The organism is Variovorax ginsengisoli, assembly GCF_030811835.1.
GTDB lineage: Bacteria > Pseudomonadota > Gammaproteobacteria > Burkholderiales > Burkholderiaceae_C > Variovorax > Variovorax ginsengisoli_C.
This window is the reverse complement of record NZ_JAUSRO010000015.1, coordinates 57,672-169,216: the sequence shown is the minus strand read 5'-3', so window position 1 is coordinate 169,216 and position 111,545 is coordinate 57,672. Positions and strand designations below refer to the sequence as shown.

Below are 111,545 nucleotides of genomic sequence, written 5' to 3'. Positions count from 1 at the left end.
ACCGAACGCGTCAGCAGGCGCGCCAGGTCGCCGATCAGGCCGGTCGCCACCAGCGCCTCGACCAGCACGAACAGCCCCGCCACCAGCGGCAGCACCGCCCATGACACACCCCGGACCGTCTCCCAGGGCGACGAGCGCGCCACCACGAGCACGACCGCTGTCGTCAGGATGCCCATGACCGCCGTTGGCAGGCCCAGTTGCAGGTCACGCGCCGACACCACCAGCAGCACCACGGCCGTCAGGACGATGCCGACCATGGCCGTCCAGGCGCCAGCCGACAACCGGGGCACCTCGACATCGCGTTCGCACTGCGCCTGCAGCCGCCGGCCCTCGGTGAAACGCAGCGCCACGTAGGTGGCCACGATCGAGAGCAACGCCGGCAATGCAAAGCTGGCCAGCCAGGCACCCAGCGGTGGTGTGCGGTCGCCGTACAGCACGATGTTGGCCGGGTTGGAGATCGGCAGCACGAAACTCGCCGCATTCGCAATGAAGGCGCAGATGAAGAGGTAAGGCAGCGGCTCCACCTTGGCCTTGCGCGCCGCGGCATACACGGCCGGGGTGAGCACCACGGCCGTGGCGTCGTTCGACAGGAAGGTCGTGACCAGCACGCCCACGATGTAGATCAACAGGAACAGGCGCCGGGGCGAGCCGCGCGCATGGTTGACGGCCTGCGCCGCCACCCAGTCGAACAGGCCCTCGCGCCGCGCGATTTCCGACAGCAGCATCATGCCGATGAGGAACAGATAGACATCCGTGCCCTTGCCGACGGCCAGGAGCGCCTCACGATAGGGCAGCAGACCCAGCACGACCAGCAACACGGCCCCCGAGACGGCCCACACGGCCTCGGGCAGCCTGAACGGGCGCACGATCACCCCGGCTGTGGCAGCGGCCGCGATGGACCAGGAGGCCAGGTGCGCCTGGTGCACAGAGAGCGTCATGCGGCGTGTGGCGGTGCGTCGATCATGCGATCGAGGTTGCGGGTAACCTTGTCCTTGATGGCGTCGCTGAACGCGTCGAGCAGAAAGCCCAGCTGCATGTCGACGACGAAGACGTCGCCCGTGACATGCACCTTGCCCTCGATGCCCACGCGCTTGAATTCGACGGTGTCGCCGGCTTCTCCTGGCGTCCAGGTGCAGGCAAGCCCGAAGTCTTTTTCCGCCTCCTCGACCCACTGGCGGCACACGGCCCGCGCGCGATCGAGGCCCAGCGCATGATTGCGCTCGATATGAATGTCAGCCACCGTTGTGTCCGTTCTTTGAGGGGGAGATAGAGATGGCGAGTGTGCCGCGAAGCGCGACCTCGCGGGTGTAGGCGGCAGCCGTCGCAGGCTGCAGGGCCTGCAGCGCCCGCAGCCGCTCGGCCTTCGGGAGCGCCGCGATGCGCCGGACCTCCGCGTAGAAGCGCGGCCAGTCGCCACCTTCGCGTGCATGCAGCGCCTCGAAGGCCGGCACCAGATCGTCGTAGGCCGCCTGAGCGCCAAACATCGCATTGTTGGCACGGGCCACCCAGGCGTCGTAGGCGTTCTGGCGAGGGCCGCTCCACCCCGCCTTCAACTGGGCATAGCGCGCATGGAAGTCGCGCATCGCGGCCTGCTTCATCGCTTCGACAGCCGGCCAGTCGCCAGCGCGCGCCTCGTTCGAGCCGTAGATCCCCTCGAGCTGCTGGCGCGTGGACAGCGCCAGCGCGCGGAACTGCTGGCGCTGCAGGTCGAACTGCGCGTACTCGGCGCGTGCGGCGTCGCCAGCCCGGCTCGCGAGCCAGCGTGCACCGCCGATGCGCTCGACCGCCGTGGCGAAGGACTCGTTGAAGCGCGTGTCGTCAGGCACGTAGAGCATCTGGTGCGCCAGTTCGTGGAAGATCAGCCGTGCGAGTTCGCCTTCCGGATAACCGATGAAGGTGCTGAGCAGCGGATCGCCTCCGGCCCAGTTCAGCCAGCCCAGGGTCGAGTAGGCAGGCACCGGATACACCGAGACTTCCAGCCCCTTGGCACGCTGCACTTCGGCCTCGCGGTTGGCCAGCGCCTCGTCGTAGTAGCCACGGTAGCCCACGCAGCCGGCCACCGGAAAGCACCAGGTCTCCAGCGTGAGTGCATAGCGCGGCGCGGCCACCACATTCCACACGGCAGCACGCCGGTGCAGGTCGGCGTAGCCGGTGTAGCTGCGGTTGTCGGGCAGGCCGACGTCGGTCACGGCGAAACGGCGGATACGCTGGGTGAGTTCGAGCTTCGCCTTGAGCGCCGCGGACGTCGTCGGATCGGCCAGCCAGTCATCGACCGGCCGCGCAGCGCGCATCACGCCCAGATGGCCGCTGGCCGACTGCCAGTAGTAGCCGAGGTCGGCGCAACCTGCGAGCACCAGCGCCAGACCGAGCGCGAGCATCGTGCGCAGCGCGCTGCGCCAGGGTCTCATGCGCTTTTTTCGACTTGCACGAGGCAGTCGTAGAAAGTCGGGCCGCGGCCGATATCGGTCAGCCGCTGGCTGGTGAGCTCATTGACGTTGGTGCCGTCGAAGCCCAGCTTGCGCCACCAGATGCCCATGCCGTGCACCACGCCCGGCCGGGCGCGACGCGAAATCTCGGCACGGCAGCGATGCGTGCCGCGGCCGTTGAACACCCGCACCATCGCCCCGTCCACGATGCCACGGGCGGCCGCATCGTCGGCATGGATCTCCAGCAGCGGCTCGCCCTCGATGGCACGCAGGCTGGTCACATTGACGAAGGTCGAATTGAGGAAGTTGCGCGCAGGCGGCGAGATCATCGCCAGCGGGAACGCGGCCGAACTGCCGGCCGTCTCGTAGTTGGGCACATGGTCGGGCAGGCCGTCCATGCCCTGCGCGGCCAGCCGCGCGCTGAAGAACTCGCACTTGCCCGACGGCGTCGGGAAACCACCTGCGGCAAAAGGCGCCTCGGGCAGGGCCACGGTGGTGAAGCCCTGCGCTTGCAACTGCTCGAAATCGATGACGCCCGGCGCGAAGGCGCTGCGGCACAGCGCCTCGTCGTCGTCGGCAAAGCAGGGTTCGTCGAAGCCCATGCGGCGTGCCAACTCGCGGAACACCCAGGCGTTGCTGCGCGCCTCGCCGCGCGGCGCGATGGCCGGGCGATTGAGCAGCACGTCGGTGTGGCCGTAGCTGGTGTGGATGTCCCAGTGCTCGAGCTGGGTGGTCGCAGGCAGCAGGTAGTCGGCGTAGTCGGCTGTGTCGGTCGGGAACTGCTCGAGCACCACGGTGAAGAGGTCTTCACGCGCAAAGCCCGCCACCACCTTGGCCGACTCGGGCGCCACGGCCACGGGGTTGCTGTTGTAGACGACCAGGGCCTCCACCGGCCGCACGGTCTCCAGCAGCGCATCGCCGATGGTGCTCATGTTGACGGTGCGCGGCTTTCGGCCCGCCAGCAGGTCGGGGCGTTGCAATGCCGCGCGGTCGACCGGAAAACTGCCCGAGCTGCTCAGCAGCAGTCCACCCGATCGATGGCGCCAGGCACCGACGAGCGCCGGCAGGCAGGCTATCGCGCGCGCCGCATTGCCGCCGCCGCGCACCCGCTGCATGCCGTAATTCAGGCGGATGGCGGCCGGTTTGGTGGTGCCGTAGTCGCGCGCCAGCGCCACGATCTGCGCCTCGGGCACGCCGCACACCGCCGCAGCACGCGCGGGTGGCCACTGCAGCGCGCGTTCGCGCAGCGCGTCCCATCCCAGCGTGTGCTGCGCGAGGTAGTCGTGATCGAGCCAGTCGTTGCGGATGAGCTCGTGCATCAGCGCAAACGCCAGCGCTGCATCGGTGCCCGGCATCAGCGCGATGTGTTCGTCGCACTTGTCGGCCGTCTCGGTCTTGCGCGGATCGATGCACACCAGCCGGGCGCCTGCGCGCTTGGCCGCCTGCGCATGGCGCCAGAAGTGCAGGTTGCTGCCGATCGAGTTGCTGCCCCAGATGACGATCAGCTTCGACTCGGCAAAGTGCTCCACCCGCATGCCCACCTTGCCGCCGAGGGTGTAGGTCATGGCTTCGCTGCCGGCGGTCGCGCAGATGGTGCGGTCGAGCAGCGAAGCGCCCAGCTTGTGGAAGAAGCGGCGGTCCATCGACTCGCCCTGCACCAGGCCCATGGTGCCGGCGTAGCTGTAGGGCAGCACGGCCTCCGGGTCGCGGGCGGCAATGGCCTTCAGCCGCGCCGCGATGTCGTCGAGCGCCACGTCCCAGGTCACGGGCTCGAACTGCCCGGCGCCCTTGGGACCGAACCGCCGCAACGGCTGCACCAGCCGGTCGGCGTGGTTGTTGCGTTCGATGTAGCGCGACACCTTCGTGCACAGCACGCCGCCCGTGTGCGCATGCGCCGGGTTGCCCTGGAGCTTGACGGCCACGCCGTCCTGCACCGTGGTGACCAGCGCGCAGGTGTCGGGGCAGTCGTGCGGGCAGGCGCCGCGCACGGTCACGGGCTGCGAGGCTTGCGAGCCTTGCGAGGAGAAGGAAGAAGAGGTATCGGCCATCATCGGGGTCGCCTGGAGGTCAGACATCGCTGGAGTCTAGTGGCAAGTGGCGCACACGACAGGCCTGCGCGGCCGGCTCAGCGCAGCAGCTGCGTCGCCGTGTGGATCAGGAGCCCGACCAGTCCGCCGACCAGCGTGCCGTTGATACGGATGAACTGCAGATCGCGGCCGATGTTGCGTTCGAGTTCCACCGTCATTTCTTCGGCGTTCCACTGGCCCACCCGCTCGACGATGTAGCGGCGGATGTCTTCGCGGTAGCGCTCGATCGCCAGCGGCGCGGCGGCAATGAGCTGCTCATTGATCCATTGGCGGATCGCCTCGTCCCGCTGCAGCCGCTCGCCGACCGCGCCGGCCATGGCGGCAATGCGCGCGCGAATCGTCGAATCGCCGCGGCCCAGATCGTCGTGCAGCCAGGCCAGCAGTTGGCCCCAGAGGCCGTGCAGGTAGTCGGCCAGCGCCGGATGCGCCTGCAGCTCGGCACGGATCTGCTCGCCGCGCGCATGGAATTCAGGGTCCAGCTTCAGCCGCAGGACAAAGTCGTCCATGAAATGGTCAAAGCGCTGGCGCAGCGGATGCGCCGGCTCGGCCGCCATTTCAGCCAGGGTGCGCGCCACCGCAGAGACGATCTTGCGCGTGGCCGCTCGCGCGGCGACCTGGTCCAGCCCCACGTACTTCAGCGTCTTGATTTCTCGCGCAATGGCCTCGGTGATCTGCGCCTGGATGGCGTCGTCGTCCATCAGTTCGGCCACCTGGCCCAGCACACCGTCCAGCAGGCGCTGGTGGCGCCCTTCGGCGGTGAGTGCATCCAGCGCCTGGCCGAGCAGGCGCGACAGGTCGAGCCGCGCCAGTCCCGCCGAGGCGGCACGGCCCAGGAAGTCGCGCACGCGTGCATCGTCGAACGCCGACAGGCCATAGCGCACCATCGCCACCGCATAGTCGCCCAGCTTTTTGCCGTTGGCCGGCGCCGACAGCCATGTCGCCAGGCGAGCGGCCGGGTCGAACTGCGCCAGCTTGGCCAGCACCTGGGGTGTGCTCAGGAAGTTGTCGACGATGAAGCCGGCGAGCTTGGCGCCGATGCGGTCCTTGTTGGCCGGAATGATGGCGGTGTGCGGAATCGGCAGGCCCAGCGGATGGCGAAACAGCGCCACCACGGCGAACCAGTCGGCGATGGCGCCGACCATGGCCGCCTCGGCGAACGCGGCGACATAGCCCCACGCCGGGTGGCGTGCCTGCAGCGCGATCGCCACCGCATACAGCAGCGCTGCGCCACACAGCAGTCCGACCGCGATGCGTTTCATGCGACGGGCGGCGCGCTCCGTGCGGGGACGGCCGTCACGTTCACCCGATCTCGCGCGTGGTGGCGAGGTCGCGCAGGAACTGCTCGCAGCGCGCGAGTTGGGTGATCGACACGTACTCGTCGGGCTGGTGCGCCTGCGTGATGCTGCCCGGGCCGCACACCACGGTGGGAATGCCCGAAGCCTTGAACAGCCCCGCCTCGGTGCCGAAGGCGACCAGCGTGGTGCGCTGCTCACCCGACAGGCGTTGCGCCAGCCGGGTGACCGGGTCGTCGGCCGCGCCCAGGAAACTGGGCACCTCGCAAATGGTTTCGAAGCTGAAACCGGCATCGGGCGCCACCTTGCGCATGGTGGCTTCCTTTTCGCGGGCGAAGGCGATCACCTCGCTCTGCATCTGGTGCGCGTCGGCCGTGGGCAGGTTGCGGAATTCGTAGCGGAACTCGGCGTCGCGCGGCACCACGTTGTCGGCAATGCCGCCATTGAACTGCCCCACGCTCGCGGTGCTGAACGGCACGTCGAAGCCTTCGTAGCGCGGCTCCTCGCGCTCGAAGCCCTCGGCCATGTCGCGCACCTTGCCGACCACCCGCGCGGCCATCTCGATGGCGTTGACCGATTGCGGCGTGAGCGATGAATGCGCCTCCTTGCCGCGGACGCAGCAACGGTAGCGGTAGACGCCCTTGTGGGCAATGGCCGGCACCATGAGCGTGGGCTCGCCGATGATGCAGGCCAGCGGCTTGATGCCCCCGTCCTTCATGTCGGCGATGAGTTCGCGCACCCCAAAGCAGCCGACCTCTTCGTCGTAGCTGAAGGAGAAGTGCACGGCAAAGGGCGAATCGCTCGCCAGGAAGTGGTCGGCATTGGCCAGCGCGAGCGCGATGAAACTCTTCATGTCCGCCGAGCCGCGGCCGTACAGGCGCTGCTCGCCGCCGCCTTCCTGCACCACGGCCGACAACGGATCGACGGTCCAGGCCTGGCCGTTCCAGGGCACCGTGTCGGTGTGGCCCGAGACGATCACCCCGGCCGGCTTGCCTTCGCCGAGCGTGGCGAACAGGTTGGCCTTGGTCCGGTCGGCGTTGTAGGTCAGGCGGCTGGCCACGCCCAGCGACGCGAGGTGGTCGCGTGCGAAGTGGATCAGTTCGAGGTTGCTGTTTGCGCTGATGGTGTTCATGCGCACCAGCGTCTGCGCGAATTCGAGCCCGCGGGCCGAGAGGATGTGTGCCATGCCCGCATTCTCCCGGAACTGCCACCCGTCTCGCACGACGCGGGGAAATCCGTCATGCCGCGGGTGTAGGCTGTGTCACTGTCCACTGTCATTTGCACGCTCCGGAGAGATTCCCATGGCCCGTCCCTTCGCCTCCTGCCTCCACGCCGCGCGCCTGACGCGCACCGCCTTCGCCACGGCTGCCGCGCTCGCGCTCGGCGCCTGCGCCACGCCGTCGGGCACGCTGTCCACCCTCGACGGCAAGCCGCCGCTGGTCGTGGCGCATCGCGGTGCATCGGGCCAGCTGCCCGAAGAAACGCTGGAAGCCTACGCCCGGGCCATCGAACTGGGGGCCGACGTGATCGAGATGGACCTGTTGTCGACCCGCGACGGCGTGCTCGTCACCCGCCACGACCCGAACCTGGCCACCAGCACCGACGTCGCCGCACACCCCGAATTCGCCGCGCGCAAGAAGACCAAGCAGGTCGACGGCGAAACGCAGACCGGCTGGTTCGTCGACGAATTCACCCTGGCCGAACTCAAGACGCTGGGCGCCATCTCCACCGACGCGGAGCGCCCGCAGCAGTTCAATGGCCGCTTCAAGGTGCCCACCTTCCAGGAGGTGGTCGACCTGGCCAAGGCGAAATCGAAGGAAACCGGCCGCACGATCGCCATCTACCCCGAAACCAAGAATCCGACCTACTTCCGCGATCTGGGCCTGCCGATGGAAGACAAGCTCATCGCCATCCTGGAGGCTGCCGGCTGGAACAGCCGCAACGCACCGGTGTTCGTGCAGTCCTTCGAGCCCGGCAGCCTCAAGTACATGAAGCGCCAGGGCCTGAAGACGCCCATGGTGCAGCTGATCGACGGCGACGGCATCGACATGAAGACGGGTGCCATCACCTACGCGGTGCCGGTCGACCGCCCCTACGAGTGGACCCAGGCAGGCGATCGCCGCAATTTCAGCGTGATGGTCACGCCCGCCGGGCTGGCCGAGATCAAGACGTACGCCGACGGCATCGGCCCGTGGAAGCGCTACATCGTGAGCATCAGGGGCACCATCGGCGCCGACGGCAAGCCGGTGGATGTCAACCGCGACGGCAAGATCAACGACGCCGACGCCACCTCCACGGCGCCCACCACGCTGGTCGCCGACGCGCACCAGGCGGGCCTGTTCGTGCACCCCTTCACCTTCCGCAACGAGTCGCGCCGCCTGGCGTCCGACTACCAGGGCGACGCGAAGAACGAATACCTGGCCTTCTATCGCCTGGGCGTGGACGGCGTATTCACCGACTTCACCGATACGGCGCTGGCCGCCCGCGCGACCTACCTGCAGCAAGCCGGCCGCTGAGCCAGCGTCAGGGAACTGCGCCGCGAGACACCGCGGATGCCGCACGGAGTGCGCAAAGCCTGGGGCTGTGCAACACTTCCTGCATGAAACTCCTCGACTCGCTCGTCACCCAAGCGGCTGGCATCGCCTCGATCCGACGCGACATCCACGCCCACCCCGAACTCTGCTTCCAGGAGGTCCGCACGGCCGACGTGGTGGCGGCCAAGCTGACCGAGTGGGGCATCCCGATCCACCGAGGCCTGGCCACCACCGGCGTGATCGGCATCCTGAAGAACGGCACCAGCTCCCGCGCCATCGGCCTGCGCGCCGACATGGACGCCCTGCCGGTGACCGAGCTCAACACCTTCGCGCACGCCAGCCAGCACCAGGGCAAGATGCACGCCTGCGGCCATGACGGCCACACCGCCATGCTGCTGGCCGCGGCGCAGCACATGGCCACGCACCGCAACTTCGATGGCACCGTGTACCTGATCTTCCAGCCGGCCGAAGAAGGCGGCGGCGGCGCCCGCGAGATGGTCAAGGAAGGCCTGTTCGAGCAATTCCCCATGGACGCCGTCTTCGGCATGCACAACTGGCCCGGCATGAAGGTCGGCCAGTTCGCCGTGAGCCCAGGCCCGGCCATGGCGTCGAGCAACGACTTCAAGATCACCATCCACGGCAAGGGCGGCCATGCCGCGCTGCCACACACAGGCATCGATCCGGTGCCGGTGGCCTGCGAGATGGTGCAGGCCTTCCAGACCATCCTCACGCGCACCAAGAAGCCGACCGACACCGGGCTGATCTCGGTCACGATGATCCATGCGGGCGAAGCCAGCAACGTGATCCCCGACAGCTGCGAGCTGCAGGGCACCGTGCGCACCTTCACGCTGGAGGTGCTCGACATGATCGAGGCGCGCATGAAGAAGATCACCGAGCACATCAGCGCCGCGCACGACGCGACCTGCGAGTTCCACTTCAACCGCAACTACCCGCCGACCATCAACAGCGCCGCGGAAGCCGATTTCGCGCGCGAGGTGATGGCCGAGATCGTGGGCGCCGACAACGTGCTGATGCAGGAAGCAGCGATGACGGCCGAAGACTTCTCGTTCATGCTGCTGGCCAAGCCCGGCGCCTACGCCTTCATCGGCAACGGCGACGGTGCGCACCGCGACATGCACCATGGCGGCGGCCCCTGCACGCTGCACAACGCCAGCTACGACTTCAACGACGACCTGATCCCGCTGGGTGCGACCTGCTGGGTGCAGATGGCCGAGAAGTTCCTCGCACCCAAGGCGCCCGCATGACGATGAAAGCGGCCGACGCCTTCTCGCCGACCTATGCGAAGGCACGCCAGAAGTTCCTGCAGGCCTGCGTCGGCGCGGGCCTGAAGGTCGAGACCCACCCGCACCCGCTCAAGGGCTGCGAGGGCGAGGACCTGGCGATGGACGTCGTCTACGACGGCCCGGCCGACGCCACGCGGCGCCTGGTGATCAGCAGCGCCTGCCACGGCGTCGAAGGCCACTGCGGCAGCGGCGTGCAAGTGTTTGCGCTGCACGACGCCGCATGGCGCGCCCAGGCGCGCGCGGCCGGCGTCGGCGTGCTCTACGTGCACGGGCTCAATCCGCACGGCTTTTCCTTCAGCCGCCGGGTGACGCACGAGAACGTCGACCTGAACCGCAACTTCATCGACTTCACCCAGCCGCTGCCCGTGAATACCGGCTACGCGAAGTTGCATGCCCTGCTGCTGCCGGCGGAATGGCCACCCGCAGCCGACACCCAGGCCGCGCTGGCGCACTGGATCGACCAGCACGGCATGCTCGCCTACCAGGCGGCCGTGACCGCCGGGCAGTACCAGTTCGACGACGGGCTGTTCTTCGGCGGCCAGGCGCCCACGTGGAGCAACCGGACCTTCCGCCAGGTGCTGCGCACGCACGGCGCGCCCGCCGCGCGCCTGGCGTGGATCGACCTGCACACCGGCCTGGGGCCCAACGGCCTGGGCGAACGCATCTTCGCCGGCCGCGACGACCCCGCCGCGTATGCGCGCGCCAATGCGTGGTGGGGCAGCGCGAAGGCGCCCGTCACATCGATCTACGACGGCTCTTCGAGCGCCACCCTGCTGACGGGCCTCAACTGGAACGCGGTCGCCCAGGAGTGCCCCCAGGCCGAGGCCACGGCCATCGCCCTCGAATACGGCACGCTGCCGATGATGGAGGTCATGGCCGCCCTCCAGGCCGACCACTGGCTGCACGCGCATGCGGACCGGGCCACACCGGACCTGGCCGAAGCCATCCACGCGCGCATGCGCGACGCCTTCTACACCGACACGGATGCGTGGAAGCGGCAGATCGTCGACCAGGCGCGCGAAGCCATGGTCCAGGCGGTACAGGGCCTCTCGGCCTGAACGTCAGCCGCCGCGCTGTGCGGCGATGACGAGCAGCCCGTCCATGATGAGCCCGTCGACCAGTTCGAAGGCGGTGGCCATCGATGGGGCCATCTTCCAACCGGCGCCCCCGGTCATGTAGCAGGCCGGCGCTTCGCCGCAATGCGACTGCACATGCTGGCGCATGCGCTCGACGGCACCCGCGATGGCATAGGTGCCGCCGCTGGTCAGTGCATCGCTGGTATTGGTGGGAAACTCTCGCACCTCGCCGGTGGGCACGTGCAGGCCGGCCGTCCCCGACTCCAGCGCACGCAGCATGATGCCGTGGCCCGGCAAGATCAGCCCCCCGAGAAAGCGGCCCTCGGCGTCGATCGCCTCCACCGTGACCGCCGTGCCGATCATCACCACCACCATCGGCCGCGCCCGCCCCTGCTGCAGCATGCGGTGGCGTGCACCGATCATGGCCACCCAACGGTCGGAACCCAGCCGCGTGGGATGGTCGTAGCCGTTGGTGAGGCCGGCTTCCGCGGCGCTCGAGACGACCCAGCGCGGCGTGCAATCGAAGCGCTCTTCGATCTGCTCTTCGGCGCGGCGGCGAACGGCATCGCCGGCCACCACGCAGCCGAGCATGGCGTCGGGCGCGGGCAAGGCGGCCCAGGGGCCGTCGGCCAGGCGCTCGATGTGATCGAGGAATTCAGCACCCTGGGCCAGCAGCGCGGCACCTGGACGCCCTGCCTCGAAAAGCGCCCATTTGAGGCGCGTGTTGCCGATGTCGATCGCAAGGAATGTCATGCGCGGGATTATTGCGACTTTGTGGACAGTCCTGGCAATCACGCGTCGACACCAACCTGGTGGCCTAGTTCTGCCGCCACGGCAACTGGTGAAAGCGCCAGCCGCCCGTAGCGCCCCGATGCCCTTGGGCGTCGGGGTTTCCTTCGAAGCCTTCGAGGATGTTGTAGGCCTCGATGCCCAGCTCGGTGGCACGCCGGGCTGCGGCAATGGAGCGCACCCCGCTGCGGCACAGCAACATGACCTTGCCACCCGGAGGCACAGCAGCGCGCAGGCCTTCGTCGAAACCCGCATTCATCGCCATGCCCGGCCATTGCTTCCACGCGAGCGGCACGGCGCCGGGCACGAAACCGACCCACTCGCGCTCGGCGTCCGTGCGCACATCGACCAGCACGGCATCGCCGCTGGTCAGCCACCGAGCGGCCTGCTCGGGCGTAATGTCACCGGCGTAACCGTCTGCGGGCAACACGCCCGACTTTGCATCTGCTGTCATTGGCCCATCCTCCAGGTTCAGGGTATGTGGACGACATTGTCCCTGCACGCGGGGGCCCTCCGGCTACAGTTGGCGGCAAGCAAGGAACAATCATCATGGCGACTTTCGATTTCGACCTTTTCGTGATCGGTGGCGGCAGCGGCGGCGTGCGTGCGGCACGCATGGCCGCGCAGCGCGGTGCCCGCGTGGCGCTGGCCGAAGTGGCGGAGCTGGGCGGCACCTGCGTGAACGTCGGCTGCATCCCCAAGAAACTCTACAGCTACGCCGCCGGCTATGGCGACGCTTTCGAAGAGGCCGCGGGCTACGGCTGGACCGTGGACAAGCCCCGTTTCGACTGGGCACGGCTTCAGAGCCGGCGTGCGGACGAAATCCACCGACTCAATGGAATCTACGGCGGCCTGCTGGGCACGGCGGGCGTGACCCTGATCCAGGGCTGGGCCCAGCTGGCCGACCCTCATACCGTGCAGGTAGGCAAGGCCCGATACACGGCGCAGCACATCCTCGTGGCGACGGGTGGCAAGCCCTTCGTGCCCGAGATACCGGGTCGCGAGCATGCACTGGTGTCTGACGCCATCTTCGACCTCACACCGTTCCCGCAGCATCTGGTGATCGTGGGCGGTGGCTACATCGCCTGCGAATTCGCATCGATCTTCCACGGCCTTGGCGCGCGGGTGACGCTGCTCAATCGCAAGCCCCATCTGCTCGACAGTTTCGACAGCGACGTGCGCGAGTTCGTGGCGCGCGAGATGGGCAAGGCGGGTGTGGACATCCGGCTCAACGTGGAGGTCACCATGCTCGACAAGCGCGGTGGCAACGGCGTGAACGTGGTGCTGTCCAACCACGAGCACATCCAGGCCGACGCGGTGCTCTATGCCACCGGCCGCACGGCCAACACGCAAGGCGTCGGGCTGGAAGCGGCTGGCGTTGCGCTGGACGCACGCGGCTCGATCGTGGTCGACAGGCACTACCGAAGCTCGATCGCTTCGGTGTATGCGCTGGGCGACGTGTCGACGCGGATGCAGCTCACGCCGGTGGCGCTGGCCGAGGCCATGGCCCTGGTCGACACGCTCTTTGGCGAAGGTAAGCGGCGCGTCGACTACGAATACATTCCCACCGCCGTGTTCACTCATCCCAACATCGGTACCTGCGGCTATACCGAGAGCGCGGCGCGTGCCAAATTCGGCCAGCTCACGATCTTCAGCACCGAGTTCAAGGCGCTGCGCCACACGCTGTCTGGCAGCCAGGAGCGCATCTTCATGAAGCTGGTGGTTGACACCGCCAGCGACCGCGTCGTCGGCCTGCACATGGTCGGGCCCGACGCCGGAGAAATCGTGCAGGGCTTCGCCGTGGCGATGCGCGCGGGCGCGACCAAGGCGATGTTCGACAGCACCATCGGCATCCACCCGACCATCGCGGAAGAGTTCGTGACGATGCGCGAAGCGAACCCGTAACAGAACCGCGGGCGCTGCATTGCACAATGCAGCCATGCCTTACATGCCGCCCTTCGTCGCCCCCGCCCGCTACACCGACGCCGCCGCCGCGCTGGCACAGGTGCAGAAGATCTATCAGGGCGCGCTCGCCCATCTGCGCAGCTCGATGCTGCGCTTCGTCGCCGGCGAATCGCTGCCGGGCCGCGTGCGCGCCTGCTACCCGTTCGTGCGGGTCCACACGCACACCGTGTCGCGCCAGGTGCCCGCCACCACGTCGGGCCTGAGTTACGGCTTCGTGGCCGGCCCGGGGCGCTACGAAACCACGCTCACCCGGCCCGATCTGTTCCATCGGTACTACCTGGAGCAGTTCCGCCTGCTGCTGGAGAACCACGGCGTGGAGCTGGAAGTCGGCACCGCCACGCAGCCGATCCCCATTCATTTCTCGTTCGCCGAGAACGACCACATCGAAGGCACGATGAGCGTGGAGCGCCGCGCGCTCATGCGCGACGTGTTCGACCTGCCCGACCTCGCGAGCATGGACGACGGCATCGCCAATGGCACCTTCCGCGCGCGGCCCGGCGAGCCGGAGCCGCTGTCGCTGTTCACGGCAGCGCGTGTGGACTACTCGCTGCACCGGCTGCGCCACTACACGGGCACCGCGCCCGAATGGTTCCAGAATTTCGTGCTGTTCACCAACTACCAGTACTACATCGACGAATTCATGGCGCTCGGGCACAAGGAGATGTCGAACCCCGACAGCCCCTACATCGCCTTCATCCAACCCGGCAACGTGACCACCTACCGCAGCGGGTACGACGGCCCCGAAGGCGGCATTGCGCCGCCGCGGCTGCCGCAGATGCCGGCCTACCACCTGGTGCGTGAAGACCGCACCGGCATCACGATGGTGAACATCGGCGTCGGCCCGTCGAATGCCAAGACCATCACCGACCACATCGCCGTGCTGCGCCCGCACGCCTGGATGATGCTGGGCCACTGCGCGGGCCTGCGCAACAGCCAGCAGCTGGGTGACTACGTGCTGGCCCACGCCTATGTGCGCGAGGACCACGTGCTCGACGAAGAGCTGCCGCTGTGGGTGCCGATCCCGGCGCTGGCCGAGATCCAGCTGGCGCTGGAGAAAGCCGTGGCCGACGTGACGCAGATCGACGGCCCCGACCTCAAGCGGATCATGCGCACCGGTACCGTGGCGAGCACCGACAACCGCAACTGGGAACTGTTGCCGGAAAACGAACCCCAGCGCCGCTTCAGCCAGAGCCGGGCGGTGGCGCTGGACATGGAGAGCGCGACCATTGCGGCCAACGGCTTTCGCTTTCGCGTGCCCTACGGGACGCTGCTGTGCGTGAGCGACAAGCCGCTGCACGGCGAGATCAAGCTGCCGGGCATGGCCAACCAGTTCTACCGCGAGCGCGTGGAGCAGCATCTGCGCATCGGCATGCGCGCCATCGAGATCCTGCGCAGCGAGGGCTCGACACGGCTGCACAGCCGCAAGCTTCGCAGCTTCGCGGAAGTGGCCTTCCAGTAGCGCGAACCCATAGGACGAAAAAAAGCGATGAAGATGGGCACTGAAGGCAGCCGCCTGGTCTACTCCACCGACACCGGGCGCATCTGCCCCGACTGCGGCCAGCCGAAGGCCGCCTGCATCTGCAAGCAAGCCAAGGCGGCTGCGCCCACGGGCGACGGCGTCGTGCGGGTGTCGTACGAAACCAAGGGCCGCAAGGGCAAGGGGGTGACCGTCGTGCGCGGCGTGCTGCTCGACGACAAGGCGCTCACGCTGCTGGGCAAGCAGCTGAAGTCGGGTTGCGGTTCGGGCGGCACCACCAAGGACGGCGTGATCGAGATCCAGGGCGACCACCGCGAGTTCGTGATCGCCGCGCTGCAAAAGCAGGGCCTCACCGTCAAGCGCGCAGGCGGCTGACATGGCGCCAGAAGACCTCGAGAAGCTGGTGCGCATGGAGATGCCTTTCGGCAAGTACAAGGGCACGCTGATCGCCGACCTTCCGGGCAACTACCTGACCTGGTTTGCACGCGAGGGCTTTCCGAAGGGCGAGATCGGCCGGCTGCTGCAGCTGATGCACGAGATCGACCACAACGGCCTGTCCGGCCTGCTCCGGCCGCTGCGCCGCTAGAACCGGTCCAGCGCCAGCGCGACCGGTTCTAGCGGCGCAGCGCTGGGCCCGTCATTCGTCGCGGCGGGTGGCGGCGCGCAACTTGTCCTTCTTGCTGGGCCGCTTGCCCTTGACACCGCCGTTGTCGGCACCGGGCACAGGTGCGGCGGCCGGTGTGCGCGCCTCCATGGGCTCGAAACCGGCCACCCGCTCGCGCGGCACGTTCAGGCCCTGGCGTCGCTCGATCAGCGCGAAATGCGCGTCCATGTCGGCCGTGATGAAACTCAGCGCCACGCCGCTTTGCCCGGCACGGCCGGTGCGGCCGATGCGGTGCACGTAATCGACCGAAGAGCGCGGCAGGTCGTAGTTGACCACCACCGGCAGCTGCACGACGTCGAGCCCACGCGCGGCCAGGTCGGTGGCCACCACCACCTTCACCCGTGACGCCTTGAAATCCTCGAGCACCTGGGTGCGTTTGCCCTGGCTCAGCACGCCATGAAAAGGCTCGGCCTCGATGCCGGCTTTGCGCAGCTTGTCGGCCACGATCTCGGCCGCGTACTTGGTCGCAACGAAGACCAGCACGCGCGTCCAGCCGCTGTCCTTGATCAGGCGCGCCAGCAATTGGGTGCGCCGACGATCGTCGACCTCGATCGCGCGTTGCGAAATGGCCGGCTCGGTGGCCGGCTCCGAGGCGATCTCGATGCGCACCGGATCGCGCAGCAGCGCATCGGCGAGCGTTTCGATCGCCGCCGGAAAGGTGGCAGAAAACAGCAGGTTCTGCCGCGGCTGGGGCAGCAGGTCGACGAGGCGCGCCAGCTCCTCGGCAAAGCCGAGATCGAGAAGACGGTCCGCCTCGTCGAGCACCAGCATGGCCACGGACGACAGCCGCAGCGCGTTGTGCCCGATCAGGTCGAGCAGCCGGCCCGGCGTGGCCACCATCACGTCGGCACCGCCGCGCAGCGCCATCATCTGCGGGTTGATCGACACGCCGCCGAAGGCGACCGCGATCTTGGGTGGGCGGGGCAGATGCTGCGCCAGGCTGCGCAGCGATTCCCCCACCTGCGCCGCGAGCTCGCGTGTGGGCACGAGGATCAGCGCGCGCACCCGGCGTGGTGACTCCTGCGCACCGGACGACAGCGCCTGCAGCACCGGGAGTGCATACGCGGCGGTCTTGCCGGAACCCGTCTGCGCCATGCCGCGCACGTCGCGGCCGGCCAGGATGGCGGGCACCGCTTGGGTCTGAATGGGGGTGGGCACGCTGTAGCCACGCTCGGCGGCAGCGCGCGCCAGCGCAGGCAATAAACCCAAAGAAATGAATGGCATGTAAGAAATCGGAAACGAGACGGTGGTTCGGCGGGACGTTCGAGGATAGCCAGCATCGCGCTTGCTCGCTCTGTATCCCGCGTGAAATTAACCAGAAAGGCTCAACAAGAAGAGCCGCGCCTCCTCTATTGCAAACTGATGTTTTTTTGCCACTTTCATGTTTCTTAAAACCATTTGCGCAAAAGCCGCCGGTATAGCGCACAATCCGGAAACGTGCAAAACAGACAGTTCTGTTAGGCACGGTACGGTGATCGGTCAGTTTCGCGCCACAGCGCTCTTCAGTTAGTTGTGATTCTGGGACTCCATCGCTTTGTTTTTTTGGTTTGAATTAGGAGTCCCACCATGGGCAAGAAACTCTACGTAGGCAACCTGTCCTACAACATCCGTGACAACGACCTCGAGCAGGCATTCAGCCAGTACGGCTCGGTGGCAAGCGCCAAGGTCATGATGGAACGTGAAACCGGCCGTTCGAAGGGCTTCGGCTTCGTCGAAATGGGTTCGGACGCTGAAGCGCTCGCAGCCATCGAAGGCCTGAATGGCCATTCGCTCGACGGTCGCGCACTCACCGTGAACGAAGCCCGTCCGATGGAACCCCGTCCTGCTGGCGGTGGTTTCGGTGGCGGCCGTAGCGGCGGCGGCGGTGGTGGCGGCTACGGTGGTGGCGGCGGCGGCGGTTACGGCGGTGGCGGTGGCCGCAGCGGTGGTGGCGGCGGTGGTTACGGCGGCGGCGGCGGTGGCCGCGGCGGCTACTAAGCCCTCCCCCACACACAAGACAAAAGGCTCCTTCGGGAGCCTTTTTTGCGTCTGTGCAACTGGCAGCGCCAAGGCCTGCGATTCACCCGCGCTGCCGTACGGGCGCGTGCCCGGGGTCAGTCCACCGTCAGGCAGCTGCGACCACGCTCTGTCCTCCAAAAACAGAGGGCCGAGGCAAATGGGAATCAAGAGTCAAAAAGACTTCTTTTCGGGGGTTCTGTTCACTGCCCTGGGCGCCCTTTTCACGATGGCCTCCACCACCCTGGACATTGGAGATGATGCCCACATGGGCCCAGGCTACTTTCCACTGATGCTGGGCATCATCCTGGACCTGCTGGGACTGATCGTCATTTTCCGGTCGCTGGTGGTGGAGACCACCAGCGGCGACAAGATGGGCAAGTGGGCCTGGAAGCCGGTTTTCTGCGTGATTGCAGCCAACCTTGCCTTCGGTGTGCTGCAGGGGGGTCTGCCCAGCATCGGCGTGCCGGCCATGGGGATGATGATCGCGATCTACGCGCTGACACTCATCTGCAGCCTCGCAGCCAAGGATTTCCAGCTACGCAGTGTGCTGATGCTCGCCACGGTGCTGGCAGTGGGCAGCTATGTGGCCTTCGTCTGGGTGCTCCAGCTGCAGATCCAGGTCTGGCCGACCTTCATTGCCGGTTGATGCGCACCTACCGTCAGGGGCCGGAGCGTCGCGGCTTGACGCGGGATGCCGCTTCCTTGGCGTTCCTGCGGGCCGTCTCCACATCGGCTGCATGCGCCAGCGCCACGCCCATGCGGCGCTTGACGAAGCTTTCGGGCTTGCCGAACAGCCGAACGTCGGTGCCGGGGACCTTCAGCGCATCGGCCACGCCGTCGAAGGCAATACCGGTGGCGTCGACCCCACCGTAGATCACGGCACTGGCGCCAGGGCTCTGGAGCGTCGTGTCGACGGGCAGGCCCAGGATGGCGCGGGCATGCAGCTCGAATTCGTTCTGCCACTGCGTGGCCATCGTGACCATGCCGGTGTCGTGCGGACGCGGGCTCACCTCGCTGAACCAGACCTCGTCGCCCTTGACGAAGAGTTCGACGCCGAAAAGCCCCTGCCCGCCCAGGTCGGACGTGACCTTCTCGGCAATCGCCTGCGCCTTGCGCAGCGCAGCCGGCGCCATCGGGTGCGGCTGCCAGCTCTCGACATAGTCGCCGCTGACCTGCACATGGCCGATGGGCTCGCAAAACGAGGTCTGCACCGCGCCAGCGGCGCCGATGGCGCGCACGGTCAGCAGCGTGATCTCGTAGTCGAAGTCGATGAAGCCTTCGACGATCACGCGGCCGTGGCTCACGCGGCCACCGGCCATCGCATAGTCCCAGGCCTTCTGCACGTCGGCCGGACCGTCGATCTTGCTCTGGCCCTTGCCGGAGCTGCTCATCACGGGCTTGACGATGCAGGGGTAACCGATGCCCTTTCCATCCACGCCCTCGATGGCGGCCTGCAGTTCGGCGAGCGAGTCGCAGAACTTGTAGGGGCTGGTGGGCACACCCAGTGTTTCGGCGGCCAGGCGGCGGATGCCTTCGCGGTCCATGGTCAGGCGGGCGGCCCGGGCGGTGGGAATCACGCGCACAACACCGGCGTCTTCGAGTTCCTGGAGCATCGGCGTGGCAATGGCTTCGATTTCGGGCACCACGAGGTGAGGCCGCTCGGCCTCGATCAGCGCCTTGAGCTGGGCCGGATCGCTCATGGTGATGGTGCGCGCGTGATGCGCGACCTGCTGGCCGGGCGCGTTCTCGTAGCGGTCGACCGCAAGGGTTTCGACGCCGAGGCGCTGCAGGGCGATCAGCACCTCCTTGCCGAGTTCGCCGGAGCCGAGGAGCATCACGCGGGTTGCAGAAGGGGAAAGAGGGGTGCCGAGGGTCGTCATGGACGCCACTTTAATGCAGGCGTCCCGATGTCACCCGCGGGAACGGCCTGGCACGGCGGCTGCGACACAATCGATCCCAGTGGTCGCATTCACGGCCGTCCTGTTCTTTCCCATCCCACTCCAGGAGCACTTCAATGAGCATTCAAACGGTCGGCATCATCGGCGCCGGCACCATGGGCAACGGCATCGCGCAAGCCTGCGCGGTCTCGGGTGTCAAGGTCGTGATGGTAGACATCTCCCAGGCAGCCGTCGACAAGGGACTGGCCACCGTGTCGGGCAGCCTGGACCGTCTGATCAAGAAGGACAAGCTCACCGCCGAGCAGAAAAAGGCAGCGCTGGCGCTGATCCAGGGATCGACGAACTACGACGATCTGAAGGGCGCGCAGCTCGTGATCGAGGCGGCCACGGAAAACTACGAACTCAAACTCAAGATCCTCAAGCAGGTCGACGCGATCCTGCAGCCCGAAGTCATCGTGGCGTCGAACACGTCCTCGATCTCGATCACCCAGCTGGCCGCGGCCACCTCGCGCGCCGATCGCTTCATCGGCATGCACTTCTTCAACCCGGTGCCGATGATGGCGCTGGTGGAGATCATCCGTGGCTATCTGACGAGCGACGCCACGCACGACGCCGTCAAGGCGCTGGCCGAAAAGCTGGGCAAGTCGCCGATCACGGTGAAGAACGCGCCGGGCTTCGTGGTCAACCGCATCCTGGTGCCGATGATCAACGAGGCCTTTTTCGTGCTGTCCGAAGGCATCGCAACGCCCGAGGACATCGATGCCGGCATGAAGCTGGGCTGCAACCAGCCGATCGGTCCCCTGGCGCTGGCCGACATGATCGGGCTGGACGTGTGCCTGGCAGTGATGGAGGTGTACCTCAAGGAGTTCGGCGACTCGAAGTACCGCCCCTGCCCGCTGCTCAGGGAAATGGTCGCGGCGGGCCAGCTCGGCCGCAAGACGGGCCGCGGCGTTTACACGTACTGACCCCCAACAAAAAAAGGAGACAACCCATGACCGCCACCCCCACCACCCCGCCCGCAGAAGGCTGCATCGACACGCAGGTACTCGACCACGTGCTGCTGATCGGCATCAACCGGCCTGCCAAGCGCAATGGCTGGACGCCGCCGATGTTCAGGCAACTCGCCGAGGCGTATACGCGCCTGGACGACGACCCCGCCCTGCGCGTGGGCGTGCTTCATGCCATGGGAGATCACTTCACGGCGGGGCTCGACCTGCCCCTCATCGCCCAATACATGAAGCAGGGCAACAAGCTGGTGCCGGACGACGGCACGCTGGTGGAGCCGCACAACATGGGGCAGCCGGGCTACCGGCGGCGTACCAAGCCGATGGTGGCGGCGGTCAAGGGCATCTGTTTCACGGTCGGCATCGAGCTGATGCTGGCGGCCGACATCGTGGTGGCGGCCGATAACTGCCGCTTCTCGCAACTGGAAGTGCAACGCGCGATCATGGCGTCGGGCGGTGCCACGATCCGCATGGCCGAGCGCGCCGGCATGGGCAACGCCATGCTGCACCTGCTGACGGCCGACGAATTCGACAGCGCCGAGGCTTATCGCCTCAACTTCGTGCAGAAGGTGGTGCCGGCCGGCCAGGAACTCGACGAAGCATTGAAGATCGCGCAGCGCATCGCCGCGCAGGCACCGCAGGCCGTGGTTGCGACGCGGCTCAACGTGCTGCGCGCGATCGAGGAAGGCGCCGTTCAGGCCACGCAGGATTTCGAGCCGGTCAAGCGGCGCCTGCTGCACAGCGAGGATGCCGCAGAAGGCATCCGTTCCTTCATCGAGCGCCGTCCGGCGAAGTTCACGGGCCGCTGAGCCGGAGCCACTGACCCCATGTCGCATTCCTTCCGCCCCCTCGCGCTCGCCGCGATCTTTTGTGCTTGCACCATGAACGCCAGCCAGGCCCAGACGCCGTCCGCCCCCGCCCTGCCCGATCCTGCCGCCACGTCGGTGGGCGCGATGGGATGGATGCAGGGCTTTCCGCCGTCGGCCGACAAGCTCATCGTGTTCGAGAACCCCATGAGCGGTGCCTTTCCGCGCAACCGCTGGACCTTTTCGCATGTGCGTGAACTGGGTCCGACGGCCAACGTCTGGCGCGGCCCCGGCGCCGCCAGCGCGCTGGTGGCGGCGCCGCGCGATCTCGATGGCGTGGTCTTCCAATCGATGGGCGGTGAGGCGCTGAACTTCGGCCAGATGCTCACCCGCACGTACACCGACGGGGTGCTTGTGCTGCACAAGGGCCGCGTGGTCTACGAGAAGTACTTCGGTGCGCTCACGCCCGAGCGTCCGCACTTGGCGATGTCGGTCACCAAGTCCTTCGTGGGCACCCTGGCCGCCATCTCGGTGGCCGAAGGCAAGCTCGACCCGGCCGCGCCGGTGACGCAGTACCTTCCCGAGATGAAGGACACCGCATACGGCGACGCTACGGTGCGCCAGGTCATGGACATGACCATCGGCGTGAAGTATTCGGAGAACTACGCCGACCCGAAGGCGGAGGTGTTCGACTACGCACGGGCCGGCGGCATGATGGCCTCGGGGCCGAACTACGCGGGCCCAAGGACCTTCTACGATTTCCTGAAGACGCTGCAAAAGGAAGGCGAGCACGATGACGGATTCGCCTACAAGACGGTGAATGCCGAGGTGCTCGCATGGATCCTGGCGCGCGCCAACAACCAGTCGCTTCCCGAACTGCTGAGCGAGAAGATCTGGCGCCGCATCGGTGCCGAGCAGGACGCGTACTTCATGGTCGACCGCATTGGCACGGCGTCGGGCGGCGGCGGACTCAACACCACCTTGCGCGACCTCGCCCGCTTCGGCGAGGCCATGCGCAACGGCGGGCGCGCCAACGGCCAGCAGGCGATTCCTGCTGCGGCAGTGGCCGACATCACGCGCGGCGGCGATCCGGCCAAGTTCGCCAAAGGCGGCTATGCGCTGCTGCCAGGCTGGTCGTACCGTGACATGTGGTGGATCACGAACAACGAACATGGCGCCTACATGGCACGCGGCATCCACGGCCAGAGCATCTACGTCGACCCGAAGGCGGAGATGGTGATCGTGCGCTACGCAGCGCACCCCATCGCAGCCAATTCGGGCAACGACTCACTCACGCTGCCGGCGTTCCACGCCGTTGCGAAGGCGCTGCTGGCGCCCTGAAAGCGCGCCAGCAGTCCGACCCTATCGGTCGGATGGAATTATATTGCGCACAATTTAATTGCACGAGATAATTCAGGCCATGCGCTCCGCCCCCACCACCCTCGCCGCTCACGACATGCAACAGCTGGACAACCAGCTGTGCTTCGCGATGTATTCGGCGTCGCTGGCCATGACGCGGCTCTATAAACCCTTGCTCGAAAAGCTCGGCCTGACCTACCCCCAGTACATCGTGATGCTCGCCCTGTGGGAACGCGACGGCGTGATGGTCTCCGAACTCGGCGAGCGGCTCTCGCTCGACTCCGGCACGCTCACGCCCCTGCTCAAGCGCCTGGAAATCGGTGGCTTCGTGGCGCGGGTGCGCGACGTGGCCGACGAGCGCCGGGTGCACGTCACGCTCACTGCTGTGGGCCGCAAGCTGAAGGCCCGCGCCGCAGGCGTGCCGGCATGTCTGCTGGCGGCCTCGCAGTGCTCGGTGCCACAGCTCGTGCAGCTCACGCAACAGATTCAGACCCTGCGCGATCGCATCAAGGCCGCCTGACGCGCAACCCTTTTCCCCCGTGCTTCGAAAGAAGCTTTCTTCACCCCACCTCCAAAGGAACCACCATGACCACGAAACTCGACAAAGTGCTCTACACCGCCGAAGCCCATACCGTCGGTGGCCGCGACGGCGCCGGCAAGTCCAGCGACGGCGCCATCGACGTCAAGCTCAGCTCGCCCGGCTCGGGCAAGCCCGGCACCAATCCCGAGCAACTGTTCGCGGTCGGCTACGCCGCCTGCTTCATCGGCGCCATGAAGGCCGTGGGTCCGAAGATCAGCGTCAAGGTGCCTGACGACGTTTCCATCGACTCCAAGGTTTCCCTCGGCCCGACCAATGGCGGCGCGGCCTACGGCATCTCGGTGGCCCTGGCCATCACCCTGCCCGGCCTGGACGACGCGCAGAAGAAGCTGCTGGTGGACACCGCCCACCAGGTGTGCCCTTACTCGAACGCCACCCGCGGCAACATCGACGTCGAAATCACCATCGCCTGATCGCAGGCGCCTGCCGGCCACGGCCGGCGGCACCAGGGCGACTCCGCCAACGCGGGGTCGCCTTTTTGCTTTGGCGAAAACCACAGGCGTCTCGCGTTGCCTGTCGTGTCCCCCGCGCGACGCGACCGGGCTCGCCCAGTGGCAGTTTTCATGGCGCTCGGCTAAGGTACGGCGATGCCGACAACCACCCTCCTCGTCCGCCGGGACCAGCTCGCCACCACCCGCCTGCGCACGCAGGAAGACAGCCCGCTGAAGCCGGGTGAAGTGCGCGTGCGCATCGACGCCTTCGCGCTCACCTCCAACAACATCACCTACGCGGCGTTCGGCGACGCGATGGGTTACTGGCAGTTCTATCCGAGCGGTGAAGAGGGCTGGGGCCAGATCCCGGTGTGGGGCTTCGCCAGCGTGTCCCAATCGCTGCATCCCGGCGTGGCCGTGGGCGAGCGGCTCTACGGTTACTGGCCGATGGCATCGAGCACCGTGCTCGCGCCCGATCGCCTGTCGGCGTTGCGCTTTGCCGACGGCGCACCCCATCGCGCCGAACTGGCGGCCGTCTACAACCAGTATTTCCGCTGCACCAGCGACCCGCTCTACACGCCCGACACCGAAGCCACGCAGGCACTGCTGCGTCCGCTCTTCATCACTTCCTGGCTGATCGACGACTTCCTGGAAGACAACGACTTCTTCGGCATCCGTTCGCAGGGCACGCCCGGCGTGGTGGTGCTGTCGAGCGCGTCGAGCAAGACGGCCTACGGCACCGCCTTCCTGCTGCATCAGCGGCCCGGCGTCGAGGTCGTCGGCCTCACCTCCGCGGCCAACAAGGCGTTTTGCGAGAGCCTGGGGTGCTACCACCGCGTGCTCGCCTACGAAGAACTCGACCAGGTTGCCGCCGATGCGCCCTGCGTCTACGTCGACTTTGCCGGCAATGGCGAACTGCGACGCGCCATCCACACGCGCTTTGCGAACCTGCGCTACAGCAGTTCCATCGGCGGCACGCATGTCGACCAGTTGGCTGCGAGCGGCGCTGGAAAGCGCTTGCCGGGACCCCGCGCCACGCTGTTCTTCGCACCGGCGCAGATCAAGAAGCGCACCGCCGAATGGGGTGCCGACGTGTTCGGCCAACGCATGGCAGCGGCCTGGCGTGCATTCGTCGCGCAGGTAGGTGGCGAGGGCAGCGAGGCGAGCGCGCGATCGCCTTGGCTCACCGTCACGCACCACCGGGGCGACGCAGCCGTGCAGGCGGCATACGCGCAGGTGCTGGCCGGCCGGGGTGACCCGCGCACAGGCCATATTCTGTCGCTCGCCCCCGGCACCGACGCCGGGTAGCGACAATGGCTGCATGACCCTTTCTGCAGCGCCAGCGAACACCCACCCTTACGAGAGCCTCACGCCGGACGTGGTGCTCGACGCGCTCGCCACGCTCGACCTGCACGGCGACGGCCGCCTGACCGGCCTCAACTCCTACGAAAACCGCGTCTACCAGGTGTTCCTGGAAGACCGCAGCGCGGTCGTGCTGAAGTTCTATCGGCCCGGCCGCTGGAGCGCGGACGAGATCATGGAAGAGCACGCCTTTGCGCTCGAGCTCGCTGCCGCCGAGGTGCCCGCCGTGGCGCCGCTCACGCTGCACGGCCGCACGCTGCACCACCACGCGGGCTTCGCGTTCAGCGTGAGCCCCTACCGCGGCGGCCGCGCGCCGGAGCTCGACGACTTCGAGGTGCTCGAATGGGTCGGCCGCTTTCTCGCGCGCATCCACACCATCGGCATGCGACGGCCATTTGACGCGCGTCCGACCCTCGACCTGCAGAGCTTCGGCACCGCCTCGCGCGACTGGTTGCTGGGCAACGAGAAAATCCCGCTCGACGTGCAGCGCGAATGGGAGACGGCGTGCAACGAGGCGCTCGCGCGCATCGAAGCCACGGCGCTGGGCGCAAGCGGCGATGCCAGCCTGCGCAAACTGCGGCTGCACGGCGACGTGCATCCAGGCAACATCCTCTGGACGCCGACCGATCGGCCGGGCGGCGGTCCGCACTTCGTCGATCTGGACGACGCGCGCACCGGCTTTGCGGTGCAGGACCTGTGGATGCTGCTGTCAGGCGAACGTGCGCAGCGCACCGGCCAACTCAGCGGGCTGCTCGACGGCTACGAACAGTTCCGCGAGTTCGACCGCCGCGAGCTGGCGCTGGTCGAGCCGCTGCGCACGCTGCGCCTGATCCATTACAGCGCCTGGCTCGCGCGCCGATGGGAAGACCCGATCTTCCCGATCAACTTCCCCTGGTTCGGCTCGAGCGACTACTGGAAGGGCCAGGTGCTCATGCTGCAGGAGCAGTGCGAGGCGATGGACGAGGAACCGCTTTACGCCTGAAGGGATGCCGCGCCGCAGCGCGGCACGTGATCAGCCCACCAGCAGCACGTTGACGCGGCGCAGATAGGCCGCCGGGTCGGCCGGCATACCGCCTTCGGCCAGCAACGCCTGGTCGAACAGGATGTGCGCGAGATCGTCGAAATGCGCCGCGCTTTCCAGGCGCTTGACCAGCGGATGCTCTGCGTTGACTTCCAGCACCGGCTTGAGCTCGGGTGCCGGCTGGCCGGCCTGCTTGAGCATGCGCGCGAGCTGCGTGCTCATGCCGCCGTCCTGCACCACGAGGCAGGCTGGCGAGTCGACCAGGCGGGTCGTCACGCGCACATCGCTCGCCTTGTCCTTGAGCGCTTCCTTGAGCTTGTCCAGCACCGGCTTGAAGGTTTCGGCCGTTGCCTCGGCCGCCTTCTTCTCATCCTCGTCCTGCAGCTTGCCCAGGTCGACCGCGCCCTTGGCCACGCTTTGCAACGGCGTGCCATCGAAGTCGTGGAGGTAGTTCAGCGCCCACTCGTCGACGCGGTCGGTCATCAGCAGCACTTCGATGCCCTTCTTCTTGAAGACTTCGAGCTGCGGGCTGTTCTTGGCTCCGGCGAGCGTATCGGCGGTGATGTAGTAGATGGCTTCCTGGCCGTCCTTCATGCGCGCCTTGTAGTCGGCAAAGCTCACGCTGACCGTGTCGCTGGTGCTCGAGGCGAAACGCAGCAGCTTGGCGATGCGCGCGCTGTTGGCCATGTCTTCGCCCAGGCCTTCCTTGAGCACGGCGCCGAACTCGGCGTAGAACTTCGCGTATTTGCCAGCGTCTTCCCCGCCCGCAAACTCGACGGCGGCTTCTGCGGCCGGCACCGTGGCGTCAGTCTTCTTGTCGACGACATCGGTCACGCCTTCGGTCGGCTCGGGCGCGGGCACCGATTCACCGGACCCCACATCGATCTTGCCGGCAGCGTTCTCGACGGCGCTCTTTTCCTTCTTTGCCAGGTCTTCGAGCATCGACAGCACGCGCTTGGTGCTGCCTTCGCGGATGGCCTTGACGTCGCGGCTCTCCTGCAACAGCTCGCGGCTCACGTTGAGCGGCAGGTCCGACGAGTCGATCACACCCTTGACGAAGCGCAGGTAGCTGGGCATCAGCGCCTCGGCGTCGTCCATGATGAAGACGCGCTTGACGTACAGCTTGACGCCCGCGGTCTTGTCGCGGTTCCACAGGTCCATCGGCGCCTTCGCCGGGATGTAGAGGAGCTGCGTGTATTCGGTGCTGCCTTCCACGCGGTTGTGGCTCCAGGTCAGCGGCGCCTCGAAGTCGTGGCTGATGTTCTTGTAGAACTCTTCGTACTCTTCCTTGGTCACGTCCTTCTTGGCGCGCGCCCAGAGTGCGCTGGCCTTGTTGACGGGCTCCCATTCACCGGTCTTGACCATGTCGCCGGGCTGGTCGTTCTCGCCTTCCTTCCACTCCTCGGCTTCCATCAGGATGGGCAGCGAGATGTGGTCCGAGTACTTGGCGATGACGGACTTGAGCTTCCAGAGGTTGAGGTATTCCTCGGCCTCCTCGCGCAAGTGCAGTGTGACGCTGGTGCCGCGCTGGGCGCGCTCGATGTCGGCGACCTCGAAGTCACCCGTGCCGGTGCTGGCCCAGCGCACCCCTTCATTCACGGGGGCGCCGGCGCGGCGCGACTCGACCGAAATGCGGTCGGCCACGATGAAACCGGAATAAAAGCCCACGCCGAACTGGCCGATGAGCTGCGCGTCGGTCTTCTGGTCTCCACTGAGCTTGCTCATGAAGTCCTTGGTACCGCTCTTGGCGATGGTGCCCAGGTTGTCGATGGCTTCCTGCTTGGACAGACCGATGCCGTTGTCGGCAATCGTGATGGTCTTGGCCGCCTTGTCGAAGGACACGCGCACTTCGAGGTTGGGCGCGTCCTCGTACAGCGCCGCGTTGTTGATGGCCTCGAAGCGCAGCTTGTCGCACGCGTCGGACGCATTGGAAATCAACTCACGAAGAAAGATCTCCTTGTTCGAATAGAGCGCATGCGTCACGAGATGCAGCAGTTGCGCAACTTCGGCCTGGAAAGGGAGGGTGGTAGAGCTGTTGTTGGACATGTCTCGAGATGAACCAGGGAAAAGTGGACGAACGATCGGGGAATCCGCGATTCTACGAAGCCCTGGATTTAGGGCCTCGACGCCAGATTTCAACAACTGTGTGGGGTATTCGTGAACAGATGCCGATCTGCCGCCCGAGTTCGCGCCGTCCCGTGAAAAAGCGACAGAACCCGTCCCTAGAATCCGCCCGCCGCGGCTACCACCGGACGGCCATGTCACACATCAGGGATTCCAAAAATGCAACACAGCAACATCAAGAAATGGTCAGCCGAATTCATCGGCACGTTCTGGCTCACGTTCGGCGGCTGCGGCAGCGCCGTGCTGGCGGCCGCCTTCCCGCAGTTGGGGATCGGGTTCACGGGTGTGGCGCTGGCCTTCGGCCTGACGGTGCTCACGGGGGCCTATGCGCTCGGCCCCATCTCGGGCGGCCATTTCAACCCGGCCGTGTCGGTCGGCCTGTGGGTCGGAGGGCGTTTCCGCGCTGCCCAACTGCCCGGCTACATCATCGCCCAGGTCCTTGGCGCGATTGCCGCCGCCGGCTTGCTGTACGTGATCGCCACAGGCAAGCCCGGTGCCGACATCGGCGGATTCGCCACCAACGGCTACGGGGCGCATTCGCCCGGCGGCTTCGACCTGACGGCCGCCCTGGTGACCGAAGTGGTGCTGACGGCCATTTTCCTGATCGTGATCCTCGGCGCCACCGCACGCCATGCGGCGGCCGGCTTTGGTGGCATGGCCATCGGCCTGTGCCTGACGCTGATCCACCTGATCTCGATTCCGGTGACCAATACCTCGGTCAATCCGGCGCGCAGCACCGGCCCGGCGCTCTTCGGGCCGGCCTACGCCATGTCCGAGCTGTGGCTCTTCTGGGTCGCGCCGATCGCGGGCGCCGTGCTGGGCGCCCTGATCTACAACCTGCTGCTCAAGGAAGACTGACACCGGCCTCGATGGCCGGTGCACCGCATCAGCTGCCTGTGCTCAGACCCGGCATCGGCATGGCGGTCGACTGGCCGATAGCTTCGGTTCCGGTCGGACGCGCCGCCGCCATGGCGCCACGCTGCACGTCATCCAGGGACGTCATGGAGGCAGGAATCACCGCGCTGGTGGACTGGCCGATGGCTTCCGTTCCCGAAGCATGCGAAGCTGCCACCGCATCGGCTTCCACCTGCGCGTTGCTGGGCGAATTCAGGGACAAGGGACGGTAGTCGGAACCATCGCTCGTCTGCGCAAAGGCTGCACCGGCGGCCAGCACGCTGCATGCGGCCACGGCACCGAGAGCCAAGCGTCGAAGGGTGTGTGTCATGAAGTTCTCCTGAAGTGAAGCGGAAGGTCTCGCACCGCAAACCCAAGCGGCTGTGGTGGACCTTCGATCACTGTAGGCCTGCTCTCTGAGGCCAGCGTGAGCGAAGTCTTAGCCGACCATGAGCATCACGCCGCCAGATACACCCGCGCCACCAGCCCGGTTCGACCTTCGCGCGGCAGCAGTTCGATCCGCAGGCCGTGGCGCTGTGCCGCCGCACGGGCAATGGCCAGGCCCAGGCCGCTGCCGTCCGACGGGGCACCGGCCACGCGGAAGAACCGGTCGAACACCCGCTCTCGCAACGCGGGCGCGATGCCTGGCCCGTCATCGACCACGTCCACGACCGGACGCCCGGCCACCGCATGCAACCGCACGTCGACGGTGCCCCCTTCGGGCGCATAGCGGATCGCGTTGTCCACGAGGTTGTCGAACACGCTGCGCAGCTCGGTGACGGGCGCCCGGACGAACACCGCCACCGTGCCCTCGAAGCCCACGTCGATGCCGCGCCGGTCGGCCAGCGGCAACAGGCTGGCGAGGGTCTCGCGCAGCAGCAGGGCCACGTCCACGGGCGCTGCGGCCGCATCCGGCGGCGCCTCCTGTCGCGACAACGCCAGCAACTGCACCACCAGGTGCTGGGTGCGCAACACGCCGGCCTCGAGCTGCGCAAAGCGGCTGGCCGCTTCACCGGCAGGCACGTGCGCGCGCAGGTTGTCGATCTGCAGGCGCACCGCTGCCACGGGCGTGCGCAACTCGTGCGCCGCATCCTGCACGAAGTGTTGCTGCGTTTCCATGGAGGTGCGCATGCGCGCGAGCAGGCCATTGAACGCAGCGACCAGCGGTGCGATTTCCTCAGGCACGCGGGCCAGCGACAAGCCGGACGGGCTGCGCTCGTCCTGGGTGGCCACCTCGCTGGCCACTTCGCGCAGCGAGCGCGAGACGGTCGACACCACCGCCCACAGCATGCACAAGGCCACCGGCAGCCACAGCAGGATCGGCAGGCCCTCCCACAACGCGCGCCGCACGACCCGCCCGAGGCGATAGCCATGGCTTTGGAGCACCTGGATGCGAGGCGAGGCGGCGCCGTTGCCCACAGGGGCGGTGTACACGCGCCAGCCACCCACCTCGCTGGCGCTGGCCGCCTGGTGGAATCCCGGTGTGGCCTGCAGCGGCAGCACCGCCTCGGGCCAGCTGCTTGCGAGCAGCTCGCTGCCGTCGTGCGTCCACACCTGGACGACCATGGCACCGCGACGGCTCACTTCCTCGCCTGTGAGTCCGTCCAGGGGTGGCACCGCGCGCCGCGTGGCATGCGAACGGGCCACCAGCAGCATCTGGTCGTCCATGAACTGCTGGATCGAACGGTCGAAGGCCAGGTACGACAGCCAGGCCGTCACGACCATGGCCAGCAGGTTCACGGCCACCAGCCAGCGCAGCAGGCGTCCGCGCAGCGACGGCGGCCGGCCCCACGGCAACCTCACATCACCACCACGCGCCAGCCGAGCCCGCGCACGTTGCGGATCGCGTCCGGCCCGATCTTGCGCCGCATGCCGTGGATGAGCACGTCGACGGCGTTGCTGGTGACCTCCTCGCCCCAGCCGTAGAGACGGTGCTCGAGTTGCTCGCGCGAGAGGATGGCGCCGGGGCGTTCGAGCAGCGCGTGCAGCAACGCGAATTCGCGCGCGGTGAGCGCCTCGCGCTGGCCGTCGACGAGCACCTCGCGCGTCGTCAGGTCGAGCTGCAGGCCCGCCCCGCCGATCAGCGAATGCGCCGATCCGTCGCGCCGCCGCACCACGGCACGCATGCGCGCGAGCAGCTCGCGAAACTCGAAGGGCTTGAGCAGGTAATCGTCGGCGCCCAGGTCGAGCGTCCGGATGCGGTCTTCCAGTCCATCGCGGGCGGTCAGCACCAGCACCGGAGTGACGTCGCCCCGGTCTCGGACGCGCCGCAGCACCTCGACACCGTCGTGTCCGGGCAGGCCAAGGTCCAGCAGCGCACAGGTGTAGCCGCCATCGGCCAGGGCGCTGAGGGCCAGCACGCCATCGCGCACCCAGTCGACCGACCATCCCGCGCCCTCGAGCGCCAGGCTCAGGCTGCGACCGATCATCTCGTCATCCTCGACCAGCAATGCGCGCACGGCGTCTCCTCGGAATCGTCACGGGTCCGTGGCGAAGCTTAGGTCATCGATTCTTAGCCCAGCATGAGCACGCAGCAGCGCTCAGAAACGCTCGTCCGCCCCAAGGTACCGCCACTGTCCGGCGGGCAGGTTGCCCAGCACCACGCGGCCGATGCGGATGCGTTTGAGGCCCACCACCTTCAACCCGACCTGCTCGCACATGCGGCGGATCTGGCGCTTCTTGCCCTCCTTGAGCACGAAGCGCAGTTGTTCGGGGTTCTGCCAATCGACGCGCGCTGGCTTGAGGGCCTGGCCGTCCAGGCTCAGCCCGTGGCGCAGGCGGGCGAGCTGGGCGGGCGGGAACACGCGCTGCACGTCGGTCGTGACATCGCCCTGCGCGCCAGGTCCACCACTGGCACCGCTGTAGGGCGACCAGGTCACGCGCACCAGGTATTCCTTTTCGATGCCCGAATCCTCGCCGATCAGCTGGCGCGCCACGCGGCCGTCCTGCGTGAGCACCAGCAGGCCGACCGAGTCGATGTCGAGCCGCCCGGCCGGTGCCAGACCGCGCAGCTGGGGGGGCGAGAAGCGGTTGCTGCTCGGGTCTTCGCGCCAGTGCGTGCGCGGATTGATCAGCGCCACGGCCGGCTCGTGGCCGTCCTCGGCTTGGCCGCTGACGTAGCCCATCGGCTTGTGCAGGATGATGGTCACCTGCGTGGCCTGGTGGCCCTGCGCCTTCTTGTCGACCTCCACGCGGTCGGCCGGCGTCACCTTCACGCCCATCGGGGCGACCTGGCCATTGACCTTGACCCAGCCCTGCTCGATCCAGGCGTCGGCTTCGCGCCGCGAGCAGATGCCGAGCTCGGCCATGCGCTTGTTCAGGCGCACCGCGCCGGGAGGAGAGGAAGTAGGCTCATTCATGATCCCGTCGATTGTCCACAACCGCGCGCCCACGCGGGCGACGATGCCGGAAATACAGGATCAGCGCCGCGGTGGCCAGCCCGATCCAATAGTCGACCGGCGCGCCGAAGAGCCAGTGCTTGTGCCACGTCACGAGCGCCGGATCGAAGCGGCTCCAGCCCCACGCCGGATTCAGCAGGAACCACTGGAAATCCTCGGCCACCCAGAACACGATGAGTCCGACCAGCGCCAGGCCGGCGTCGCGCCAGGTCCAGCGCGCCTGGAACGCGAGCGGCGAGAAGAACACCAGCGCCATGAAGGTGAAGACCCAGGCGTGGTAGCCGGTCATCGCGCGACCGCCCCAGAAGATGTCGAGCAGCCAGTGGTGCTCGATGCGCCAGGTCGGCAGGCTGGTGGCCCAGCCGGCGCCGCCCTCGATCTGGATTTCCGCATGCGCGAAGAAGAAGGCCATGACCAGCACCCAGGCCAGGTAGATCACGGTGCGGCGAAGGCTGCGGTCGTTCATCGGTAGAGGGTTCAGGGGTTTCATCAGGTTCCCAGCACGCGGTCGAGCACGCACTGCGCTGCGTCGGGCCGACCCAGCGCGCGGCTGCGCAGGGCCATGTGCGCGAGCCGCTCGGGCGCCGCCATCAGGCCGGCGAGCTTGTAGCCCAGTCCGATGGTGTCGTAGGCCAGCCAGGCCGCGCCCTCCTCCATCAGGAAACCGGCGTTGTGCTCCTCCTGCCCGGGAATCGGCGAGACCAGCAGCATCGGCTTGCCCAGCGCCAGGCATTCGGCAATGGTCAGGCCACCCGGCTTGGTGACGACCAGGTCGGCAGCAGCCATGAGCCGGTGCATCTCCCCCGTGAAGCCAACGGGCAGCAACCGCCCCGGGTGGCGCGCTTGCAGCGCCTGCAGAGCGGCCAGTGTCGCGGCGTTGCGCCCGCCCACGGCGATCACCTGGAAGTCGCAGCCGGGCCCATCGAGCGCCAGTGCATGCGCCACCCGGGCCGCGAGATTGCCCACACCCGCGCCGCCCGCCGTCATCAGCACCACGCGGCGGGTGGGGTCGAGCCCGAGCCGCCGCACATTCGCCTCGCGCTGCAACGCCGGCGCATCGGGCACCGAGAATTCGGGCATCACCGGAATGCCGGTGACGTGGACGTGCGCGGCGGGCAGTCCGCGCGCGCGCATGCGGAAGGCCACCTCCTCGGTGGCCGCCAGATAGCCCTGCAGGCCCGGCACGATCCACATGTTGTGCAGGTCGTAGTCGGTCACCTGCAGCCAGACCGGGCCGTCGAGCCGACCGCGGTTGCGCTCGCGCATCAGCAATTCGGCCGGCAGGAAATGAGTGCAGACGATGGCCGCGGGCCGCACGCGCCGCACCTCGCGCAGCAGCGCGCCCGCGCTCGCGCGCTCGATGCCGCGGCGCAGACGCTGCGAAACCGCGCTGTGCGGCGTGCTGTCGGTCTTCTGGTGCAGGTACGACCAGAGATCGGGCGCACGCTGGACCAGTTGCAGGTACCAGTCGGTGTAGATCTTGCGAAAACCCGCGGCCATGTGGGCCATGGCGTCGATGTGCACGGCACCGCAAGCGGGTGCGCGCGCCTGGGCGGCGGCGCACAGCGCCTGGGCGGCGCGGACGTGGCCGTTGCCGGCGCTCACGCTGAGAACGAGAAGTGGGGTCATTGAAGCCTGCGGCCGCGGAATGCTGCCGATGCCGGAAATTATGTGGAGCTTTGATGACAGTGCGTCACACAGCGCGAGCGCACACGGCGCCCCCCGGCGTCAGGTCACCAGCCGGTAGCCCACGGCCGTCTCGGTGATCAGGTGCCGCGGCTGGGCCGGGTCGGCCTCCAGCTTCTGGCGCAGGTGCCCCATGTAGATGCGCAGGTAGTGGCTCTGCTGCGCATGCGACGGCCCCCAGACCTCGCGCAGCAGCTGACGGTGCGTGAGCACGCGCCCGACGTTGGCGACCAGCACGCCGAGCAGGCGGTATTCGGTGGGCGTCAGGTGCACCTCGGCACCGCCACGCCGCACCAGCCGTGCCACGCGGTCGACCTCGACCTCGCCGAAACGGAACACCGCCTCGCCAGGCTCGCCCGCAGCCGCTTCACCCCCCGCCGCGCGCGGCCGGCGCAGGTTGGCGCGCACGCGCGCGAGCAGTTCCCCCGTGCCGAAAGGCTTGGTCAGGTAGTCGTCGGCACCGGCATCCAGCGCGGCGATCTTGTCGGCCTCGTCCATGCGCGCCGACAACACGATGATGGGCACCGTCGACCACCCTCGCACGTCCTGGATCAACGAAACGCCATCGCCGTCGGGCAGTCCCAGGTCGAGGACCAGCAGGTCGGGCTGGCGCGTGCCCGCTGCGGCAAGCCCTTCGCGCAGCGTGCCGGCCTCATGCACCTGCCAGCCCTCGGCCTCGAGCGCGCCGCGCACGAAGCGGCGGATCTGGGGTTCGTCTTCGATGACGATGGCGACGGGACTGGGCATGGTGAGTCTTCAACAATCAAGCCGGCGCCTCGAGCGCCTCGGGTGGCGCGCGGCGAGGCAGCACGAGCGTGAATTCTGCACCGCCGCCCTCGGCATTCGCCGCCTGGATGGTGCCACCATGCGCACCCGCGATCGCCTTGCAGATCGCCAGGCCGAGCCCGACGCCGGGCGTTGCCGATTCGGGCTCGCCGCGCGTGAACTTGTCGAACAGCAACTGCTCGCGCCCGTGCAACGCCGGCGGCAGGCCAGGGCCATGGTCGCGCACGGCAAGCACCAGTGTGTCGCGCGTGGCATGGGCACTGAGCACCACCGGCGCCGCGCCGTACTTGGCCGCGTTCTCCAGCAGGTTGACCAGCACGCGCTCGATCAGCACGGCGTCGAAGTCGACCAGCGGCAGGTCGACCGGCAAGGCGGTCTTCACGGTCATCGTGCCCAGCGCGGGCTGGGCCGAGCGAATGGCCGCCCCCACCACCTCCTCGACCGACTGCCAGTCGCGCCGCAGGTTGACGGTGCCACCGGCCATGCCGCTTTCCAGCCTGGCCATGTCCAGCAGGTTGTTGACCAGCGCATGCAGCGCGCGCGCCTGCGCGACGATCGCGCGGGTCACCTCCCTGTGCGTATCGGGCGATGCGGTCTGCAGCGACTCGGCCAGGCCGATGAGCGCAGTCAGCGGCGTTCGCACGTCGTGCGAAATAGCACCCAGCAGCGTGTTGCGCAGCCGCTCCGACTCCATCTCGACCACCGCCTGCTGCGCCACCTCCACGTAGTGCACGCGTTCGAGCGCGATGGCGATCTGGCGCGCCAGCGTGTCGAGTTGCTGCGCCTGCTCGGGAATCAGCAGCCAGCGCGGCTGCGCGGGTGCGAGCGCGAGCACGCCCCGCACGCGCATCGGTGCCTTCAGCGGCACGTAGTGCCAGGGCTGCGCGGCCAAAGTGGCAGTGGCGAGGCCGGCGGGCTGACCCTGGCGAAAGGCCCAGTCGGCCACGCTCGCATCGAAGCCCGATGGTGGCGACGTCGGCATGACGAGGCGGTCGTTCGCGTCAGTGACCAGCACCCGTGCCTGGCCGCCGAAGTGGCCCTGCACCGCCGCAGCGCCGAGTTCGACGACCTGCGCGCTTTCGAGCGCGGCCGAGAGTTCGCGCGTGAGCTCGAACAGCGACTGTGCACGCCGCTCGCGGCTGGTCGACACGCCCGCGGCAAAGCGCAGCCCGGCCGTGAGCTGACCCACCAGCAGGCCGACACCGAGCATCACGATGAAAGTCACGAGGTACTGCACATCGCCCACCGCGAACGAGAAGCGCGGCGAGACGAAGAAGAAATCGAAGGCCGCGACGTTGAGCAGCGCCGCCAGCGCCGCCGGCCCGCGGCCGAAGCGCATCGCGATGCCGACCACGCCGAGCAGGAACAGCATCACGATGTTCACCTGCTCCAGCACGCCCGAGAGCGGCGTGGCGATCAACGTGACCGCCACGCCCATCGCCGCGGCCCACATGTAGCCCGTCCAGCGCGACTGCGGCCGGTCAGCGACGTCGGGGATGCCGTCGCTGCCCACCACGTCGCGCGTGGCGCCGAGCAAGGTGCGGCCGAGGTGGCGCGAGCTTTCCGAACGCGCCGTCTCGACGATGTCGAGCGCGGGTTCGAGCCGCGCCAGCTCGCGCGAGAGCGAAGCCGACGGCCACCACCGGCGCCAGCCCGCCACCGGCGCCGCGCGCCCGACCACCAGCGTCGCGCAGTTCAGCCGCTGCGCTTGCGCGGTGAGCGCCTGCGCCACGTCGGCGCCGGTGAGCACCGCCGTCGCCGCGCCCAGTTCCTCCGCGAGCTTGAGCACGGCCAGGATGCGGTCGCGCTGCGCGGCCGGCAGGCGCTGCAGCGACGGCGTCTCGACGTAGGCGGCGTGCCAGCGCACGTTGAGCTGGCCGGCCAGCCGCGCGGCCGTGCGCACCGTCTGCGCCGCGCCTTCGTGCGGGCCGACGCACGCGAGGATCGCCCCCGAGGTATTCCAGGCCTGCGGCCCACCATCGCCGTTCGGGCCGGACTGCTCGACGCGCCAGCCGCGCACGTCGTCCTCCACATGCTCGGCAGTACGGCGCAACGCGATCTCGCGCAGCGCGATCAGGTTGCCCTTGCGAAAGAAGTTCTGCGCCGCGCGCTCGGCCTGCTGGGGCAGGTAAACCTTGCCGGCCGCCAGGCGCGCGGTGAGCTCGTCGGGCGTGACGTCGACCAACACCACCTCGTCGGCCTCGTCGAGCACGGTGTCGGGCACCGTCTCGTGCACCCGCACGCCGGTGATGGCGCCCACCGTGCCGTTGAGGCTCTCGAGGTGCTGCACGTTGAGCGCCGACCAGACCTCGATGCCGGCGGCGAGCAGCTCCTGCACGTCCTGCCAGCGCTTCGCATGGCGCGAGCCGGGCGCGTTGGAATGCGCCAGCTCGTCGACCAGCAGCACGGCGGGCTTGCGGGCCAGCGCCGCATCGAGGTCGAACTCGGCCAGCGTGCGGCCGCGGTAGGCGATATCGCGCAGCGGCAGGCGTGCCAGCCCGGCCAACAGCGCGGCGGTCTCGCTGCGGCCATGCGTCTCGACCACGCCGATGAGCACGTCGCGGCCGGCGGCACGCTCGCGCTGCGCGGCCGCGAGCATCGACCAGGTCTTGCCGACGCCTGCGCTCGCACCAAAGTAGATGCGCAGACGCCCACGCCGGGCGCGGGCTTCGTCGCTGCGCATCTGCGCGAGCAGTGCGTCGGGGTCGGGGCGGGCTTCTGTCACACGGCGAGCTGAAAAATCAAGTGATGGGGGACATCAGGCTGGCGCGACCCATGCGCGCCTTTTCTTCGGTGCTAGGCTTTGCATCGCCGAATACAGAGGTGCCCGCATCACGCGGCAAACCCGATCGGCATCGTTGAAAACAGTATGTCAGCGCGCTGACACAAGGAGGTACTGATCATGGCAGAAAGGCCAATCATTTGCGTGGGCGACACCACGACGCACGGCGGCACCGTGCTCGAAGGCTTCTCGAACTTCGATGTCTACGGACGGCAGGCATCCGGCAAGGGCCACAAGGTCCGATGCCCCCAATGCAAAGGCATCTTTGTCATCATCGAAGGCGCGGAAAACCGCACCGTTGGCAACGTGCCGCTCGCATTGGAAGGCATGCTGACTTCTTGCGGTGCCGCGCTGGTCGCATCGCAGCGTGCGGCCACTGCGGAGACGGGAGACATCGCGGCCGCGAGCGTGGCGTTCGGCGCGATGGCAGACGCCGGGTCTGACGACCGGCCGATCAGCGAAGCCGCAAAGGACTATGACCAGCAATTTCAGGTCCTCGATGAAGTGACGGGCGAACCGGTCGCGAATCGCCGCTACCGACTGACCATCGGCGGCATGCGCTTCGAGGGCACCACCGACCACGAAGGCAAGACCCAGCGAGTGAGCGCGAAGAGCGAACTGGACGCTCACCTGGATGTGCTGCCGGAGGGTGAGTAACATGGTTCTACAAGCCATCGGCCCCATCGTTTCGATCACTGCTGCGTTGACGTTCAAGAGCGACACACAGCCGGTCAAGGTATATGTCAAAAAACCTCGCGGCACCTTGTATTGGGGCGGCGCAGGGTTGGATGGGCCATACATCAAACCTCAGATGGAGGCATTCCAGCGGGCAGGTATTGAACACGTCAACATTGGACTGACAAACACTGCCAACAAAGAGATTGGCGACCGCATTGGACCCCTGATTGACGCGATCCGGGCAGGTCTGCTGATTCGCTATGAAGACGACGATGAGTGGGTCATAACAAGCGGAATGACTGATGCATCTGCGCAGTTCAATTTGATCGGTTACTCCTATGGCTCCTTGCTTGCCGCACAGACAGCCAACTTCTATGCAAACAAAGGACACGTCATCGACCATCTCGTGATGATCGCATCCCCAATCAGTGAGGACTTCCTTACGAAACTCAAAGGGGCCAAGAACATCAAGAAGGTTGTCGTCGTAGATTTGACCCAGTTTGGCGACCCTATCCATGCAGGCATCTCGCAAGCAGCCCTGATCGAGGGTATGGCAACCTTAAAAAGACAACAGGACGCCGGCCTTGGCGAAGGACACTTCTACTATGCGCACATCGTGAAAGACAGCAAGTCTCGCTGGAACGCTCTGGCACAAAAAATGGTTGCTGCGGGGTTGCGATGAGGCGCGCGTGGGTTTCGCATCTAGTCATTCTGTGGAACCTTCCACAAATTCTTGTATCGGCAGCAACGGCCACCTATGCCATTTGGTTTGCTGACTATGAGCAACGCAACGTCGGGCCAGTTGTCAGCCAAGCTGCGGAAACGATCCTCGTAATCTTGGTCACCCAGATTCTGAATCTCGTGATCTGGTGGGTGCTTCGCAAGCGTCCGACCGAAGTGCGCCTCCTTGGCAAGATCGTCGTCTTTTCCTTGGTCGCAACGATTTTGCTGTTCTGGCTCGGCAGTCATTTCATCTATGCGGGAAGAGGGTGAACCCCGTGGCGCAGTGTCAAGGCATCGATGACGGGTCCTTGCGCCGATCAGGGTGCGGATGCCGCCGCGCGGTGCGCGACAGCACAAACCATGCGAAGCCTAGCGGAATGAACAGGGCCGCCAGCGCGAGGAGCGCGTACAGCAGGTCGGTCGACATGGATTTTCGGCTCAACGCGCGGCGTCGAGCGCCAGATTGAGTGCCAGCACGTTCACGCGCGGCTCGCCGAGAAAGCCGCCGAAAGGTGCTTCGGTGTGACGCGCGATCAGCGCGTTGACCTGATCAACCGGCAGGCCACGCACCCGAGCGACACGCCCCGCCTGGTACGCGGCTGCAGCCGGGCTGATGTCCGGATCGAGTCCGCTGGCCGAGGTGGTGACCAGGTCGACCGGCACCGGCGCCGTGTTGCCCGGGTCGGCTGCGCGCAGTGCCTCGACACGTCCCTTGACCGCATCGACCAGCGCCGGGTTCAGCGGTCCGAGGTTGGCGCCGCCCGACGCGGCGGCGTTGTAGGGCATCGGTGCGGTGGCCGACGGGCGACCCCAGAAGTGCTTCGGGTCCGAGAAGTTCTGGCCGATCAGCCGCGAGCCGACGACCTTGCCATCGCGTTCGATAAGGCTGCCGGCGGTCTGGTCGGGGAACACCGCTTTCGCGGCGCCGGTGACGGCCAGCGGATAGAGCAGCCCGGTGAGCGCGCTCAGCAGCACGAAGAGCACGAGGGCGGGGCGGAGAATGGTTTTCATGGTGTCTCTTTCAGACGAGGTGGACGGCGACCAGCAGCCAGTCGATCAGCTTGATGCCGACAAAGGGCACGACCAGGCCGCCCAGGCCGTAGATGGCGAGGTTGCGGCGCAGCAGCGCGGCGGCACCGACGGGCCGGTAGCGCACGCCCTTGAGCGCCAAGGGGATCAGGAACACGATCACCAGGGCATTGAAGATGACGGCGCTCAGGATGGCTGACGACGGGCTAGCGAGCCGCATCACGTTGAGCGCGCCGAGCTGCGGATAGGTCGACACGAAGATCGCCGGGATGATCGCGAAGTACTTCGCCACGTCGTTGGCGATCGAGAAGGTCGTGAGCGAGCCGCGCGTCATGAGCAGCGCCTTGCCGGTCTCGACCACCTCGAGCAGCTTGGTCGGGTTGGAGTCGAGGTCGACCATGTTGCCCGCCTCCTTCGCGGCCTGTGTGCCGCTGCCCATCGCCACCGCCACGTCGGCCTGCGCCAGCGCGGGGGCGTCGTTGGTGCCGTCGCCGGTCATCGCGACCAGCCGGCCTTCGGCCTGGTACTGGCGGATCAGTGCGAGCTTGTCTTCGGGCGTGGCTTCGGCCAGGAAGTCGTCGACGCCCGCCTCGGCCGCAATGGCGGCGGCGGTGAGCTTGTTGTCGCCGGTGATCATCACCGTCTTGATGCCCATCGCACGCAGCTCGGCGAAGCGCGACTGGATGCCGGTCTTGACGATGTCCTTGAGTTCGACGACGCCAAGCACGCGGTTGCCTTCGGCCACGGCCAACGGCGTGCTGCCGCGGCGCGCGACTTCGTCCGCCGCGCGCAGCACCTCGGGTGCCATCTGGCCACCGCGGGCCTCGACGTACTTGCGCACCGCTTCGACCGCACCCTTGCGCAATGGGATGACATCGGCATCCAGGCTGTTCGAAGCCGCAGGCAAGTCGACGCCGCTCATGCGTGTCTGCGCCGTGAAGGGCACGAAGCCCGCGCCCGCGACAGCGCTGTCGTCGGTGCCGCCGCGACGGGCCAGCTCGACGATGCTGCGGCCTTCGGGCGTTTCGTCCGGCAGCGACGCGAGCAGCGCGGCGCGCGCCAGCCGCTCGGCCGTCACGCCTGGCGCCGGCACGAAAGCGCTGGCCTGGCGGTTGCCGTGCGTGATGGTGCCGGTCTTGTCCAGCAACAGCACGTCGACGTCGCCGGCGGCTTCCACCGCACGGCCCGAGGTCGCGATCACGTTGGCCTGCATCATGCGGCTCATGCCGGCCACGCCCACGGCCGACAGCAGGCCGCCGATGGTGGTCGGGATCAGGCACACCAGCAGTGCGACCAAGGCGGTCAGCGACACCACCGAGCCGGTGCCCATCGCGCTCACGCTGAACACCGAGAAGGGCAGCAGCGTGACGGTGACCATCAGGAAGACGATGGTCAGCGCGACCAGCAGGATGGTCAGCGCGATCTCGTTGGGTGTCTTGTGACGCTTGGCAGCCTCGACCATGCCGATCATGCGGTCGAGGAACGATTCGCCAGGGTTCACGCTGATGCGCACCACCAGCCAGTCGGACAGCACGCGGGTGCCCCCGGTCACGGCCGAGAAGTCGCCGCCCGACTCGCGCACCACCGGCGCCGATTCGCCGGTGATGGCGCTCTCGTCGACCGAGGCCACGCCTTCGATGACCTCGCCGTCGAGCGGGATCACGTCGCCGGTCTCGACCAGCACGACGTCGCCCTTGCGAAGATTCGGCGCCTGCTCGGGAAGAAAGGCCGCACCGTGATGCGGCTCCTTCAGCTTCTTCGCCCAGGTGTCCTTGCGCAGCCCGCGCAAGGACGCAGCCTGTGCTTTGCTGCGGCCCTCGGCCAGGGCTTCCGCGAAGTTGGCGAAGAGCACCGTGAACCACAGCCAGACGGTGATGGCCAGCACGAAGGCCGGCGGCATGCCCGTGTCGCCGGGGAAGCTCAGCGCGTGCACCCAGAGCAGCGTCGTGAGGATGCTGCCGATGTAGACGATGAACATCACCGGGTTGCGCCATTGCACGCGCGGGCTCAGCTTGGCGACGGCGCCCCACAGCGCGGGCTTGACCAGCGCCATGTCGAAGAGCGAAAGGGAACTTGCAGTTTTCGAGGTCATGGTGCGACCCTCACTTCCAGAGCATCAGGTGCTCGACGACCGGGCCCAGGGCCAAGGCGGGCACATAGTTGAGCAGGCCGACCAGCAGCACAGTGCCGACCAACAACGCCACGAACAGCGGGCCGTGCGTGGGCATCGTCCCGGCCGTGACCGGCAGGCGTTTCTTGGCGGCGAGCGCGCCGGCGATGGCGAGCACCGGCACGATCATTCCGAAGCGGCCGAGCCAAACGGCCACACCCAGCAGCGCGTTGTAGTAGGGCGTGTTGGCCGACAGGCCTGCGAAGGCGCTGCCGTTGTTGTTGCCGGCCGAGGTGAAGGCGTAGAGGATTTCCGAGAAGCCGTGCGCACCGGGGTTGGCGATGCCCGCCTTGCCCAGGCCCATGCTCACCGCCAGCGCCGTGCCTGCCAACACGATGATCGGCGTGATCAGGATGGCGATCGACGTGAGCTTCATCTCGTGCACCTCGATCTTCTTGCCGAGGTATTCGGGCGTGCGGCCGATCATCAGGCCGGCAATGAACACCGCGAGGATCGCGAAGATCAGCATGCCGTACAACCCGCTGCCGACGCCGCCGAAGACCACCTCACCCAGCTGCATCAGCACGATCGGCACCAGGCCGCCCAGCGGCGTGAAGGCATCGTGCATCGCGTTCACCGCGCCGCACGAGGCCGCCGTGGTGATGGCCGCGAACAGGGCCGACGCCGTGATGCCGAAGCGCGTTTCCTTGCCTTCCATGTTGCCGCCAGCCTGCAGCGCGGACGCCATCTGGTCGACGCCCAGCGACTGCAGCAGCGGGTTGCCCGCCTGCTCGGCCGGGATGATGACGACCACCGCGGCGACGAACAGCACCGTCATCGCGGCCAGCACCGCCCAGCCCTGGCGCAGGTCGCCGACCACGCGGCCGAAGGCGAAGCACAACGCCACCGGGATCAGCAACATCGCCAGCATCTGTACGAAGTTGGTGAGCGCCGTCGGGTTCTCGTAGGGGTGCGCGGAGTTGGCGTTGAAGAAGCCGCCGCCGTTGGTGCCGAGCATCTTGATGGCTTCTTGCGACGCGACCGGGCCCACGGCCAGTGTCTGTGTGGTGGTGCTGGCGTCTTCCATCACCGGCGCGCCGGCAGCGTCCTTGAGCGGCTGGCCATCGGCATCGTTCTTCGGCTGCTGGTAGGCGAGCGTCTCGACCGTGGTCACGGTCTTGTAGGCATCGAAGTTCTGGATCACGCCCTGACCGGCGAAGAACATCGCCAGCACGAAGGAGATCGGCAGCAGCAGCCAGGCGGTGATGCGCGTGATGTCAACCCAGAAGTTGCCGACCGAGCCCTTGCCGTCGGTATTGCGCGCAGCGAAGCCGCGCGCCAGCGCAAAGGCCACCGCGATGCCCGTTGCAGCCGATAGAAAGTTCTGCACCGTGAGGCCGAGCATCTGCGTGAGATAGCTCATGGTCGCCTCGCCGGTGTAGCCCTGCCAGTTGGTGTTGGTGACAAAGCTCACCGCCGTGTTGAACGACGAGTCGGGCGACACGGCGGCCATGCCGGCCGGGTTGAGCGGCAGCACGGCCTGCAGACGCTGCAGGCCATACACAGCCAAGGCGCCGATGGCGTTGAACGCCAGCAGCGCGAAGGCGTAGGTGCGCCAGTGCATCGATTGGCCGGGGGCGACCCCGGCGAGTTGGTAGAACGGCGCTTCGACGCGCTGCATCCAGCGCGGCAGGCGGCCATCGCACAGGGCGGCAAGAAAGCGGCCCAGCGGCCAGCCCAGCACCACCAACGCGACCAGCAACAGGACCAGCAAGCCCCAGGCAGACGTGGTCATGTCAGAACTCCTCGGCGCAGATCAGCGCGAAGACGAGGTAGGCGAACAGGATGACGGCGATCAGGCCGCCCGCGCCATAGAGCACGTCGAGGCCGATCACGTCCGCGCTCCCGACGAGGCTACCGGTGCCTTTTCACGGCCCTTCGGCGACGCGAGCTTGTGCAGCCCCACCACCATCTGCGCCACTGCGACCCACAACACGGCGACCGCCGCGATCCATACGATGTCCATCTGTCACTCCTCTGTACGAGACACAGCGGTGAGTCTCGCGAGAGGCCCGTAAAAACGGGGAACAGAGCCGGGGCGCGGCCATAAAGAAAGCGTAAAGACCGCTGCCCGCACGGGGCGGGCAGCGGTTGCGAACCTGTCATGCACGGATGACCGTTAGAGGTGCGGGGGCACTGGGGAATCTGGAGGCGCGACCCGGAGTCGAACCGGGCTACACGGATTTGCAATCCGTTGCATAACCGCTTTGCTATCGCGCCATGCGCCACCGAAAGGCTCGGCGGCGAAAAAAAAGGAAGCGCGTGGGCTTCCTTTTTCAAAAATGGAGCGGGATAAGAGACTCGAACTCTCGACCTCAACCTTGGCAAGGTTGCGCTCTACCAACTGAGCTAATCCCGCGTTTCTGAGCTTTGAATTATAGCCATAGAAATCGCCACTTGCCAAGTGCGCTGAAAAAAATCTCGCGGCGCACGGCGTCACCGCTAACTGGCCCCGCGTGCATCGTCGCTATCGTCCTCACGGTCTGCATGGCCCGCTTCGATGAAGATGCGCCGGATCACCGGATAACGCGCGCGCACCTCGCGCTGGATGGTGGCGATGATCGCCGCCGCCTGGTCGGTACCGGTGCCCGCGTTGAAGTCGAGGTCGAGCGTGACCAGCACCTCTTGCGCGCCCATGTACATCGACAGCACATGGCTCGCGTCGCGCACGCCCGGCTGGGCCTTGGCGATCTCGCGGATGTCGCGCGCCGTCTCTGGCCGAATGCCCTCGCCAATGAGCAGCCCGCGTGACTCGCGGACCAACAGCACCGCCACGCCCGCGAGCAGCAGACCGATCACCACCGACGCCACGCCGTCGAGTTCCGGCATGTTCAGCCGGTGGCTCAGGTAGATGCCCAGTCCCGCGACCCCGAGACCGACGAGTGCGGCCGAGTCCTCCGCCAGCACGGTGTAGGTGGTCGGGTCCTTGCTGCGATGCAGGGCCTGCCAGAAGGGCTGCCCCCGCGAGGCGCGCAGGAACTCGCGCAGCGCGATGACGAAGCTCACGCCCTCGAACACGAAGGCGGCACCGAGCACGATGTAGTTCCAGGTCGGGTCGGTCATCGGCTCGGGATGGCGGATGTGCATCACGCCCTCGTAAAAGGAAATTCCACCGCCCAGCCCGAAGATCAGCACCGCGACGATCAGGCTCCAGAAGTACAGCTCCTTGCCATGCCCGAAGGGATGCTCGGGCGTGGCGGGCCGTTTGCTCAGTCGCAGTCCGACCAGGAGCAGGATGCCGTTGAAGGTGTCGACCGCCGAATGAATGCCCTCGGACAGCATCGCCGAACTGCCGGTCACACCCGCCACGACGAACTTGGTGATGGCGATGGCCACGTTGGCGCCGATGGCACCGTAGATTGCGATTCTGGATTCGGCCATGGCGATGAAATAAGGAGGGGCAGCGGGACAGGAATGCGCACACCTTAGCCCGGCAGCGCGCCACACGGCGTAGTCCGTTTACCGCGTCACGCGAACGCCGCACGCGGCTTTCGGCGCGGCGGCGCTGCTACCGTCCTTCATGCGAAGGATGTGCCCAGCCCGCCTTGGCCATCTGTCCGCCCATCGCCACTGCCGAGCGCGAATCCGCGCGGAGAGATGCCAAAGCGCTGCTTGAACAGCCGCGAGAAATGCGAGGCATCGTTGAACCCCCAGCGCAGCGCCACCGCGAGGATGCCTGGATGGCCCGGGCTGCGCAGGTCGCGCGCGCTGCGTTGCAGACGCATTTCCCGGATCAGGCCGCTCACGGACAGCGGCGCCTCCTCGAACAGGCCGTAGAGCGTGCGGCGAGAGACCCGAAAGCGCATCGCGAGCAGGTCCGGCCCGAGCTGTGGCTCCATCAAGTGGTCGGCGATGTAGGTTTCGACCGCCTGGCGGAAGGCGGCCCGCACCGGCAACCGGTCCTGCTCCTGCGCTTCGAGCGTCGCGCCCAGCGCCGTGGTAATGATGCCGTTGAGCGCTGCGCTGAGCCCGTCCTGCGCGCCGAGGCTGGCGCCGGCGTCCACCTGTTCGAGCGAACGGGCGAAGCGGGCTGCGACCAGGCCCAGCCCCGTCTGCCCGCTGACGCAACGTGCCGTTGCCTGGCGCGGCGCCGCGAGCCTGGACATCAGCTGGTCCCTGGGGATGCGGAACGACAGCACGCGCCAGTCTTCCCGGAAGTCGAGGAAGTAGGGGCGCGTGCTGTCCACGACGGAGAAGTCGCCGGGCGAAACCAGCGTCTCCTGGCCATCCTGGCGCACCACGCACGAGCCTTCGAGCTGGAAGTTCGCAAAGCAGAACTCGACCGGATTGCGGCGGATTTCGTCCCAGCGGCGCTGGACGAACTGGGTGCGGGAGAACACGTGGGTCTGCGTGCTCAGCGAAAGCACGCGGGAACTTGCCTCGCCCGTGAAGTCCGGCCCCGGGTCGCGTTGCTTGAGGACTGGATTGAGCGAAACGAAGGCCTCGCAGAGAACCTCACGCCAATAGCTGAATCGCTCGTGCTGCGCACACGCGTCGGTGGTCCAGACCTGCATTCCGGTTACTCCGCCGTCGTGCGCGGGCACTGCCCACGGATGTCGCGGCCTTGCATGCGATTCAAGCGTGTCATGTGTTTTCTCACTTGCACAGATCGTCAATTGGCCTTGCACAAAAAGACAACTCATCGTGTGGTGGGCTTGCGGCGGCGTGATGCAGCGCCATCGCCTGCGCGCAAGGTGTGCATGGATGCGTCATGTCGGTGCAGCTTTTCGCGCGGTGAGCGGCGGCCGAATTCGCAAGCTCGATCCGGTGCGCCTGCCCGGCCGAGGAATGCAAGGTCCGGGCCAGAACGCAACAGCGCTCACTTGCGCGAATCGTCAATTGCGCATGCACGGACCGGCGAGACCCCGGCAGACCCCCTGCCTACGATTCCCGTCGACTCCCTCCACTCCGCAAGAAAGGTCGTTTCCCCATGGCTATCGATTTCCAGCTCTCCGAGGCGCAGCAGGCGCTGCAGGCAGGCGCGCGCGCGTTCGGCGCCGAGGTCCTGCGCAAGGTCGCACCCACCATCGCCGCGATCGCGCGGCCCGATGACCGGTTCTACGCCACCCGCCCGTTCTACAACGCGATGGCCGAGGCCGGCTTCATCAAGGCGCTGCTGCCCGCCTCGGTCGGCGGGACCGCGCTCAGCACACTGGATTTCGCCCTGGCCGCCGAAGAGCTCGCCGCAGCCGACGTCAACGTGCCGACCGCCCTGCTGGGCACTGGCCTGGGGCTGCACGCGGTGCTGCACCACGGCACCGAGGCGCAGAAGCAGCGCTTCCTGCCAGACTTCGTCGAGGACGGCTCGCGCCTGGCGGCACTGGCGTTCACCGAAGTCACCGGCGGCGCCAACTACGACAACCCCGACCCGTCCGTCGGCGTGCAGACATTCGCCCGCCGCGAAGGCGACGAATGGGTCATCAACGGCGCCAAGCACTACACCACCAACGGCACCGGCTGGGACGGCAAGGGCGCGCACCTGTACAGCGTCATCTGCCGCACCGATCCGAGCCTTTCGCCGCAGGAGTCGCTGGCGATCATCATGGTGCCGGGCGGCACGCCGGGCATCGAGATCGTGGACATTCTCGACACCGTGGGCCACCGCGCGACGATCTCGCCACGCATCCACTTCAACAACGTCCGCGTGCCGGCAGCCAATATCGTGGGCAAGCCCGGCGACGGCATCGCGATGGTGGAAGGGGCCTTCGCCTGGACCGCGGCCCTCATCGGCGCGGCGTGCGTGGGCGTGATGCGCGCGGCCTTCGATGTCGCGCTGAAGTTCGCGCGCACCGACAAGCGCTCGGGCACCGTGCCAGTCATCGAGCACCAGAACGTCGGCTTCATGCTGGCCGACATCAAGATGCGCATCGAGGCCGCGCGCTACCTGACCTGGAAATCCTGCCACCAGCTCGACCTCACCGAAGGCCGCAGCCGCGAGCTGGCCATCATCACCAAGGTCCACTGTTCGGAGCTGTGCGTGCAGGCGGTGTACGACACCATGCGCGTGGTCGGCGTCGACGCCTATACCGACATGTACCCACTGGCCGGTCTGATGCAGGACGCGCTGTGCTTTCCGCTGTACGACGGCGGCAACATGGGCGTGCGCCGCCGCCAGCTCCATGCGCTGCTGCGCTCGCCGGACTACGACGCGATGGCGTCGGCCGAGGCACGCGGATGAGGCCGATGATGATGACCTCGAAAATCACAAGCGGTGGCCGCAAGAAGAAGGTGCTGGCCCTGGCAAGCCTGCTGATGTCTGCCCTGGTGCCGATGGCCGCACACGCCATCGACGTGGATGCCGGCGATTTCGTTCCGGCACCGGAAGGCACCACGACCGGGCTGCTGTACCTGCAGCATGCCGAGCGCGACAGGCTCTATGCGCAGGGGCGCCAGTCGGTGAGCGATCCCCGGCTCGTCTCGGATGTCGGCATCGCCAGGCTGGTGCACTACATGCGCATCGGCGGGCTGACGGTGGCTCCCCAGGTCCTGGTGCCCTTCGGCCGGCTCGACGCCGGGCACGACACGAGCGCGCTGGGCAAGACCAGCGGTGTGGGCGACGTCATCCTGGCCACGCCCGTCTGGCTGGTCAACGATGCACCATCGCGTACCTACCTGGCCATCGCGCCTTACCTGTACCTGCCCACGGGCAGCTATGACCGCAATCGCTCGCTCAATCTGGGCGAGAACCGCTGGAAGTTCGACCTGCAGGTGGGCTTCGTCAAAGGGCTCACGGACAAGTGGTCCGTCGACCTGACCGGCGACGTCATGTTCCACGGCAAGAACGACGACTATGGCGCCGCCGGTGCCACGCTCCAGCAGAAGCCGCTCTACCAGGGGCAGGCCTACCTGCGCTACCAGTTCACCCCGACGTTCAACGCTTTCGTCGGCGTGTCACAGAACTGGGGCGGCGAGGACCGGGTCGACGGCGTGGACAGCAACGACGAGGCGCGACAGCGCAAGGTCAGCGTGGGCGGCAGCTACTTCATCCGCCCGACGACTCAACTGCTCGTGTCGCTCGGGCGCGACCTCAAGGTCGACAACGGGTTCAAGGAGAACGCCCGCATCAACGTCCGGCTGCTGCAGGTCTTCTGATCCTTGCGTGCGAGGCGGCCTGCGTATCATCGCGCAGCCGCCTTTCGCGTTCCACCATCTGGCGATCATCGCGGCCTGGGCGCAAGCCGCATTGGCACTTTTCTTGCGTTTGACGACAGGATGCCGAGGGTCATACCGATGAAACTCCAATACTCTACCGAGATCGTTGAAACGCCCAGGCGTTTCGACTACTGGAACGAGGTCGTGTGCCGCCATTGCCTGCTCGCAGACAGCAAGACTCTCAGCGAGAGCCGCTTCGACGGCAAGTTGGAGGTCCGCACAGCGGGCACCGTCGGCGTCAGCACCCTTTCTGCGCCCTTGCATCACTGGCGGCGGGACGCGCACCACATCCGGGTGGGGCCGGACGACGACCTGTGGTTGGCGTTCATGGTCCGTGGCGAGGCCCGCATCAGCCAGGATGGACGCGAGGCTCATTTGCGAAGCGGTGACATGGCCGTGTACGACGCCACGCGGCCTTTCGAGTTCGACATGGCGCCGGAGAAGGTGTGCGTGGTGCGCCTGCCCCGCAAGTCCATGCTCAGCCGCGTGCCCACCGCAGATCGCGTGACGGCACAGCTGATCGACCCGCGACGGCCAGGGGGCGCCGCCGTGCGCTCGATGATCGAGGAAGCCGCGAGCACCGAATTCTCCGACGCGGACGCTGCTGCCCGCTACGGAAGTGCGCTGCTCGACGTGCTCGCCTTGCACTTGGACATTCCCTCGGACGCGAAGACCGTGGTGAGGGAACGCGATCTCCACGCACGCCTGGTGGCCTATATCCGCGAGAACTTTGCCGACACCGGTTTGACGTTGCAAGCGCTGGCGCAGACGCACCACGTGTCCGAGCGCACCGTCGCGCGTGCTTTTGCGCGCCACAACCAGACCCCCATGGAAGTCCTGCGCCGGGCACGCCTGCAGGCCAGCCATCGCGCGCTGGCCGAACGACAGGCCGATAGCGTGACAACGGCCGCCTTGAGCTGCGGCTTCACCGACCTGTCCCATTTCAGCCGCGTGTTCCGGCTGGCTTACGGCTATACCCCGCAGAGCCTCTTGTCGCATTGAGTCCGACGCAAAGCGGCAAAGCCCGCAGGTTGTCGTTCCTCGTCAAGCATCTGTCCTTCTGAAGCAAGCGCCGGCGCCTGGTTTGGCCAACCATGGCATCACCCACTGCACGCAACCGAGCGGAATTCGGCGGACCTCCCGCCCTCGGTGTGCGCGTCTTTTTATCCGTCATTTCATTTGTCCGGATCGGCTGGCCGACCGGAACCAGGAGCAGCAATACATGGCCATCGTCCGTCCTACCACCGAGCAACTTGAGGCGCTCGCAAGCCGTCTTCACATGCGGCTCACGACCGAGGAGGCCAGCGAATACCTGGCGCTGATGCAGTCCAGCTTCGACGCCTACGACCTGATCGACGAGTTGCCCGACGAAGTGCCCCCGTCGCGTTATCCGCGCGCCGCCGGCCAACGCCCCACCGGTGACATGAACCGCTACAACGCATGGGCATGCAAGACCGAGGTGAAGGGTGCGGCGGCGGGCCCACTGGCCGGCCGCACGGTGGCGCTCAAGGACAACATCGCCCTGGCGGGGGTGCCGATGATGAACGGCGCCTCGACGCTCGAAGGCTTCGTCCCGGCCTACGACGCCACCGTGGCCACCCGGCTGCTCGATGCGGGCGCCACCATCGTCGGCAAGGCCACCTGCGAGCATTTCTGTCTGTCTGGCGGCAGCCACACATCGGATCCCGAACCCGTACACAACCCGCACCGCCAGGGCTATTCGTCGGGTGGTTCTTCTTCGGGCAGTGCCGTGCTGGTGGCCGCCGGCGAGGTGGACCTGGCGGTGGGCGGCGACCAGGGCGGCTCGGTCCGCATCCCCGCGGCGTGGTGCGGCATCTACGGCCTCAAGCCGACACACGGGCTGGTGCCCTACACCGGCATCATGCCGATCGAGTCCACCCTGGATCACGCCGGACCGATGACCGCCAACGTGCGCGACAACGCGCTCATGCTCGAAGTCATGGCGGGTGCCGACGGGCTCGATCCGCGCCAGGTGGCGCCCCAGGTCGATGCCTACACGCAGGCCTTGGGACGCGGCGCCGACGGCCTGCGTATCGGCATCCTGAGCGAAGGCTTTCAACTCGCCAACCTGGACTCCCGGGTGGCCGACAAGGTGCGCGATGCCATCGCGAGGTTCGAGGGCCTGGGCGCAAGCGTGGAGGAGGTCTCCGTGCCGGCCCACAGCCTGGCCGGCGCGCTGTGGAGCCCCATCGGCTGCGAGGGGCTGACCATGCAGATGATGCATGGCAACGGCATGGGCTTCAACTGGAAGGGCCAGTACGACGTGGCGCTGCTGGACCGGCACGCCGGCTGGCGCGAGCAGGCCGATGCGTTGTCGGCCTCGCTGAAGGTCTGCATGTTCGTCGGGCAGTACGGCCTGGAGCGCTACAACGGGCGCTACTACGCCAAGGCGCAGAACATCGCGCGCCGCGCCCGCGCTGGCTACGACCATGCGCTGTCGCAGTACGACCTGCTCGTGATGCCGACGGTGCCGTTCGCCGCTCAGCCGCATCCCGAGCCCGGCTGCTCGATCACCGACTATGTGTCCAGGGCGCTCGAGATGCTCGGCAACACCGCGGCGCAGGACATCACCGGCCACCCGGCGATGACCCTGCCCTGCGGCCTGGTGGATGGATTGCCGGTCGGTCTGATGCTGGTCGGCCGTCACTACGCCGAGAGCACGATCTACCAGGCGGCCGCGGCCTTCGAAGCCAGCGTCGACTGGAAGACGCTCTGACCTTCTTTCGTTTCCTTTCCTTCCCGGTTTCATTGCGCACAGAAAGGCCAACCCATGAGCTCTCACTCCGACCATGACCATGACCACACGGAACCACCGGATGCCATTGCCTTGCGCGTCAAGGCACTCGAGTCTTTGCTGACAGAGAAAGGCCTGATCGATCCGGCGGCGCTGGACGCGCTGATCGACACCTACGAACACAAGATCGGCCCCCGCAACGGCGCACAGGTCGTCGCCAAGGCCTGGAGCGATCCCGCCTACAAGGCGCGCCTGTTGAGCGATGCCACGCACGCCATCGCCGAGCTGGGTTTCTCCGGCGTGCAGGGCGAGGACATGGTGGTGGTCGAGAACACCGCGCAGGTCCACAACGTGACCGTCTGCACGCTGTGCTCCTGCTACCCGTGGCCCACCCTGGGCCTGCCGCCGGTCTGGTACAAGTCCGCGCCCTATCGCTCGCGCATCGTGATCGACCCGCGCGGCGTGCTGGCCGAGTTCGGCCTGTCCATTCCCGACGACAGGGAGGTCCGCGTCTGGGACAGCAGCGCCGAGCTGCGCTACCTCGTATTGCCGGAGCGCCCGGCAGACACCGAGGACTGGAGCGAGGCGCAACTGGCCGATCTGGTCACGCGCGACTCGATGATCGGCACCGGCCTGGCCAGGCAGCCTGCCGCTGTTTGAAACCCTTCGACGACAAGGAGCACCGTATGAATGGCATTCACGATCTGGGCGGCATGCACGGCATGGGCCCCATCGATCCGCCGCGGGACGAACCTCGGTTCCATCACGAATGGGAACGACGGACATTCCCTCTTTTCGCCTCGTTGTTCGTGGGCGGGCATTTCAACGTGGACGAGTTCCGCCACGCCATCGAGCGCATGGGGCCGGCGCATTACCTGGAGGGCAGCTACTACGAGCACTGGCTGCACGCCTTCGAAACGCTGCTGACGGAGAAGGGCATGATCACCGCCGCGGAGCTCAGCGGCGAAGCCACGCCGACCCAGCCGTCCACGCCGCCACCGGTGCTGACCGTCGACATGGTTGAGCCTGTGGTGTTGGGTGGCGCCTCCGCGCGGGCCAAGGAAGACGTGCCCGGCCGCTTTCACGCAGGGGACACGGTCCGGGCCAAGAACCTGAATCCGGTCACGCACACGCGACTGCCGCGCTACGCGCGTGGAAAGGTCGGCACCGTGGAGATGGTCCATGGCGCTTTCGCGACACCGGACACCATGGCCCATGGACAGGGCGAGCAGCCCCAGCAGGTCTACGCCGTGCGCTTCACCGCCAAGGAGCTGTGGGGCGTGAACCGGCCCGACACTGTGTGCATCGACCTGTGGGACAGCTACCTGGAGGCAGCATGAAGTCCGCCATGAGCACCGCCATGGACACCGGCCGCGCTGGGCCTTCCCTGCAACTGAGCGAGGCTCCGGCGTTCGACAAACCCTGGCAGGCCGAGGCTTTCTTCCTCGTCGTCAATCTGCACCAGGCCGGGCTTTTCCCCTGGCGTGACTGGGTGCAGATCTTCAGCGAAGAGATCAAGGCCGCACCCGCTCGACCCAGCGAAAGCATCAACGACGCTTACTACCGTCAGTGGGTCCCGGCGATGGAGAAGCTGGTGGCCTCCCTGGGTCTGGCGGCAGACAACGACATCACCCGCCGCGCTCGGGAGTGGCGACAGGCCTACCTGAACACACCCCATGGACAGCCGGTCTCATTGGCCAGCGCAAGTTGCCCGCCCGCCCACGCGCACGAGCATGCACCCCGACGGGAGCCCGTCGCCGTGAGCCCGGCCTGCGCGGTTTGAGACCGCCGCTTCAGCCCCTTTCCCTTTCACCCCTTCGTCCATCCATCGAGACCGTCCAGACGACGGCAAAGGAACCATCATGCACATCGAACCTGGCCTGGTAGATGCCGGAAAAATCGGTCTGAGCTATGTCACTGCAGCGGGGGCTGGCGCCTACGCCCTGCATCTGGCCGCAGCCGCGCGGCGCCAGTGTGGCGCCCTCTCGCTGCTCGGACGCATTGCCGCCACGACGGCCCTGGTGTTCTGCTTCTTCGAGGTGCTCCCGCACCAGCCCGTCGGTGTCTCCGAGGTCCACCTCATCCTCGGGTCGACGCTGCTGCTGCTGTTCGGTGCCGCACCCGCGGCCATCGGGCTGGCGCTGGGCCTGCTGCTGCAGGGCCTGTTCTTCGCGCCCTTCGACCTGCCGCAATACGGCATGAACGTCACGACCCTGCTCGTTCCCCTGTTTGCCATCTCGGCGCTGGCCCGCCGCATCATCGCGCCCGATACGCCCTACGTCGACCTGCGCTACCGGCAGGCGCTGGCACTGTCCACCGTCTACCAGGCAGGCATCGTCGGCTGGGTCGCCTTCTGGGCCATCTATGGCCGCGGTTTCACGCTGGAGAACCTGACGACGATCGCCACTTTCGGCAGCGCCTACATGACGGTGATCCTGGTGGAACCTTTGGTCGACCTGGCCGTGCTGGCCGTCGCCAAGCGCTCTGCACGCCTGCAAGGCACGCCGATGTTCGAGCGCCGGCTTCACCACGCCGAGGCGCTCTGACGCCCCTCGCTGCCCGCGCTGCCGCGGATTCAGTGCCCGGGCGGAAACACGACCGGCACCGTGTCCGAGGCGCGCCATGGCGCGTACCGATGCATGACTGCTGCAAACGCTTCTGAGCCGGTCCAGCCGTCGAGCCAGGCGCGCAGGTGCGGCCAGGGCTGCTGGACGAACCAGTCGGGTTCGACCATGGCGAACTGGCGCACGAAAGGCGCGATGGCATGGTCGGCCAGGCCACTGCGGGCGCCGGCCAGATGGGGCGTGGCCTGCAGCTGCGCCTGGAGTCGCATCAGGAAGGCAGCGCCCTGCGAGCGGTGCACATCCGCATCGGCGTCCTCGTAGCGGCCGGGGTACTTGTAGCGGTCGAGGTCGCGCTTGAAATGCAGGTCGCAGTCGGCGATAAGCGCCAGCGCGTCATCGAGCGTGCCCACGCCGGGCCGCAGCCAGCCCTGCGGGTCGTGGCGGGCCAGCGCCCACCGCATGATGTCCAGGCTCTGCGCGATCACCTCGCCATCACGCAGCACCAGCACGGGCACCGTCGCCTGTGGTGATGCCGCCAGCAGCGCGAGTGGCTTGTCGCGCAGCACCACCTCACGCAGCGCGCACGGCGTGCCGCTTGCATGCAGCGCAAGGCGCGCCCGTATCGCATAGGGGCAGCGGCGAAAGGAGTAGAGCACCGGCAGCGCGCCGGTCGGCATCTCGGGCATGGCGCGTGCGGGTTCAGTCGGGAACGAACCGGTCCTTGAACTTCTGCTCGTCCTCCGGCAACTCGAAGGTCGCGAGCTGGCCGGCCTTGTTGTCGCTGAGCCGGTGCGCGGCGAACAGGCTGTAGCGCCCCTTCAGGTAGTAGCTCTCCATCTCGATGAACATGTACGGATGGGGGACGAAGACCTGGTGCTCGAACACCACGCGATGCACATTGCGCGGGTTGGGAAAGAGCTTGTAGTCGGCGGTGGTGATCGCTTGGGCGGTGGCCATGGCAGTTTCCCGTCAGACGTCGCGCACGTCGGCGACGGGGGTGGAGCCGAAGTCTTCGCGTGCCAGGTAGGCCAGCAGGCGCGCAGCAGCGTCGGCCGGCGAAGTGAGCTGGCCGTCGGCCTTGAGCCGGGCGAAGCGTCCCTGGTCCGGAAACAGGCTCGCGTCGGTGCCGCGCATCTGCACCTGCATGTCGGTGTCGATCACGCCGGGCGCGAGCGAGACGATGCGTGCGCCGTTGGGCATGGCTGCCTCTTCCAGCGCTACCGCGCGCGAGAAGTGGTCCATGCCCGCCTTGGCCGCGCAGTACGGCGCCTGGCTGGCCATCGCGTTGCGGCCCAGGCCCGACGAGATGTTCAGCACCTTGCGCCGCGCGCGCCACGGGCGCGTGGCACCCAGGAAGGCACCTGTCAGCAGCAGCGGCGCCTCCAGGCCGATGCGAATCGATTGCGACAGGTCGCTTGCATCGCCCTGCGCGAGCGGGCCGAGCCGGCCCACGGTGCCGGCGTTGTTGATGAGCGTGGCGCTGTCGAAGGCTTGCGCGTCCTGCTGCGCAAGCCAGGCGGCGACGCGGGCCGACGCGACCACCGGGTCGGCCAGGTCCTGCGACCACTGTTCGAGCGTGGCACCGCGCGCCTTGGCGAGCGCGTCCAGTTCAGGGTCGGTCTTGCGCGAGAGGCACAGCAGCACGTGCCCGGGCTGCAGCAGTTGTTCGGCCATGGCACGGCCCATGCCGCACGAGGCACCGGTGATGAGGAAGAGATGGGAGGCGGGGGTCATCGAGGACTTTCTATTCTGGATGCGTTGGATGCGTTGAACGGTGGCGTCGCCAGCCCTTGGGCGCTGACGCGCAGGGCGGCCAGGTCGAGCACGCGCAGGCCACCGTATTCAACACGGATCATGCCTTGCGCTTCGAGCGCGCGCAGCGCCTCGTTCACGCGCTGGCGCGAGAGGCCGATCAGGTAGGCCAGCTCCTGCTGCGTGATGCGCAACAGCTGGCCCACGCCGGGAAACAGCACCGGGTTGAAGAGCGCCGCCAGGTTGCGCGCCACCCGCACGTCCGGGTTGTTCAGGCGGTCGGCCTCGCGCGCCGCGATGAACTGCGCCAGCCGCTCATTGAGCTGGTTCATCACGAAGCGGTTGAAGCCGATGGAATGGTCCAGCAGCCAGTGGAATTCGTCGATCGGCAGACCGGCCACCAGGCTGCGGCGCAGCGCCTGGATGTTGTAGCGGTAGGGCTCGCGCTTCATCGCCGTGCCCTCGCCAAACCAGCCGCCGGGCGGCAGGCCGCTGTAGGTCATCGAAGTGCCGTCTGCGTTGTCGTTGCTCATCTTCAGCAGGCCTTCGACGACGCCGAACCAGTAGGTCGGCGCACGGCCGATGCGGCAGACGAGATCGCCCGGCTCGGCCTCTCCGACCACCACCACACCTTCGGCACGGCGGCGCTGCACCGGCTCGAGCGTGCGCAGCCAGGGAATGTTGTCGAGCTCCGCGGCGCTGGCAGGGCGCACGCGGTCGCGGATGGACGAGCCATTGGCGCTGCCGATCGGCATCGGGAAACTCCGGGGAGTGGTATCCCGCAGATTGTCGTCGGAACGACAAGTTGGCGTCAAAGTGAGTCCTACGATCCAGCCACCGTGAAGACCACCGCCACCACCTTCCCTCGCCTGCTCCTGGACCACGCACAGCGCCAGCCCACTGCGGCTGCGGTGCGCGAGAAGGACCTCGGCATCTGGCAGACCTGGACCTGGGAGATGACCGCGCAGGCCGTGCGCGAAATGGCCTGCGGTCTCGCGAGCCTGGGTTTCAAGCCCTTCGACAACCTGGCCATCGTGGGCGCCAACCGGCCACACCTGTACATGGCGGTGATCGCCGCGCAGAGCCTGCGCGGCGTGCCGGTGCCGCTGTACCAGGATGCGGTCGCGGCCGAGATGGTCTTCATGCTGAACGACGCATCGATCGAGTTCGTGATCGCCGAAGACCAGGAGCAGGTCGACAAGCTGCTGGAATGCCGCGAGCTGCAGCAGGCGCAGGGCGAAGGCCAGGTGCACGCCATCCGCCACATCATCTACGACGACCCGCGCGGCCTGCGCCACTACACGCAGCCGGGGCTGATGAGCTTCACCGAGCTGCGCGAGCGCGGCCGGGCCTTCGACCAGCAGCATCCGGGCCATGTGGACCGCGCCATCGCCAGCGGCGAGCCGGACGACGTCGGCGTGATCCTCTACACCTCGGGCACCACAGGCCGGCCCAAGGGCGTGTGCCAGACGCATGCGAGCTTCATCGCCGCGGGCCATGGCGGCGTGGTCAGCGACAGGCTCGGCCCCGGCGACAACATCATGAGCTACCTGCCGATGGCGTGGGTGGGCGACCACCTGTTCTCCGTGGCGCAGTGGCTGGTGGGCGGCTTCACGCTCAACTGCCCCGAGTCGGCCGCGACGGTGATGAACGACATGCGAGAGATTGGCCCGAGCTACTACTTCGGCCCGCCGCGCACCTTCGAAGGCCTGCTGACCGCCGTGTCGATCCGCATGGAAGATGCCGCTGCGCCCAAGCGCTGGCTGTATGCGAAGTGCATGGCGCTGGCGCAACGCGTCGGTGCGGACATCCTCAACGGCGCGCCGGTGGGCGCCCTCGACCGCTTCAAGTACGCGCTGGGCGACCTGCTGGTGTACGGGCCGCTGCGCAACGTGCTGGGCATGAGCCGCATCCGCGTGGCCTACACGGCGGGCGCGGCCATCGGGCCGGACCTGTTCCGCTTCTACCGCTCCATCGGCGTCAACCTCAAGCAGTTCTACGGCCAGACCGAGACCTGCGCCTACGTCTGCCTGCAGCAGGACGGCAAGGTCAAGCTGCAGACCGTCGGCACTGCGGCACCGGGCATGGAACTGCGCATCGCCGACAACGGCGAGGTGCTGGTGCGCGGCGTGTCAGTGCTCAAGGAGTACTACAAGCGCCCCGACGCAACGGCCGAGGTGCTCGATGCCGACGGCTACTTCCACACCGGCGACGCCGGCGTGCTCGACAGCGAAGGCCACCTGCGCATCATCGACCGCGCGAAGGACGTGGGCCGCATGCACGGCGGCGCGATGTTCGCGCCCAACTACATCGAAAACAAGCTGAAGTTCTTCCCGCAGATCAAGGAAGCCGTGTGCTTTGGCGATGCGCGCGATGAGGTCTGCGCCTTCATCAACATCGACTACGAAGCGGTCGGCAACTGGGCCGAGCGGCGCGGCCTGGCCTATGGCGGTTACGTCGACCTGGCCGGCAAGCCGGAGGTGCTGACGCTGATCGCCGAGTGCGTGCAGAAGGTGAACGCAGACCTGGCCGCCGAATCCGGCATGGCCGACACGCAGATCGCCCGCTTCCTGGTGCTGCACAAGGAACTCGACCCCGACGATGACGAGATGACCCGCACGCGCAAGGTGCGGCGCGGCTTCGTCGCGCAGAAATACGCGGTGCTGGTCGATGCGCTATACGACGGCCGCGCCGAGCAGTTCATCGAGACACAGGTGAAGTTCGAGGACGGCCGCACCGGCTCGGTCAGCGCGACGCTGCCGATCGTCGATGCCACGCGTTATCCCGAAGTGAAGGCCGCCGCATGAGCGACAGAAAAACCGGTGATGTCATCTTGGACATCCAAAACATCAGCTTGAGCTTCGGCGGCGTGAAGGCGCTGACGGACATCAGCTTCGACGTGCGCGAGCACGAGGTGCGCGCCATCATCGGCCCCAACGGCGCGGGCAAGAGCTCGATGCTCAACTGCATCAACGGCGTGTACCAGCCGCAGCAAGGCTCCATCACCTTCCGCGGCCAGGTCTTCAAGCACATGAACTCCCGGCAGGTCGCGCAGATGGGCGTTGCGCGCACCTTCCAGAACCTGGCGCTCTTCAAGGGCATGAGCGCGCTCGACAACATCATGACGGGCCGCAACCTGCAGATGAAGAGCGGCCTGCTCGCGCAAGCCTTCCGCAACCCCTTCGGCTGGGGCTCGGCCGAACGCGAGGAGCTGCAGCAGCGCGAGTTCGTCGAACGCATCATCGACTTCCTCGAGATCCAGGCCTTTCGCAAGACGCCGGTGGGCCAACTGCCCTACGGCCTGCAAAAGCGCGTCGACCTTGGCCGCGCACTCGCGATGGAACCGCAGGTGCTGCTGCTCGACGAGCCGATGGCCGGCATGAACGTCGAAGAGAAGCAGGACATGAGCCGCTTCATCCTCGACGTGAACGACGAGTTCGGCACGACCATCGTGCTGATCGAGCACGACATGGGCGTGGTGATGGACATCTCCGACCGCGTGGTGGTGCTCGACTACGGCAAGAAGATCGGCGACGGCACGCCCGATGAAGTCCGCAACAACGAAGACGTGATCCGGGCATACCTGGGCGTGGAACATTGATCATGGGATTTTTCCTCGAAACCCTGTTCGGCGGCCTGATGGTCGGCATGCTGTACGCGCTGGTCGCACTCGGCTTCGTGCTGATCTTCAAGGCCTCGGGCGTCTTCAACTTCGCGCAGGGCGCAATGGTGCTGTTCGCGGCGCTGGCGATGGCGCGCTTCTCGGAATGGTTTCCGCAGTGGTTCCATTTCGAGAGCAAGGTGCTGGCGAACGTGCTCGGCTTCATCGCGGCCGCGCTGTGCATGGTGGCAGTGGCCTGGGCGGTCGAGCGCTTCGCGCTGCGGCGGCTGGTCAACCAGGAAGGCATCACGCTGCTGATGGCCACGCTGGGCATCGCCAACGTGCTCGACGGCGGCGGCCAGCTGATCTTCGGCAGCGCCACCTACAAGATCGACATCGGCATGCCGAAGGACCCGATGCTGGTGCTGGAGAACGTGTTCGAGGGCGGCCTGCTGCTCAACAAGGAAGACCTCTATGCAGCGGTCGCTGCGGCGGCACTGGTCGCGCTGCTCACCCTCTTCTTCCAGAAGACACGCACCGGCCGCGCGCTGCGGGCGGTGGCCGACGACCACCAGGCGGCGCAATCGATCGGCATTCCGCTCGGGCGCATCTGGGTCATCGTCTGGTCGGTCGGTGGGCTCGTGGCGCTGGTGGCCGGGATCATCTGGGGCAGCAAGCTGGGCGTGCAGTACTCGATCTCGCTGGTGGCGCTGAAGGCCTTTCCGGTGGTGATCCTCGGCGGGCTCACCTCGGTGCCGGGCGCGATCCTGGGCGGGCTGATCATCGGCGTGGGAGAGAAGCTCTCGGAGATCTACCTCGGCCCGTACGTAGGCGGCGGCATCGAGAACTGGTTCGCCTATGTGCTCGCCCTCGCCGTCCTGCTGATCAGGCCGCAAGGTTTGTTCGGCGACAAGATCATCGACAGGGTCTGACCATGTTTTATCGAGAGAACGGTCAATTCAAGAGCAGCTACCGCGCGGACCTGGCGCTGTTCCCGATCGCGCAGGACCGCTGGGCGATGCTCGCGCTGCTGGCGATCTGCTTCGTCGCAGTACCGATGCTCGTGAGCGACTACGCCTTCCGCGCGGTGCTCATCCCCTTCCTCATCCTGTCGCTGGCGGCCATCGGCCTGAACATCCTGGTGGGCTACTGCGGGCAGATCTCGCTGGGCACCGGCGCTTTCATGGCGGTGGGTGCCTACGCGGCCTACAACCTGCAGGTGCGCATCGATGGCATGCCGTTGGTGCTGTCGATCCTCGGCGGCGGCATGGCGGCAATGGCCCTGGGCGTGGTTTTCGGCATTCCGAGCCTGCGCATCCGCGGGCTGTATCTGGCGGTAGCAACGCTCGCTGCGCAGTTCTTCATCGACTGGTTCACCAACCGCGTGAAGTGGGTGACCAACGATTCGCCCTCGGGCTCAGTGGGCGTGCGCACGCTGCAGATGCTGGGCTACGAGTTCAGCACCCCCGTGCAGAAGTACCTGCTGTGCCTGTGCTTCGTGGTGGTGTTCGGCATGCTCGCGAAGAACCTGGTGCGCGGCGCCATCGGCCGCGAATGGATGGCGATGCGCGACATGGACGTGGCGGCCGCCGTCATCGGCATCCGCCCTGTGTACGCCAAGCTCACGGCCTTCGCGGTCAGCAGCTTCATCGTCGGCGTGGCCGGCGCACTGTGGGGCTTCGTGCATCTGGGCGCCTGGGAGCCGGCAGCCTTCGGCATCGAGAAGTCGTTCCAGCTGCTGTTCATGATCATCATCGGCGGGCTGGGCTCCATCGCCGGCTGCTTCTTCGGCGCGGCCTTCATCGTGCTGCTGCCGCTGCTGCTGAACTACGTGCCGCACTGGCTGGGCCTGCCGATCTCGACAGCCACCGCGTCGCACCTGGAACACATGATCTTCGGCGCGCTGATCGTGTTCTTCCTCATCGTCGAGCCGCACGGCCTGGCGCGGCTGTGGTCGACCGCGCGGCAGAAGCTGCGGCTGTGGCCCTTCCCTCATTGATATGGCTCACCCCCAGTCTTCGCGCACTCCGTGTCGCTTCGCCCCCCCTACCGGGGGCGACGCCTGCGGCCCGGCAAAGCCGGTTCCGCGGCATCTGCTGGAAAAGACAAGTACCCGTTTTTCGTGACGTGACTTAACTAGGAGACAAGAGAATGAAATTCCGAATGCAATGTGCCGCCGCAGCGATGGCTGTGGCATCCATCGTGGGTGGTGCTTCCATCGCGCAGGCTCAGCCGGCCGAGCAGTTCGTGCCGCTGCTGGTCTACCGCACCGGCCAGTTCGCACCGCTGGGCATCCCATGGGCCGACGGCAAGCAGGACTACCTGAAGCTGGTCAACGCGCGCGACGGCGGCGTCAACGGCGTCAAGCTGACCTTCGAGGAATGCGAGTTCGCCTACGACGCGGCCAAGGGTGTGGAATGCTATGAGCGCCTGAAAGCCAAGGGCACCGGCGCTTCGGGCTTCGACACGCAATCGACCGGCGTGACCTTCGCGGTGAGCGACAAAGCCATCGTCGACAAGATCCCGGTGGAGACGCCCGGCTATGGCCTGTCGCAATCGGCCGACGGCACGGTGTTCGAGTGGAACTTCCCGCTGCTGGGCACCTACTGGACCGCCGCCGACGTGATGATGCAGGACATCGCCAAGAAGGAGAAAGGCAACCTCAAGGGCAAGAAGATCGCGCTGGTCTACCACGACTCGCCCTACGGCAAGGAGCCGATCGCACTGCTGCAGAAGCGTGCGGCCGCGCAGGGCTTCGAGCTGGCGCTGTTCCCGGTCACGCCACCCGGCGTGGAGCAGAAGTCGGTGTGGCTGCAGATCCGCCAGCAGAAGCCCGACTACGTGCTGTTCTGGTCGGCCGGCGTGATGACGCCCGCCGGCATCCGCGAGGCCCAGGCCAGCGGCTATCCGCGCGAGAAGATCTACGCGATCTGGTGGGCCGGCTCGGACCATGACGTCAAGGACATCGGCGCCGGCGCCAAGGGCTACAACGCCATCACCATCCACAACAGTGCGGCCAAGGACAAGGTGCAGGACGACCTGAAGAAGTTCGTCTACGACAAGGGGCAGGGCACAGGTCCGGTCGACGAAATTGGCGCCCTGGCCCACACCCGCGGAATGATGATCTCGATGCTGCAGGTCGAAGCCATCCGCGCCGCGCAGGAGAAGTACGGCAAGGGCAAGTCGCTCACGCCCGAGCAGGTGCGCTGGGGCTTCGAGAACCTCAACCTCACGGCCGACCGGCTCAAGGCACTGGGCTTCGGTGAAATCATGCGGCCGGTGAAGACCTCGTGCGCCAACCACATGGGCGACGACTGGGCGCGCATCGTCCAGTGGGACGGCGGCAAGTGGGAGATCAAGTCCGACTGGTACCAGTCGGACAAGAGCTTCATCGACCCGCTGGTGAAGGAGTACGCCGCCAAGTACGCCAAGGACAAGAACCTCAAGGTCCGCACCTGCTGACCTGACATCCGTGCCGGCTCGCGAGAGCCGGCATGCGAAAGGCACGCAGCATTGGCGCCTTTCGCATGCTTCGGACACCATCATGAGCGGACCCAACATACTCCTCAACGTCAACGGCATCGAGGTCATCTACAACCACGTGATCCTGGTGCTCAAGGGCGTGTCGCTCACCGTGCCCGAAGGCGGCATCGTGGCGCTGCTCGGCGGCAACGGCGCGGGCAAGACGACCACGTTGCGCGCCGTGAGCAACCTGCTCGCCGGCGAACGCGGCGCGGTGACCAAGGGCACGATCGAACTGCGCGGCGAGCGCATCGAGGCGCTCACGCCCTCGGCGCTGGTGCAGCGCGGCCTGGTGCAGGTGATGGAGGGCCGCCATTGCTTCGCGCACCTGAGCATCGAGGACAACCTGCTGACCGGCGCCTACACGCGCACCGACGGCAAGGCTGCAGTGGCCCAGACGCTGGAGAAGGTCTACGCCTATTTCCCGCGGCTGAAGACGCGGCGCACCTCGCAAGCGGCCTACACGTCGGGCGGCGAGCAGCAGATGTGCGCCATCGGCCGCGCGCTGATGGCCAACCCGACGATGGTGCTGCTCGATGAGCCGTCGATGGGCCTGGCGCCGCAGATCGTCGAGGAGGTCTTCGCGATCGTGAAGGACCTCAACGAGAAGGAGCGCGTGACCTTCCTCTTGGCCGAACAGAACACCAACATGGCGCTGCGCTTCGCCGACTACGGCTACATCCTCGAGAACGGCCGCGTCGTGATGGACGGCGAGGCGAAGGGCCTGCGTGAGAACGAGGACGTCAAGGAGTTCTACCTCGGCGTCGGCGGCGCCGACCGAAAGAGCTTCCGCGATGTGAAGAGCTACAAACGAAGAAAGCGTTGGTTGGCATGAGCGATTTCTACGACGCCCTCGAAGTGCGCGACCCGGCCGAGCGTGAGGCCGACCTGTTCGCCGCGCTGCCCAGGCAGCTGGTGCATGCGCAGACCGCGGCGCCGGCCTTCGCCGAGATTCTGGCGGGCATTGACGTGGCCGCCATCGGCAGACGCGAGGCGCTCGCGCGTCTGCCGGTCACGCGCAAGTCGGAGTTGCTCGAGCGCCAGAAACAGCATCGCGCGAGCGACCCCTTTGGCGGCTTCAGCGCCACCGTGCGCGGTCCGTCGATGCTGCGGGTGTTCGCGAGCCCGGGCACGATCTACGAACCCGAGGGCGCCAGCCGCGACTACTGGCGCACGGCACGCGCGCTGTACGCCGCGGGCTTTCGCAGCGGTGACCTGCTGCACAACAGCTTCAGCTACCACATGACCCCCGCAGGCTCGATCCTGGAGAGCGGCGCGCATGCCCTGGGCTGCACCGTGTTTCCCGGCGGCACCGGGCAGACCGAGCAGCAACTCGAAGCCATGGTCGAGCTCAAACCGGCCGGCTACGTCGGCACGCCGAGCTTCCTGCGCATCCTGCTGGAGAAGGCAGCGGCGGCGAACGTGGCGCTGCCCAGCCTGACCAAGGCGCTGCTTTCGGGCGAAGCCTTTCCGCCGAGCCTGCGCGACTGGCTGGCCGAGCGCGGCATCGACGGCAAACAGTGCTACGCCACCGCCGACCTGGGTCTGATCGCGTACGAGACGAGCGCGCGCGAAGGGCTGGTGCTCGACGAAGGCGTGCTGCTGGAGATCGTGCGCCCCGGCACCGGCGACCCGGTGCCCGACGGCGAAGTCGGCGAGGTCGTCGTCACCACCTTCAACCGCGACTACCCGCTGGTGCGCTTCGGCACCGGCGACCTCTCTGCCGTGCTGCCCGGCGCCTGTCCGACCGGCCGCACCAACACCCGCATCCGGGGCTGGCTCGGCCGCGCCGACCAGACGACCAAGGTGCGCGGCATGTTCGTGCACCCCGGTCAGGTCGCGTCCGTGATCAAGCGCTTCCCCGCCGTACTGCGTGCCCGCCTGGTGGTCGAGGGCGAGATGGCCGACGACCGCATGACGCTGCACGTCGAGACCGCGGACGACGCGACGCTCGAACCCCGTGTCGCCGAAGCCATGCGCGACGCCACCAAGCTGCGCTGCGACATCGTGCGCGTGGCACCGGGCTCGCTGCCGAACGACGGCAAGGTGATCGAGGACGCGCGGAGCTACAAGTAGTCCCTGCGCAAGCGCGGCGAGCGCCTTGCGGACTCAGAGGGCTTCGTGCGCAACGGCGCCCGCACCTTCGCTCGATTCCTCCGGGGCTGGCCCGACGTACACCGATTGCGGGCGGATCAACCTTCCCTTGGCGACCTGTTCGCGCGCATGGGCCAACCAACCGACCACACGGCCGGCAGCGAACACGCAAGTGAAGCTCTCTCGACCGAAGCCCAGGGCTTCGAGCAGCAGCGCGGTGTAGAACTCGACGTTGGTCTCCAGTGCACGGTCTGGCTTCTTCTCGCGCAGGATCGCAAGCGCGGCCTGCTCGGCCGCCTCGGCCAGTTCGAGCCGTGCCGCGTCGACGCTGCCTTCGGCACCCAGCCGATGCAGCGCCCCCTTGAGTGCATCGGCGCGCGGATCGCGCACGCGGTAGATGCGATGGCCGAAGCCCATCAGCCGCTGGCCGCTGGCTACGGCCTCTTCCAGCCAGACGCGCGCGTGGGCGGCCGTGCCGATGGCATCGAGCATGTCGAGCACCGGACCGGGCGCGCCGCCGTGCAGCGGCCCCTTGAGCGCGCTGATGCCGGCCAGCACCGCCGAGGTCAGACCGGCGCCGGTCGACGCCACCACACGCGCGGCAAAGGTCGAAGCATTGAGGCCGTGATCGCACACGGTGACCAGGTAGGTATCGAGCGCGGCAGTCTGCATGGCCGTGGGCGCAAGGCCATGCAGCATGCGCAGCATGTCCGCCGCGTGCGGCAGATCCGCGTTGGGCGCAAGCGCCTGCACGCCCAGGCGCCAGCGCATGACCGCAGCGGTGTAGACGGCGGGTGCGGCCAAGAGGCGTAGCGCGGTGGGCAAGTCGTCGCCATCGGACAGGCGCGCCATCAATGCGCGCACGGCCTCGATGGGTGACATGCGGCGCAGGACGTCCGCGTCGTTGGGCTGCAGTTGCTCGAAGGCTTCGCGGCGCGCGCGGCCGATGGCGGCACGCAGTGCCTCCTGCGAGGGCACGGTGTCGAAGAAGCCCTCGAACAGCAACGCCACCACGTCTTCATAGCGCCAGCGCTGCGCGATCTCGTCAAGTTCATGGCCGCGTATCACCAGCCGACCCGTTTCGCCGTCCACCTCGGACAGCACTGTGTGCGCAGCGACCACACCTTCGAGGCTGCCATCGTCGTCGTTCATCGTCTTTGCTCCTGTATCACGATGGCATCGATTCTGTTCGCCTGGCCATTGACGTCAATCTTGATTTATTCTGTCAACATGAGTCTGTCGAAAGCTCCTCTTTGGCTGCCCTCCGCCGCCGCGCTCGAACTGATGCAGGTGCGTCCGCAGACGCTGTACGCCAGCGTGAGCCGCGGTCGCATCCGCGCCAAGCCGGACCCGGCCGACCCACGCCGCAGCCTTTACCACCGCGACGATGTCCAGCGCATCGCCACGCGCGCGCGCGGGCGGCGCAGCACCGAGGCCGTGGCGAGCGAGACCATCCGGTGGGGCGAGCCGGTGATGGCCTCGGCCGTATCGACGGTCGCCGGCGGGCGGCTGCTGTATCGCGGCCAGGACGCTTGCGCCCTGGCCAGTTATGCCACGCTGGAAGAAGCCGCCGGCGTGTTGTGGGAGAGCGAGTCGCCGAGCTTCGTGTCTGCGACCCCCACGGTTTCGGTGCCCGAGGGCATGCAGCCGCTTCAAGCCGGACTCGTGGCGCTTGCTTCACGCGCCGCGACCGACCCACCCTCGCGCGGGCGCTCGCCCATGGTGTTGAAGGCCGAGGCGGCCGATGTGATCGGCACGCTGGCGGATGCGTTGCTGGGCCCCGCGCCCTCACGTTCGATGGCGCTGCACGTTCGGCTGGCCGCTGCATGGCGCCGGCCGCGCGCCGCCGACGACCTGCGTCGCGCGCTGGTGCTGATGGCCGACCATGAACTCAACGCCTCGACCTTCGCCGCGCGCGTGACGGCGTCCACCGGTGCCTCTGTGGCCGCCTCCCTGCTCACAGGCCTCTCTGCGTTGACGGGCCCGCTGCACGGTGGCGCGTCGGCGGCCGTGCAGGCATTGGTACGCCATGCCATCGCCGTCGGCACGGAGGCCGCTGTGCGCGAATGGCTCGCCCACGACCGGGCGCGGGCCGCTTTCGGGCATCCGCTCTATCCGGCCGGCGATGTGCGCTGCAGCGCGCTGCTCGAAGGCATCACCCTGCCCGACACCTTCCAGGAACTGCGCGCCATCGGCGAGAAGCTGGTGGGCGAAGCGGTGAACATCGACTTCGCGTTGGCCGCCATGGCGGCGGTGCACAGGTTGCCAGCTCACGCGCCATTCACGCTGTTCGCGCTGGCGCGCTCGGTCGGCTGGACGGCCCATGTGCTGGAGCAGCAAGCCACGGGTCGTTTGATACGACCACGCGCACGCTACACAGGCCCTGCACCGGCCACAGTCGATGAAAAGCCGCCTCGCTCACCTCATCCATCGCGTCGCAGCGCTTCGACGCGATAGCCCGACCTCGGTCAGCCTCGCATCGAGGCGTCGTTGAATGCGGCGTTTCGCTTCATCACCTCGATCAAAAAGTCCATCGCGGCGCGCACCGGGCCAGCGCTCTTCATGTCGCGGTGAACCACCAGCCAGATATCCCTGGCAAACGATGAATCGCTGTCGGAGACGCGCAACAATGTCTCATCGGCATCCCCCAGGAAGCAGGGAAGCCCGCCCACGCCTGCGCCCGCACGGACGGCCGCGTGGTGGCTGTTGATGTCACTGAGTTCGCAGGCAATGGGCCGCTTGCCCGCCAGGCTGCGAAGCCACTTTTGCTGGGGCATGTCTTCGAATCGCGCGTCGTAGGCGATGAACTCCCAGCGCTCCGGATGCGAGAGCGCTTGGTAGTGGCGACTCGCGTACAGAGCGAACGCCATGGTTCCCAACTTCCGTACGACGCTGCCCGGTTCCTTGGGCCGGACCAGTCGAACGGCAATATCCGCCTCGCGCCGACTTAGCGACACCTGCTGCGCCTGGCCGGATACGGACAGCTGGATGGCGGGAAACCGCTGGCGAAACTCCGTCAAATGCGGCGCCAGGAAGCTGGCCACCAAGACCGGCGGCACGCTCAGCGATACCTTGCCGGCGAGTGGCGATTGGCTGGCGCGAGCGACTCGCTCGATGGCGAATGCATCGTCCTGCAAGGCCAGCGCCAGCGTGAACACATGCGCCCCCACGTCGGTCAGGCGGCAGGCGCGCGGCAGCCGCTCCACAAGGCGCACCTGCAAGGCGCGCTCCAAGGAGGTCAGTCGGCGACTGACGGTCGCGTGGTCAACCTTCAACTCGCGGGCTGCGCCCGACAAACTGCCCGCGCGCCCGACCGCGATGAAATGCCTCAAGTCTTCCCAATCGAACATCTGTGCATTTTCTCCAGGATGGGTTGCATTTTTTGGGAATTTACGCACAGCGATACGCCACCTAGCATTCGACCCTTGCAGTCTCATGGGGTGCCGCTCGATGGCTTCTGTTCCTTTCACCCGTCGCCAGCGCGGGACCTTGGCTGCCGCGGGCCTTGGCTTCGTTGTGGTGCTGCTCGATGTCAGTGTCGTCAACGTGGCGCTCGAGACGCTGCGCGTTGCTTTCGGCACCGATATCGCCGGGCTGCAATGGGTGGTCAATGCCTACACGCTGGTCTTCGCGGCGCTGCTCCTGACCTCTGGGGCGCTTGGGGACCGGATGGGTGCCAAGCGGGTCTTCGTGGTGGGCTTGGGCGTTTTCACGATGGCTTCCCTCGCATGCGGACTCGCGCCGAGCCTGGCGTCGTTGGTGGCCGCGCGCATCGTCCAGGGCATGGGCGCGGCGCTGCTCGTTCCCAGTTCCCTGATGCTGCTTCAGCAGGCGTTTCCCGATCCTGTCCAACGCAGCCGTGCGGTCGGCTCGTGGGGCGCGGCCGGCGGCATTGCGCTGGCAGCCGGTCCGGTGCTGGGCGGCCTGCTCATCGCGCACGTGGGGTGGCGCGGCATCTTTCTCATCAACCTGCCCGTCGGCGCGCTCGGTTTGGCACTGACCCTGCACCATGCCCCCACCGCCATCGCGAAGGCAGGCCGTGGACTCGACCTGCCGGGGCAACTGGCGGCCATCCTGGCCCTCGCTTCGCTGACTGCGGCGGTGACGCAAGCCAGTCGACTGGGGTGGACGCACCCCTGGGTCTGCGCTGGCGTAGCCCTGTCGCTCGTCAGCGCAGCCGCGTTCTACGGGCTGGAGCAGCACAGCAAGGCGCCGATGCTTCCGCTCTCGTTGTTCCGCAGCGCGACCTTCTCGATCGCGACGGCAGTGGGTCTGTCGGTGAACTTTGCCTACTACGGGCTGGTGTTCGTCTTCAGCCTGTTCTTCCAGGCGGTCCAACATCTTTCTCCGCAGCAGACCGGCCTGGCCTTCTTGCCGATGACGGCCATCTTGATGGTCATGAACATCGTCGCCGGACGGCTGATCACCCGCATCGGCACGCGAGCCCTGATGGTGACCGGGCTGGCGCTCGCATCGTTGGGTTACCTTCTGCTGCTTCGAATCACTGCAGACCGCGCTTATCTGACACTCGTCCTGCCGATGCTGCTTGCAGCCAGTGGCATCGCGCTGGTGGTTCCGACCATGACCAACGCGACCTTGTCGTCAGTCGACGCCGCGCATGCGGGCATCGCTTCAGGTGTGCTCAATTCAGCCCGACAGATCGGCGGCATGCTGGGGGTGGCCGTGTACGGGTTCTTCGTGCGGAACACGGAACCGAGCCTCTTCCTGCATGGCATGCGGCTATCGCTCGCCCTGGCGGTCGTTCTTTTGTCTGCAGCGGGCGTCCTGAGTTACCTGGGCTTGAAAAAGCACACCTGTGCGGGGACGGTGGTCCAGGCCAGCAGTCGATGATCCCGTCCTGGCGGTGCCGGCGCGAGAATTGCGCATGCAAACGAGAAATGCCATGCTGGAAAATCCGACACCCTTGACGACAGAACGTCTGATCCTGCGTGCATGGCTCGACCAGGATCGCACGCCTTTCGCGGCCATGTCGGCGGACCCCGAGGCCATGCGGCACCTTCTGCCCTTTGCCTCGCACGAAGCGGCCAATGCCTGGATCGATCGGCAGCAAGCGCATCTGAGGGCCCATGGCTTCTGTTTCTGGGCACTCGAGTCCAGGGAGACTGGCGAATTCATCGGCGCGGCAGGTCTGCTGCGCGTGGCCTACGACGCGCACTTCACGCCAGCCGTCGAAGTCGGATGGCGCCTGGATCGCCGCTTTTGGGGCCAAGGACTTGCGCCCGAGGCCGCGAGGCGCGCCATCGAGTTCGGGTTCGCGCATCTCGGCATTCCGGAGATCATCGCCAACACGGTCGCCGCCAACAGGAATTCGCGCCGCGTGATGGAGAAGCTCGGCATGTCGAACGATGCGGCGGATGATTTCGACCACCCGCTGGTGCCTGTCGGAAGCCCGTTGCGACGCCAGGTGCTGTACCGCCTGCCACGGTGATGCCAACCCCTTGCACCGCCGTCGCGGAGTGCCGCCGTCTCACGGCCGCGCCCGCAGCGCATCGACCTCCGCCTGCAGCGCCTCCAGCCTTTCCCGGAGCGGGCGAACCGCCTCGGTGACCTGATCCTCCGTGAAGCGCGGCGTGATGTGCTGCGGGCAGTTCCAGTCGAAGGCCTCCAGCCGCACGCGGAAGATGCGCTCGAGCTTGGCCTTGTCGCCCGGCACGGTCACGAGCGCCGTGAGCGCGGGGTCGGCGTCCAGCGCGACGACCTTGATGTGCGCGTAGATCTTCAGGCGTGCACGACGCGCGTAGTCCATCAGGAACAGGCTGGCGCGATCGGTGGCTTCCAGGTTGCCGGTGCTGATGTATTGGCGGTTGCCACGGTAGTCGGCGAAGGCCAGCGTCCGGTCGTCGATCACCTTGAGAAAGCCGCGCTGCCCTCCACGGTGCTGGACGTAGGGCCAACCCGTTTCCGACACTGTGGCCATGTAGAAGCTGTCGCGCTCGGCGATGAAGGCGGCCTCGTTCTCGGTGAAGCGGTCGAAGGCGCGATGGCCCTCGAAGTCCTGCCAGAGGCGGTCGGCGCCCATCGCCGCCTGCGCCGCCCGCACGCTGGGCGTCGATGCAATGTCCATGAAACCGTACGCCATGCGAACCTCCAATCGATGAGGACTCCATGGTGCATCTTTCCATCCAAATCGATAATCCGGCAGTTTCAAGAATCTCTCTCCCGGATTTCCGAAGGATGAACCGATGGACCGCCTGGAAGCCATGTCGATGCTGGTGTCGGTCACAGAAACAGGAAGCCTGTCGGCTGCGGCGCGCCGGTTGCGGGTGCCGCTGGCCACGCTCAGTCGCAAGATCTCGGAACTGGAGGCACGGCTGGGCGCACGCTTGCTGATCCGCACCACGCGCAAGCTCACGCTGACCGATGCGGGGGTGGACTACGTCGCCGCGGCGCGGCGCATCCTGGAACAGGTGGAGGAGGCCGAGCACAACGCCGCGGGCGAGTTCGTCGAGCCCAAGGGCGAACTGGTCGTGACCGCGCCCCTCATGTTCGGCAGCCTGCACGTGCTGCCGGTGGTGGCCGAGTTCCTGGCGGCATTTCCGGCGATCGACATCCGCCTGACCTTGTCCGACCGCCATGTGAACCTGGTCGACGACCACGTCGACATGGCCGTGCGCATCGGCCCGCTTCCGGACAGCTCGATGGTGGCGACCGCCATCGGCACGATGCGGATGGTGACCTGCGCCAGCCCGGCGATCCTCTCCGCGCAGGGCATGCCACAGACGCCGACCGATCTGCTGCGCTTCGCATGCGTGGCGGTCGACACGCCCCTGCCCTCGCCTTCCTGGCGCTTCCGCAACCCACGCTCGGGCGCGGCCATCGACGTGCCCATCCGGCCGCGCCTGAGCGTGACGACCACCGAGGCCGCGGCCGACGCCGCCAGCCTGTCCGTCGGCGTGACGCGCCTGCTGCACTACCAGGCGGTCGATGCCATCGGGCGAGGTGCGCTTCAGGTCATCCTGGAAGCCTACGAGCCCGAGCCTGCACCGATCCACCTCGTCCATGGGTCGCAGGGGCAGATGCCACTCAAGATGCGGCGTTTCCTCGATTTCGCGGCGCCCCGGCTGCGGGCGGCGATCGGGACGGGCCAGGGGCCATCGGTGCGAAGCGCTTCATAGGCGTTCGAAATGGCGACGCACAGTCAGGCCAGGGTCGGGGCATGCGGACGCAGGCGCAGATGCAGCGCCACCGCCAGCGACAACGCCACCGTCACCGCGCCCGCCAGGTAGACGCTGCCGACTCCCGCGTCTGCCGCGATCCATCCTGCAGCCGGTCCCGTGATCCCCAACGAGATGTCCAGGAAAGCGACATAGGCCCCCATGGCGACGCCGCGCGCCTGGGGTGGTGCGCGGCGCACCGCCTCCACGCCGAAGGCCGGAAATGCCAGCGAGTAGCCGAAGCCGGTCAAGGCCGCGCCCACGCACGCCATCGCGGCGTCGGCGGCGCCCCAGATCAGCAACTGGCCCACGACCTCGACGAGCACGCAGGCCAGCGCCACGCGGGCACCGCCCAACTTGTCCGGCAGGTGCCCGAAGAACAGCCGCGCGCCGATGAAGGCCAGCCCGAAGGCCGTGAACGCCATCGAGGCAGGCCCCCAACCCTTGGCGGCAAAGAGCAGCGCCGAGAAGGTGGTGATGACGCCGAAGCCCACGCTCGACAGCGCCAGCCCCAGGCCCGGCACCCAGACCGCACCCAGCACCTTGTAGAACGGCGTGCGGCGATGCGCGGCCGGCGCCATGCCGCGCAGGCCCAGCACGATTCCCAACGCCACCAGCGGCATCAGCGCCGTACCGATCGCAATGCCCGTGAAGCCCCAGCGTGCATCGACCCACACGCCGGCCGGCGCCCCCGCCGCATAGGCACCGTACATGGCGATGCCCACCCACGCCATCACCTTGCCGGCGTTCTGCGGACCGACCGTGCCCACGCCCCAGCCCAAGGCACCGGTGACGATCAGACTCTCGGCGCAGCCCAGCAGCAGTCGCCCGAGGAGCAGCACCCAGACAGCCGACATCGACGTGCCGAAGGCCAGTGACATCAGATAGACCGCGCCCGACCCGGCTGCCATGAGCAGGCCCCACACCACCGCTCGCTTGGCACCCCCCGTGTCGGCCAACGTACCGGCCCAGGCACGCGACAGCAAGGCCGCGGCGAACTGGCTGCCGATGACGACGCCCACGCCCAGCGCGCCCAGACCCAGGTGCCGGCTCAGGTGAAGTGGCAGCACCGGAAGAGGAAGGCCGATGGAGAGAAAGCCGATGAACACCGCGAGCGTGAGCGGCAGCAGCCGAAGCATGACATTCACAGGCGGTGCGGCGGCGGTGGCGTGCCCATGTGCAGGACGAGACGATGACATGTGCATTTCCTTTCAATGCGAGTAAAGACTCAAATTCAGTTCATGGAGAATATGAGTGATGGCTCGCATTGAAAACTCGCATTCGCCGGCAACCCCGCGCCCGTTGCCGCAACCACGCAAGACGCCGCGCCAGGCCCGGTCCCAGGCCATGGTCGAGGTCATTCTCGAATCGACAGCTCGCGTTCTGGGCGAGCGCGGCTATGCCGGCACCAACACCAACGTGGTGGCCGAGCGGGCCGGCGTGAGCGTCGGTTCCGTCTACCAGTACTTTCCGAACAAGGACTCGCTCGTCACGGCGCTGCACGAGCGTCACGGCGCGCAGATGTACGCCGCCATCGCGGCGGTACTGGCGACCGAACGTCCCGATGGGCTGCGCGGCCACGTGCAGGCGATGGTGCGGGCGCTGCTGGCCGCGCATCGCGTGGCACCCGACCTGCACCGCGTGCTGGAGCGGGAGTTCCCGTTCTTCGATGCGCCCCGCGACCAGAGTGCGGCCGACGGCGGCATCTTCCGGCAGGTGCGGCAGTTGCTCCAGGCGCATCGCAAGGAGATCGCGCCCACCGATCTCGACCTGGCCACCTGGATGGTGTTGCAGACGATGGAGTCGCTGGTGCATGCCGCCGCGATCGAGCCTCCGGCCATGTTCGCACCGGACGCGGTCGAGGCCGCGATCGTGCAGATGCTGATGGGCTACCTGCAGGCGCCGCAGCGGTAGTCTGGGCTTGAGCCTCTCAGTACGCCATGTCGATCAGCTTGCGTCGCATGGCCTGCAACGAGCGCCGCACCCGGTCGATGTCCGCATCCGAACACACGCCCATGATGTCCCGGGTCAACGGGTCCACGGCGCGTTCGGCACGACGGTAGAGCTTTTCGCCTTTTGGGGCGATGCGCACCACGACGGAGCGGCCGTCATGCGCCGAGTCGACGCGCTCGACCAGTTCGCGTGCCTCCAGGCCATGGAGGATTCGCGTGAGCCGCGTTCGCTCGTAGGCCGTCCACTGGGCAAGCTCCAGCATGGGGAGCGGGCCGCGCTGCAGCAGAGTACCGATGGTGCGCCACTCGGTGGGCAGCAGGCCGAAGGGTTTGAGCGCGTCGTTGAGCGCCCGGTCGCGTCGATAGACGACCTGGGTACAGAGGAAAAAAAGATGGTCTTCAAGTTCCATGGCGGCCCTGTGGATGCGCACGAAGGTGCGGCACCAATGTACTGCAGCGCTCTCCATCAATTTAGGTGCACTTTCACATAGGCATGCTCCTTGCGTCACGCTGACGGCGAACTTCACGCCACGGAAACTCGATGAAAGACACCGCTTCCTTCCTCGCCGCAATCGGAGACATTCCCGTCATTGCCGACCCGGACATCGTGCGCCGCCGCAGCCGCGACATGACCGCCGCGTTCAGCCCTCTCATGAAGGAGGACGCGATGGCACATGTGGCCGACCTCATCGTGCGCCCGCGCGACAAGGCCGACGTGCTGCGCGTGGCGTCCGCTGCAGCGCGCTGCCGCATGCCGCTGGTGATGCGCGGCGGCGCCTCGGCCAACTTCGGGCAAGGCATTCCGCTGCAGGGCGGTGCGATGGTCGACATGACCGCACTCGACCAGGTGCTGTGGACGCGCGACCAGCGTGTGCGCGCCCAGGCCGGCGCCCGCCTGACGGCCATCGACGCGGCCACCCGGCCCACCGGATGGGAGCTGCGCATTCATTCGTCCACCAAGAAAGTGGCCACCATCGGCGGCTTCGTCGGCGGGGGTCATGCGGGCGTGGGCAGTTGCACCTACGGCATCCTTCGCGACCGCGGCAACATCCTCGGCCTGGAGGTGGTGAGCGTGGAAGACGCACCGCGCGTGGTGCAGCTGCGGGGCGACGACGTCAACCTCGTGCATCACGCCTACGGCAGCAACGGGATCATCACCGAGGTCGAGATGCCGCTGGCCCCCGCGTGGCCGTGGCGCGAACAGATCGTGCTGTTCCCGGAATTCATGACCTCAGTGAAGTGCGCACACGCGCTGGCCACGTCCGACGGCATTGTCAAGAAGCTCATCAGCGTGATCGGCGAGCCGATCTGGCAGCGGATGAAGGCGCTGCGGCCCTACGGCCTCGACCACCAGCACATGGTGATCGCGATGATCGCCGAGCCCTTTGTCGAGAGCTTTCAGGCGCTGGTCAAAGACTTCGGCGGCGCCATCACGTCCGAGGCGGCCGAGGGCCAGGGGCCCTACCGCATCCCGGTCTACGAGTTCGCCTGGGGCCACACCCGCATGCACGTGAACCGTGAACATCCCGACATCGTGAGCAACGTCGGCCTCTACCTCGACCCCGACCTCGTGGGGGCCATCGAGCGCAGCCACCGCCGTTTCAAGGACCTGTGCGGCATGCATTTCGAAGTGAAGCGCTTCGACGGGAAGCTCAGCTTTCAGGGGTCGCCGTTCTTCCACTTCACCGACGACAGGCAGCTGGCCGACGTGATGCGCGGCATGGCCGACGACGGTGCAATGGTCGCCAACAACCACACCTTTCTGGTCAAGGAGGGCGGCATGAAGGCCATCGACCAGGACGACGCAACCTTCAAGCGCGCGATGGACCCGCACGATCTGATGAACCCCGGCAAGCTGCGCTTCGACGCCAAGGCGCGTGAAGAAAGCGCCGGCGGCGATCTGCCCAGCGCTGGCTGGCGCTATGCCGATGCCACGCAAGCCAACGCCGAGACCACCCCTGTCTGACTCGATTGGAGAAGCCGATGAAAGCCATGAACGCCCCGCACTCGACCCGCCGCCACGTGCTGGCATCCCTCGGCGGCGCCGTCGCGGTGGCCGCCGCACCCGCCTTCCTTCGCACCGTGAATGCGCAAGGTCTGGTCAGGCTCAGCTACCAATGCGGCTGGCTGGCCCAGGCCGAACAGGGCGGCCTTTACCAGGCGCTGGCCACGGGCATCTACCGCGAGCATGGACTCGACGTCGAGATTCGGCCTGGCGGTCCGCAGGTCAACGTCATGCAGCTCTTTCTCGCCGGGCAGTCCGACTTCGCCGAGGCCGACAGCTTCCGCGGCTTTGCCTTCGCGCAGGAGAAGCTGCCGGCGGTCGCGGTGGCCGCGTTTTTCCAGAAGGACCCGCGGGTGCTGCTGTCGCACCCGGGCGTGGGCAACGATGCGCTGGAAGCGCTCAAGGGCAAGCCGCTGTTGGTCGCGACGGCCGGCCGCCAGACCTACTGGCTCTGGCTCAAGAGCCGCTTCGGCTTCACCGACGACCAGTTGCGTCCCTACACCTTCAGCCTCGCACCTTTTCTCGTCGACAAGCAGGTGTCGACGCAAGGCTTTCTCACGAGCGAACCCTTCGCAGCGCGCAAGGCTGGGGTCGAACCCGTGGTGCACGTGCTGGCCGACAACGGTTTCGACAACTACCAGAACGTGGTCGTGACCTCGCCGAAGATGGTGCGCGAGAAGCCGGAGATCGTTCAGAAGTTCGTGACGGCCACCGCCAAGGGCTGGGCCAGCTACCTTCATGCCGACCCCGCGCCGGCCAACGCCATGATTCGCGCAGCCAATCCGGCCATGGGCGAAGACCTGATCGCCTATGCCATCGGCGCCATGAACAAGTACAGCGTGGTCGAAACCGCCGACACCCGGGCCACCATGATCGGCGCGATGACGCACCAGCGCTGGCAGGGCTTCTACGACACCATGGTCGTGGCCGGCGCGCAGCCACCCCACACCGACATCCGCAATGGCTATACGCTCCAGTTTGTCGGCAAGCCTGCCTGAACGCCCCAGCGCCCTCCTTCACTCATGAGCCATTCCTTCTTCCAACCCCCCGCGCAAGACAACTACGTGCTGCGAAACTTGCGCGCGCCGCGCTGCCTGCTGCAGGTCGATGCGGCGACCGCCGACCGGCTGCGGCCAATCCACGATGGCCACAGCGATTTGGTCGCCGTCGACCTGCGCATCGCCCACGGCCGCATCGACGCGATCGCACCGGCCGGCAGCTTCGATGCCGCAAGCGGCCCCGACCTGGACGCATCGATGGTGCTACCGGGCATGGTCGACGTGCACACGCATCTCGACAAGGGCCACATCTGGCCGCGCCAGCCCAACGCGACCGGCGACGGGGCCGGTGCGTCGAAGGCCACCGGCATCGACCGCACCGCGAACTGGCATGCCGACGACGTGCGCCAGCGCATGGACTTCGGCCTGCGCACCGCCTACGCCAAGGGCGTGGTTGCGATCCGCACGCACCTCGACTCGCTGGCGCCGCAGGCGGCCATTTCGTTCCCCGTGTTTCGCGAGATGCGCGAGCGCTGGACCGGGCGCATCGAGCTGCAGGCGTCGTCCATCGCGCCGCTCAACATCTTCCTGACCGACGAAGGCCGGCAGCTGGCCGACATCGTGGCCGAGAGCGGCGGGCGGCTGGGCTGCGTCACCAAGTCGATGACCTACCCCGCCGACACCATGCCGCCCGATCTGGACGAGGCGCTGGTGCGCGTCTTCCAGCTCGCGGCGGAGCGCGGGCTCGACCTCGACCTGCATGTCGACGAGTCGACCGACCCCGCGGCGCGCTCGCTGATCCGCGTGGCGCGCACGGCCATCGCGCAGAACTTCAAGGGGCGCATCCTGTGCGGCCACGTGACCTCGCTCGCGTTGCAGACCGACGACTTCATCGAAGAGACGATCGCCGCCTGCAAGGAAGCCGGCATCGACATCGTGAGCCTGCCGACGGTCAACATGTACCTGCAGGACCGCAGCCCCGAGGCGCGCACCCCGCGCTGGCGCGGCGTGACGGTGCTGCACGAAATGAAGGCGCGCGGCCTGCGTGTGGCGGTGGCCGGCGACAACTGCCGCGATCCGTTCTACGCTTACGGCGACCACGACATGCTCGACACCTTCACCCAAGCTGTGAAGATCCTGCACCTGGACCATCCGCTGGGCGACTGGATCCGCGCCGCGACCGAAACACCGGCGGCCATCATGGGCATCGACCGCGGCACGATCAAGGTCGGCGGGCCGGCCGACCTGCTGGTGCTCAAGGCACGCAGCTATTCGGAGATGCTGGCGCGCGCCCAGTTCGACCGCACCGTGATCCGCGCCGGCCGCGCCATCGACACCACCCTGCCCGACTACCGCGAGCTCGACGCGCTGATGGCCGTTTGAATCAGATCGCCGCCACGCTGCCCGTCACCGGCAGCACGATGCCGGTGATGTAGCCGGCGCACACCGGTGACGCGAGGAAGACGTAGGCCGGCGACAGCTCTTCGGGCTGCGCCACGCGCTTGAAGTCGGTTTCCTTGCCGAACTTCTTCACGTCGGCGGCTGTCTTGTCCGCCGGGTTGAGCGGCGTCCACACCGGGCCGGGTGCGACCGCGTTGACGCGGATACCGCGGTCGATGACGTTGAGCGCCAGCGCCTTCGTGAACGCGTGGATCGCGCCCTTGGTGGCCGAATAGTCGATGAGGTTCCTGCTGCCCTGCAGGCCGGTGCGCGAGCCGGTGTTGATGATCGACGCGCCGTTCTTCATGTGCGGCAGCGCCGCGCGCGCCATGCGCATGTAGCCGCCGATGTTGGTCTGCAGCGTGAGGTCCATGCGCTCGTCGCTGATGTCCTCCAGATTTTCCGCATGCATCTGGAAGGCGGCATTGTTGACGAGGACGTCGAGCCGGCCGAAGGCCTTGACGGTGCGGGCCACGGCGCGGTCGCAGAACGCCGAGCGCCGCACGTCGCCCGGGATCAGGATGCAACGGCGGCCTTCGGCCTCGACCGCCGCCTGCGTGGCCTTGGCGTCGTCATGCTCATTCAGATAGACCAGTGCCACGTCGGCGCCTTCGCGCGCGAACAGCACGGCCACCGCGCGGCCGATGCCGGAGTCGCCACCGGTCACGATGGTCGCCATGCCTTCGAGCTTGCGGCTGCCCTCGTAGTCCGGCGCCAGAAAGCGCGGCTGCAGCTTCATGGCCGATTCGCGGCCGGGCTTCTTCTGCTTCTCGCCGGTCTGATCGCTGGGCTGCGCGCGCGCGCCGGCCTGTACGGCCCGCTTGGGCTGCTTGGAAGCCGGCGCGGTCAGGTCCCTGGCGTCCTGGTCACGCTGAATGCGACGGTGGGTGCGCGCGAGTTGGCCCACAGCGTCCGTCCGAGAGGAGGAGGCGCTGCTGGGGGAGGTGGGGCTGGAAGAGGCGGATGGGCGGGAAGGTGTGCGGGCCAAAATCGTGATTCCTCGTAGGTTGCAGGTTGAACGAATGAAAAGGTGATTCACGTTAGAACCGGCAGCCGCCGCATCCTGTCGTCCAACGCCGACGACCGCCGCGCGGTCAGGCGCCATGCAGGCATGCCCTTCACCACCGAAAGGAATAAGGGTAAATCCGAGGTGGTCAGGTGGAAGTCAGGACCTAGCATCCCGCCCTTTGACCTGGGAAACAACGTGAAACATCTGCTTGCCCTCACCGCCATGGCGCTTGCCTGCACCGCCGCTTTCGCCCAGGACTACCCCAGTGGCAAGCCGATCAGCATCGTCGTGCCCTTCTCGGCCGGCGGCCCGACCGACCGCGTCGCACGCGACCTGGCCGAAGCCCTGCGCAAGCCCCTTGGCGGCGTCAGCGTGGTGATCGACAACGTGCCGGGCGCCGGCAGTTCCATCGGCGCAGCCAAGGTGGCCCGCGCCAACCCGGACGGCTACACCCTGCTGCTCAACCACATCGGCATGTCCACCGTGCCGACGCTGGTGCGCAATCTGCCCTTCAAGGTCGAGAGCGACTTCGAATACCTCGGCATCATCAACGACGTCCCGATGACGCTGATCGCCAAGCCGAGCATGCAGGCCAACACCTATGCCGAGCTGACCACCTGGATCGCCGCGAACAAGGGCAAGATCAACCTGGGCAACGCGGGCGTCGGCTCGGCGTCGCACCTGTGCGGCCTGCTCTACCAGACGGCCATGAAGACCGAGATGACCCCGGTGCCCTACAAGGGAACCGCGCCGGCCATCACCGACCTGATCGGCGGCCAGATCGACCTGCTGTGCGACCAGACCACCAACACGTCGCCGCAGATCGAGTCCAAGAAGGTCAAGGCCTATGCCGTGACCACGCCCAAGCGCCTGACGACACCGCTGCTCAAGGATCTGCCAACGCTGCAGGAAGCCGGCCTGAAGGACTTCCAGGTCACGATCTGGCACGGTCTCTACGCGCCCAAGGGCACGCCGCCCGCCGTGCTCAAGAAGCTCAACGACGCCGTCAAGGTCGCGCTGAAGGATCCGGACTTCATCAAGAAGCAGGAAGGCCTGGGCGCCGTGGTCGCCACCGACGGCCGCATCGAGCCGGCCGGCCACAAGAAGTTCGTGGCCGACGAGATCGCCAAGTGGAGCCCCATCATCAAGGCCGCCGGCGTCTACGCAGACTGACCCAGCGCCTGCCCTTCGCGGGGCCTGACACATCAAAAAGCCGCCGCCCCTTCGGGACGGCGTTTTTTTTCGCCATGCGGGAGACACCGCGGAACCGGCTTTGCCGGGCCGCCGGTGTCGCCTCCGGCAGGGGTAGGCGGCGACGCGAAGCGAGCAAGCCTGCGGGCGAGCCCTACTTCGGTCGGATGGCGTCGGCCGTGCCCTGGATGAAGGCCTTGATGCTGTCGATGTCTTCGTTGCTCAGCTTGCCGGTGAAGTCGGGCATGCCGCGGGACATGGCGGGGCCGGCGAGCACGAACTTGTCGAGGTTCTCGATGTAGGCGGCGTCCATGTAGCCGAGGTTGGGGATGTTGCCGCCGCGGTCCACGCCGGGCACGCCATGGCAGAACACGCAGTTGGCGACGTAGAGCATCGTGCCGGCCTGCACCTTGGCCGGGTCGTACTTCACGCCCTGCACGAGCTTGTCCATGCGGTACTGGACGAACTCCGGCATTTTGGCCGTGCCGCCCAGGGCGAAGGTGTAGACCGTGCCCGGCCCCTGCTTCTCCGTGGCGCGCTGGGCCAAGCCGTAGACCCCGCCCCAGCCGACCGCCACCGACACGTACTGCTTGCCGTCGACCAGGTAGGTCGCGGGCGCCGCGACCACGCCGGTGCCGGTGGGCGACTCCCACAGCTTGGTGCCGTTCCTCGCGTCGTAGGCCACCAGGCGGCCGTCGGCCGTGCCCTGGAACACCAGGTTGCCGGCGGTGGTCAGCGTGCCGCCGTTCCAGGGCGAGGCGTAGTCCACGCCCCAGGCCTCCTTCTGCGCCACCGGGTCCCAGGCGACCAGCCGGCCGAAAGGCTTGCTCTTGGGCGCCTCGGCGTTGGCGAACTTGGCGGTGTTCCAGCCCAGCGCGGCATGCGGCCGGCCGGGCTTGTCTTCGTTGAACTTCCAGTCCTTGTCGTCCATCAGGTTCAGCGGCACGTGCTGCGCGGGCAGGTAGGCCAGGCCGGTCTGCGGGTTGAACGACATCGGATGCCAGTTGTGCGCGCCGAAGGGGCCGGGGATCGCGTCGTAGGGCTTGCTGCCGTCACGCGCGGCGGCCAGCTCGATAGGTCGGCCGTTCTTGTCGTAGCCCGTGGCCCAGTTGACCTCGGTGAAGTTCTTGGCCGAGATGAATTTGCCGTTGGTCCGGTCGATCACGAAAAAGAAACCGTTCTTCGGCGCATGCAGCAGCACCTTGCGTGCCTTGCCGTCGACCTTGACGTCCGCCAGGATCATCGACTGCGTCGAGGTGTAGTCCCAGTTGTCGCCCGGTGTCTCCTGATAATGCCAGACGTACTTGCCGGTGTCGGGGTTGAGCGCCACCACCGAGCCCAGGTAGAGGTTGTCGCCGCCCTTGGGGCTGCGCGCCTTGTGCGACCAGGGTGAGCCGTTGCCGGTGCCCACATAGAGCAGGTTGAGCTCGGGGTCGTAGGCAAAGGAATCCCAGGGCGTGCCGCCGCCACCCGACTCCCAGTATTTGGCCGAGGGGTCCCAGGTCTTGGCCGCACGCGCCATCGAGGCGTCCTCGAAGGGTTGGGACGGATCGCCGGGCACCACGAACCAGCGCCACTTGCGCTCGCCGGTGTTGGCGTCGTAGGCGCTGACGAAGCCGCGCACGCCGTACTCGGCCCCGCCATTGCCGATGATGACGCGGCCCTTGACGATGCGCGGCGCGCCGGTGATGGTGTACGAGCCCTTCTGCCCTTCGATCGTGTTCTTTTCCCAGACCGTCTTGCCGGTGGCCGCGTCGAGTGCGATCAGCCGACCGTCGTAGGCGGCCACGTAGACCTTGCCCTGATAGAGCGCAACGCCGCGGTTGACCACGTCGCAACAGCCACGAAAACCCTTGGACCGGTCGACCTGCGGGTCGAAGGTCCAGAGCTTCTGGCCGGTTCGCACGTCGATGGCGTGGACCACGCTCCAGGAGGCGGTGACGTACATCACGCCATCGACCACCAGGGGCGTGGCCTCCACGCCGCGCGTCGATTCGAGGTTGTACGACCAGACCAGCCCGAGGTCTTTCGCGTTCGACGCATTGACCTGATCGAGCTTGCTGAAACGGGTTTCGGCGTAGTCGAGCCCGTAGCTGGGCCAGTCGGGCGTCTTGGCCGCGTTGGCGCGGATGAAGTTGCCGTCGACTTTCTGCAGGGCGGTCTGGACGTGAGCGGGCGAGCCCTTGGGGGGCGTCTGTGCCAGGGCGGGCAGCAAGGCCGCGCCCAGGCCCCAGATCAAGGCGGTGGCGCCGGTGAAGCGGTTCATCGTGTCGTCTCCTGTTGTTGTGTCCGGAGGATGGGCCACGTGAGCGCTTTGTTCACCTTCGGGATTTCCCCCTCCCGCCAGTGTTCCATTGCGGAACACAGTCGGCGGCTGCGCCGGCGCCGGCGCGCCACCCCACTTGCCCATGGCCTCGCGATCGACCGATACCGCCACCGCCCCCCGCGCGCTATTCGCCAGCACGCCGGCCGAGCGCACCGCGCTCGCCCGCCAGCAGTTCTTCGAGGATGGCGTGCGGCCCTCGGGACTGGTCCCCGAGGCGGTGCTGCAGTCGTGGATGCGCTGCACCCGCACGCATGCCGACCGCCATCGCGTCGTGCCCTTCGACCCGGTCACGCCCAGCCGGCTGCATGCCACGCGCCAGCGCCATCGCGCGCTGATCGAGGCGGCCGACCCCGACCTGAGCGCGATGGAGGGCATGCTCGCGGGTACCGACTGCCGCGTGATCCTGACCGACTGCGACGGGGTGGTGCTGCACGTCACCCACCACCCCCATGCGGCGCACCAACCGGTGCTGAGCGCCACCTCGCGCGTGGGCGTGAACATCTCCGAACGCATGGTCGGCACGACAGCGCCCGGCATCGTGGCGTCGACAGGCCAGGCCTGCACCGTCGACGGCGCCGAGCACTACTTCGACCAGCTGTGCGGCCTGCAGTGCGCCGCCGCACCGATCCGCGATGTGCACGGACGCCTGGCGGGCGTGCTCGACCTCACGGTGGAGCAGCGCCGCTTCGGCTTCGACGCCGCGGCCATGGTCGGGCTGTATGCGACCACCATCGAGAACCGGTTGCTGCAGGCGCAGTCACGCAGCCTGCTCGTGCTGCGCTTCCAGGCGCATCCGTCGCTGCTGGGCACGCCGATGGAAGCGCTCATGGGCATCGCCTCCGACGGCACCATCGCCTGGCTCAACGGCGCGGCGGTGCGACTGGTCGGCCCCTTGCCCGAAGCGGCCGACGCTGCCGATGCCACCGACGCCGCGGGCCAACGCCACGTCGGCGCACTGCTCGGCTGCGACCTGGGCGACCTGCTCCAACTCGGCCGCCACGACACCGCGCGACCGCTGCGTCTGCCCCACGGGCTGGCCGTCTGGATGCGGGCACGGCTGAATGCACCGGACGGCGCGGACTTCCGGCACGCGGTGGCCACAGTGGCACCCGCGGACACCGTGGTGGCGGCACCGATGCCGCAGGCGGCCGTGGCCATGACACGGGATGAGGGAAACAAAGGCGAGGACCGTGGCGAAGGAGCGTGCGCACCGGCCGTCACCACCGAAACCCTGCGCGCGCACAGCCACCGCCTCATCGAAGACACGCTGGCCGCGCACGGCGGCAACATCTCGCACGCGGCACGGCAACTGGGGGTCTCGCGTGGCACGCTCTACCGGCAGTTGCGGCGCTGGCGCCAGCAGGCCGGCCCCGACAACGAGGGCGAAAGCGAAAGCGCGCCCGCGGGTTAGCCCACTCCCACCCCACCGGGGGCATGGCTACGATGGTCCGCACCGCGCCGCCTCCGGTGCGCTGGAGACAAGATGGCGTCGAGTTTTCCCGAGCCGGACATCGCGCAGGCGTTGTACCGGATGATGGTGCGCATCCGCGCGTTCGAGAACGCGGCCGAGGCCGCCAGCCAGGGCGGCGTGAGCGCCTATGGCCAGCAGGCCGCCGGCACCGCCCAGGTGCGCGGCCCGCTGCACCTGTCGACCGGGCAGGAAGCAGTGCCCGCAGGCGTCTGCGCGCACCTGCGGCCCGGCGACCTCCTCACCTCCACACACCGCGGCCACGGCCACACGCTGGCCAAGGGCGCCGACCTCGGCCGCATGATGGCCGAGCTGTTCGGCAAGGCCACCGGCTTCAACGGCGGCAAGGGCGGCTCCATGCACATCGCCGACTTCTCGGTGGGCATGCTGGGGGCCAACGGCGTGGTCGCGGCCGGCCTGCCGATCGCGGTGGGCGCGGCACATGCGCAGAAGCTGCAACGGGGCCGCTCCCCGGTCGATCAGGACGCCATCACCGTGTGCTTCTTCGGCGACGGCGCCATCAACCGGGGGCCATTCCTGGAAGCGCTGAACTGGGCGCGGGTGTATGCGCTGCCGGTGCTCTTCGTCTGCGAGGACAACCGGTGGAGCGCGACCACCGCCAGCGGCCCGATGACGGCGGGCGACGGCGCTTCGGCACGTGCGCTCGCACTTGATATCCCGGCCACGCAGGTCGACGGCAACGACGTGTTCGCGGTGCATGCCACGGCCGCCACCCTGATCGCCGAGGTGCGCGCAGACGGAGGTCCGCGCCTGCTGCATGCGCTGACCTACCGTGTGAAGGGCCACGTATCGGTCGACGCTGCGGCCTACCGCGACCCCGCCGAACTGGCCGCCGCGCTGACGACCGACCCGATCGAGCGCACACACGCGGTGCTGCGCGCGGCCGGCGTGCCGCCTGCGGCGCTCGACGCCATCGCCGACGCGGCGCGCGACGAGGTCACGGCCGCGCTGGTGGCCGCCGATGCCGCGCCCTGGCCTGTACCCGAAGCGGCCTTCACCGATGTCCAGACCACGGGAGCAGACCAATGGTTCTGAGCAACGCAAACCCCAAGGACCTGAGCTACGCCCAGGCGGCTGCCCTGGCCGTGCAGCGCGAGATGGAAGCCGACCCGCGCGTGGTCGTGCTCGGCGAGGACGTCGGACGCGGGGGCATCTTCGGGCAGTACCAGGGCCTGCAACAGCGCTTTGGCGCCGACCGCGTGATCGACACGCCGATCAGCGAGGCCGCCATCATGGGTGCGGGCGTCGGCATGGCACTGGCCGGACTGCGGCCCGTGATCGAGATGCGCGTGGTCGACTTCGCCCTGTGCGGCATGGACGAATTGGTCAACCAGGCCGCCAAGAACCGGTTCATGTTCGGTGGCCAGGGCCGCGTGCCACTGGTCGCGCGCATGCCCGGCGGCATCTGGGACGCGTCGGCGGCCCAGCATTCGCAGTCGCTGGAGGCCTGGTTCACGCACCTGCCGGGTGTCGTGGTCGTGAGCCCCTCGACCCCGCAGGACAACTACAGCCTGCTGCGCGCGGCGCTGGCCTGCGGCGACCCGGTGGTCTACATCGAGCACAAGACGCTGTGGGGCCAGCGCGGCCCCGTGGACGAAGGCATCGCCGTGCCGCTGGGCCAGGCCGCCACGCTGCGCCGCGGTGACGCACTCACGCTGGTGAGCTGGGGCCGGCAACTGCAGGCCTGCGCCGCAGCCTGCGACGTGCTGGCCGACGAAGGCATCACGGTCGAGCTGATCGACCTGCGCACGCTGTGGCCCTGGGACCGCGAAACCGTGCTCGCGGCCTGTGCGCGCACGCAGCGCCTGCTGGTCGTGCACGAGGCGGTGCAGGCCTCGGGCTTCGGCGCCGAAATCGCCGCGACGGCGGCTGAAGCCTCGGGCTGCCGCATTGCGCGGTTGGGTGCGCCGCGCATTCCGGTCGGCTACGCGCCGGTGCTCGAAGCGCAGTCGCGCGTGGGCGCCGAGGCGATCGCGGCCGCAGCGCGCAGGCTGGCCGGCTGAAAGAAGGCCACGCCGCACGCTTGAGCGCCTGCGGCGGGAGCTGTAAGCGCGGCGTTCACAGCTGCACGCCGCGCGTCAAGGCGCCATCGACCACCAGGTTCGTGCCCGTCACGAAACTCGCCGCCGGGCTGGCGAGAAAAGCCACGGCGTTGGCGACTTCCTGCGGCGTGCCCATGCGCCCGGTCGGATTGAGTGCCAGCGCCTGCGCGTAGAGCGCCGGGTTGCCCTGCTCGATCTGGTCCCACACGCCGCCCGCGAAATAGGTGTTGCCCGGCGACACCGAGTTGGCGCGGATGTGCCGCGCCGCCAGGTGAAAGGCCAGGCCCTGCGTGTAATGGACGATGGCGGCCTTGAAGGCGCCATACGGTCCGGCGGCAAAGTCGATCTCGCGCCCCGACACGCTGGAGATGGTCACAATGGCCGCATGCGCGCTGCGCTCGAGCTGCGGCAGGGCCGCATCGACCAGGCGCACCGTGCCCATCATGTCGACCTCGAAGCCGCGCTGCCAACCGGCCTCGTCGTTGGCAATGGCCAGCGCGCTCACGTTGGCCACCACGATGTCGATGCCGCCCAGCGCGTCGCCCGCGGCCGCGACCCAGCGCTGGAGCGCCGGGCCGTCGCCCACGTCGACCGCTTCGCCGACCACCTGCACGCCAGGCGCCGACAGGTCGGCAACGGCCTGCGCCACCTCCGACGCATTGCGCGCGCACAGCGCCACGTGCACGCCCTCGGCCACCAGCGTCTGGGCGATGGCGCGGCCGATGCCCTTGGTGCCGCCGGTGACGAGGGCCCGCAGCCCCTTGAGTCCGAGATCCATGGTGATGCTCCTGGGCCTTGTCAGGCGAGATAGGTCTTGCGGATGGCCGCGCCGACCGTGTACTTGGGATCGACGAAGTTGCCCAGCCGCACCTGGCCGCACTGGCTGAGCATCATGTAGGCGTCCCAGCGGTCGTAGCCGTACTCGGCCTCCATCCAGAGGATGAGCTCGCGGTACGCGATGCGCGTGGCGTCCTCCAGCGGCCGGGCGCTGCCGATCGCCATGATCACGGCCTCGTTTTCCAGCCTCGGCCATTCGAGCGACCAGCCCTTGATCAGGTCGACCTGGAAGGTGGTGGTGCTCGCGTACTCGACCGCCGTGCCGCACACCTCGCCGTCACCCTGGCAGGCGTGCGCGTCGCCGATGAAGAGGCGCCCGCCGTCCGCGCGCACCGGCAGGTAGGTGATGCTGCCCGGCCCCATGTCGGGCAGGTCCATGTTGCCGCCGTGCGCGTCCGGCGTGAGCGTGTTGATCGAGTCGATCTCCGGCGAGCAGCTCAGCGTGCCGATGTGCGGCCGGTAAGGCAGGGTCACACGCCGGCTCCAGTACACGCCCTGTTCGTCCACGTCGATCTTGCGCACGATCTCGGGCAGCGGATCGGTCAGCAGCGCCGTGAGCGAGGTGCCGCTCAACGCACCAAAGTGCGGGATCATCGCGCAGGTGCCACGCGGGTTGGGCCCGCGCGGCGCCATCGACTCGATGTGCACCGCGATCACGTCGCCCTTGCGCGCACCCTCGACCATGATCGGCCCATTCTGCGGATTGACGAAGGGCATGGAGAGCACGCGCGAGGGCAGGTCCTGCTCGGTCTGGATCGCGCCTTCGAAGGCGTCGCGCGTCTCGACCACCACGCGGTCGCCAGGCCGCACATGCAGCACCGGGTCGGAGTACGGGCCGATGGTGTAGTGGTACTTGCCTTGTTTGGCTTCGGTGAGTTCGTGGGTGTCGGGCGTGCGGCCCTGCGCAGTGCCGCGCGTGCGCATGATCGAGGTGTCGAGCCAGTCCATGAGATGCCTCAGCTTTCGTTCAGGATGAAGTCGGCCACCCGCTCGGCGACCATGATCGTGGGGGCATTGGTATTGCCCGAGACCATCGACGGGAAGACCGAGGCGTCGGCCACGCGCAGGCCTTCGACGCCGCGCACGCGGCACTGCGCATCGACCACCGCCATCGCGCCGGTGCCCATGCTGCACGTGCTGGTCGGGTGGTAGAGCGAGGTGGCCTGGCTGCGCACGAAGTCCGCGAGTTCCGCGTCCGATTGCGCCAGCGCGCTGGCCTCGAACTCGCCGTGGATGACCTCGCGCAAGGGCGACTGCGCGGCAATGCGGCGCTGCAGCCGGATGCCATCGACCACCAGCTGCAGGTCGGCGCCTTCGGGGTCACTGAAGTAGCGCGGATCGATGGCCGGCGCCTCCAGCGGGTCGGCCGAGCGCAACCGCAGCACGCCGTGGCTGCGGGGCCGCTGCGCCACCGAGAACAGTGTGATGCCCGGCTGCGTCGACAGGTTGCGTGCGTGGTCGCGGTGTGGCGTGACGATGCAGTAGAGCTGCAGGTCGGGGTCTTGGGCATTCGCGTCGATGTGTGCGAAGCCGCCGCAGGCCGACCAGTTCGACACCAGCGGCCCGCTGCGGGAACGCTCCCACTGCTGCAACTGGGCCGCCGCCTCTTCGGCCGACGCCTGTGCAATGCCAAAGCGCTCGGTGGTCGCGAAGGTCACCGGGCAGTTGATGTGGTCCTGCAGGTTGCGGCCGACGCCCGGCAGGTCGACGACCGATGCAATGCCCAGCGTGGCCAGTTCGTCGGCCGGCCCGATGCCCGACTGCAGCAGCAGGTGGGGGGAGCCGATGGCACCGGCGCTGAGCACGATCTCGCACGCCGCCTGGGCCGTCTGCGGCACACCGTTCACGAGGAAAGACACGCCCGTGGCGCGCTTGCCGGTGAACTGCACGCGCAGCAGCGTGGCACCCGTGTGCACGGTGAGGTTGGGCCGCGCCAGCGCTGGCGCCAGGAACGCCTTGCCGGTGCCCCAGCGCTCACCCTCGCGCACGGTGGCCTGGAACAGGCCGACACCCGTTTGCGTCGGCCCGTTGAAGTCGTCGTTCCACGGCAGGCCCGCCGCCTGCGCGGCTTCGATCCACAACCGTTCCACCGGGTCGATGTGGGCGATATCGGAGACCACCAGTTCGCCCTGCGTGCCGTGCAGCGGCGCATCGTGCCAGCGCAGGTTGCGCTCGGACTTGACGAAGGCCGGCAGCACGTCGCGCCACCCCCAGCCCGCACAGCCGGCGGCCTCCCAGCGCGCGTAGTCCGATGGCAGGCCCCGCATGTAGATCATGGCGTTGAGCGCGCCCGAGCCGCCGACCATGCGCCCGCGCGGCCAGTACATGCGCCGCATGCGGCAACCTGCCTGGGGCACGGTGTGGAAGCCCCAGTCGACCTCGGTGTTCAACATCAACGGCCAGTTCGCCGGGATGTCGGCGTTGCGCGGCGCAGCGCGGCCGGCCTCCAGCAGCAGCACGCGGCGCGCCGGGTCGGCCGACAGCCGGTTCGCCAGCACGCAGCCCGCAGAGCCGGCACCCACGATGATCGTGTCGTACATGCGCTGCTTGGGCTCTTACAGCGCCGGATGCCGCTGGTGCCAATCGGTCGCTTGCTGGAAGGCCCAGCCGGCGCGCACCAGCAGCTCTTCCTCGAAGTGGCGCGCCACGAACTGGAAGGCGACCGGCGTGCCCGCTTCGGTGAAACCGCCGGGCAGCGTGATCGTCGGGCTGCCACTCATGTCCAGGGGGCAGGTGTAGCGCAGCATCGCGGACATCATCTCGGCGTCCTCGCCGAAGGTCTTCATGCGCTCGAGCGTGGGCGAGGCCACGCCCTGAGAAGGCATGAGCAGCAGGTCGATGCCCTCGAACATCTCGCGCACCCGTCCGCTGAAGGCATGGCGATTGAGCACGATCTTCTGGTAGTCCGTGCCGCTCTGCGCGCGGCCCAGGTCGAGGATGCCCGACAGCGCCGGGCCGTACATGTCCTTGCGCGACGGGTAGGTGCGCTCGTGCACCACGGCCGCTTCGATGCCGCACAGCGGGAACCAGTCGACGATGACCTGCGACGGGTCGGGGAAGTGCACTTCACGCACCTCGGCACCGAGTGCGCGCACGGCGGCCAGCGCGCCTTCCATCACCTGGAGCGTGGCGGCATCGACGCCCTCGCTGTTCCAGCGCGCGTCGATGCCCACGCGCAAGCCTCGCAGGCCGCGCTGTATGCCGGCGAGGTAGTTGGGTACCGGTGAGAGGCTGGCCGTCGGGTCCTTCGGATCGGCCCCGGCGATCGCGCCGAGCATCGCGCCCGCATCGGCCGCGCTGCGCGTCATCGGCCCGATGTGGTCGAGCGTGGCGGCGAGTTCGAAGGCGCCGTAGCGGCTTACACGGCCCCAGGTCGGCTTGAGTCCGGTCAGGCCGTTGGCCGACGAGGGGAAGCGGATCGAGCCACCGGTGTCGGTGCCCAGCGAGCCGTAGCAAAGCCCGGCGGCGGTCGCCACGCCCGAGCCGCTGGACGACGCGCCCGACCAGTGCGCCGCGTTCCACGGATTGACCGGCGGCGTGACCGTGGGATGGTGGTCGGCGTAGGCGCTCTCGGTGAGCTGCAGCTTGCCGAGGATCACCGCCCCCGCCTCGCGCAGCTTGCGCACTGCCGTGCCGTCTTCCGTCGGCACGAAGTCCTTGTACAGCGTCATGCCGGCGGCCGTGGCAACGCCTTCGGTCCAGCACAGGTCCTTGACCGCCACCGGCACGCCATGCAGCGGGCCGCGGATGTGGCCCTTGGCGATCTCGGCCTCGGCAAGACGTGCGTCGGCCAGCGCCTGTTCGGCCATCACGATCACATAGCTCTGCAGCGCGCCGTCGACCTTCGCGATGCGGTCGAGCTGGGCCTGGGTGACTTCCACCGGTGAGAGTTCCTTGCGCTGTATGCGCTGGCCGACGTCGACCAGTTCGAGGTAATGCAGTTCGTTGCTCATCCGTGGACTCCTGTGTATTGACTCATGATTTCGAAATCGCCAAGGTGCTCGCGCGGGATCTCGCCGCCGATCTGGCCGCGCTTGATCACCAGCACCCGTTGCGACACGGCCGCGATGAATTCGAGGTTCTGCTCGACCAGCACGATGGTCAGCTTCATGCGGTCGCGCAGCGACGCCAGCGTCTCGGCGATCTCCTCGATGATCGAAGGCTGGATGCCTTCGGTCGGCTCGTCGAGCAGCAGCAGCGTCGGCTTGCCGGCCAGCGCGCGGGCGAGCGCGAGCAGTTGCTGCTCACCCCCCGAGAGCGAGCCGCCGGGCCGGTCGAGCAGCGGCTTGAGGCGCGGGAAGTCCTCCAACAGCGCGTCGATGGTGTCGGTGGTGCGCTCGCCGGTCTTCACCAGGCCCATGCGCAGGTTGTCCATGGCACTGAGCGTGGGGAAGATCTCGCGGCCCTGCGGCACATAGGCCATGCCCAGGCGCGCGCGGGCATGCGGCGCGTGGCGCGTGATGTCGGTGTCGCCCAGGCGCACCGTGCCCGCGGTCGCCCGCAGCGCGCCGACCAGCGTGCGCAGCAGCGTGGTCTTGCCCATGCCGTTGTGGCCCAGGATGCCGACCGATTCGCCCTGGGCGATGGTCAGCGAAATGTCGTGCAGCACGGGGATGGCCCCGTAGCCGGCGTGAAGACCCTTGACTTCAAGCATGCGTGCCTCCGGCTTCAGTGCGGCTTCTTGCCGAGGTAGATCTGCTGGATCAGCGGGTCGCTCATGATGCGGTCCGGCGTGTCCTCCTTGATCACGGCGCCCTGGTGCAGCACCGTCACCTTCTTGGCGATCATGCGAATGAAGTTCATGTCGTGTTCCACCACCACCAGCGCGTGCTGGCGATTGATCTCCAGGATGAGTTCGGCCGTGCGCGCCACCTCGGCGTCGCTCATGCCGGCGGCCGGCTCGTCCAGCAGGATCAGCGGCGGGTCGGCCGCGATCACCACGCCGATCTCGACCCACTGACGCATGCCATGCGCCAGCAGCCCAGCCGTGACGTCGCGATAGGCGTGCATGCCGACGCGCTCCAGCGTCTCGCGGGTGATGCGGTTCGCCTGCTCGGTGCTGTTGACGCGGCGGGCCGACAGCCACACGTTTTCCCAGACGCTCAGCCCGTTGAACAGGCTGGGCACCTGCGTCTTGATGCCGATGCCCAGGCGACCCGGGTCGTGCGGCTGCATCCTGGAGATGTCCTGGCCGCGAAACAGGATCTGGCCCGACGTTGGCTTGACCTGCCCGGTCAGCAGCTTGAAGAAGGTGCTCTTACCTGCGCCGTTGGGGCCGATGACGCAGCGCAGCTCGTTCTCGGCCAGCGTGAAATTGACGTCGCGCGTGGCATGCACGCCGCCAAAGCGCACGTTGAGGTCGCGCGTCTCGATGATGGGGGTGACTGTCATGGCGACACCTCCGCCGACTTGCCGCCACCACGCAGGCGCCGCCAGGCCTTGTCGATCAGGTCGCCGATGCTCGGGACGATGCCGCGCGGCACCAGCAGCACGAAGACCACCAGGATGGCGCCGAGCACCAGGTTCGCGTTCAGCGTCTGCTGGGTGCCGATCTGCGAGGTCAGCCACTGGATCGCGACACAGCCCACGATCGGCCCCACCAGCGTGCCCAGGCCGCCGACGATCACCCAGATGATGATCTGCGCCGACTGCGCGAGTCCGAAGATGGTCGGGCTGGTGAACGCGCCCCAGTTGGCGAACAGGCAGCCCGCCAGTCCTGCGATGGCGCCGCCGAGCGTGAAGCTGAAGAGCTTGTAGGCCCGCGCGTCGTAGCCCAGCAGCAGCACGCGCTGCTCGTTCTCCTTGGCTGCAACGATCACCCGGCCGATCTTCGAGCCGATGAGCACGCGCAGCCCGAGGTACACCAGCAGCAGGCAGGCGAAGGTGACATAGAACAGATCCTTGGGCGTGAGCACCTCGTCGGGCAGGCCCGGCAGATTGAGCGTCGGGATGGCAGGAATGCCATTGAAGCCGCCCAGCGGCGCACTGCCGATGCGCCATTCCGGCCCTGCCGTGGAGTTGATCAGGTTGAAGAGGATGAGCGTCACGGTCAGCGTGATCACGCCCATGTACACGTCCGAGAGACGGCCATAGAAGATCACGTAGCCCAGCAGCGCCGCGAACAGCGCGGGCAGCACGATCGCCAGCAGGAAGGGGACGGTGCTGTCGCCCATGTTCATCACGGCAATGGCATAGACGTAGGCCCCGAGCCCGAAGAACGCGGCCTGGCCAAAGCAAAGGATGCCGCCGAAGCCCCAGATGAAGGCCAGGCTCACGCCGAGGATCGACATCACGGCATAGATCGTGACTTCGATGAGGGTGTAGTCGTCGAGCACGCCGGGCAGGCCCACGAGCAGCGCGAGGCCGATCGCGAGGCTGAGCGCCGCACTCTTCCAGGACTTGGCAAAACGATTCACAGCGATCCCTTGAAGAAGCGTCCGGTGATGCCTTGTGGCAGCAGACGCAGCATGACGATGGCGGCGACCAAGAGCGCGACCTCGCCGAACACCGGCGTGGTCACGAAGGTGGCGAGCTGGTTGATGGCGCCGAACAGTGTGGACGCACCGATCAGCCCCGCGAGGATGGCGGGCCCACCGCCGATCACGGTGATGAAGGCCTTGGCGATGAACGCCGCGCCCATGGTGGGCACCACGCCGGTCAGCGGCGCGAGCAACCCGCCGGCCAGGCCCGAAAGCGCCGCCCCGACGGCGAAGGTGACCGAGTAGACGCGGCTCGGGCTGATGCCCAGTGCGTTGGCCATGTCGGGCTTCTGCATGGTGCCGCGCGCAATGAGCCCCCACTGTGTGCGGGTGAGCACGAAGCGGATCGCCAGGGCCAGCACCACGGCCACCGCAATGATCACCAGCGTATAGCCGCTCACCGAATAGGCGCCGACCGAGAAGCTGCCCAGTGGCGCCGAAACGCCCGCCGTGGTGTTGCCCGCGACCGAGGTCACGATACCCACCAGCAGCAGCGACAGGCCCCAGGTGGCGAGCATGGTGTCGACCATGCGGCCATAGAGGCGACGGATGACCAGGCGCTCGAGCACCACACCCACCAGCCCGACGGCGATCGGCGCCACCAGGAAGATCGCGACCCAGAGGTTCACGCCGACCTTGAGCGCGGCAATGACCGCATAGGCACCGAGCATCATGAACTCGCCATGCGCCAGGTTGATCACCTTCATCATCCCGAAGATGACAGCCAGGCCGGCCGACACGATGACCAAGCTCGCCACCGCGTAGAGCACCTGGATGAAAACAACGACTGCCAGATCCATGAAAAAGACTCCAACCAGGAAACGAAGAACTCCCAGAAACACCGCGGAACCGGCTTCGCCGGGCCGCAGGTGTTGCCCCCCGCCAGGGGGCAGGCGCTGCCACACGAAGTGGGCAAGCCTGGGGGGTGAGTCTTGCCTTAAACCTTGATGACGTACTGCTGGTTGTCTTTGGGGTTCTTCTTCAGGTTGCAGACCGCGCTGGTGTCCACCGGCGGCTGCTGCTGGAAGGTCTCCACGATGTTGAGCTGCTTGTTGCGCACTTCGGCGATGCTCACGTTGAGCACGCAGTGGTGGGTCTCGGGGTCGAGCGACACCTTGCCGCTCGGCCCGTCGATGCTGATGCCCGACTCGAGCGCCGAGATCATCTTCTCGCGGTCGAGCGAGCCCGCCTTCTTGACGCCCTCGGCCCAAAGCTTGAAGCCCTGGTACGTGCCCATCGCCAGCTCGGTGATGTTCGGGTAGTCGGCGCCGAAGCGCTTGTAGAAGCGCTCCTTGAAGGCCTTGTTCTGCGGCGTGTCGAGGTTCTGGAAGTAGTTGTACGACACCAGAAAGCCATCGGCTTCGGCCGGCGACAGCACGATCTGCTCATTGCCGCCTGCGAACGTGGTCGAGGCCAGCGGGATCTTCTTGGTCAGGCCCGCAGCCGCCCATTGGCGGTAGAACGAGATGTGCGCGCCGCCGACCAGCGCCGAGATGATCATGTCGGGCTTGGCCTGCTCGATCTTCGAGATGGTCGGGCCGAAGTTGGTGACGTCGAGCGGGAAGAAGTCGATGGAGGCGATCGAGCCACCGTTCTCCTGCACGAACTTCTTGACCCACTGCGAGGTGATCTGGCCGTAGTTGTAGTCGGCCGCCACCACGTAGACCTTCTTGCCCCACTTCTTCATCGCATAGGGCACCAGCTTGGCAACCGTCTGGCCGGGCGTGACGCCGGTGCAGAAGGTGTTGCGGTCGCACACGCCGCCCTCGTACTGCGTGTTGTAGAAGTAGAGCGTCTTGTTGCGCGTGAGCACCGGCCGGATCACCTCGCGCGAAGCCGAGGTGATGCCGCCCATCACGACCGTCGACTTGTCCTTGAGCGCCGATTGCTGCGCGAACTGCGCATAGAGCTGCATGTTCGACTGCGGGTCGTACGTGGCGAGCCGGATCTTCTTGCCCAGCAAACCACCCGCGGCGTTCTGCTCCTCGACCGCCAGCGTCATGCAGTCGGCCATCGGCTTTCCGTAGATGTCCAGCCCGCCGGACATGTCGATGATGCTGCCCACCACGATCTCGTCGGCGGCCATGGCCGCCACCGGGAACAGGGGCACCGACGTGGCTGCGAGCGCGGCGGCCGACGACTGGATGAAGGAACGACGATCCATGAAACTACTCCTCGTTGTGGCGGTCGGTGCCGCCGTTGTGGTTTGAAAAAAGGAAAGCGCAGAGGGCGGCGCGTGGAGGTTGCCGGCGAGGCAAAAGGCCTAGATGGCCTTCCAGTCGCCGGCCTGCTCGAAGGCATAGGCGGCGCGGTAGATCGTGGCTTCGTCGTAGGCGCGGCCGGTGAGCATCATTCCCACCGGCAGGCCATCGACCAGGCCGCATGGCACGCTCATCGAGGGATGGCCGGTGACGTCGAACGGGCAGGTGTTGGGCAGGATCTCGAAGGCACGCGAAACCACTTCCTCGATCGACGCACCTGGCCCGGGCAGCGGTGTGGCGGTCATCGGCAGCGTGGGCATGAGCAGCAGGTCGAAGTTCTCGAACGCGCTGTCGTAGGCTGCGGTGAGCTGGCGCGCCAGGTTCTGCGACTTGGCGTAGTAGTGGCCGCGGTAGTGCTGGATGAAATACTCGCCCAGCACCATGGTGAGCTTGAGCGTTTCCGACAGCTCGTCCGCGCGCTGCTTCCAGCCTGCATGGAAGTCGACCATGCTGGTGACGTACAGGCCCTTCCAGTTGAAGCCGTGGCCGTTGTCCTTCATCATCTGCTGGGTCGCGCCTTCGGCCGCGATGGGCAGCCAGATGGCGGCCCCGACCCGGTGCATCGGCACCGACACTTCGCTGACGATGGCGCCCAGTTGCGTGAACACCTCGGCGGCCTTGCGCACCTTGTCGTCGACCGCGCCCACCGACTGCGGCCAGCCGAAGCCTTCGGTCACGATGCCGATGCGCAGGCCGCGCACGCCTTCCTTCATCAGATCGCTGTAGGGCTTGGCCGTCTGGCCGGCGTGCTGGCGCGGGTCCAGGCCGTCGGGGCCGGCCAGCACTTCGAGCATCAGTGCGTTGTCGGTCACGTTGTTGGTCATCGGACCGGTGTGATCGATGGTCAGCTCGATCGGCATCACACCGGTGTAGGGCACCAGGCCGTGCGTGGCCTTCATGCCGTAGACGCCGCAGAAAGAGGCCGGCATGCGGATGGAGCCACCCTGGTCACCGCCAATGGCCAGATCGACCTCGCCGGCCGCCAGCAGTGCCGCGCTGCCCGACGACGAACCACCGGCCGAGTAGCCCATGCGGTATGGGTTGTGCACCGGGCCGGAGGCGCTGGTGTGCGAACCGCCTGAAAAGCAGAAGTACTCGCAGACCGACTTGCCGACGACGGTAGCGCCGGCGTCGAGCAGCCGTGTGACGACGGTGGCATCGACGTTGGGCACGTAGCCTTCCAGCGTGGATGCGCCGTTCATCATGGGCACGCCGGCCAGGCAGACGTTGTCCTTGAGCACCACGGTCTTGCCAGCGAGCTTGCCGCCGGGCTTGCCGTGGATGGTGGTCTTGGCGTACCAGGCACCGTACTTGTTCTCCTCGCCACCGGGCCGGTAGCCGGGCGTGCGCGCATAGGTCACGGCAGGCACGTAGTCGGGCATGGCATCGACGACGTCGTAGGCGTCGAAGTTGGGCTGCAGCAGCGTGTTGTAGGTGGTCGCCTGTGCTTCGGACAGATGGATGCCCAGGCTCAGGGCAACGTCCTGCAGCTGATCCAGGGTGGGGCGTTTGATGGCCATGTCGGACTCCGCGTTCTTCGTTGATTCAGCACCGGCGCGCGTTGACGAGGCCGCCGGCTCAGTCTGTGCGTGGGCGGCAAGGGCCTGCATCGTTGCAGGACAGGCCGCCTTCACACGAGTGCATTCTGGAATCCAATATTTTCCAAGTCAAGCATTTTGTTTTCCTTGGAAAATAAATAACGCGACCAGCCGTCAGTCAGAAACGCTGGATCACGCGAAACGTATGGCCCTCGGCACGCGCCAGATAGATGGGCGCCACGCTGTGGCAGCCCTCGACCTGATCGGCATCGCGCGCGCTGCGGTAGGTCAGCGGCGCACCGTCGGCACACGCTGCCTGCGCACCGCCCTGGCGTTCGCGATCGAGCAGCGCGGCCAGGAAATGCATGCCCTCGTAGGTGGACTGGCCGAAGGTATTGAGCGTGGGCGCGCGCTCACCGAAGTGCGCCTGATAGCGCTCCTTGAAGGCCAGGTTGGCCTCGGTGTCGAGCGATGCGAAGTACCCGCAGGTGACATAGAGTTCGTCGGCGTTGTCGGCGCCGATGCCGAGCAGCTCGTTTTCCGCCACGGCACACGACAGCCGGAACATCGCCCGCGACAGGCCGGCACGGCCGAAGGCGCGGTTGAATTCGATCGTGTCCTGGCCCACCAACGACAACAGCACGGCATCGGCCCGCGTGCGACGCAGTGCGTCGAGCACCTGGGAAAAATCGGTCGTGCCCAAGGGCAGGTACGTTTCCCCGACCAGCGTGCCGCCGGCCTGGGCGATATAGCCGCGCGCCATGCGGTGAGACATGCGCGGCCAGACGTAGTCGTTGCCGATGGCGAACCAGCGCTTGGGTCGCTTGCGTTGCCCGAGCCAGCCAATGGCCGGCTGCAGTTGTCGCGCCGCCGTCTCGCCGATGGCGTAGACGCCCGGGGTCGATTCGCCGCCCTCATAGAGCGGGGTGTAGACGATGGGAATCTGCCCGCCCACGGCACGCAGGATGCGATGGCGCACCGCGCTGGTGTGCATGCCGATGATCGCGTCGATGTCGCCGGCCTGCACCAGTTCGGTCAGCGTGGCCTCGAGCTGGGCCGCGTCATCCGCAGCATTGATGGTCAGAAGCCGACAGGTGCGCCCGCCAAACCCCGCTTCGCGGTTGAGCTCTGACACCGCCAGCTTGGCCGACGCCAGCGACGAGGGTCCCCAGAGGCCGGCGCAGCCGCCCAGTGGCACGCACAGTGCAATCTGCAACTGCTGGCGCGCCATCGGCGGGCGCCGCGCGGCGCTGCCGGGCCGCATGACCAGGGGAGCGCGCGCGACCGATCCAGAGGAGGCATACATCGAAAACTCCTGGCAATGCACCAAGACGGCAACAGGGGAGGTCTCTACCGCAAAAACCGCGCCAATACTTTCCAAGGCAAGCGATCATCGCTAAACTGTCAGCCAGATACAAATATTCCGAAACCGCCCGCCCCATGCCCGAGCAAGACATCTCGCAGTACCTGGCCTACCTGCTGGCCTCGGCCCACCGGCGCATGCGCATCGGGCTGGCGCAGTCGATCGCGGCCGAAGATGTGACCGAGGAGCACTGGCGCATCCTGCAGGTGCTGGCCGACGAACAGGGCCGCACGATGGGCGATCTTGCGACGCTCGTCCTGCTCAACCATCCGGCGCTCACCAAGAACATCGACAAGCTGGTCAGCCGCGGCCTGGTGCTGCGGGCAGCCGACGCGGCCGACAGCCGGCGCGTGGTGGTCTACATCAGCGACCTGGGCCTGGAGACGGTCGCGCGCCTGAAGAAGAGCGTGGACGCGCACCACGACGTGATCGAGGGCGCACTGGGTTCGCGCAAGACCAGCCAACTCAAGAAGCTGCTGGAGAACTTCATCGACGAATGCGAGGCGACCGGCTGAGACGCATGGCGGGGCCAGGGCATGTCCGGCTCAGGGTATTCACGGGGGATCCATCTGCGCAAGCGCCCCGCTTTCGCAGGTAAAAACACTGGATGAAACCAGTTTCCCCTCTTTCGTCTCTTCCTTCTTCCAAGCCTTCTTCCCGCCGCCACCTGCTGGCCGCAGGAACGGCCTTCGCCGCCGCGCTGTGCCTGGCCGGCACCGCCACGGCGCAGAGCAGCTGGCCTACCAAGCCGGTGCGCATCGTCGTGCCTTTTGCAGCGGGCGGCACCACCGACATTCTTGCGCGCGCCATGGCGCCGGAGCTCTCGAAGGCCTTCGGCCAGCAGTTCATCGTCGACAACCGGCCGGGCGCGGGCGGCAACCTCGGTGCCGACATCGTGGCCAAGTCGCCCAACGACGGCTACACGCTGCTCATGGGCACCGTGGGCACGCATGGCATCAACCGCGCGCTGTATCCCAAGCTGGCCTTCGACCCGATCAAGGACTTTGCCCCCGTGACGCTGGTCGCGGCCGTGCCCAACGTGATGGAAATGAACGCGGACAAGGCCCGCGCACTCAACATCCACAACGTGGCCGACTTCGTGAAATACGCCAAGGCCAATCCGGGCAAGCTCAACATGGCATCGAGCGGCAGCGGCACCTCGATCCACCTGGCGGGTGAGCTGTTCAAGAGCATGACCGGCACCTTCATGACGCACATCCCGTACAAGGGGTCGGGTCCGGCACTCATCGACATGATCGGCGGCAGTGCCGATGTGATGTTCGACAACCTGCCCTCCTCGATGCAGCAGATCAAGGGCGGAAAATTGGTTGCGCTGGCCGTGACCAGCGCACAGCGCTCGCCTGCACTGCCCGACGTGCCGACCGTCGCCGAAGCCGGCGGCCCCGCACTCAAGGGCTACGAAGCCAGTTCCTGGTTCGGCCTGCTCGCTCCCGCGGGCACGCCGGCAGATGTGGTCAACCGCATTCAGCAGGAAGTGGCCAAGTCGCTCGGCACCCCGGCCATGAAAGAAAAACTGCTGGCGCAAGGCGCCATTCCCAGCGGCAATTCACCGGCCGACTTCGCCCGTCTGATCGACAGCGAGCACAAGAAGTGGGCCAAGGTCGTCAAGGATTCCGGCGCGACGGTCGACTGACCCTGCGCGCCGAGTCCCGCCGGCGGGGGCAGGATGGCCCCTAGACCCCCCAGGTGATGTCCTTGCCTTCGGCGCCCGCGCGCTTGAGCATGTCCACCAGGGGCGCCGCACGCTGGTGCAGGCTCACATGCTCGCGCTCGGCGGCTTCGTCGTGCTTCTCGGCCACATGGTCGTCGTGATTGTGATGCTGCGCCGTCGCTTCACGGGCCATGGCGGCGGAGAGCGCCTGCAGTGCAGCAGGCATCTGGTCGACGGTGATCACGCCCTGGGCGCCGGGGGCCTTGCCGATGATGTCCAGCAGTTGGCGGGCATTGGTTTCGAGCATCACGACCTCGGCGGTCGCTTGAGATTTGAAGCGGTAGAGCATGGTTGTTATCTGTAGATGTAGTCCCGGGTGAAAGGGTACACCGATTGCGCGCCCCTCATCTGTCCGACAGCAACCCGTCCATCGGGCCGCGTCGACAGCATCTGGTGCAATGAAATCCATCCCTGCTCGAAGCTCATGGCCGACCCGGCCAGATACAGCCGGTAGGCGCGCAGGATGCGCTCGGCCTGGCCGCGAGCCCCGCCGGCGCTTGCGGCCAGCACCTCGCGTGCCCGGTCGAGTTGCGCCTCCAGTGCGTCAGACCACGCCCAGAGCGTCCTGGCATAGTGCGGCCGCAGGTTTTCCGTGTCGACCATCTCCAGCCCCGCGGCGGCCGTCTCGCGCAGCACGTGGGTGACGTGCAGCAACTCGCCGCCCGGGAAGATGTACTTCTCGATGAAGTCGCCCATGCCCGCACCCAACTGCTGGTAGTCGAGCCGTCCTGAGGTGATGCCGTGATTGAGCACCAGGCCACCCGGCGCGAGCAGCGCATGGATCTTGCGAAAGTAGGTCGCCATATTGGCACTGCCCACATGCTCGAACATGCCCACCGAGGAGATCTTGTCGAAGGGCCTGGTCTCTTCGAGCGTACGGTAGTCCCGCAGTTCCACGCGCACGCGGTCCTGCAGGCCGCGGGCGGCGATCAGGCCCTGCACGTGCGCATGCTGGTTCTTCGACAGGGTGATGCCCGTTGCGTCCACGCCATAGTGCTCGGCCGCCCACAGCAGCAGACCGCCCCACCCCGAGCCGATGTCCAGAAAGCGCTCACCGGGCTGCAGCCGGAGCTTGCGGCAGATGTGGTCGAGCTTGGCCTCCTGCGCCTGCGCCAGGCTCATGTCGGCCGTGCGGTAGTAGGCGCACGAGTACACGCGCCGCGGGTCGAGCCAGAGCGCATAGAAGTCGTCCGAAACGTCGTAGTGGAACTGCACCTGCGCCGCATCCTTGTGCAGCGTATGGGAGCCGCGCGACTTGGCCTGTCGCAGCAGGCGGCTCCACCAGCCGGTGTCGGTCTGCACCGGCGTGCCTGGCAGCAACCCGACCGCCGCGTCGGTCAGGTCGCGCATGGCGCCCTCGATCTGCACGCGGCCCTCCACGTAGGCCTCGCCGATGGCACCAATCTGGCGCGCCGCCAGCTTGGCCAGCGCCGACCACTCCGAGAACGCCAGCGTGACCCGGGATCCGGGCTGCGCCACACGCCGCCCGTCAGGCAGTTGCAAGGCGATGGGCACCGGCAAAGCGGCGAGCTGCGATTCGATCTTCGGAATCAGGCTTGACATGGGAACGATTTTTGCCAGTGTGTAAACACTCGTCAACTGGGTTCGTCGAAGACCATGTACCCATTGACACCGGAATGTTTATGCTTAAACTATTTATTTATGAACATACTTGCTCCCGGCCTCCAGCGCATCCTGTGTATTGGCGGGGGCCCCGCAGGGCTCTATTTCGCCCTGCTCATGAAGGCGCGCCACCCATCGCTCGACATCACCGTGGTCGAGCGCAATCGCCCCTTCGACACTTTCGGCTGGGGCGTCGTGCTGAGCGACCAGACGCTGGCCAACCTGGCGGCGGCAGAGTCGGGCACGGCCGGGCTCATCGGTGAATCGTTCCATCACTGGGACGACATCCAGGTGTTCTTCAAGGGCGGCCAGGTGCGCTCCGGCGGCCACGGCTTCTGCGGCATCGGGCGCAAGCGCCTGCTGAACATCCTGCAGGAACGCTGCCTGTCGCTGGGCGTGAATCTGGTCTTCGAGACCGACGCCACCGACGACCAGGCGCTCGCCGCCCAATACCAGGCCGACCTGGTGATTGCCAGCGACGGCCTCAACAGCCGCATCCGCCAGCGCTATGCCGACGTCTATCAGCCCGACATCGACCTGCGCAAGTGCCGCTTCGTCTGGCTGGGCACGCACCAGACCTTCGACGCCTTCACCTTCGCCTTCGAACAGACCGAGCACGGGTGGTTCCAGGCGCACGCCTACCAGTTCGACGACCAGACCTCCACCTTCATTGTGGAGACGCCCGAAGAAGTATGGAAGGCCCATGGGCTCGACCAGATGGAGCAGCCCGAGGCCATCGCCTTCTGCGAGAAGCTCTTTGCCCGGTACTTGGGCGGCCATGCACTCATCAGCAACGCGACGCACCTGCGGGGCTCGGCCAACTGGATCCGCTTCCCGCGCGTGGTCTGCAAGCACTGGACCCACCATGTCGACATCGTGGGCAAGCGCGTGCCCGTGGTACTGATGGGCGACGCTGCGCACACGGCCCACTTCTCGATCGGCTCGGGCACCAAGCTGGCACTGGAAGACGCGATCGACCTTGCCGACGAGTTCGGCCGTGGCGGCAGCATCGACGAGGTGCTGACCGGCTATGAAGCCCGCCGCAGCGTCGAGGTGCTGAAGATCCAGAACGCCGCGCGAAACTCCACCGAGTGGTTCGAGAACGTCTCTCGCTACACCGGCATGCAGATCGAGCAGTTCGCCTATTCGATGCTCACGCGCAGTCAGCGCATCAGCCACGAGAACCTGCGCCTGCGCGACGCCACCTGGCTGGGCGGCTACGAGAAATGGCTCGCCGGCGGCAAGCAGATTCCGCCGATGCTCACGCCATACAAGGTGCGCGGCCTTGAACTCAAGAACCGCATCATCGTCTCGCCCATGGCGACCTACAGCGCGGTCGACGGCGTGGTGCAGGACTTCCATCTGGTGCACCTGGGCGCACGTGCCCTCGGCGGCGCGGCCCTGGTCTTCGTCGAGATGACCAGCCCCACACCCGAAGGCCGCATCACGCCGGGCTGCCCGGGCCTGTACACCGACGCGCAGGGCGACGCCTTCAAGCGCATCGTCGACTTCGTGCATGCGCAGAGCAGCGCGAAGATCGGCCTGCAGCTCGGCCACAGCGGCCCCAAGGGATCGACGCAGGTCGGCTGGGAAGGCACGGACGAGCCGCTGCCCACCGGCAACTGGCCGCTTCTGGCCGCCAGCGCGCTGGCCTACGGCAGCCAGAACCAGACGCCTGCGGCCATGACGCAGGCCGACATGGATCTGCTGCGCGACCAGTTCGTCGCATCGACCCGCCGCGCCGTCGACGCCGGCTTCGACTGGCTGGAACTGCACTGCGCCCACGGCTACGTGCTCGCCTCCTTCCTGAGCCCGCTGACCAACCACCGCACCGACGGCTATGGCGGCGATATCGCTGCCCGCGCGCGCTACCCGCTCGAAGTATTTGCAGCGATGCGTGCGGTGTGGCCGGCCGACCGGCCCATGAGCGTGCGGATCTCCGCGCACGACTGGGCCCCCGGCGGCAACACCGACGACGACGCCGTCGCCGTCGCCAGGTTCTTCAAGGAGGCCGGCTGCGACTTCATCGACGTGTCGTCGGGCCAGACCACGCGCGAGGCCAAGCCGGTGTACGGCCGGATGTACCAGACGCCCTTTGCCGACCGCATCCGCAACGAGGTCGGCATCGCAACCATCGCGGTGGGTGCCATCACCGACGCTGACCAGGCCAACAGCATCGTGGCCGCCGGACGCGCCGACCTGTGCGCCGTGGCACGGCCTCATCTGGCCGATCCGGCCTGGACGCTGCACGAGGCTGCGAAACTGCAGAGCCGTTACGTCGACTGGCCCAAGCCCTACCTGGCCGGCCGTGACCAGATGTACCGGGAAATTGCCAAACAACAACAGCTCGCAGCCGCCACGGCACCGCCACCGGCCGTGCGCGCCGAAGAATAGGAAATTCCATGGACCTCGAAGCCCGCGCCCACAGCGAACATCCCGACGAACTGCGTCTGTGGCTGCGGCTATTGACCTGCACGCAGCTCATCGAGAAGGAAGTGCGCAACGGCCTGCGCGAGCAATTCGCCACCACGCTGCCACGCTTTGACCTGATGGCACAGCTGGAGCGCTCGCCCGAGGGACTGAAGATGAACGAACTGTCGCGCCGCATGATGGTGACCGGCGGCAACGTGACCGGCATCACCGACCAGCTGGTGGCCGAGGAACTGGTCGAGCGCGTCAACGTCGAGGGCGACCGGCGCGCCTGGCGCGTGCGCCTGACGGCCCGCGGACGCAAGCTCTTCAACGAAATGGCCCAGCAGCACGAGGCCTGGATCGTCAACGCCTTTGCCGGCCTGAGCGCACGCGAGGTCACGCAACTGCACAAGCTGCTGGGCAAGGTCAAGCAGCACTCGCACCAAACCACAACGACGGAGACCGCATGAAGCACTACATCGGCGCAGGCAATCCCATGCACGCGCAATTCGAACCCAAGGCCGGCTACGTGGCGCGGCATTTCAGCTGGGGCTTCGACCAGGGCGTGGGCACCATCACGCTGAACCGCCCCGAACGCAAGAACCCGCTGACCTTCGAGTCCTACGCCGAGTTGCGCGACCTGTTCCGTGCGTTGCACTACGCCACCGACGTGAAGGCGATCGTCGTCACCGGTGCCGGCGGCAACTTCTGCTCGGGCGGCGACGTGCACGAGATCATCGGCCCGCTCACGAAGATGCGCACGCCCGAGCTCCTCGAGTTCACCCGGATGACGGGCGACCTGGTCAAGGCGATCCGCCAGTGCCCACAGCCGGTCATCGGTGCCATCGATGGCATCTGTGCAGGCGCGGGCGCAATGATCGCCCTGGCCTGCGACATGCGCTACGGCACGCCCGCCACGCGCACCGCCTTCCTGTTCACGCGCGTGGGCCTGGCCGGCGCGGACATGGGCGCCTGCGCCCTGCTGCCCCGCATGATCGGCCAGGGCCGCGCATCGGAACTGCTGTTCACCGGCCGTGCCATGACCGCGCAGGAAGGCCACGCCTGGGGCTTCTTCAACGGCCTGCACGAAGACAGCGCCGCGCTGCTCGCCGCAGCCACCGACGTCGCCCGCAGCCTGGCCGAAGGCCCGACCTTCGCGCACGGCATGACCAAGACCATGCTGTCGCAGGAATGGTCGATGACCATCGAACAGGCCATCGAGTCCGAGGCACAGGCGCAGGCCATCTGCATGCAGACGCAGGACTTCACGCGCGCCTACGAGGCCTTCGCGTCCAAGCAGAAGCCGGTGTTCGGCGGAGACTGAGACGATGAGCGCCTCGACCCAGAATCCTTCGACGGCGCACCTCGCGCTCCCCTTCTTCGACGACGCCCACCGTGAACTGGCCGAGGGCCTGCTGCCTTGGGCCGCCGCGCAGAACGTCGACGAGCACGACGACCGCGCCGCCTGCCGCGACTGGGTCCGTCGCCTGGGCGATGGCGGCTGGCTGCGCTACGCAGTGCCTGGCCATGCGGGCGGCGCGCTGGAGCACCTCGACTCGCGCGCCCTCGTGCTGCTGCGCGAGACGCTCGGCTTCCATTCGCCACTGGCAGACTTCGCGTTCGCGATGCAGGGCCTGGGTAGCGGCGCGATCACGCTGGCCGGCACGCCCGAACAGCAGCGCCATTACCTGCAGGCGGTGGCCACCGGCGCCAAGCTGGCAGCCTTCGCGCTGAGCGAACCCGAAGCCGGTTCCGACGTGGGTGCGATGGCGCTGCAGGCCGTGCCCACGGCCGACGGCTGGCGCTTGGACGGCGAGAAGACGTGGATCAGCAACGGCGGCATCGCCGACTTCTATTGCGTGTTTGCCAAGACCGAGCCCTCCGCCGGCACACGCGGCATCACCGCTTTCATCGTCGATGCCACGGCACCAGGCCTGGACACGTCGGAACACATCCACGTGATGGCGCCGCACCCACTGGCCAGGCTGCGCTTCGACGGGTGCGTGATTCCGCGCAGCGCGCAACTCGGCGAACTCAATGGCGGCTTCAAGCTGGCCATGCGCACGCTCGACATCTTTCGCGCCTCGGTCGCCGCCGCCGCGCTCGGCATGGCGCGCCGCGCACTGGCCGAAGCGACCGCGCATGCGCACCGCCGCAAGATGTTCGGCCACACGCTGGCCGACTTCCAACTCACACAGGCCAAGCTCGGCGACATGGCTGCGCTGGTCGATGCCGCCGCACTGCTGACCTACCGCGCCGCATGGATGCGCGACGAGTCCGAGCGCACCGGGCGGCCGCCCGCCGGCGACCTGAGCGCCGCCGCTGCCATGGCCAAGATGGCTGCGACCGAAAACGCACAGCGTGTGATCGACATGGCCTTGCAGATGCATGGCGGCCTGGGCGTTCAGGTGGGCACGAAAGTTGAAAGCCTGTACCGCGACATTCGGGCGCTGCGCATCTACGAAGGCGCCACGGAAGTCCAGCAATTGATCATTGGAAAATCCGTACTGCGAGGTTAGCTTGAGCGCACAAATCGACCGCTTCGTCCACGACGGGCTTCCGCCCGCCGACCAACTGCCGGTATTCAGGTACGACCTGCCCGAGCTGCAACTGCCGGACCAGTTGAACCTCGTGGAGGAACTGCTCGACAAGGCGCCCGCCAAGGGCTTTGGCGACAAGCCGATGCTGCGCGCGCCCGGGCGCATCCTTACCTACGCGCAGGCTGCGGTCGAAGTCAACCGCATCGCGCAGGTGCTCACCGAAGACCTCGGCCTGGTGCCCGGCAACCGGGTTCTGCTGCGCGGCGGCAACTCGATCCCGATGGCGCTGGCCTGGCTGGCCGTGGTCAAGGCCGGCCTGATCGCGGTGGCCACGATGCCGCTGCTGCGCTCCCGCGAGCTCGGCGAGATCATCGACAAGGCGCGGCCCGTGGTCGCACTGTGCGAGGCCAAGCTGCTCGACGAGATGCAGATCGCGCAACAGGCCTTCCCTTCGCTGCGCACCATCGTGGCATTCAAGTCCGACGCCGCCGATGCGCTGGAAGCGCGCGCAGCCACCAAGAGCGGCCATTTCATCGCCTGTCCCACCTCGGCCGACGACGTCGCGCTGCTGGCCTTCACGTCGGGCACCACCGGCAAGCCCAAGGCACCCGTGACCACGCACCGCGACGTGCTCGCCATGTGCGAGACCTGGCCGCGCCACATCCTCAAGGCCAGGAGCGACGACATCGTCATGGGTTCGCCGCCGCTGGCCTTTACCTTCGGGCTGGGCGGCCTGCTGGTGTATCCGATGTGGGCAGGGTCCTCTGTGTACTTTCCGGACATCGGCTACACACCCGAAGGCATGGTCAAGCTGATCAACGAGACCGGCGCGACCATCGTCTACACCGCGCCGACCTTCTACCGGCAGATGGCGCCCTTCGCCAAGCAATACGGCGTGCCGACGCTGCGCATCACGGTGAGCGCCGGCGAGGCGCTGCCCGACGCGACGCGCCAATTGTGGAAGGACGCCACCGGCATCGAGATGCTCGACGGCATCGGCGGCACCGAGGTGTTCCACATCTACATCTCGGCGGCCGGCCACGAGGTACGGCGCGGCGCGATCGGCAAGGCCGTGCCGGGCTTCACCGCCAAGGTGGTGGACGACGAAGGCAACGAAGTGCCACGCGGCACCGTCGGCAAGCTCGCCATCCAGGGGCCGGTGGGCTGCCGCTACTTCGACGATGCGCGCCAGACGGCCTATGTGAAGAACGGCTGGAATTACCCCGGCGATGCCTTCCGCCAGGACGACGACGGCTACTTCTTCTACCAGGCGCGTGCCGACGACATGATCATCACTGCCGGCTACAACGTCGGCGGCCCGGAGGTCGAGGACGCGCTGCTGCAGCACCCGGCCGTGGCCGAGTGCGGCGTGATCGGCAAGCCCGACGAGGACCGCGGCATGATCGTCAAGGCCTACTGCGTGCTCAAGCCCGGCCACACCGGCGACGCGGTACTCACCAAGGCGCTGCAGGACCACGTCAAGGCCCTCATCGCGCCCTACAAGTACCCGCGCGAGATCGAATTCGTCACCGCGCTGCCCCGCACCGAAACAGGCAAACTCCAGAGATTCCGACTGAGACAGACACCATGAACAAGCTCTTGCAACCGCCCGGCTGGCTGCCGCCCAAAGGCTACGCCAACGGTATCGCCGCACGCGGCACCCAGATCTTCGTGGGCGGGCAGATCGGCTGGAACGCGCAGCAGCAGTTCGAGACCGACGACTTCATCGCCCAGACCGGCCAGGCATTGCGCAACATCGTCGAGGTGCTGCGCGAGGCCGGCGCCGGCCCCGAGCACATGGTGCGCATGACCTGGTACATCACCGACCGCGACGAATACAACGCACGGCTGGCCGAACTGGGCCCGGTGTACCGCGATGCGATGGGCCGCAACTTCCCGGCAATGACCTGCGTGCAGGTGGCTGCGCTCGTGGAGACACGGGCCAAGGTGGAGATTGAAGTCACGGCGGTGCTGCCGGACTGAGGCTGGAACCGCGTGTGGCGGCCAGAGGCAGCCCGAGAGCGCGTGGTGTACGTGGAACTAGAACTGAAACAGCCTGCCCAATCCCGGTGCGGCGTCACGAAAACCGGAAGTCCGCAACGCATGCCATACGAGGGCTTGATTGCTGGTCAGCACCGGCTTGCGTAGATCCCGCTCGAGCGCTTCGATGACGGGCAGCACCCGTATGGCCGTGCAGCTCAAGAAGTACGCGTCGGCGTGCTCGTTCTGTAACCCTATTGCGCGCCGGTACCATTCTCCCGGCTCCACAGAGGCCATGCCCTGCCCCTCGGCAAGTCCACGTCCGCTGTGGCTCAGGACCTCGATGCCATGGCGCGCAAGGAATACGATTTCCCGCTCGTTGACGGCGTCGATGTAGGGCGTCACAAGCACAACACGCTTGGCGCCCAATGCCTTGAGGCCCGCCAGGATGCCGTCGGCCGTACTGATGGCAGGCACCCCGCTTGCAGCACTGATGCGCAACCGGATGTTTTCGGCCATGGCCTCGTCGAAAGTGGACACGGCCGTGCAGTTGAAGGCGATCAGGTCGACGCCAGCGTCAGCAAGAAGGCTTGCGCCCTCTTCGACCTTTTCTGTCATCGCGAGAAGTTCCTCGGCGCTGCTGCCCGCCAGTTTCAACCGCGTCGTATGCAGCGAAATGCCTGGCGGCAACATGGCGGCGACTTCCGGCTCCCCCACCGGATTGCTGGACGGCAGCAACATGCCCAGTCGCATGCGCCAGCCGTAGCCGCCTCCTCGGGAATGGGCACTCGACATCGTCACAGGTGGCACGCTCATAGGGTCTCCAGTCAATCTCGGGCGGAAGGAATCAATGCACTCGCGGCATCCAGCTCTGCGGCGCTGTGGGCCGCGGCCAGGATGTAGCGATCAGGGCGAACGATCACGCATGGGTACCCCAGCTGCGCCAGGTAGGCCGCGCCCTCGTCGGCCAGGATCAAGGCGTCAGCGCGCTGCCAGATCTCGCGTGTTGCTGGCGATACGCCATCGAGGATCTCGCGCGAACCGAGGATCACGAAGCGCAGGCCTGCCACGTCGTCCATGCGACGACCATTGGCCAGCGCCGGTTGTTGTGAAAGTGTCCCCGCCGGCGCAGGCAAGCCCGCATGCAGACCCGCGCCGAGGCTGGGGCGGATCGATGTCAACATCTGCGGACGCTCGACAAGTTCCTGGTCACGCAAGGCTGCAGCGTGCGGATCGGTGACTTGAATAATCTGGCCGATGCGAAGCGCTTCATGAATGAAGGCACGCACATGAGGCGCTTGCTCTTGCTGGTAGCTATCGAGAAGCGACTGCGGCGCGCGCCCTTTGAGGAC

The 111,545-nt window shown here is 67.2% G+C and carries 108 protein-coding genes and 2 tRNA genes (2 of these 110 cut by a window edge); 55 read left to right on the top strand and 55 right to left on the bottom strand.

The window, feature by feature from the left end; genetic code table 11:
- From J2W36_RS21560 to argE, 6 genes are all read right to left on the bottom strand, one after another.
- A protein-coding gene (locus J2W36_RS21560; protein WP_307691819.1) for an arsenic transporter crosses the window boundary here: on the bottom strand, nt 1-938 show its 5' portion. The gene continues 325 nt to the left of window position 1, outside the view; only the first 938 of its 1,263 coding nucleotides appear in the window; it begins with the start codon at nt 936-938; the stop codon falls past the left edge of the window.
- Nucleotides 935-1,240, bottom strand: coding sequence for a polyhydroxyalkanoic acid system family protein (locus J2W36_RS21555; protein ID WP_307691818.1), 306 nt, complete (start codon nt 1,238-1,240; stop codon nt 935-937). Before J2W36_RS21555 ends, J2W36_RS21560 begins: the two co-directional genes overlap by 4 nt.
- The gene (locus tag J2W36_RS21550; protein WP_307691817.1) at nt 1,233-2,408 is read right to left on the bottom strand and encodes an aminopeptidase; all 1,176 of its coding nucleotides are present in this window, start codon (nt 2,406-2,408) and stop codon (nt 1,233-1,235) included. Before J2W36_RS21550 ends, J2W36_RS21555 begins: the two co-directional genes overlap by 8 nt.
- The gene (locus J2W36_RS21545) at nt 2,405-4,474 is read right to left on the bottom strand and encodes a molybdopterin-containing oxidoreductase family protein (RefSeq protein WP_307691832.1); all 2,070 of its coding nucleotides are present in this window, start codon (nt 4,472-4,474) and stop codon (nt 2,405-2,407) included. The genes J2W36_RS21550 and J2W36_RS21545 overlap by 4 nt, the downstream gene beginning before the upstream one ends.
- Nucleotides 4,475-4,551: 77 nt before the next feature.
- Nucleotides 4,552-5,772 (bottom strand): DUF445 domain-containing protein, encoded by a 1,221-nt coding sequence (locus J2W36_RS21540; RefSeq protein WP_307691816.1) that lies wholly within the window; start codon nt 5,770-5,772, stop codon nt 4,552-4,554.
- A 40-nt stretch (nt 5,773-5,812) separates the two neighbouring features.
- Nucleotides 5,813-6,991, bottom strand: coding sequence for an acetylornithine deacetylase (gene argE / locus J2W36_RS21535; RefSeq protein ID WP_307691815.1), 1,179 nt, complete (start codon nt 6,989-6,991; stop codon nt 5,813-5,815).
- A gap of 115 nt (nt 6,992-7,106) precedes the next feature.
- On the opposite strand from argE, the gene J2W36_RS21530 reads away from it, so the two are divergent.
- From J2W36_RS21530 to J2W36_RS21520, 3 genes are all read left to right on the top strand, one after another.
- A complete protein-coding gene (locus J2W36_RS21530) occupies nt 7,107-8,321 on the top strand; it encodes a glycerophosphodiester phosphodiesterase (RefSeq protein ID WP_307691814.1) in 1,215 nt (404 codons plus the stop codon).
- An 83-nt stretch (nt 8,322-8,404) separates the two neighbouring features.
- Entirely contained in the window at nt 8,405-9,604 is a 1,200-nt protein-coding gene (locus tag J2W36_RS21525) for a M20 aminoacylase family protein (RefSeq protein ID WP_307691813.1), read from the top strand.
- A 2-nt stretch (nt 9,605-9,606) separates the two neighbouring features.
- Nucleotides 9,607-10,701: a M14 family metallopeptidase gene (locus J2W36_RS21520; RefSeq protein WP_307691831.1), complete on the top strand. Its 1,095-nt coding sequence runs from the start codon at nt 9,607-9,609 to the stop codon at nt 10,699-10,701.
- A 3-nt stretch (nt 10,702-10,704) separates the two neighbouring features.
- Here the strand turns inward: J2W36_RS21520 and J2W36_RS21515 are convergent, their stop codons facing one another.
- Together J2W36_RS21515 and J2W36_RS21510 are read right to left on the bottom strand one after the other, a co-directional pair.
- On the bottom strand, nt 10,705-11,472 hold the full coding sequence (locus J2W36_RS21515) for a type III pantothenate kinase (RefSeq protein WP_307691812.1): 768 nt from the start codon (nt 11,470-11,472) through the stop codon (nt 10,705-10,707).
- A gap of 64 nt (nt 11,473-11,536) precedes the next feature.
- Nucleotides 11,537-11,962, bottom strand: a complete 426-nt coding sequence (locus J2W36_RS21510) for a rhodanese-like domain-containing protein (RefSeq protein WP_307691811.1) — start codon at nt 11,960-11,962, stop codon at nt 11,537-11,539.
- A gap of 95 nt (nt 11,963-12,057) precedes the next feature.
- Here J2W36_RS21510 and gorA point away from each other — a divergent pair, with 95 nt between their 5' ends.
- From gorA to J2W36_RS21490, 4 genes are read left to right on the top strand one after another with little or no spacing between them, the layout of a single operon-like run.
- Nucleotides 12,058-13,413 (top strand): glutathione-disulfide reductase, encoded by a 1,356-nt coding sequence (gene gorA, locus J2W36_RS21505; RefSeq protein WP_307691810.1) that lies wholly within the window; start codon nt 12,058-12,060, stop codon nt 13,411-13,413.
- 34 nt (nt 13,414-13,447) lie between these two features.
- On the top strand, nt 13,448-14,932 hold the full coding sequence (locus J2W36_RS21500; RefSeq protein ID WP_307691809.1) for an AMP nucleosidase: 1,485 nt from the start codon (nt 13,448-13,450) through the stop codon (nt 14,930-14,932).
- A 27-nt stretch (nt 14,933-14,959) separates the two neighbouring features.
- Nucleotides 14,960-15,325 carry a translation initiation factor Sui1 gene (locus J2W36_RS21495; RefSeq protein ID WP_307691808.1) on the top strand — a complete coding sequence of 122 codons (366 nt, stop codon included), beginning with the start codon at nt 14,960-14,962 and terminating at the stop codon, nt 15,323-15,325.
- Between the two features lies 1 nt (nt 15,326).
- A complete protein-coding gene (locus J2W36_RS21490) occupies nt 15,327-15,536 on the top strand; it encodes a DUF3820 family protein (protein ID WP_307691807.1) in 210 nt (69 codons plus the stop codon).
- Nucleotides 15,537-15,587: 51 nt separating this feature from the next.
- On the opposite strand, the gene J2W36_RS21485 is transcribed toward J2W36_RS21490, so the two are convergent.
- The gene (locus J2W36_RS21485; protein ID WP_307691806.1) at nt 15,588-16,838 is read right to left on the bottom strand and encodes a DEAD/DEAH box helicase; all 1,251 of its coding nucleotides are present in this window, start codon (nt 16,836-16,838) and stop codon (nt 15,588-15,590) included.
- Nucleotides 16,839-17,180: 342 nt separating this feature from the next.
- Here J2W36_RS21485 and rbp point away from each other — a divergent pair, with 342 nt between their 5' ends.
- A complete protein-coding gene (rbp, locus tag J2W36_RS21480; protein WP_307691805.1) occupies nt 17,181-17,591 on the top strand; it encodes an RNA-binding regulator in 411 nt (136 codons plus the stop codon).
- Nucleotides 17,592-17,769: 178 nt separating this feature from the next.
- On the top strand, nt 17,770-18,258 hold the full coding sequence (locus tag J2W36_RS21475) for a tripartite tricarboxylate transporter TctB family protein (RefSeq protein WP_307691804.1): 489 nt from the start codon (nt 17,770-17,772) through the stop codon (nt 18,256-18,258).
- Between the two features lie 13 nt (nt 18,259-18,271).
- Here J2W36_RS21475 and purT read toward each other — a convergent pair whose 3' ends face one another.
- Nucleotides 18,272-19,492, bottom strand: a complete 1,221-nt coding sequence (purT, locus tag J2W36_RS21470) for a formate-dependent phosphoribosylglycinamide formyltransferase (RefSeq protein ID WP_307691803.1) — start codon at nt 19,490-19,492, stop codon at nt 18,272-18,274.
- A 47-nt stretch (nt 19,493-19,539) separates the two neighbouring features.
- Between purT and J2W36_RS21465 the strand changes: the two genes are divergently transcribed.
- From J2W36_RS21465 to J2W36_RS21435, 7 genes are all read left to right on the top strand, one after another.
- Nucleotides 19,540-20,475, top strand: coding sequence for a 3-hydroxybutyryl-CoA dehydrogenase (locus J2W36_RS21465; protein ID WP_307691830.1), 936 nt, complete (start codon nt 19,540-19,542; stop codon nt 20,473-20,475).
- Between the two features lie 26 nt (nt 20,476-20,501).
- The gene (locus J2W36_RS21460) at nt 20,502-21,323 is read left to right on the top strand and encodes a crotonase/enoyl-CoA hydratase family protein (protein WP_307691802.1); all 822 of its coding nucleotides are present in this window, start codon (nt 20,502-20,504) and stop codon (nt 21,321-21,323) included.
- A 72-nt stretch (nt 21,324-21,395) separates the two neighbouring features.
- Nucleotides 21,396-22,661 carry a serine hydrolase domain-containing protein gene (locus J2W36_RS21455; RefSeq protein ID WP_307691801.1) on the top strand — a complete coding sequence of 422 codons (1,266 nt, stop codon included), beginning with the start codon at nt 21,396-21,398 and terminating at the stop codon, nt 22,659-22,661.
- Between the two features lie 79 nt (nt 22,662-22,740).
- Entirely contained in the window at nt 22,741-23,199 is a 459-nt protein-coding gene (locus tag J2W36_RS21450) for a MarR family winged helix-turn-helix transcriptional regulator (protein WP_307691800.1), read from the top strand.
- Nucleotides 23,200-23,264: 65 nt separating this feature from the next.
- Nucleotides 23,265-23,690 (top strand): organic hydroperoxide resistance protein, encoded by a 426-nt coding sequence (locus tag J2W36_RS21445; RefSeq protein WP_307691799.1) that lies wholly within the window; start codon nt 23,265-23,267, stop codon nt 23,688-23,690.
- Between the two features lie 174 nt (nt 23,691-23,864).
- A complete protein-coding gene (locus tag J2W36_RS21440; protein ID WP_307691798.1) occupies nt 23,865-25,016 on the top strand; it encodes a DUF2855 family protein in 1,152 nt (383 codons plus the stop codon).
- Between the two features lie 13 nt (nt 25,017-25,029).
- Nucleotides 25,030-26,052 (top strand): serine/threonine protein kinase, encoded by a 1,023-nt coding sequence (locus J2W36_RS21435; protein ID WP_307691797.1) that lies wholly within the window; start codon nt 25,030-25,032, stop codon nt 26,050-26,052.
- Nucleotides 26,053-26,082: 30 nt separating this feature from the next.
- On the opposite strand, the gene htpG is transcribed toward J2W36_RS21435, so the two are convergent.
- A complete protein-coding gene (htpG, locus tag J2W36_RS21430) occupies nt 26,083-28,137 on the bottom strand; it encodes a molecular chaperone HtpG (RefSeq protein ID WP_307691796.1) in 2,055 nt (684 codons plus the stop codon).
- Nucleotides 28,138-28,374: 237 nt separating this feature from the next.
- On the opposite strand from htpG, the gene aqpZ reads away from it, so the two are divergent.
- A complete protein-coding gene (gene aqpZ / locus J2W36_RS21425) occupies nt 28,375-29,073 on the top strand; it encodes an aquaporin Z (RefSeq protein ID WP_307691795.1) in 699 nt (232 codons plus the stop codon).
- Nucleotides 29,074-29,101: 28 nt separating this feature from the next.
- Here the strand turns inward: aqpZ and J2W36_RS21420 are convergent, their stop codons facing one another.
- The 8 genes from J2W36_RS21420 to J2W36_RS21385 form a co-directional block, all read right to left on the bottom strand.
- A complete protein-coding gene (locus tag J2W36_RS21420) occupies nt 29,102-29,440 on the bottom strand; it encodes a hypothetical protein (RefSeq protein WP_307691794.1) in 339 nt (112 codons plus the stop codon).
- A 125-nt stretch (nt 29,441-29,565) separates the two neighbouring features.
- Nucleotides 29,566-30,912, bottom strand: a complete 1,347-nt coding sequence (locus tag J2W36_RS21415; protein ID WP_307691793.1) for a sensor histidine kinase — start codon at nt 30,910-30,912, stop codon at nt 29,566-29,568.
- Nucleotides 30,909-31,568 (bottom strand): response regulator, encoded by a 660-nt coding sequence (locus J2W36_RS21410; RefSeq protein ID WP_307691792.1) that lies wholly within the window; start codon nt 31,566-31,568, stop codon nt 30,909-30,911. The genes J2W36_RS21415 and J2W36_RS21410 overlap by 4 nt, the downstream gene beginning before the upstream one ends.
- Before the next feature lie 81 nt (nt 31,569-31,649).
- Nucleotides 31,650-32,468, bottom strand: a complete 819-nt coding sequence (locus tag J2W36_RS21405) for a pseudouridine synthase (protein ID WP_307691791.1) — start codon at nt 32,466-32,468, stop codon at nt 31,650-31,652.
- Nucleotides 32,461-32,997 (bottom strand): hypothetical protein, encoded by a 537-nt coding sequence (locus J2W36_RS21400; RefSeq protein ID WP_307691790.1) that lies wholly within the window; start codon nt 32,995-32,997, stop codon nt 32,461-32,463. The genes J2W36_RS21405 and J2W36_RS21400 overlap by 8 nt, the downstream gene beginning before the upstream one ends.
- Nucleotides 32,997-34,136, bottom strand: a complete 1,140-nt coding sequence (locus J2W36_RS21395; protein WP_307691789.1) for an MGDG synthase family glycosyltransferase — start codon at nt 34,134-34,136, stop codon at nt 32,997-32,999. The genes J2W36_RS21400 and J2W36_RS21395 overlap by 1 nt, the downstream gene beginning before the upstream one ends.
- A 99-nt stretch (nt 34,137-34,235) precedes the next feature.
- Nucleotides 34,236-34,940 carry a two-component system response regulator KdpE gene (gene kdpE, locus J2W36_RS21390; protein WP_307691788.1) on the bottom strand — a complete coding sequence of 235 codons (705 nt, stop codon included), beginning with the start codon at nt 34,938-34,940 and terminating at the stop codon, nt 34,236-34,238.
- A 16-nt stretch (nt 34,941-34,956) separates the two neighbouring features.
- The gene (locus tag J2W36_RS21385) at nt 34,957-37,662 is read right to left on the bottom strand and encodes a DUF4118 domain-containing protein (protein WP_307691829.1); all 2,706 of its coding nucleotides are present in this window, start codon (nt 37,660-37,662) and stop codon (nt 34,957-34,959) included.
- A 243-nt stretch (nt 37,663-37,905) separates the two neighbouring features.
- Here J2W36_RS21385 and J2W36_RS21380 point away from each other — a divergent pair, with 243 nt between their 5' ends.
- From J2W36_RS21380 to J2W36_RS21370, 3 genes are read left to right on the top strand one after another with little or no spacing between them, the layout of a single operon-like run.
- Entirely contained in the window at nt 37,906-38,418 is a 513-nt protein-coding gene (locus J2W36_RS21380) for a PAAR domain-containing protein (protein ID WP_307691787.1), read from the top strand.
- 1 nt (nt 38,419) lies between these two features.
- Nucleotides 38,420-39,121 carry a lipase family protein gene (locus tag J2W36_RS21375; protein WP_307691786.1) on the top strand — a complete coding sequence of 234 codons (702 nt, stop codon included), beginning with the start codon at nt 38,420-38,422 and terminating at the stop codon, nt 39,119-39,121.
- The gene (locus J2W36_RS21370) at nt 39,118-39,432 is read left to right on the top strand and encodes a cytochrome c oxidase subunit 2A (RefSeq protein ID WP_307691785.1); all 315 of its coding nucleotides are present in this window, start codon (nt 39,118-39,120) and stop codon (nt 39,430-39,432) included. Before J2W36_RS21375 ends, J2W36_RS21370 begins: the two co-directional genes overlap by 4 nt.
- 16 nt (nt 39,433-39,448) lie before the next feature.
- On the opposite strand, the gene J2W36_RS21365 is transcribed toward J2W36_RS21370, so the two are convergent.
- The 10 genes from J2W36_RS21365 to J2W36_RS21320 form a co-directional block, all read right to left on the bottom strand.
- Nucleotides 39,449-39,589: a hypothetical protein gene (locus tag J2W36_RS21365; protein ID WP_307691784.1), complete on the bottom strand. Its 141-nt coding sequence runs from the start codon at nt 39,587-39,589 to the stop codon at nt 39,449-39,451.
- Between the two features lie 11 nt (nt 39,590-39,600).
- Nucleotides 39,601-40,173, bottom strand: a complete 573-nt coding sequence (gene kdpC, locus J2W36_RS21360) for a potassium-transporting ATPase subunit KdpC (RefSeq protein ID WP_307691783.1) — start codon at nt 40,171-40,173, stop codon at nt 39,601-39,603.
- Between the two features lie 10 nt (nt 40,174-40,183).
- On the bottom strand, nt 40,184-42,283 hold the full coding sequence (kdpB, locus tag J2W36_RS21355) for a potassium-transporting ATPase subunit KdpB (RefSeq protein ID WP_307691782.1): 2,100 nt from the start codon (nt 42,281-42,283) through the stop codon (nt 40,184-40,186).
- A gap of 10 nt (nt 42,284-42,293) precedes the next feature.
- Complete coding sequence (gene kdpA / locus J2W36_RS21350; protein ID WP_307691781.1) at nt 42,294-44,096, bottom strand: potassium-transporting ATPase subunit KdpA; 1,803 nt, start codon at nt 44,094-44,096, stop codon at nt 42,294-42,296.
- 1 nt (nt 44,097) lies between these two features.
- Entirely contained in the window at nt 44,098-44,196 is a 99-nt protein-coding gene (gene kdpF / locus J2W36_RS21345) for a K(+)-transporting ATPase subunit F (RefSeq protein WP_307691780.1), read from the bottom strand.
- Entirely contained in the window at nt 44,193-44,327 is a 135-nt protein-coding gene (locus J2W36_RS21340) for a hypothetical protein (protein WP_307691779.1), read from the bottom strand. The genes kdpF and J2W36_RS21340 overlap by 4 nt, the downstream gene beginning before the upstream one ends.
- A 180-nt stretch (nt 44,328-44,507) precedes the next feature.
- Nucleotides 44,508-44,581, bottom strand: a tRNA-Cys gene (locus J2W36_RS21335).
- A 63-nt stretch (nt 44,582-44,644) separates the two neighbouring features.
- A tRNA-Gly gene (locus J2W36_RS21330) sits at nt 44,645-44,720 on the bottom strand.
- Nucleotides 44,721-44,803: 83 nt separating this feature from the next.
- Nucleotides 44,804-45,742, bottom strand: coding sequence for a cation diffusion facilitator family transporter (locus tag J2W36_RS21325; protein WP_307691778.1), 939 nt, complete (start codon nt 45,740-45,742; stop codon nt 44,804-44,806).
- Nucleotides 45,743-45,879: 137 nt separating this feature from the next.
- The gene (locus J2W36_RS21320; protein ID WP_307691777.1) at nt 45,880-46,875 is read right to left on the bottom strand and encodes an AraC-like ligand-binding domain-containing protein; all 996 of its coding nucleotides are present in this window, start codon (nt 46,873-46,875) and stop codon (nt 45,880-45,882) included.
- 416 nt (nt 46,876-47,291) lie between these two features.
- On the opposite strand from J2W36_RS21320, the gene J2W36_RS21315 reads away from it, so the two are divergent.
- From J2W36_RS21315 to J2W36_RS21280, 8 genes are all read left to right on the top strand, one after another.
- Complete coding sequence (locus tag J2W36_RS21315; RefSeq protein WP_307691776.1) at nt 47,292-48,539, top strand: acyl-CoA dehydrogenase family protein; 1,248 nt, start codon at nt 47,292-47,294, stop codon at nt 48,537-48,539.
- 11 nt (nt 48,540-48,550) lie between these two features.
- Nucleotides 48,551-49,453 carry a transporter gene (locus J2W36_RS21310; RefSeq protein WP_307691775.1) on the top strand — a complete coding sequence of 301 codons (903 nt, stop codon included), beginning with the start codon at nt 48,551-48,553 and terminating at the stop codon, nt 49,451-49,453.
- 138 nt (nt 49,454-49,591) lie between these two features.
- Nucleotides 49,592-50,515: an AraC-like ligand-binding domain-containing protein gene (locus tag J2W36_RS21305; protein ID WP_307691774.1), complete on the top strand. Its 924-nt coding sequence runs from the start codon at nt 49,592-49,594 to the stop codon at nt 50,513-50,515.
- A gap of 220 nt (nt 50,516-50,735) precedes the next feature.
- Nucleotides 50,736-52,250: an amidase gene (locus tag J2W36_RS21300; protein WP_307691773.1), complete on the top strand. Its 1,515-nt coding sequence runs from the start codon at nt 50,736-50,738 to the stop codon at nt 52,248-52,250.
- 54 nt (nt 52,251-52,304) lie between these two features.
- A complete protein-coding gene (gene nthA / locus J2W36_RS21295; protein WP_307691772.1) occupies nt 52,305-52,928 on the top strand; it encodes a nitrile hydratase subunit alpha in 624 nt (207 codons plus the stop codon).
- A gap of 26 nt (nt 52,929-52,954) precedes the next feature.
- The gene (gene nthB, locus J2W36_RS21290) at nt 52,955-53,608 is read left to right on the top strand and encodes a nitrile hydratase subunit beta (RefSeq protein WP_307691771.1); all 654 of its coding nucleotides are present in this window, start codon (nt 52,955-52,957) and stop codon (nt 53,606-53,608) included.
- A complete protein-coding gene (locus J2W36_RS21285) occupies nt 53,605-54,051 on the top strand; it encodes a nitrile hydratase accessory protein (protein ID WP_307691770.1) in 447 nt (148 codons plus the stop codon). The genes nthB and J2W36_RS21285 overlap by 4 nt, the downstream gene beginning before the upstream one ends.
- 79 nt (nt 54,052-54,130) lie before the next feature.
- The gene (locus J2W36_RS21280; protein WP_307691769.1) at nt 54,131-54,814 is read left to right on the top strand and encodes an energy-coupling factor ABC transporter permease; all 684 of its coding nucleotides are present in this window, start codon (nt 54,131-54,133) and stop codon (nt 54,812-54,814) included.
- 29 nt (nt 54,815-54,843) lie between these two features.
- Here J2W36_RS21280 and J2W36_RS21275 read toward each other — a convergent pair whose 3' ends face one another.
- The 4 genes from J2W36_RS21275 to J2W36_RS21260 are packed head-to-tail and all read right to left on the bottom strand — an operon-like array spanning nt 54,844 to nt 57,339.
- Nucleotides 54,844-55,509 carry a glutathione S-transferase gene (locus J2W36_RS21275; protein WP_307691828.1) on the bottom strand — a complete coding sequence of 222 codons (666 nt, stop codon included), beginning with the start codon at nt 55,507-55,509 and terminating at the stop codon, nt 54,844-54,846.
- Nucleotides 55,510-55,531: 22 nt separating this feature from the next.
- The gene (locus J2W36_RS21270) at nt 55,532-55,789 is read right to left on the bottom strand and encodes a hypothetical protein (RefSeq protein ID WP_307691768.1); all 258 of its coding nucleotides are present in this window, start codon (nt 55,787-55,789) and stop codon (nt 55,532-55,534) included.
- Between the two features lie 12 nt (nt 55,790-55,801).
- Nucleotides 55,802-56,566 (bottom strand): SDR family NAD(P)-dependent oxidoreductase, encoded by a 765-nt coding sequence (locus J2W36_RS21265; RefSeq protein ID WP_307691767.1) that lies wholly within the window; start codon nt 56,564-56,566, stop codon nt 55,802-55,804.
- Nucleotides 56,563-57,339 carry a Crp/Fnr family transcriptional regulator gene (locus tag J2W36_RS21260; RefSeq protein WP_307691766.1) on the bottom strand — a complete coding sequence of 259 codons (777 nt, stop codon included), beginning with the start codon at nt 57,337-57,339 and terminating at the stop codon, nt 56,563-56,565. The genes J2W36_RS21265 and J2W36_RS21260 overlap by 4 nt, the downstream gene beginning before the upstream one ends.
- 84 nt (nt 57,340-57,423) lie before the next feature.
- On the opposite strand from J2W36_RS21260, the gene J2W36_RS21255 reads away from it, so the two are divergent.
- From J2W36_RS21255 to J2W36_RS21225, 7 genes are all read left to right on the top strand, one after another.
- Nucleotides 57,424-59,391, top strand: a complete 1,968-nt coding sequence (locus tag J2W36_RS21255; RefSeq protein WP_307691765.1) for an AMP-dependent synthetase/ligase — start codon at nt 57,424-57,426, stop codon at nt 59,389-59,391.
- Nucleotides 59,388-60,185, top strand: coding sequence for an ABC transporter ATP-binding protein (locus J2W36_RS21250; RefSeq protein WP_286646941.1), 798 nt, complete (start codon nt 59,388-59,390; stop codon nt 60,183-60,185). The genes J2W36_RS21255 and J2W36_RS21250 overlap by 4 nt, the downstream gene beginning before the upstream one ends.
- Before the next feature lie 2 nt (nt 60,186-60,187).
- A complete protein-coding gene (locus tag J2W36_RS21245; RefSeq protein ID WP_307691764.1) occupies nt 60,188-61,117 on the top strand; it encodes a branched-chain amino acid ABC transporter permease in 930 nt (309 codons plus the stop codon).
- 2 nt (nt 61,118-61,119) lie between these two features.
- On the top strand, nt 61,120-62,184 hold the full coding sequence (locus tag J2W36_RS21240) for a branched-chain amino acid ABC transporter permease (protein ID WP_307691763.1): 1,065 nt from the start codon (nt 61,120-61,122) through the stop codon (nt 62,182-62,184).
- A gap of 185 nt (nt 62,185-62,369) precedes the next feature.
- A complete protein-coding gene (locus J2W36_RS21235) occupies nt 62,370-63,647 on the top strand; it encodes an ABC transporter substrate-binding protein (protein ID WP_307691827.1) in 1,278 nt (425 codons plus the stop codon).
- 82 nt (nt 63,648-63,729) lie between these two features.
- A complete protein-coding gene (locus tag J2W36_RS21230; RefSeq protein ID WP_307691762.1) occupies nt 63,730-64,542 on the top strand; it encodes an ABC transporter ATP-binding protein in 813 nt (270 codons plus the stop codon).
- On the top strand, nt 64,539-65,783 hold the full coding sequence (locus tag J2W36_RS21225) for a phenylacetate--CoA ligase family protein (protein ID WP_307691761.1): 1,245 nt from the start codon (nt 64,539-64,541) through the stop codon (nt 65,781-65,783). Before J2W36_RS21230 ends, J2W36_RS21225 begins: the two co-directional genes overlap by 4 nt.
- 33 nt (nt 65,784-65,816) lie before the next feature.
- Here J2W36_RS21225 and J2W36_RS21220 read toward each other — a convergent pair whose 3' ends face one another.
- Nucleotides 65,817-66,953, bottom strand: coding sequence for a citrate synthase/methylcitrate synthase (locus tag J2W36_RS21220; RefSeq protein WP_307691760.1), 1,137 nt, complete (start codon nt 66,951-66,953; stop codon nt 65,817-65,819).
- Nucleotides 66,954-67,031: 78 nt separating this feature from the next.
- On the opposite strand from J2W36_RS21220, the gene J2W36_RS21215 reads away from it, so the two are divergent.
- A complete protein-coding gene (locus J2W36_RS21215) occupies nt 67,032-68,258 on the top strand; it encodes a citrate synthase (protein WP_307691759.1) in 1,227 nt (408 codons plus the stop codon).
- Nucleotides 68,259-68,269: 11 nt separating this feature from the next.
- Here the strand turns inward: J2W36_RS21215 and J2W36_RS21210 are convergent, their stop codons facing one another.
- Nucleotides 68,270-69,151 carry a LysR family transcriptional regulator gene (locus J2W36_RS21210; protein WP_307691758.1) on the bottom strand — a complete coding sequence of 294 codons (882 nt, stop codon included), beginning with the start codon at nt 69,149-69,151 and terminating at the stop codon, nt 68,270-68,272.
- Here J2W36_RS21210 and J2W36_RS21205 point away from each other — a divergent pair.
- Nucleotides 69,120-70,652: an MFS transporter gene (locus tag J2W36_RS21205; RefSeq protein WP_307691757.1), complete on the top strand. Its 1,533-nt coding sequence runs from the start codon at nt 69,120-69,122 to the stop codon at nt 70,650-70,652. The two genes, J2W36_RS21210 and J2W36_RS21205, sit on opposite strands and share 32 nt — an antisense overlap.
- A gap of 73 nt (nt 70,653-70,725) precedes the next feature.
- The gene (locus J2W36_RS21200) at nt 70,726-71,250 is read left to right on the top strand and encodes a GNAT family N-acetyltransferase (protein WP_307691756.1); all 525 of its coding nucleotides are present in this window, start codon (nt 70,726-70,728) and stop codon (nt 71,248-71,250) included.
- 39 nt (nt 71,251-71,289) lie between these two features.
- Here J2W36_RS21200 and J2W36_RS21195 read toward each other — a convergent pair whose 3' ends face one another.
- A complete protein-coding gene (locus tag J2W36_RS21195; RefSeq protein WP_307691755.1) occupies nt 71,290-71,901 on the bottom strand; it encodes a pyridoxamine 5'-phosphate oxidase family protein in 612 nt (203 codons plus the stop codon).
- A 103-nt stretch (nt 71,902-72,004) separates the two neighbouring features.
- On the opposite strand from J2W36_RS21195, the gene J2W36_RS21190 reads away from it, so the two are divergent.
- Entirely contained in the window at nt 72,005-72,937 is a 933-nt protein-coding gene (locus J2W36_RS21190; RefSeq protein WP_307691754.1) for a LysR family transcriptional regulator, read from the top strand.
- A gap of 23 nt (nt 72,938-72,960) precedes the next feature.
- Here J2W36_RS21190 and J2W36_RS21185 read toward each other — a convergent pair whose 3' ends face one another.
- Entirely contained in the window at nt 72,961-74,175 is a 1,215-nt protein-coding gene (locus tag J2W36_RS21185; RefSeq protein ID WP_307691753.1) for an arabinose transporter, read from the bottom strand.
- A gap of 58 nt (nt 74,176-74,233) precedes the next feature.
- Here J2W36_RS21185 and J2W36_RS21180 point away from each other — a divergent pair, with 58 nt between their 5' ends.
- Complete coding sequence (locus tag J2W36_RS21180) at nt 74,234-74,890, top strand: TetR/AcrR family transcriptional regulator (RefSeq protein WP_307691752.1); 657 nt, start codon at nt 74,234-74,236, stop codon at nt 74,888-74,890.
- A 16-nt stretch (nt 74,891-74,906) separates the two neighbouring features.
- Here J2W36_RS21180 and J2W36_RS21175 read toward each other — a convergent pair whose 3' ends face one another.
- Entirely contained in the window at nt 74,907-75,338 is a 432-nt protein-coding gene (locus tag J2W36_RS21175; protein ID WP_307691751.1) for a MarR family winged helix-turn-helix transcriptional regulator, read from the bottom strand.
- A 131-nt stretch (nt 75,339-75,469) separates the two neighbouring features.
- Here J2W36_RS21175 and J2W36_RS21170 point away from each other — a divergent pair, with 131 nt between their 5' ends.
- From J2W36_RS21170 to J2W36_RS21160, 3 genes are read left to right on the top strand one after another with little or no spacing between them, the layout of a single operon-like run.
- Nucleotides 75,470-76,894: an FAD-binding oxidoreductase gene (locus J2W36_RS21170; RefSeq protein WP_307691750.1), complete on the top strand. Its 1,425-nt coding sequence runs from the start codon at nt 75,470-75,472 to the stop codon at nt 76,892-76,894.
- A 17-nt stretch (nt 76,895-76,911) separates the two neighbouring features.
- Nucleotides 76,912-77,931, top strand: coding sequence for an ABC transporter substrate-binding protein (locus J2W36_RS21165; RefSeq protein ID WP_307691749.1), 1,020 nt, complete (start codon nt 76,912-76,914; stop codon nt 77,929-77,931).
- A 24-nt stretch (nt 77,932-77,955) separates the two neighbouring features.
- Nucleotides 77,956-79,314 (top strand): cytosine deaminase, encoded by a 1,359-nt coding sequence (locus J2W36_RS21160; protein WP_307691748.1) that lies wholly within the window; start codon nt 77,956-77,958, stop codon nt 79,312-79,314.
- Nucleotide 79,315: 1 nt separating this feature from the next.
- On the opposite strand, the gene J2W36_RS21155 is transcribed toward J2W36_RS21160, so the two are convergent.
- On the bottom strand, nt 79,316-80,278 hold the full coding sequence (locus J2W36_RS21155) for an SDR family oxidoreductase (RefSeq protein WP_307691747.1): 963 nt from the start codon (nt 80,276-80,278) through the stop codon (nt 79,316-79,318).
- 297 nt (nt 80,279-80,575) lie between these two features.
- Between J2W36_RS21155 and J2W36_RS21150 the strand changes: the two genes are divergently transcribed.
- Nucleotides 80,576-81,553, top strand: coding sequence for a tripartite tricarboxylate transporter substrate-binding protein (locus tag J2W36_RS21150; RefSeq protein WP_307691746.1), 978 nt, complete (start codon nt 80,576-80,578; stop codon nt 81,551-81,553).
- Between the two features lie 172 nt (nt 81,554-81,725).
- Here the strand turns inward: J2W36_RS21150 and J2W36_RS21145 are convergent, their stop codons facing one another.
- Complete coding sequence (locus J2W36_RS21145) at nt 81,726-83,837, bottom strand: PQQ-dependent dehydrogenase, methanol/ethanol family (protein ID WP_307691745.1); 2,112 nt, start codon at nt 83,835-83,837, stop codon at nt 81,726-81,728.
- Nucleotides 83,838-83,979: 142 nt separating this feature from the next.
- Here J2W36_RS21145 and J2W36_RS21140 point away from each other — a divergent pair, with 142 nt between their 5' ends.
- From J2W36_RS21140 to J2W36_RS21130, 3 genes are all read left to right on the top strand, one after another.
- Nucleotides 83,980-85,308, top strand: a complete 1,329-nt coding sequence (locus J2W36_RS21140) for a helix-turn-helix domain-containing protein (RefSeq protein WP_307691744.1) — start codon at nt 83,980-83,982, stop codon at nt 85,306-85,308.
- A gap of 72 nt (nt 85,309-85,380) precedes the next feature.
- Nucleotides 85,381-86,421, top strand: coding sequence for a thiamine pyrophosphate-dependent dehydrogenase E1 component subunit alpha (locus J2W36_RS21135; protein ID WP_307691743.1), 1,041 nt, complete (start codon nt 85,381-85,383; stop codon nt 86,419-86,421).
- Nucleotides 86,412-87,389, top strand: a complete 978-nt coding sequence (locus J2W36_RS21130) for an alpha-ketoacid dehydrogenase subunit beta (RefSeq protein WP_307691742.1) — start codon at nt 86,412-86,414, stop codon at nt 87,387-87,389. Before J2W36_RS21135 ends, J2W36_RS21130 begins: the two co-directional genes overlap by 10 nt.
- 55 nt (nt 87,390-87,444) lie before the next feature.
- Here the strand turns inward: J2W36_RS21130 and J2W36_RS21125 are convergent, their stop codons facing one another.
- The 11 genes from J2W36_RS21125 to J2W36_RS21075 all read right to left on the bottom strand — a co-directional run bounded on the left by J2W36_RS21125 (nt 87,445) and on the right by J2W36_RS21075 (nt 99,849).
- Complete coding sequence (locus J2W36_RS21125) at nt 87,445-88,206, bottom strand: SDR family NAD(P)-dependent oxidoreductase (protein ID WP_307691741.1); 762 nt, start codon at nt 88,204-88,206, stop codon at nt 87,445-87,447.
- Nucleotides 88,207-88,226: 20 nt separating this feature from the next.
- Nucleotides 88,227-89,213 (bottom strand): acetamidase/formamidase family protein, encoded by a 987-nt coding sequence (locus J2W36_RS21120; protein WP_307691740.1) that lies wholly within the window; start codon nt 89,211-89,213, stop codon nt 88,227-88,229.
- Nucleotides 89,214-89,221: 8 nt separating this feature from the next.
- Nucleotides 89,222-90,805 carry a GMC family oxidoreductase gene (locus J2W36_RS21115; RefSeq protein WP_307691739.1) on the bottom strand — a complete coding sequence of 528 codons (1,584 nt, stop codon included), beginning with the start codon at nt 90,803-90,805 and terminating at the stop codon, nt 89,222-89,224.
- A gap of 15 nt (nt 90,806-90,820) precedes the next feature.
- Nucleotides 90,821-92,218, bottom strand: coding sequence for an amidase (locus J2W36_RS21110; protein WP_307691738.1), 1,398 nt, complete (start codon nt 92,216-92,218; stop codon nt 90,821-90,823).
- Entirely contained in the window at nt 92,215-92,919 is a 705-nt protein-coding gene (locus tag J2W36_RS21105) for an ABC transporter ATP-binding protein (protein ID WP_307691737.1), read from the bottom strand. The genes J2W36_RS21110 and J2W36_RS21105 overlap by 4 nt, the downstream gene beginning before the upstream one ends.
- 14 nt (nt 92,920-92,933) lie before the next feature.
- Nucleotides 92,934-93,656 carry an ATP-binding cassette domain-containing protein gene (locus tag J2W36_RS21100; protein WP_307691736.1) on the bottom strand — a complete coding sequence of 241 codons (723 nt, stop codon included), beginning with the start codon at nt 93,654-93,656 and terminating at the stop codon, nt 92,934-92,936.
- Nucleotides 93,653-94,681, bottom strand: a complete 1,029-nt coding sequence (locus J2W36_RS21095) for a branched-chain amino acid ABC transporter permease (RefSeq protein ID WP_307691735.1) — start codon at nt 94,679-94,681, stop codon at nt 93,653-93,655. Before J2W36_RS21095 ends, J2W36_RS21100 begins: the two co-directional genes overlap by 4 nt.
- Nucleotides 94,678-95,544 carry a branched-chain amino acid ABC transporter permease gene (locus J2W36_RS21090; protein WP_307691734.1) on the bottom strand — a complete coding sequence of 289 codons (867 nt, stop codon included), beginning with the start codon at nt 95,542-95,544 and terminating at the stop codon, nt 94,678-94,680. Before J2W36_RS21090 ends, J2W36_RS21095 begins: the two co-directional genes overlap by 4 nt.
- A gap of 137 nt (nt 95,545-95,681) precedes the next feature.
- On the bottom strand, nt 95,682-96,908 hold the full coding sequence (locus J2W36_RS21085) for an urea ABC transporter substrate-binding protein (protein ID WP_307691733.1): 1,227 nt from the start codon (nt 96,906-96,908) through the stop codon (nt 95,682-95,684).
- A gap of 99 nt (nt 96,909-97,007) precedes the next feature.
- The gene (locus tag J2W36_RS21080) at nt 97,008-98,525 is read right to left on the bottom strand and encodes an amidase (RefSeq protein ID WP_307691732.1); all 1,518 of its coding nucleotides are present in this window, start codon (nt 98,523-98,525) and stop codon (nt 97,008-97,010) included.
- Nucleotides 98,526-98,721: 196 nt separating this feature from the next.
- Entirely contained in the window at nt 98,722-99,849 is a 1,128-nt protein-coding gene (locus tag J2W36_RS21075) for a substrate-binding domain-containing protein (protein ID WP_307691731.1), read from the bottom strand.
- A gap of 134 nt (nt 99,850-99,983) precedes the next feature.
- Here J2W36_RS21075 and J2W36_RS21070 point away from each other — a divergent pair, with 134 nt between their 5' ends.
- Both J2W36_RS21070 and J2W36_RS21065 read left to right on the top strand, forming a co-directional pair.
- Nucleotides 99,984-100,421 carry a MarR family winged helix-turn-helix transcriptional regulator gene (locus tag J2W36_RS21070; protein WP_307691730.1) on the top strand — a complete coding sequence of 146 codons (438 nt, stop codon included), beginning with the start codon at nt 99,984-99,986 and terminating at the stop codon, nt 100,419-100,421.
- Nucleotides 100,422-100,513: 92 nt separating this feature from the next.
- Complete coding sequence (locus J2W36_RS21065) at nt 100,514-101,560, top strand: Bug family tripartite tricarboxylate transporter substrate binding protein (protein ID WP_307691729.1); 1,047 nt, start codon at nt 100,514-100,516, stop codon at nt 101,558-101,560.
- Nucleotides 101,561-101,600: 40 nt separating this feature from the next.
- Here the strand turns inward: J2W36_RS21065 and J2W36_RS21060 are convergent, their stop codons facing one another.
- Both J2W36_RS21060 and J2W36_RS21055 read right to left on the bottom strand, forming a co-directional pair.
- Nucleotides 101,601-101,927, bottom strand: coding sequence for a DUF1840 domain-containing protein (locus J2W36_RS21060; RefSeq protein WP_307691728.1), 327 nt, complete (start codon nt 101,925-101,927; stop codon nt 101,601-101,603).
- 5 nt (nt 101,928-101,932) lie between these two features.
- A complete protein-coding gene (locus tag J2W36_RS21055) occupies nt 101,933-103,201 on the bottom strand; it encodes a class I SAM-dependent methyltransferase (RefSeq protein WP_307691727.1) in 1,269 nt (422 codons plus the stop codon).
- Between the two features lie 99 nt (nt 103,202-103,300).
- Between J2W36_RS21055 and J2W36_RS21050 the strand changes: the two genes are divergently transcribed.
- Genes J2W36_RS21050 through J2W36_RS21025 form a run of 6 tightly spaced genes read left to right on the top strand, consistent with a single transcriptional unit; the run spans nt 103,301 to nt 110,196 of the window.
- Complete coding sequence (locus tag J2W36_RS21050; protein ID WP_307691726.1) at nt 103,301-105,655, top strand: bifunctional salicylyl-CoA 5-hydroxylase/oxidoreductase; 2,355 nt, start codon at nt 103,301-103,303, stop codon at nt 105,653-105,655.
- 8 nt (nt 105,656-105,663) lie between these two features.
- Nucleotides 105,664-106,143: a MarR family winged helix-turn-helix transcriptional regulator gene (locus J2W36_RS21045; RefSeq protein ID WP_307691725.1), complete on the top strand. Its 480-nt coding sequence runs from the start codon at nt 105,664-105,666 to the stop codon at nt 106,141-106,143.
- Nucleotides 106,140-106,997: an enoyl-CoA hydratase family protein gene (locus tag J2W36_RS21040; protein ID WP_307691724.1), complete on the top strand. Its 858-nt coding sequence runs from the start codon at nt 106,140-106,142 to the stop codon at nt 106,995-106,997. The genes J2W36_RS21045 and J2W36_RS21040 overlap by 4 nt, the downstream gene beginning before the upstream one ends.
- Nucleotides 106,998-107,001: 4 nt before the next feature.
- The gene (locus tag J2W36_RS21035) at nt 107,002-108,192 is read left to right on the top strand and encodes an acyl-CoA dehydrogenase family protein (RefSeq protein WP_307691723.1); all 1,191 of its coding nucleotides are present in this window, start codon (nt 107,002-107,004) and stop codon (nt 108,190-108,192) included.
- 1 nt (nt 108,193) lies between these two features.
- Entirely contained in the window at nt 108,194-109,804 is a 1,611-nt protein-coding gene (locus J2W36_RS21030) for an AMP-binding protein (RefSeq protein ID WP_307691722.1), read from the top strand.
- Complete coding sequence (locus J2W36_RS21025; RefSeq protein ID WP_307691721.1) at nt 109,801-110,196, top strand: RidA family protein; 396 nt, start codon at nt 109,801-109,803, stop codon at nt 110,194-110,196. Before J2W36_RS21030 ends, J2W36_RS21025 begins: the two co-directional genes overlap by 4 nt.
- 57 nt (nt 110,197-110,253) lie before the next feature.
- On the opposite strand, the gene J2W36_RS21020 is transcribed toward J2W36_RS21025, so the two are convergent.
- Together J2W36_RS21020 and mhpA are read right to left on the bottom strand one after the other, a co-directional pair.
- Nucleotides 110,254-111,009, bottom strand: a complete 756-nt coding sequence (locus J2W36_RS21020) for a maleate cis-trans isomerase family protein (protein WP_307691720.1) — start codon at nt 111,007-111,009, stop codon at nt 110,254-110,256.
- A gap of 11 nt (nt 111,010-111,020) precedes the next feature.
- Nucleotides 111,021-111,545, bottom strand: the 3' portion of a protein-coding gene (mhpA, locus tag J2W36_RS21015; RefSeq protein ID WP_307691719.1) for a bifunctional 3-(3-hydroxy-phenyl)propionate/3-hydroxycinnamic acid hydroxylase MhpA. The gene runs 957 nt beyond the window's last position; 525 of the gene's 1,482 nt are visible here — the last part of the coding sequence; the start codon falls outside the window, past its right edge; the stop codon is at nt 111,021-111,023.

Excerpts from the sequence above, each read along its gene's own strand:
- J2W36_RS21550 (WP_307691817.1), bottom strand. The coding sequence starts at position 2,408 with ATGAGACCCTGGCGCAGCGCGCTGCGCACGATGCTCGCGCTCGGTCTG.
- J2W36_RS21545 (WP_307691832.1), bottom strand. The coding sequence starts at position 4,474 with ATGGCCGATACCTCTTCTTCCTTCTCCTCGCAAGGCTCGCAAGCCTCG.
- J2W36_RS21540 (WP_307691816.1), bottom strand. The coding sequence starts at position 5,772 with ATGAAACGCATCGCGGTCGGACTGCTGTGTGGCGCAGCGCTGCTGTAT.
- argE (WP_307691815.1), bottom strand. The coding sequence starts at position 6,991 with ATGGCACACATCCTCTCGGCCCGCGGGCTCGAATTCGCGCAGACGCTG.
- J2W36_RS21530 (WP_307691814.1), top strand. The coding sequence starts at position 7,107 with ATGGCCCGTCCCTTCGCCTCCTGCCTCCACGCCGCGCGCCTGACGCGC.
- J2W36_RS21525 (WP_307691813.1), top strand. The coding sequence starts at position 8,405 with ATGAAACTCCTCGACTCGCTCGTCACCCAAGCGGCTGGCATCGCCTCG.
- J2W36_RS21520 (WP_307691831.1), top strand. The coding sequence starts at position 9,607 with ATGAAAGCGGCCGACGCCTTCTCGCCGACCTATGCGAAGGCACGCCAG.
- J2W36_RS21515 (WP_307691812.1), bottom strand. The coding sequence starts at position 11,472 with ATGACATTCCTTGCGATCGACATCGGCAACACGCGCCTCAAATGGGCG.
- J2W36_RS21510 (WP_307691811.1), bottom strand. The coding sequence starts at position 11,962 with ATGACAGCAGATGCAAAGTCGGGCGTGTTGCCCGCAGACGGTTACGCC.
- gorA (WP_307691810.1), top strand. The coding sequence starts at position 12,058 with ATGGCGACTTTCGATTTCGACCTTTTCGTGATCGGTGGCGGCAGCGGC.
- J2W36_RS21500 (WP_307691809.1), top strand. The coding sequence starts at position 13,448 with ATGCCTTACATGCCGCCCTTCGTCGCCCCCGCCCGCTACACCGACGCC.
- J2W36_RS21495 (WP_307691808.1), top strand. The coding sequence starts at position 14,960 with ATGAAGATGGGCACTGAAGGCAGCCGCCTGGTCTACTCCACCGACACC.
- J2W36_RS21490 (WP_307691807.1), top strand. The coding sequence starts at position 15,327 with ATGGCGCCAGAAGACCTCGAGAAGCTGGTGCGCATGGAGATGCCTTTC.
- J2W36_RS21485 (WP_307691806.1), bottom strand. The coding sequence starts at position 16,838 with ATGCCATTCATTTCTTTGGGTTTATTGCCTGCGCTGGCGCGCGCTGCC.
- rbp (WP_307691805.1), top strand. The coding sequence starts at position 17,181 with ATGGGCAAGAAACTCTACGTAGGCAACCTGTCCTACAACATCCGTGAC.
- J2W36_RS21475 (WP_307691804.1), top strand. The coding sequence starts at position 17,770 with ATGGGAATCAAGAGTCAAAAAGACTTCTTTTCGGGGGTTCTGTTCACT.
- purT (WP_307691803.1), bottom strand. The coding sequence starts at position 19,492 with ATGACGACCCTCGGCACCCCTCTTTCCCCTTCTGCAACCCGCGTGATG.
- J2W36_RS21460 (WP_307691802.1), top strand. The coding sequence starts at position 20,502 with ATGACCGCCACCCCCACCACCCCGCCCGCAGAAGGCTGCATCGACACG.
- J2W36_RS21455 (WP_307691801.1), top strand. The coding sequence starts at position 21,396 with ATGAACGCCAGCCAGGCCCAGACGCCGTCCGCCCCCGCCCTGCCCGAT.
- J2W36_RS21450 (WP_307691800.1), top strand. The coding sequence starts at position 22,741 with ATGCGCTCCGCCCCCACCACCCTCGCCGCTCACGACATGCAACAGCTG.
- J2W36_RS21445 (WP_307691799.1), top strand. The coding sequence starts at position 23,265 with ATGACCACGAAACTCGACAAAGTGCTCTACACCGCCGAAGCCCATACC.
- J2W36_RS21440 (WP_307691798.1), top strand. The coding sequence starts at position 23,865 with ATGCCGACAACCACCCTCCTCGTCCGCCGGGACCAGCTCGCCACCACC.
- J2W36_RS21435 (WP_307691797.1), top strand. The coding sequence starts at position 25,030 with ATGACCCTTTCTGCAGCGCCAGCGAACACCCACCCTTACGAGAGCCTC.
- htpG (WP_307691796.1), bottom strand. The coding sequence starts at position 28,137 with ATGTCCAACAACAGCTCTACCACCCTCCCTTTCCAGGCCGAAGTTGCG.
- aqpZ (WP_307691795.1), top strand. The coding sequence starts at position 28,375 with ATGCAACACAGCAACATCAAGAAATGGTCAGCCGAATTCATCGGCACG.
- J2W36_RS21420 (WP_307691794.1), bottom strand. The coding sequence starts at position 29,440 with ATGACACACACCCTTCGACGCTTGGCTCTCGGTGCCGTGGCCGCATGC.
- J2W36_RS21405 (WP_307691791.1), bottom strand. The coding sequence starts at position 32,468 with ATGAATGAGCCTACTTCCTCTCCTCCCGGCGCGGTGCGCCTGAACAAG.
- J2W36_RS21400 (WP_307691790.1), bottom strand. The coding sequence starts at position 32,997 with ATGAAACCCCTGAACCCTCTACCGATGAACGACCGCAGCCTTCGCCGC.
- J2W36_RS21395 (WP_307691789.1), bottom strand. The coding sequence starts at position 34,136 with ATGACCCCACTTCTCGTTCTCAGCGTGAGCGCCGGCAACGGCCACGTC.
- kdpE (WP_307691788.1), bottom strand. The coding sequence starts at position 34,940 with ATGCCCAGTCCCGTCGCCATCGTCATCGAAGACGAACCCCAGATCCGC.
- J2W36_RS21385 (WP_307691829.1), bottom strand. The coding sequence starts at position 37,662 with ATGCGCAGCGACGAAGCCCGCGCCCGGCGTGGGCGTCTGCGCATCTAC.
- J2W36_RS21375 (WP_307691786.1), top strand. The coding sequence starts at position 38,420 with ATGGTTCTACAAGCCATCGGCCCCATCGTTTCGATCACTGCTGCGTTG.
- J2W36_RS21370 (WP_307691785.1), top strand. The coding sequence starts at position 39,118 with ATGAGGCGCGCGTGGGTTTCGCATCTAGTCATTCTGTGGAACCTTCCA.
- J2W36_RS21365 (WP_307691784.1), bottom strand. The coding sequence starts at position 39,589 with ATGTCGACCGACCTGCTGTACGCGCTCCTCGCGCTGGCGGCCCTGTTC.
- kdpC (WP_307691783.1), bottom strand. The coding sequence starts at position 40,173 with ATGAAAACCATTCTCCGCCCCGCCCTCGTGCTCTTCGTGCTGCTGAGC.
- kdpB (WP_307691782.1), bottom strand. The coding sequence starts at position 42,283 with ATGACCTCGAAAACTGCAAGTTCCCTTTCGCTCTTCGACATGGCGCTG.
- kdpA (WP_307691781.1), bottom strand. The coding sequence starts at position 44,096 with ATGACCACGTCTGCCTGGGGCTTGCTGGTCCTGTTGCTGGTCGCGTTG.
- J2W36_RS21340 (WP_307691779.1), bottom strand. The coding sequence starts at position 44,327 with ATGGACATCGTATGGATCGCGGCGGTCGCCGTGTTGTGGGTCGCAGTG.
- J2W36_RS21325 (WP_307691778.1), bottom strand. The coding sequence starts at position 45,742 with ATGGCCGAATCCAGAATCGCAATCTACGGTGCCATCGGCGCCAACGTG.
- J2W36_RS21320 (WP_307691777.1), bottom strand. The coding sequence starts at position 46,875 with ATGCAGGTCTGGACCACCGACGCGTGTGCGCAGCACGAGCGATTCAGC.
- J2W36_RS21315 (WP_307691776.1), top strand. The coding sequence starts at position 47,292 with ATGGCTATCGATTTCCAGCTCTCCGAGGCGCAGCAGGCGCTGCAGGCA.
- J2W36_RS21310 (WP_307691775.1), top strand. The coding sequence starts at position 48,551 with ATGACCTCGAAAATCACAAGCGGTGGCCGCAAGAAGAAGGTGCTGGCC.
- J2W36_RS21305 (WP_307691774.1), top strand. The coding sequence starts at position 49,592 with ATGAAACTCCAATACTCTACCGAGATCGTTGAAACGCCCAGGCGTTTC.
- J2W36_RS21300 (WP_307691773.1), top strand. The coding sequence starts at position 50,736 with ATGGCCATCGTCCGTCCTACCACCGAGCAACTTGAGGCGCTCGCAAGC.
- nthA (WP_307691772.1), top strand. The coding sequence starts at position 52,305 with ATGAGCTCTCACTCCGACCATGACCATGACCACACGGAACCACCGGAT.
- nthB (WP_307691771.1), top strand. The coding sequence starts at position 52,955 with ATGAATGGCATTCACGATCTGGGCGGCATGCACGGCATGGGCCCCATC.
- J2W36_RS21285 (WP_307691770.1), top strand. The coding sequence starts at position 53,605 with ATGAAGTCCGCCATGAGCACCGCCATGGACACCGGCCGCGCTGGGCCT.
- J2W36_RS21280 (WP_307691769.1), top strand. The coding sequence starts at position 54,131 with ATGCACATCGAACCTGGCCTGGTAGATGCCGGAAAAATCGGTCTGAGC.
- J2W36_RS21275 (WP_307691828.1), bottom strand. The coding sequence starts at position 55,509 with ATGCCGACCGGCGCGCTGCCGGTGCTCTACTCCTTTCGCCGCTGCCCC.
- J2W36_RS21270 (WP_307691768.1), bottom strand. The coding sequence starts at position 55,789 with ATGGCCACCGCCCAAGCGATCACCACCGCCGACTACAAGCTCTTTCCC.
- J2W36_RS21265 (WP_307691767.1), bottom strand. The coding sequence starts at position 56,566 with ATGACCCCCGCCTCCCATCTCTTCCTCATCACCGGTGCCTCGTGCGGC.
- J2W36_RS21260 (WP_307691766.1), bottom strand. The coding sequence starts at position 57,339 with ATGCCGATCGGCAGCGCCAATGGCTCGTCCATCCGCGACCGCGTGCGC.
- J2W36_RS21250 (WP_286646941.1), top strand. The coding sequence starts at position 59,388 with ATGAGCGACAGAAAAACCGGTGATGTCATCTTGGACATCCAAAACATC.
- J2W36_RS21245 (WP_307691764.1), top strand. The coding sequence starts at position 60,188 with ATGGGATTTTTCCTCGAAACCCTGTTCGGCGGCCTGATGGTCGGCATG.
- J2W36_RS21240 (WP_307691763.1), top strand. The coding sequence starts at position 61,120 with ATGTTTTATCGAGAGAACGGTCAATTCAAGAGCAGCTACCGCGCGGAC.
- J2W36_RS21235 (WP_307691827.1), top strand. The coding sequence starts at position 62,370 with ATGGCTGTGGCATCCATCGTGGGTGGTGCTTCCATCGCGCAGGCTCAG.
- J2W36_RS21230 (WP_307691762.1), top strand. The coding sequence starts at position 63,730 with ATGAGCGGACCCAACATACTCCTCAACGTCAACGGCATCGAGGTCATC.
- J2W36_RS21225 (WP_307691761.1), top strand. The coding sequence starts at position 64,539 with ATGAGCGATTTCTACGACGCCCTCGAAGTGCGCGACCCGGCCGAGCGT.
- J2W36_RS21220 (WP_307691760.1), bottom strand. The coding sequence starts at position 66,953 with ATGAACGACGACGATGGCAGCCTCGAAGGTGTGGTCGCTGCGCACACA.
- J2W36_RS21215 (WP_307691759.1), top strand. The coding sequence starts at position 67,032 with ATGAGTCTGTCGAAAGCTCCTCTTTGGCTGCCCTCCGCCGCCGCGCTC.
- J2W36_RS21205 (WP_307691757.1), top strand. The coding sequence starts at position 69,120 with ATGAAATGCCTCAAGTCTTCCCAATCGAACATCTGTGCATTTTCTCCA.
- J2W36_RS21210 (WP_307691758.1), bottom strand. The coding sequence starts at position 69,151 with ATGTTCGATTGGGAAGACTTGAGGCATTTCATCGCGGTCGGGCGCGCG.
- J2W36_RS21195 (WP_307691755.1), bottom strand. The coding sequence starts at position 71,901 with ATGGCGTACGGTTTCATGGACATTGCATCGACGCCCAGCGTGCGGGCG.
- J2W36_RS21190 (WP_307691754.1), top strand. The coding sequence starts at position 72,005 with ATGGACCGCCTGGAAGCCATGTCGATGCTGGTGTCGGTCACAGAAACA.
- J2W36_RS21185 (WP_307691753.1), bottom strand. The coding sequence starts at position 74,175 with ATGTCATCGTCTCGTCCTGCACATGGGCACGCCACCGCCGCCGCACCG.
- J2W36_RS21180 (WP_307691752.1), top strand. The coding sequence starts at position 74,234 with ATGGCTCGCATTGAAAACTCGCATTCGCCGGCAACCCCGCGCCCGTTG.
- J2W36_RS21175 (WP_307691751.1), bottom strand. The coding sequence starts at position 75,338 with ATGGAACTTGAAGACCATCTTTTTTTCCTCTGTACCCAGGTCGTCTAT.
- J2W36_RS21170 (WP_307691750.1), top strand. The coding sequence starts at position 75,470 with ATGAAAGACACCGCTTCCTTCCTCGCCGCAATCGGAGACATTCCCGTC.
- J2W36_RS21165 (WP_307691749.1), top strand. The coding sequence starts at position 76,912 with ATGAAAGCCATGAACGCCCCGCACTCGACCCGCCGCCACGTGCTGGCA.
- J2W36_RS21160 (WP_307691748.1), top strand. The coding sequence starts at position 77,956 with ATGAGCCATTCCTTCTTCCAACCCCCCGCGCAAGACAACTACGTGCTG.
- J2W36_RS21145 (WP_307691745.1), bottom strand. The coding sequence starts at position 83,837 with ATGAACCGCTTCACCGGCGCCACCGCCTTGATCTGGGGCCTGGGCGCG.
- J2W36_RS21140 (WP_307691744.1), top strand. The coding sequence starts at position 83,980 with ATGGCCTCGCGATCGACCGATACCGCCACCGCCCCCCGCGCGCTATTC.
- J2W36_RS21135 (WP_307691743.1), top strand. The coding sequence starts at position 85,381 with ATGGCGTCGAGTTTTCCCGAGCCGGACATCGCGCAGGCGTTGTACCGG.
- J2W36_RS21130 (WP_307691742.1), top strand. The coding sequence starts at position 86,412 with ATGGTTCTGAGCAACGCAAACCCCAAGGACCTGAGCTACGCCCAGGCG.
- J2W36_RS21125 (WP_307691741.1), bottom strand. The coding sequence starts at position 88,206 with ATGGATCTCGGACTCAAGGGGCTGCGGGCCCTCGTCACCGGCGGCACC.
- J2W36_RS21120 (WP_307691740.1), bottom strand. The coding sequence starts at position 89,213 with ATGGACTGGCTCGACACCTCGATCATGCGCACGCGCGGCACTGCGCAG.
- J2W36_RS21115 (WP_307691739.1), bottom strand. The coding sequence starts at position 90,805 with ATGTACGACACGATCATCGTGGGTGCCGGCTCTGCGGGCTGCGTGCTG.
- J2W36_RS21110 (WP_307691738.1), bottom strand. The coding sequence starts at position 92,218 with ATGAGCAACGAACTGCATTACCTCGAACTGGTCGACGTCGGCCAGCGC.
- J2W36_RS21105 (WP_307691737.1), bottom strand. The coding sequence starts at position 92,919 with ATGCTTGAAGTCAAGGGTCTTCACGCCGGCTACGGGGCCATCCCCGTG.
- J2W36_RS21100 (WP_307691736.1), bottom strand. The coding sequence starts at position 93,656 with ATGACAGTCACCCCCATCATCGAGACGCGCGACCTCAACGTGCGCTTT.
- J2W36_RS21090 (WP_307691734.1), bottom strand. The coding sequence starts at position 95,544 with ATGGATCTGGCAGTCGTTGTTTTCATCCAGGTGCTCTACGCGGTGGCG.
- J2W36_RS21085 (WP_307691733.1), bottom strand. The coding sequence starts at position 96,908 with ATGGATCGTCGTTCCTTCATCCAGTCGTCGGCCGCCGCGCTCGCAGCC.
- J2W36_RS21080 (WP_307691732.1), bottom strand. The coding sequence starts at position 98,525 with ATGGCCATCAAACGCCCCACCCTGGATCAGCTGCAGGACGTTGCCCTG.
- J2W36_RS21075 (WP_307691731.1), bottom strand. The coding sequence starts at position 99,849 with ATGTATGCCTCCTCTGGATCGGTCGCGCGCGCTCCCCTGGTCATGCGG.
- J2W36_RS21070 (WP_307691730.1), top strand. The coding sequence starts at position 99,984 with ATGCCCGAGCAAGACATCTCGCAGTACCTGGCCTACCTGCTGGCCTCG.
- J2W36_RS21065 (WP_307691729.1), top strand. The coding sequence starts at position 100,514 with ATGAAACCAGTTTCCCCTCTTTCGTCTCTTCCTTCTTCCAAGCCTTCT.
- J2W36_RS21060 (WP_307691728.1), bottom strand. The coding sequence starts at position 101,927 with ATGCTCTACCGCTTCAAATCTCAAGCGACCGCCGAGGTCGTGATGCTC.
- J2W36_RS21055 (WP_307691727.1), bottom strand. The coding sequence starts at position 103,201 with ATGTCAAGCCTGATTCCGAAGATCGAATCGCAGCTCGCCGCTTTGCCG.
- J2W36_RS21050 (WP_307691726.1), top strand. The coding sequence starts at position 103,301 with ATGAACATACTTGCTCCCGGCCTCCAGCGCATCCTGTGTATTGGCGGG.
- J2W36_RS21045 (WP_307691725.1), top strand. The coding sequence starts at position 105,664 with ATGGACCTCGAAGCCCGCGCCCACAGCGAACATCCCGACGAACTGCGT.
- J2W36_RS21040 (WP_307691724.1), top strand. The coding sequence starts at position 106,140 with ATGAAGCACTACATCGGCGCAGGCAATCCCATGCACGCGCAATTCGAA.
- J2W36_RS21035 (WP_307691723.1), top strand. The coding sequence starts at position 107,002 with ATGAGCGCCTCGACCCAGAATCCTTCGACGGCGCACCTCGCGCTCCCC.
- J2W36_RS21025 (WP_307691721.1), top strand. The coding sequence starts at position 109,801 with ATGAACAAGCTCTTGCAACCGCCCGGCTGGCTGCCGCCCAAAGGCTAC.
- J2W36_RS21020 (WP_307691720.1), bottom strand. The coding sequence starts at position 111,009 with ATGAGCGTGCCACCTGTGACGATGTCGAGTGCCCATTCCCGAGGAGGC.